Source organism: Paenibacillus planticolens (genome assembly GCF_013141725.1).
In the GTDB taxonomy this organism is placed as follows: domain Bacteria; phylum Bacillota; class Bacilli; order Paenibacillales; family NBRC-103111; genus Paenibacillus_E; species Paenibacillus_E planticolens.
The window spans coordinates 170,556-285,898 of the sequence record NZ_WHNZ01000015.1 but is presented as its reverse complement, the minus strand read 5'-3'; the positions used below and the strand labels follow the sequence as shown (position 1 = coordinate 285,898).

Sequence of the window (115,343 nt, the reverse complement as noted above, 5' to 3'; positions counted from 1 at the left end):
AGATTGCCCAACGATACCTGTAAATGTATAAAATGAGTTCAAAACTAGCTCATTACTCGGGTCAATTCCGGTTATTCCCAGAACTTTTACAATGGCTGTTTTGTCTGAAGCATCAGCCACCGTTACATTGTAGTCTGAACCTAATTTAGTAACAGCTGTTACTTTCCCGTAGAATTTAGTTAAGTTTCCTTCTAAAGGCTCTGCTGAACTAAAAGAAGTTAAGTCCATAATTTGAATGGTTTTTGGGACAGGAGCAGTAGCAGTTCCCAAGTCCGTAATGCTGTTCGCTATAAAACGCGTTTGGCCCTTAGTGAATGCAACACGTCCGGAAATTTGCAGGTTATGACCCTTCGCGATGGTTATAGAAGGATTATTTAAACCGATGACATTTATTCCGCCGCTGGAATCTTGAATGTAAAAATTGGTGTTTTCTGTTCCAAGTACTTTGTTCTCAGCGGTCACTACACCCGTAATCGTAGCTGATTTCCCTAAATTTGTTGTCAACCCATTAGCATCTACTTTTTGGAGCGCATTAATTGTTGTACTTCCCAAGTCAACTGTACTTGGACCGACTGGGTAGGAAGAGTTTCTTGGATTTGGCGACTCAAAAACAAAATCATTCTTGTTGTTTTTAGAATCCCAACCGTTTCCATCACCAGATACGTCAGGTTGCAAACCTGTGTTGGTTAGACGGAAATAAGACATTGTGGAAACATTGGGATTAGCGATAGCAACTGTACCCCATGAGTCCGTTGCCGTTCCATAGCCGATGAAATCAACGACAGCAGCATCCGAACTGCCACTTATCGCGGTCTGTTTTGAAGCAATTGCAAGCTTTGCTCCAGCAGCACCAAAATTCACGCTACCCGAGGCAATAACATCAGGATTTTGCAGATCCAATCCCACTGTGTTGGATTGAGCCGTACATTGAATCAGATAATAACCATTAGCAGGAATCGATCCCGTTAATTTAGTTATTGTAGAGAAAGCACCTGTCGCTGATGTATTCTGCAACGACCATGTGCTTACATCTACTGGACTATTGGTCGGATTGTATAGTTCAACGAACCTGCTTTTATAAATACTTGTGCTGTTGCCGATGAAGACCTGACTAATGACAACATGATTAGACTTACTTGGGGCAGCCGCTTGAGCCTTCGGTACATTTACAATGAAACCAGTTGGAAGAATCATCGTAATAAATAAAAGAATCGATAGCGCAAGGCTGTACCATTTCTTATTCTTTGCTAGTATATGTAGCAATCTTACTTCCCCCTCACAAATTCCTTTTTTTGAAATTCAAGTAATTGCAATATTGACCGAAATTTGGTAAGTTAAGGAAGGCCCTCTTTTACATGGCAAAAAAGCCTTGACAAAAGATGCCGCCATAGCCGTCTATCAAAGCGCCTCGCCAAAAGCCTATTGATAGCGGCTTCTTTTTTTGTTTCTCACCCCTTCTTGAGAACGTTTACTTGCTAAAAAATCTCATGAATGGAAAATTTTCAAACTTTTGATAATTATCAATTTTACATTTGATTATATTTAAACTATATGACATATTGGTTTGAATGTAAACCGATTTTTCTCGCTATTTCCTTTACAATTCATTAAAATTTTGAAAATTTGAATGATTGAAAATTCGCATATGTTCACCACTATTTTCTACCATATTACACAATAGCCAAGGTGCCAATCCTTCGATTGGCACCTTAACTTTCTGCATGAATTTTTATAGCAAATAATATTTTATTTATTCAATAAATTGTAGATCACTTGAGCTGCTTCTGCGCGAGATGTAATGCCTTGCGGTTCGAATATGCCATCTTGACGTCCTTGCACCAGATGAAGCGCAGCCGCTTGATTCACGAATGCTGCTGCCCATGAAGAAATCTGAGCTTCGTCTGTAAATAACGAGCTTGCAGGAGCCGCAGGTATGCTGCCATGAACAACCGCATAGGCGCGCATCATCATTGTAACCATTTCCTCACGGGTAATTTGCGCATTCGGGTCGAAAACATCTTCGCTTTTCCCATTCACAATTCCCGCTTTTACGGCAATGGCTACCGGTTCAGCATACCAATCGCTTGACTTAACATCCGTAAATGAAAGCTGTCCGGTTCCGGTAAGCTTCAACGCTCTGACCAGCAGCGAAGTGAATTCTGCGCGAGTGACACTGCGCTCCGGCTCAAACGTCGTTGCACTTGTTCCATTCACAATTTGTTTGGCTGCCAATTCTTTGATGACATTCACTGCCCAATGATCCTTAGGCACATCGCTGAAGTTCTTCGTGACTTCCAGCACGGCATACTTACTGAAGTGACTGATTTGTGCAACCATTTCACCGTCGCTGTATTTTCCGCCAATGTATTCAAGTTTACCGTCATCAGCAATATAATAGATTCCCGCTAATTTCGGATTCAGCGAAGCGTCCACTTTGATGCGAATCGTAATCGGCTTATCAAATTTCGTCAGTACCGCGGCTGTTGAACCATCCGCTTTCGTGACAGACAATTTGAATTCGTAAACTTCGCCGTTAAGCTTAATATCCGCTTGAGATTCCAATTGCCCTTTGGCTACTACATCCTTCGCCGCAGACACCGAAAGCGACTCAAATAGCAATGAAATCGAACTATCTTTCAAAGTTTCTGCAGATAATCCGCTCGTTAGCTGTTTAATCAAATCAACCGGGATGTCTAAAGTTAATTTATCCGTTTTAATCTCAAGCTGATTTTGACCGAGCAGTTCAGCCGCATTAGAAGGAAGCGTAATTTGCTTCACATCTCCCGACAACGGGATGACCAATTTACCATTTTCCGGCGATTTGCTTAATTCACCGGGTGTTACTTTATGAGTGCCAGGGGGACTTATTGGAGTTTCATCTCCGCCTCCGCCGCCTCCGCCAGAACTGCCTTGCTCAGTCTTCGCTGGCACTTTCACCGGAATACTACCAGTACTCGCTTGCGTGCCATCCAATGTTCTCGTTACTTTTAAAACGAGATTCACCGTTGTTTCTGCAGCAGGAGGATTAATTGTTTCGTCTAATGCAATAACAGCGGTGTTACTGGAACTCTCGATTGCCACTTCAAATCCTGACGGCAAATCTGGCAACACTAATTTAGTTGCATCTTTCGCAGGCGTGGGAATTGACGTTATTCCCTTAGCAACCTCCTTAGCCGTCTTGCTTTTCGCAGGTACTACCACCGGAATACTCACCGTATTCGCTTTCGTACCATCCGATGTTCTCGTTACTTCCAATACGAGATTCACCGTTGTTTCTTCAGCGGGCGGATACACTGTTCCGTTTAATGCAATAACCGCTATGTTACTGGAGCTCTGGACTGCCACTTTATATCCTGTCGGTACATCTGGCAGCACTAACTTAAATGCGTCTTTCGCAGGCGTGGGAATTGACGTTATTGTCTCAGCAATTTCCGCAGCCGTCTTGCTTTTCGCCGGTACTTTCACCGGAATACTCACCGTACTCGCTGTCGTATCATCCGAAGTTCTGGTTACTTCCAAAACGAGATTCACTGTTGTTTCTACGATTGGCGGAACGATCGTCCCATCTGTTGCAATAACAGCTTCGTTACCAGAACTCTTGATGGCTAATGTAAATCCATCGGGCATACCCGGCAATACCAATTGTTTAGCGTCTTGCGCAGGTGCTGGGATTGACGTTATGGCCTTAGCAATATCCTCAGCCGTCGTCCCTGGAGCTGCGCTTTTCGCCGGTACTTTCACAGGAATAATCTCCGTGTTTGCTTTCGTACCATCCAATGTTCTCGTTACTTCCAATACGAGATCCACCGTCGATTCTATGGTTTGCGGAACAATTGTCCCGTTTAATGCAATAACCGCAGTGTTGCTTGAGCTCTTAATCGCCACAGTAAATCCTGACGGAACATCTGGCAACACTAACTTAGCAGCCTCTTTCGCAGGCGCTGGAATCGTCGTTATGCCGGAAGCAACATTCGCTGGGCTGTTTAGGATTTCAAAAGTCTTATTTACTCCTGCATCATTTTCTTTAGGTTCCAAGTTGCTGTCCACTAGTTTTACATTTTTAATTTTTATTGAAGCCGTTCCTAGTCCCTTCGCGATAAACGATAAATTGAGCAAGCCTAAATTACCATTGTCACCTGGTACGGCCCCAATTCTGGAATGAGCAAATTGAAGATGGCCTCCTGCTGCATCAACGATTGCGGGAACTCGAAACCCAGGAATTAGGGTTCTATCACTCCCAGGTTTAAACTCCAAAAGATTGGGATCGAAATCAAGATTGAGTTCATAGGCAAAAACATCAACAAGGTCAATCCCCGTCACGGCAACTTGAACCTCATCGCCAATAGAGATTGGCTTATCGTTTAAAATCTGTAGCGAGTAGGTAGGTTCCGCCGCTGAAGCAAACTGCGGAGGCAGCGAAAATAAAAACATGAAGGCTATGAGGAGGAATGTGATTAATTTATGAATTCGTTTCATTGTAGGATTTCTCCTCTCTTTCAAAAGAGTAGGAGGAGGGCATTGCTGCCTTCCTCCTATTTGTTAAAAAGATAAGTTATTAGTTAGCATCAAGAATCTTTTTGGCTACGTTCGCAATATCTTCAATGTCAATTTTTCCATCATTGTTGACATCTGCAATCTTGTAAACGATCCAGTTCGCATCTGAGGATTTTTTACCATAATACCTAGCCACAATCCCTAAATCTGCGATTGAAATTTTTCCATCTCCATTCACATCTCCAGGAATTGCTTTGATAGCAGAATCCTTAAATGTTTGCAGCGCGGTATTCAGTGCGGTTACAGCAAGATCGACATCTTGTTGCTTAGCAGTTCCACTGCTGGAAACGGTTTGCGCACTAGTAATAGCAGCAAGCAGGACGGCTTTCGATCCAACAGGATAGTTGCCGACTTGAGTGCCTTCAACTGCTGCACTATATACACCTTGAGCATCCGTAATCAAAGTGTTCAATGCCGACTTATCTACTGCAGCTTCAATCTGAACATTGAGGGAAGCACCAAGTAATTGCGATTCAGTGCCATCTGCATTAGAGACTAATACATTTGAGATAGCTATCGTCGTCTGTGGTGTGACGATATTTTTGGCTTTCCAATGGAGTACCAACAAGTCGCCACTTGAGCTAACTGCATTGCCCTCTCCTAAACTTGCAGCAATGAGTCGAACTTCACCAGCCTTTTCCGACTTGTCTACAAGCTCGAATCCATTTCTAACTGATTGAGCTGAGACAAATTCTACTTTGGCAGGATCATAGGTAAATGTAATATCCTGCGCATACAATTCATTTGTTACATTCGTTAATCCAAATGTCGTATCAAACGAACCGCCGACAGTCACTTTATCCGTTCCACTCAGCGTCGAAGCAACGGTATTGCCTTTTGCAGTCACAATCAACTCTTTGGTGTCACGAACACGAATCCGAGTTCCAGCAGAGTATTTGCCTGCGAGTCCGACTGCTTGGAGCGTATCACCGACTTTAACGTTTGGAGCTGGTCCTGACTGGGTAGCAATATAACCGTCTGTGAAGACAAGTACCGGTCCGCTGCCGTCGTCAATGTTGAAGGATAGGCCGCCGTCCTCAATGGATTGAACTTTCCCTTCTACTTTCACCAAAAGTCCTTGATTCGTTTCGTTTGTAGAATCTTTCGTAGTCGCTACTTTTGGAGCAATTGGTGTTCCTGGTGTTTTATTCAACTTAATGAAGCTATCCAAGAATTCACCAAACTCTAGTTCTTTGTTGTTCTCGAATGTTTTAGTATGACCGTAGACACGGACTTTATCGCCCAATTTAAGCGAACCATCCGGAATCTGATTGAATGCCATAATCCCGCCTGTAGCATCTTGAACGTACACAGCGTCATAGAATACACCAGCCGCTGACGTAACTGTACCTTCAATTACAGCATCTTGCTCATCAGGCAAATTACGAACTGCTCCAATAGTGGACACAACCGTATCTCGGCCTGCCAACCAATTGTAAACGTTCAATGTGAATCTTGGGTTTCCTTTGTAGTTAAAGGTTGTATCTTGCTGCTTATCGTTGAAAATGTTCATCCCCGAAACAACAATTCGTCCCTGACCGATTTGCTCGGATGCAATCAACGGTATTTGCGCCCCGTTATTACTATTGGTGTCTGTATTATAAACTACAGCTCCACCTTTCAGGTTGCCTTGATACGTTGTTTTATTCCCTTTAACTAAGAGTGTAACCTTACTGCTATCCGTCAGCTTCGTTCCGTCAGCTTTATACAGGCTTGAACCGCTATAATATTCTATTGTTCTCACAATATCTGTCATATAGTTTCCAACAGGTTCAGGATAAGCTTTTACAGCAAACGGGCTAACTTTAGGATCGCCCCAGAAGTTGCCATCTTTACTGTCATCGAATACGCCGTCATTATTGACTCGAATATCCGATCCAATGGCTTGGAGAATAGGGTTATTAATTGTAGGATCCGCACTGTTGTTGCTCTTCTCCGTTAACAACAATGAACCGCCGGCTTTTACAAAGTCTGCAACAGCCGTTTGCTCAGATGCCGTCAACGCCGTTTTCGGATGCGAAATCATGAGCACCTTAACACCTGCAAGAACTGCTGGCGTAATCGGAGCTTTGTTTTCTACAAATGTATAACCTTCTGATTGTAGAATTTTAATCATCGTTTTGAAATTGTCTTTATAAGTTCCCGAGTCTCCAGATGAATTCTCGTTTCCGTGCGCACCATCGAGCATAACGGTAATGCCTAACGGAGGCTTGATCTTGAATGGCCTTTGGAAGGTATTATCCTTCGTATCATCTCCAGCTGGCGGGTCCACAACGGCGATAAACGTAATATCTCCACTGACTGGATTATTCCAGTTAAAGGTTGCATATCCCATCGTTTTAGCCGCTAGGTCTGCAATTGTAAAATCACCAATCTTGTGAGCTGCGTCTGCTTGATCATAATACAGGTGAACATTCAAATTGCTTGCAACTGTTTTACCAAGATTACTTACAAGAGCTTTAATCGTTGCCGGGCTTCCGCCTGTGATCGCATCGCCAACAACTTCAATACCGCTCAAACGAACGTCCGGATTTACTTCTTTGGTCCAGATCGGAGCGGAGTAAGCTTGCTCGCCGTCTTTTTGAGTTACTTTCACTACAAACCATTGCTGTGCTCCCACAACATTGACCTTAGGGTTCCATTCAAAGGAAGTTGAATCTGTGGAAGGGATATACGTATCAATTACCCTGCCACCGTTCGTGATGAGCTCTACTTTTGCAATATTGTCGTTCGATTTGTAGCCTTTCGGCAAAAATTTATAATCCGGGCTTGTTGGAGACTCAGCGACATTATCGCTTCCAGTGATATGGAAATCAAGATTTTGTCTGTCTAGAATCGAACCCATGTAATAACCGTTTGCCGAGAAATCCAACGTCATGTTCGGATCTTCTGTGAAATATACGTGCATGTTTTTCATGGAGCTTAGCAAGGAATCTTGAGAGAGATCCTTAGCAACGATAACGGTACGCTTCATCGTTTGGCCCCATGTTGCGTCATGGTTATCTTCACCATACGTAGGAGCAACGTGCCAGCCAAGATCCAATGCATTAAAGAACTTATCCTGTGCATTCGCATATCCATAGTGGCCTGATCCATTACCTACTTCTAGCATCGTGAACAGTTTATCTACGTTTTTGTCGTATGGAATGAAGTTATCGAACGCATTCGCAGACATAGCCGGGTGGTTGAACTGTGCAACGATATCGTCGTAAGTCATTACCCATGCATAGTAATTATTCAGGTTCTGATAAGCTCCGCCATTCACAACGCGATCGATGAAATTCGTCGTTCCGAATACGTTGGAGTGACCCCATGTTGTGGAAGTCATTTCAAAAGCAGGGAATACGACGAACTTATCATTTTGCGTATAATCCTTAGCTAGCTTTTGAGTGAGCTGCCAGTCACTGCCGCCAGTTCTTTCGGTCATGCCGCCTTTGTTGATGACGTTATCCGAAGAAGCAAGGCTTGAATCGATATCATGAGAATGGTCGGAGAATGCAAACCAATCGTAGTGATACTTTTCAGCTTCTTTCAAAGCCGTTTCCGGATCGCCCGCGGCGTCATGGGAAATATTCGTGTGATTGTGCGTCGTTCCGCGATAATGATTGCCGCCCGTGAACGGCGGAATAACTTCAAAACTCCATGAAACCGAGCTTGGGTTACCCCTTAAATCCTTCGAACTTACAAAAATGGTATGTGCCCCAACGGACAGATCCGTCTGAAGCGCTACGGAAACATCATCGCCAACCGTTGTAACATACTGAGAAGGGATCGTTGTCCCATCCATTTTTACAACAATGGAACTTTTGTCAACACCGCTCGGATCGGTCAGCGTTAAGGAAATATCCGGCAGTTTGCTTTCCGTTTTTTGTCCTTGAGTAGGAAGCATTTTGGAATAAGTTGGGCCATCTGTATCCACGATGACCGACACTTTGTTCGGGTTCCCGGAGTCTCCGGACGATTGAACCTGTGCTCCTGCTTTAGCTTCAATGTAATATTCGAAGCCAGCTGCTGGAACAGAGTCTTTCAAAATATTTGCTGTGTAGTTTGTATTATCTGTAGTAATCATGGCGACTTTCGTATAACCTGTATCGCCTTTCGCTCTCCAGTAGAAGTCAACGGACTGAGCGTTTTGTGCTAATGCAGTAAAAGAAAGATCTACATCTTTGTACACTTGCGTGATTGGATCGTGAGAGAAACTCAAGACCCCAACAACGTCCGATTTGCTTCTCGGGAAAATTTGATAACCGGAAGTGAAAGGAGTTGCTGATTTGTTTTGTCCTACAACACCTGTAACTGTGTACGTGCTGCCTACAACTAAATCTGTTGCAACGTTAATTCCCGCGCCAAGCGTTGGAGCTGCTGCGGTGATGACGCGTACAATAACTGATTTGTTATTGGCGTCAACGAGTGTCACGTTAAAGTTTGCTCCGGATGCAACAGAGCTTGCAACTTTACCTGTAACTGTAACCAATAGTCCTTCTAACGGCTCTCCTGTTGCATAAGTAGTTAAATCCACGATATCCGTTAACCGCGGAGCAGGTACAGAAGCAGTACCTAAATTAACTGTTGCAGTAGGCGTGAATTCGAGTAATCCTTGATAAAATTGCAAATATCCGGTCACACGAACTTTTACACCTGGATCGATTTGGAACCCTGGTGCAGTACCCGAGTAAATATTAACGCCGCTCGTATCATCTTGAATGTAATAATTGTTATTTGTTGATCCGATGACATTGTTTTTAATTGTAGCAACGCCTTCGATCGTGTACAGCACATTTGTATTGACAGGGCTCCCTAATGTATTAACTCCATTAGCGTCATTTACTCTAAGATCTTTGATTTTAGTAATTGTAAATAAATCGACGGCTACTTTATCGCTCTCGCCGTTACTGCCATCTTTTGCTGTGAGGTATATCTTTTTGATTGAATCTGTGTTTGTAAATGAGATGCTGAACGAACCGTTTGCAGCAGCCGTTGTAGTCGTTACCGGAGTTGGCGAAGTGGCATCCAGGTAAAGGGAAACGGTAGAGTTCGCTGCTACTGCGCCAGCCGAACCGGAAACTGTTGTTAACGTACCAAATGTAATATTAGCGATAACCGGATTCGCTGTTTTCACCGGAATCGGTTTAATATCAGTATCTTGTACGGCTACGTCAGCCCAATCGGTAATTTTGCTTTGAGCGTCAAGCTTTACAATGAAAATATGTTGACCGCTTGTTACCGCGATATCCGTAGCTGCAGCTAAATTAAGCGTGTAAGCTGTTGCTGGATCCCCTACATAAGGACGAGTTTGCGATCCTGCAGCGCCCACGACATATTTCAGAGTTCCACCCGGTACAACCGTAGCTTGCGTAGTACCGTTGGCAGTACCTTTAGCCCATGTAAAGCCTGTTAATGCAGTTGCGGGAGGTGCCGTTGCCGCTTTGATATTAGCATCAAGTACCGGTACATCTACCCAATCCGTAACTTTGTTCTGTGCATCAATTCTTGTGATGAAAATATGTTGACCGCTTGTTACTGGGATATCAACATTTACTGCTGGGCCATATGTGTTTGCTGTTACAGTATCGCCAAGATTAGGCTGCGCTTGTGATCCCGCTGCGCCTACTGTATATTTCAGCGTTCCGCTTGGGACAGCTGTAGCCACTGTTGTACCGCTTGCGCTACCTTGGTTCCATGTAAAGCCTCCAAGAGTAGGCGCTGGTGTTGGTAACCCCTCAGTAGCCGTGATAATGATGTCATCTATTCTATTAGTTCCCGCACTTCCAACAGTTCCGTTACCGATAGAAACTGAGGATGTATTAAGCCATCTAACATATACGGCTGATTTATTTGCAGTTTCTGAAGGCAAAGGAAGATTATTGATTACTCCAACAACCCAATCAGCTGCTACGTTGTAAGAACCATTCGAGATATCTTTCCAAGTAGTGCCGTCTAGACTATATTGCACCTTAAATTCTTTCGGACCCGTGCTGGAGCCATATTGTTTAGAGGATAACACGATATTAGAGTATCCAGTTGTAACAAATGACGCTAACCAATATCCGCCGCCTTTATCCCAACCATTTGCATTGATTGCTTTATCAGCTCCACCGGTGACTCCAGCAGCATAAGCTTGTAGTACCGGTCCGTTACCAGCTGTTACACTACTGGCACTGCCTGCTTGTACTCCACCTGTCGGGCTTGCCGCAGAAGCATTGAAGTCCCACTTAGCCAAAGTGACCAGGTCTCCCTGAGCAGCCGTAGCTGCTAGCGGTATCATCGAGAACAGCATAACAATAGTCATAGCAAGGCTATACCATTTTTTGTACTTCCCTATCTTTCTAAACATTCAGGCATTACCTCCCGTATAAAATCGCACAACAAAAAAACCATCACAAGAAACGCCGCCAATTCAGCTATCAATTGCGCCTCGCCAAAAGCCCATTGATACCTGCACAAATCTTCGCTGTGTTAGTTTGCAACCTACCTCCTCAACTGCTACACCACCACCTCCTAAAAAAATGATAGCGCTTTCCCCTTTTTTCGGAAAATATTCTCACAATTGTAAAAATATCGAACATTTGCGAATCTTTCTTTTTACAATTGATAATACCAATATAAATCATTGCCGTTTGTAAGTAAACAATTTTCCTAGGTCTATAGTTACACTTTAAACTTTATTTGTTTTGTATATATTAGCTTATTGTTAAGGTACTGTTAAGAGTTTTATTCATCATCTTAAAATTTTTGGAAATTCGCCTTATCCAACTTGAGAATCTATGCAAGATGCCAATAAGCTTGTAATATATAAAAAACACATGAAATTTAGACCAATATAATATTTACATTTGTTCACTGAATCAGATATGATGAGAATAAGTTAAGAAGGAGGTTTTCATATTGCCAAATTTTGAAAGGATTTTCCTAATCGTCTTGGATAGCGTAGGGATTGGAGAACTTCCGGATGCCAGCCAATATAACGATACTGGCGCGCACACCTTGGCTCATATCGCTGAAACATTGAATGGTTTGCACCTGCCAAATATGGCCGCTCTCGGACTTGGAAATATCGAAGAGTTACAAGGAGTTCCGGCAGCCGCTTCTCCAAAAGGGCTCTATGGCAAAATGAACGAAATATCCATAGGCAAAGATACAACGACCGGGCATTGGGAGCTCATGGGCTTAAAAGTTGAAGTTCCGTTTCAAACTTATCCTCAAGGATTCCCCGCTCCACTCATTCAAGCTTTCGAGCAGCGCATCGGACGCAAGGTCATTGGCAATATTCCCGCGTCAGGTACAGAAATACTTGATGAATACGGCAAGCTCCACGTGGAGACAGGGGATGTCATTGTGTATACATCTGCCGACAGCGTGCTACAAATTGCCGCGCACGAGGATATTGTTCCGCTGGATGAACTTTATCGCATTTGTGAAATAGCTAGAGAGCTGACACTCGTGGATGAATATTTCGTCGGGCGTGTGATTGCCAGACCGTTCACGGGAGAGCCCGGCGCTTGGGTACGCACTTCCAACCGTAGAGACTATTCCGTCAAACCACTTGGGCCAACTGTTCTGAATGCGCTAAATGAAAGCGATTTCGATGTGATAGGCATCGGCAAAATATCAGATATCTACGCCGAAGAAGGTATTACCCAATCGATTAAAAGCAAATCCAACATGGATGGCGTTGACAAGCTGCTTCAAACGTTGGATGCCGAGTTTAACGGCCTTTGCTTCACGAACCTTGTAGATTTCGACGCTCTATACGGGCATCGCCGGGATCCTAAAGGGTATGGACAGGCACTCGAACAATTTGACGTCAGACTTCCCGAAATTTATCAAAAGCTGCGCGAAACCGATCTCTTGATCCTGACAGCGGATCATGGCAACGATCCTACGCACCACGGAACGGATCATACTCGAGAGTATGTGCCACTGCTTGTATATCACCACGGTTTAAGCGAAAGCCGTTCACTCGGCATTCGGAATTCCTTTGCGGATGTAGGAGCTACGATTGCTGATAATTTCAAGGTGACGATGCCCTTGTACGGCACTAGTTTCTTATCCATTATGAAATGAGGTTTAAAGCATGAACAACACAAAGATCCTTGAAGCAGCTGTACATATCCTCCCCTTAATTACGAACATCAGGCCCTCTGTCGGTTTGATTCTCGGTTCGGGACTCGGCGCACTTGCCGATGAAATTGTGAACGGGGTTTCGATTCCATATGAAGATATCCCCCACTTCCCTGTCTCAACGGTAGAAGGCCATGCCGGCCGTTTGGTCATTGGCGAACTAATGGGTAAGCAAGTCGTCGCGATGCAGGGGCGTTTTCATTACTATGAAGGCTATTCCCAGGAAAAAATCACATATCCGGTACGCGTTATGAAGGCGCTTGGGGTTAGGCAGATGATTGTCACCAATGCAGCCGGAGCTTTGCATACCGGATTACACCAGGGGCAGCTGATGATTATTAACGATCATCTGAATTTTGCCTTCGACAATCCGTTGATCGGTCCCAACGACCCTCATCTTGGCGTGAGGTTCCCAGACATGTCCAGGCCCTATGCGCCTAAGCTCATCGAGCTGGCCAAAAAAATAGCGCTCAAGCAAGAGCTTACTATCGCAGAAGGCGTCTATGCTATGATGTCGGGTCCAACCTATGAGACCCCGGCTGAGATCAGAATGCTTCGCAAGCTTGGCGGCGATGCCGTGGGCATGTCAACCGTACCGGAGGTCATTGCGGCCAGACATTCCGGAATCGATGTTCTGGGTATTTCCTGTATTACGAATATGGCTGCCGGCATACTCCCTCAACCTTTATCCCATGATGAAGTAATGGAAACCGCCGCCCAAGTGAAAAGCTCTTTTTTAAGATACATGAAAGAAATTATTGCTAACCTATAACAACAACGCTCAGGAGGCATTACAGAATGGATAATTTGTTAAAAAAATTAGCTGAAGCAGCTTCGTTTATTCGTGAATCTATACCTGTACAACCAGAAATCGGAATGATTCTAGGCTCAGGATTAGGCGTACTTGCAGATGAGGTCCTGAACCCCACTGTCATTCCATACGAGAAAATCCCCCATTTCCCAACCTCTACCGTGGAAGGCCATTCCGGGGAACTCGTAGTCGGCCAGCTTCAAGACAAAACCGTGCTTGTGATGAAAGGCCGCTTTCATTTCTATGAAGGCTACCCTATGCAGGAAGTTGTTTTCCCGGTTTATGTCATGAAACTGCTGGGAATTGAGACGCTGGTTGTTACTAACGCGGCCGGAGGCATGAATCCTTCCTTCGCAGCAGGGGATCTTATGCTAATCACGGATCATATCAACTTCACAGGCGCCAATCCGTTGATTGGACCTAATATCGCCGAGTTGGGCCCCCGTTTCCCGGATATGTCGGAAGCTTACAACCGCAAGCTCAGAGAGATGGCTGAAGCGAAAGCCGCTGAATTGAACATTCCTTTGCAGCAAGGCGTTTATGTCAGCGTCTCTGGTCCTACTTATTGCACACCGGCTGAATTGAAGATGCTCGCTGGGATAGGCGGAGATGCGATCGGCATGTCAACCGTTCCTGAAGTGATCGCTGCCAATCATTGCGGCATGCAAGTCGTAGGAATTACCTGTATTACCGATATGGCGATCGGAGAGCATCTGGAGCCTTTAACGCATGAGCAAGTCGTTAGGGTTGCCGCTGAGGCGAGACCCAAATTCATTGCACTTATTAAAGAAATCACAGGCGGGGTGAATTAACATGCGGATGGTCGACCTAATCGCCAAGAAAAGAGATGGCGGCGTTTTAAGCAAAACAGAGATTGATTTCATCATTGAGGGATATACCAAAGGGGAAATACCGGACTACCAGTTGTCCGCATGGGCCATGGCTGTCTATTTTAAAGGAATGACTTCAGAGGAAGTTGCAAACCTGACCATGGCGATGACCCTGTCAGGCGATACTGTGGACCTCTCTCCAATCGAAGGAGTTAAAGTAGATAAGCACAGTACCGGTGGGGTCGGCGATACAACGACCATCATTCTCGCTCCGCTGGTTGCCGCAGCCGGCATTCCGGTAGCCAAAATGTCCGGCAGAGGGCTGGGACACACAGGTGGAACCATCGATAAACTGGAAGCCATTCCCGGCTTCCATGTCGAGTTGTCTGCCGAGGAATTCATCCATAACGTCAACGAGTTCAAAATAGCGGTTATCGGCCAAAGCGGCAATCTAACCCCTGCTGACAAAAAATTATACGGTCTTCGCGATGTGACAGCCACCGTAGACTCGATCCCTTTGATCGCCAGCTCGATCATGAGCAAAAAAATCGCCGCCGGCGCAGATGCCATTGTTCTGGACGTCAAGACAGGCGCAGGCGCCTTCATGAAGTCGCTCGATGAGGCCAGAGCGCTTGCATCTGCCATGGTAGACATCGGCCGCGAGCTCGGCCGTCATACCGTCGCGATTATTAGCGACATGAGCCAGCCTCTTGGCTACGCCGTAGGCAACTCCTTAGAAATTAAGGAAGCTATCGATACCCTGCGCGGCGAAGGTCCTGAGGACTTAACTCGCCTAGTTCTTACATTAGGCGCGCACATGGTCGTTCTCGGCGGTAAAGCCGAAAGCTTCGAGGAAGGTTACCAACTGCTCGAAGAATTGATCCACAGCGGCAAAGCGCTCGAGGTACTCAAGCAGTTCGTTGTCGCTCAAGGCGGGACAGCCGAGGTTATCGACGATCCGGAGAAGCTGCCTCAAGCGCCGTATCAAGTGCATGTAACTGCTCCTGTGGACGGTTATATCCATGCCATTCAAGCCGAAGAGATCGGCGTGGCGGCGATGCAGTTGGGTGCTGGCAGACCGACGAAGGAGTCTTCTATCGATCTGGCCGTTGGCGTCGTGCTCACGAAGAAAGTCGGGCACTCCGTTCGTCAAGGAGAGACCATTGCCATTCTTCATGCGAACCAAGAAGATGTCGCGGCGATCGCTCAAAAAATCGAGCGTGCTTTCGTCATCCAGAGCGATGCCTGCGAAGAGTCTGCCTTGATTTATGACATCATTCAATAACTTCTATGCAAAAAAGTCGTGGGTCACCAATTCGGTGTACCACGACTTTTCTTCTTTATTTCTTTGCAGGAATTCGTATTTGTTGGCCAATATAAATCAGATGCGGGTTTTTCAGGTTGTTATAGGCTGCTAGTTCTCTCCAGTCCATGCCGTAGCTTTTGGCAATTCTCGAAAGAACATCGCCTGACTTCACGATATAAATTTCATCCGAAGCCGTTGCGTTAGTTGCCGGAGCTGGTGCTGGTTGAGCCGGTGCCGGTGCAGCCGGAGCATCTGTTGATTGGGCTGGCTCCGGTTTTACAGAATCCTTAGCCGGTTCAGCGGCTTTTTCCGTCTTCATGGCAAATTTGGCAAATCCGCTCTCTTTATCCGTGCTGAGGTAGGTCAGATTGCCAAGCTGCTCGGCGAAAGGAATGGCTTTCGGTGAAGATTCGAATGTCACGGTAGCTTTGCCGTTGATTGGCGCTAAAGACCAGTTGTTATCCGCAGATGGATTTACCGTTCCATGGTCACGAATATAATCAATAACAATTTGACGGTTCTCGTCCGGAGAACTGATGACAATCGTTTTACCGTTTGCTCCATCGAAATTCCCGCCGCCGCTTGCGCGGTAGTTATTTGTAGCAACGATAAATTTCTGTTTAGGATCTACCGGCTTGCCGTTATAGCTCAAATTTTGAATACGGCTTGCATCGGCATTCTTAAGTTTCCCGCCTGTATCGTATTTTGCTGGTTGTGTGACATCAATTTGATAAGTTACACCGTCGATGACATCAAAATTATACGTAGGAAAGTTAAGATTGACTAAAGGTTGCTCACCCTCTTTATTCGGATCAATTTGGTTAAATTGGCCTGCGGACATTTCCAGCCAGTTTTTCAACTGCTCTCCGGTTACCAGAACTGCGTTCAGCGTATTCGGATACACATAGAGATCAGCCATGTTCTTCACAGCAAGGTTGCCTGCCGGGATATCCGTGTAGTAGCTTACGCCTCCGCGACCGCCTGCTTTGAAAGGAGCGCCAGCGGAAAGCACGGGAATGCCGTCTAATTCCGTTCCTTGAATGTGTTCTTCTACGTACCATTTTTGTGCGTTAGTTACCAACTGAATCGAAGGATCATCTTGAATCAATGCAAAATAGCTGTTAATCGGTGCTGTCGAAGTACCTACCGGGCCTCTCACATAATCCAAAGTCGCCTCATGTTCGTTTTTGACGCTGTTCAGCACTGATTGATCCGCTTCCACAAGCGGCTTTTTATTTGCTTTATCGTAAATCGGAATCACACTGGATTGTGAATCCGCAACCTTCCACTTGCCATCCACCTTTTGCAAACTCAGATCGATAACCCCCAAGTTATCTCCCCAGAAACCTGGCTCGACGGCAGCAACCCCGTTGATTGTCCCCTTCTTCATATCGACGCCCGCTTTGGCCAAATCCACACCTGTCGGTCCGGCAAATTTATCAGCAGGGAAAACGACGTGCGCATGCCCGAATAGAATCGAATCAATACCAGGAACTTTACTTAACAGATACGCCGCGTTCTCTTCGCCGCCTGTCGCTTCAACAGTTCCGAAGCCGGTATGAGCGATCGCTACAATGATATCCGCTCCTTCCTCTTTCATTTTAGGAACGAATTTATTGGCAGATTCAATGATATCCTTGGCTATGACTTTTCCTTCAAGATTAGCTTTATCCCACTGCGTAACCTGTGGAGGCACGAAACCGATCACGCCGACTTTCAACTTTTGCTCCTGCCCTTTTTCATCTACGAAAGTACGATCCAATAGAAGATAAGGTGTAAAATAATTTTTTCCGCTTTGGTCATCTATGTACACGTTGGAATTGACATATGGAAACTTCGCGCCTTTCAAACTGCGCTGCAAGAAATCAAGCCCATAGTTAAACTCATGGTTTCCGATATTCCCTGCGTCATAGTTTAGCAGGTTCATGGCTTTATATACAGGATGAGTCTCGCCATCTTTCAGCGGTTTGATTTTTGCCATGAGATCGCCAAGCGGGTTCCCTTGCAGTAGATCGCCATTATCGAATAACAGGCTGTTTTTGGCCTCTTTTCGATACTTATTGATTAAAGTCGCTGTTTTCACTAAGCCAAACTCGTCTGTCGAGCTGTCTTTGTAATAATCGTAATTCACAATATTCGCATGAATGTCCGTCGTTTCCATAATGCGTAATTTTAGCTCGGTGCCTTTCGCTTCATCGGCTGAAGCCAAGGTCATTGGCGCAACCAGTATTGCGCATGTTAGAGATGCTGTTAAACCGTTACGTAAATAAAGCGCTTTCTTTTTCAACTGCAATTCCTCCTTGAAATTAATTAACCTTCGTTCATTTAAATGCCAGACGAAGCCTTATTTCTTGCACGCTCTCCGTTTCCCTCGACAACCTCCCAGTCACAAAGAAGTAAATGCCAATCAACCTCTCCCCACAACTGAATCATTTGTAAAATATTGTTTTTACATTTGATAGACTAAATATAATTCAAAGGAGCTGTTATTGTAAACACTTTCAACTAAAATAATCCATAAATTATCCTTAATCCTCCAATTATCGGATTCGCTTCGAGAGTTCGCTTCGTGATCGTCAGTTTGTTGAAATTCGATGAAATTGATTGTTTACAATTGTTCACTTTGAATTACCGCAAACCTTTAGCTTTGTCTAAACTCGTACGTTGGAGAGTGGGGAGGGAATTGGGTATAGGATTCCGACCGTTTCTTGAAATCGTGTTTCTTTAATTGGATTTAGCGGTAATAACACGATTTCAAATACGGACGCTATCGCTTCTCCATCCCATACCCATTCCCTTTTTGTTCTACTTTGTGCTGCCTTCAACTTCTTTTTCCTTACCGGTCTTCATATCCGTGTACACCCTTGTAATACTCCGGAGACATTTCTCCTTCGTATGCCTCACAGGCAAACTGCGGTGGAATTTCCGGGTCTCCATCGTCCATCATATTAAAGTTAAAACTGTTTCACCTGGACGATCGACCTTCTTCATTTAACCCTTACCTGCAACTAGCAAGTAACTTGAGAGCGGCTAAACTTGAGATCTGCCCGATTGAGGGAACTCCATTCCCTTATTTCAGCGAAAAGCGGAATTTCAGGCGCACGAGGGGAACTACAGGGTCTTATTTCGGCTCAATGGTCTAACTAGCTGCTCGGAATGGTGAAAAAGCGGCCTCTAGTTCCCTCCCCCTTGCCAAAAGGGCTGTTTCTAGCAAAATAGCGCCCTGTAAGTACCCCTTCCCTTCTAGCGAGGCCTGAAGAATGGCGACTCACCGTCCCGCCATGCGATAAATGGCATGCTTTGCTTACCCCAGTCGACTGGGACTGGGTCTCCTTTTCCATACCAAAGAAGCCGACTCACCCTAAGGCGAGTCGGCTTCTTGTCATTTTTCAAATGGATGTCACATACTTCTCTACCCGTTACTTGGTCGATGCCGGCAGCAGCATTCGCAGCTGCTCCATTGGAATGACCAGATGGATATTGTTCATCGTTCGCATGGACCCGGACACGATCCCGGCCAAACGTCCGTATCGGTCGATGACCGGGCCTCCGGACATTCCACTGGCGATTTGCGCCGAGGTCAGAATGCGGTCCCGCCCGTTGATTTCCGCCTTCGGGGAGTTGATAATGCCCTCTGTAATGATCGGAGTATCTTTCATCGGGTATCCGATGGCGAATACTTTCTCGCCATGCTTTACCGCCGTTCCCCTGACTCGAAGAGCGTTATACGACGCTTTCCCCTCATGGGAGGCGTGCTCACCCACCGCTGCTGGCAGCTTCAAGACCGCCGCATCCGTCTGGTCATCGACGCCGAGCACTTCGATCGAAGAGACCTTGCGTCCGTCGCCGAAAACAGCTTCCAGGTGATCGGCCTCTGCGATCACATGGTAAGCCGTTGCCGCGATACCGTCTGTGGATATCATCACTCCGGTACCTGAGGCCTTTAACGTATTGTCACCGTTCAAAGCCCGGAGGTAGAACACCGCGCTTTGCGCGCGTTCATACATCTCCTCTGCGTTATAAGTCGCCGCCTCATCCGCATTCGCCCGGACGAAAAAGCTCAGGCAGGAGAGCATTAGAAGGAGTAAACCTATCGCAGCTATTTTTCTTTTCATTGTCTATACCGCCTTTCCAGGCTGGCTGCGCCTATTTGGACGCGGCCATAATGTCGGAGTAAGCCCAATGCGTTGGAAGCAGGTCGCTGAACTTCGCGGGGCCGTCCTGTTTCTCCATACCCGTAATTCGGTTGATCAGAACAACAGCCTGCGCTCTGGTAATTTCGTTGTCAGGCTGGAAGGTTCCGTCCGGGAAGCCATCCACATACCCTGCTTTGATAAAGGCATTGACGTATTTTTCCGACCAATGGCCCTTCACATCCTCCAACGTTGACGCTCCGGTCTCGGAAATATTCAGCTTCAGCACTCTCGCCATCATAACGACGAACTCCGCTCTCGTCAGTTTTTTAGCGCCGCCAAAGGTGTTGTCCGGGAACCCTTCAATGATGCCCGCCGACGTAAAGAACGCTACGGCATCTTGTCTGCCGCTGGTTACGTCACTCAGCACGCCCGCTACGGTCACATCCTCTTTATTCAGCAGAGGATCGAGCATGTACGTAATCTCATAGCGGCTAAGCGCGTTGTCCGGCCTGAATTCATTGTTTTCATAGCCGGAAATGTATTTGATTTGGCTCGCATCGCTTTTCAGATCATACTTGGCGTTTTCCACCTGATAGTTCATAGTGACAACCTGATCGTTTTTATCCGTGATCATTTTAATCGTCATATTCCCCATGATCACAATCTCTCCGGTATAGCGAGCGCTGTTTTTCGTCGGTATACTGCCGTCAGTCGTATAATAAATGATCTGACCCTCCGGCGCCGTCAACGTCAATTTGCTGTTCTTGGCGACGGACACCGAAGTTTTGTTATCGGTCTGAACCGTCTTGGAGCCGATGTTGGCGGCAATGCCCGGTTCGGCAACGATTGGCGGAGCCCATCCGCCGCCACCCATTAACGGAGGTTTCTTCGTCCAAGTCGCCGTCAAAACCTCGCTGTTTTCCTTATCTTCCGCTATCGTCATCGCCTTGATCGTTGTCGTATCTTTCAGTACGATAGGCGCGGTATAAACCTTGGACCATGCATCCGGCTGGCTGCCGTCCAACGTATATACGATCTTGCCGCCCGGCTCGTCTGCAGCCAACACAACGGAAACTTGATCCGCAAACGGAGTTTCACCGGAAACGACGCCAGGTTTCTTCGCGGTATCCACGAATGATAAAGCTGGCGCATTCACTGTCCACGTTCTGGCTTCTCCGTTCACCGCTGCTGTCAGTACGGCGCTGCCGCCCGTTTTCATTGAACCTTTCGTTGCATCCGAAGCCTTGACGATGGTAATTCCATTCGGATCGGCCGTCCAAGTTACCGCACTATCGCGAGTCAACCCAAAATCGGATTTGATGCTATGGATGGAATCCTTCTCGCTTAAAATAACGGCCGCTGTACTCAGTTTGGATACCGCGGTTCCGCTAAATGCTGCAAGCTGCGGATAAAACCCTTGAGCAGCCTGCCACAATCCCCCATTCAGACCGATCGGCAGCGTTCCTGAGACGAAGTCCTTGGCCGACAAGCCGATCGCTTCGCCGCTTGTGCCTGCCGTTCTTTTGCCATCGGCATTATAGTAGGCGGTGTCCGCTTTCAGCATTTGCTTGTTGAACGCGGTATTCGCGATAACAGCCGCGCCTTCCTTCTTGCCGGCGATACCGCCGAAATAGGATGCGCTCGGATCGATTTTGCCGCCGACTGATGCGACAACTTCGCCGACATTCAAGGAATCGCTAATCTTGCCTTCTGCAGCGTACCCAACTATGCCGCCGGCCCACGCTTTGGTTGTCCCTTCTGCGCTCAAACGTCCCGAGTAGTACGTATTGGCGATTTTACCCCGATTCAGACCCGCAATGCCTCCTACCGTCGCTTGATCAGCGGAAATAGTAAGGCCCGCAAAGGAGAACGATTCGCTGATATCACCGGTTGCTCTGTTCTCCCCAGCAATTCCTCCAGCTGCCACCGGAAGACTGGCATTCGTATTCGCGAGGGTGCCTCTGGAGTATGATTTGCTGATCTTTCCTTCATTCGCACCGGCAATGCCGCCTGCAACGCCACCTGCTGTACTGATCGTGCCATTCACAGCTATGCGGTCTGCGGTTCCGCTATTGAGGCCGATCGCCCCGCCGGTGTAATCCGCGCCTTTCACGGTGCCGCCGTTGATTGTGATGCCGCTGATCTTCGCTCCGTCATGGTTGATCCCGGCGACAATGCCTGTGTTTGTGCCTGCGGCGATGTTGGCGCCGACAAAGGTAATATTGGCGATGCTTCCGTAATTCTCAGCAACAAATCCGTAGGCGGAAGCACCTGGTGCCGTGCCTTTAAGCCCTGTAATCGATTTGCCTTTGCCGTCGAACTCTCCGTAGAAAGCGGCGAACGGTACCCACGGACGGCCATCCATAGCAATATCCGCCCCGAGAGAGAACTTGTTCATCTCAGGCTTCGCAGCAGCCGTCCGGTTAAACAATCCGTAAAATTCGGTTCCCGGATCGTTATAGAACGTCGTGATACCGATCAACTGCTTCTCGCTCAGGATGACAATATCCGAAGCTCCGTTATGGCTCAGGAAGGAGGCATCGATGTCAAAATTCCAGCTGCCGAATGCATATGACCCGGTAAGGTCGCCTTCCGCTTTCATCGCCTCCCCCGTGCCTAAGTTGCGGCCCGTCGGAGCGAGCGTTCCCAGATAGGAGGACGACGTGACTTTCCCGTCTCTGAAATTGTAGCCGATAAACGCTCCGATAAACGCATTTGCGCCGGTGACGTTCATCGTGACCGCAGGGGTGCCCGCAAAGGCGTTCTGGATCACGCCGTCGTTATACCCCGCGAACCCGCCGGTATACGACCTTGTCGCGTGATTGATTCCGGTCGTGATTACTTTTTCCTGCATCGCATAAGCATTTTTTACGCTAGCCATACGCTCGACAACTCCGGCGAAGCCGCCCGTGCGTGTGTCAAAGCCTTGATTCGCGACTTTTCCCGTCGTATAAGCTTCATTAATCGCATAACGGTCTGCGGAGCCGACGAACCCGCCCGCATATGCGCCCGTTATTCCTTGAACCTCCACGGTTCCTTTGGCGTAAGCCCGTTTGATGGCGCCCGATCCAGACGGGTCGGTATCCCCCAGCAAACCTGCAAATCCGCCGGCATAGATCGTATTGTCTTGATTGTCGCATATCACCTGCACAGGGATATCGGCAAAAGAATTCGTAAATAGCGTGTTATCGGCTATTCCTACAAAGCCGCCGACGTGAGCTGCCGGAATTACGCCCGGCTTCGTGACGGCGCTGCCTACCGTGATCTTCTCTCCGGCTGCTGCAGTCGCACTCGTGTAATGAATTTCGCCGCCAGCCGATTGGCCGACAGCCCCGCCGACATGATAAACGCGGTTGGAATCTGCAGTGATGCTGCTATGAGCAGCCGTGCTGACGATGATCCCGCTGTTGTACCCCGCGATACCGCCGATCGCGGACGTTTTACCGCCGCTGACCGCAAGGGCCGGAACGGATACCGAATGATAGATCGACGCTGCCGTATTCTTGCCTGCGATACCGCCGACAAAAAGGACGGCTCCGTTATCCGCGCCTGCTGCTTTGATCGTTTTGGCGGAGACGGTTGCTTGATATATGCCTCTATAGAACGGAGCCAGCTTACCGAAATTAAAGGCCCGATTGACATCACTGGACGAGATGATCCCCGCAACGCCTCCGATGGAGGACTCGCCCGATTGGGCCGCGGCGTCGATGTCCGAGGTCACATTCACCATATACAGAATGGCATTGTCTGCCTGTCCGGCGATACCGCCTGCAATGACTTGGTCCCCGGACGCTTTGATCGCGCCGCTTACCGATGCCTGCTCAACCGCTGCATTCGCGATCTTACCGGCGATGCCGCCGATAACGGCTTGTCCGCCGCTGCCTGTGGCAACCAGCTTCACGTTATCCACTTTCACTTGGTCCAAGTCAAACGAATTGGTGCCCCGGCCTTCCTTGGCTCCCACGATCCCGCCGACAATGCCGCTGCCGGTCATATGCTGGCCATCCTGCTTGACCGCCAGCGTAACGTCGCTGATCGTATTGCCCGGACCCGATTGGCCGATCACACCGCCTAAAGTCGATCCCGCACCTGACGTTTGCAGCGTACCGTCCGTAAAGGTAAGCGCGATATGCTCCGCTTGCCCGGATACGTACTGCCCGATCAGACCGCCCACGGTGTTGTTTGCGCCTGTCGTCGAAATGCGGTAGTTCGCCGCAATATCCACGCTGAAGCCGCGTACATCGCCGGTCTGTCTGCCGATCAGCCCACCGACCGTGGCATTGTCGGCCGAGCTGCCGATGCTTGCATCCACCGGCTTGAAGGCAAACAGTCCCGGGTTAAGCGCCATCGCATTGTCGCCGATCAGTCCGCCGGCAACCGAATTCGCGCCTGTCGCTTCGATTCGGCTGCCTCCCTCAAGACTAATCGCAATGCCTGATATCGTACCCGTATTTTTGCCAAGCACGCTGCCGACAGTGCCGCCGCTGATTTTCACGCCGCCCAGCAGCTTGATGCTGATATTGGATACAGCGCCTTGATTCACACCGGCAAGCACGCCGGTAAACTGTTGTCCAGCCACGGACAAAGGTTCGATATTGATATTTTCCACCTTCGCCTGCTGCCCGATCACGCCGAACAGTCCGGAGTACGAGGCGACCGGTGTCACCGTCAGACCGTCGATGAGCTGGCCGTTTCCGTTAAAATGTCCTTGGAATGGGCTGTCTTCGCTGCTGCCGATTGCCGCCCATTGTTTCGATTGAATATGGATCGGATTCATCACTTTGATCGTCCGGCCTTCAAAAGAGAACTTGGTTACGCCGGGCATAGAGCCGTTGACAATGGCCGCAAGGCCTGCCAGCTCCGCCTCGCTCTTCACCTCAAAGCTATAAGCGCCTTGATCGCGCATATACCAATTGATGTTGGCATTCACATCGTCGCTGCCCGTCTCTCCTCCGCTGTTGGCCACGCGGATCAATTCGGGATATTTATATACGGCATTGAGCGAGCCGTATCTCCAGACCGTTGTGAAATCCCAGCCCGACAGCGTCGGGAAATAATCTCTGTTCTTGAGCGTTTCCGCCAAAATTGTGCTAAGCCGTGCCTGCACATTCAGCCAACGCATATTGCCTTCGGCAAAGTCAGGCAAATCCGCATTGATATCGTTGCCTGCATCTTTCACATAATACGCTTTATAAAGCAGTTCCTTGCTTGCATTGTCATAGCGTCCCGCAAAGCCGCCGGCATACGAGCCTTCAACGGCCGATACTTTGCCGGCTGAATAGGCAGTCGTCACAGTGCCGTTCGTAATTCGGCCAAGCAGTCCGCCGGCATAAGAATGATCGGCACCCGCAACTACTTCTTTGGCCGCATAAGAATTCGTGATGCTGCCTGCCGCATGCTCGCCGACTAAACCGCCGACGATCGTGTAGATGCCTTTTGCGCTCACTTTGGAAACCGAATACGATTTGTCAATCGTTCCGCTGTTGCGGCCGATGACTCCGCCCAAATAAACGGAATTGGCTTCTGTTCCATAAGCGCTGCCGGTAATATCAATGTCTACATATGAAGCAGTCACCTGACCACGGTTTTCGCCGACAAGTCCGCCAGCCAGCGTATTTTCGCCTTCGATCGTCAAGTTCGCATTGGAGTACGTATAATACAACGTTCCGCTGTTCGTATTTACGCCGGCCAAGCCACCGACAATACCGGAGTTTCCTTTGGAGACCACCGATATTTTATCGGAAATGCTGTTATTGGCGATCAAGCTGCGATTTTCGCCGACCATCCCGCCGGTTACGGCCGCAATCGCATTCAAATGAATCGTTCCGACGATCCGGCTGTTCTGGATCGTGCTGACCGCTTTGCCTGGATCTGCAGCCGGATCTGTTCCACGGCGGTCATTGATTCCGACAATACCTCCGACTGTGGATGGGGAAGCGGTCGGATTCACCTTGATGCTGAGGGCATCCGTATGATTGTTGATAATAACGCCGGCCGTATCGCCGCTCAGATTGTAGCCGGCCATTCCGCCGATCACCGCGTTAGGACTTCCTGCGACGAGATTGACAGAACCCGAGGATACTTTTTCCACCCGCGTCTTGTCGTTGTATCCGGCAATCCCACCGATATATGGGGCCGCCGCAGATGCGCTGCTGGTAATAAACACGTTGTCCGCATTGAGCTTCACTGCGTCGCCGACGATTTTGCCGTTCTCGGTGCTTCCGGCGATCCCGCCGGCCTTGGCGTTCGCTCCCGTAAAGGATATCATCGCATAATCGGGAAGCTCAGCATCGATCACCGGATCTTTGATCTCGGTATTCCTCGCATAGCCGGCAATCCCGCCGATGACGGCGTTCGCTCCCGTCGCTGTCAGCAGCGGCTGCTCTCCGGCCCGCACCCATGCTCCGCCGATGCCAGCCAGCACTGTGCTGTTGTTCGGCGCTTCGGAGTGCCCCGCGATCCCGCCGAGCTCCGCACTAACGCCGCTTGCCTCAAGGAGATTATTTTGGGTGTGTACCGCGTTGATGAAGCCTGAATTATGCCCGGCAATCCCGCCGATTTGGTTGGCGCTGCCTTGCGATGTGATCGTCACATCTTTTGCCGTGATAGCAAACCCTGAACTCGGGGCGTTCATAACGGCTTCCTGAATACCAATCGCTCCGCCGACCTTGATTCCGGAAGCCAGTACTTGGGTAACGGTATTCTCTATATGAAGCAGAGTAATTTGCGCAGTGCGGCTGATGCCGATAGCCCCGCCCGCATTACTGTTAGTCGCCTTGACGGCGATCTCTAGCTGCTTGACTTCAACCGGTGCCCCGGGAGCTCCGATTTGGGCATCGGGGGCAAGTATTCCGGCCATCCCGCCCAAATTGTAGCCGCTTCTTCCCGCCTCGTTAAGCAATCCGATGCGAGTAACCAAACTCGCCGTAACCGTGAGCGGCCCTTCGCTCCGTCCGACAATACCGCCTGCCGTCAAGCGGTCGATGCCCGCAGCAGCGGCTAATTTCACGCTGTCGCTGCCTGCCGAGGCAGCGTCGCCTACGGTTGCTCCGGTAATCGTGCCTTGTGCCGTACCGGCAACGCCTCCGGCGAAGCCGTCAACGGTTTGAACCGTCGCGGTCACATATTTGACATTCGCCGATTGAATAGTCCCTTTCAAATATCCTACCACGCCGCCGATGAAGCCGTCGGCTGTAAGTACTGCTTGGCTGTCCGCCGTATTCCCTACGGCTGCGCCGGAAATCAAGCCGCCGTCTACATAGCCGGCAATACCGCCCGTATAGGTGTGCACGCCGCCTCCTGTCGATGTCAGCGTCCCCTTCCGGTATGTTGGAACTCCTTGGACTACGCCCGCTGGTGTCCGTTTAAATGATGTCCCGGTAATACTTCCGCTTCCGCCGGCATTCATATAGTAGCCGACGATTCCGCCGGTACTGACGGTGCTGTCCGAGCTGGAAGCCGTTGCCGTAACTGTGATGTCGCCTGCGAACGATGCGCCTGCGATCGTTTTATCGAGCCCTTCTTCCGGGACGATGCCAATGAAGCCGCCCGTATACTGCTTCGTCTTGCCTGTAACTTTGATATCTCCGATGCTGGAGACGTTATCGCTTGGTTCGCCGCTTGTTCTCGCATAAGCCCGGTTGGAGACGATCCCGCCCGTATACAGTCCGGTACCGCCCGTTACCGTAATGGCCCCACTGTTTTCAAAAGCAAGCGCAGCGGTATTGTCAAAAAGCACCCGGCTCGCGGAATAGCCAACCAATCCGCCGGTATACACTTCATCCGGCTTGCCCGGCTGTGTTCCTCCGGAAACCTGAAGTGCAGCCGTATTTTTCGCCGCACCTTTAAAACTAAACGGTCCTGACGCATAACCGATCAGCCCGCCGGTATAAAGGTGATCTTTACCTGTTGCTGTAATGCTTACGCTGTTGGTATAGCTCTTCACATACGTAAATTCACCCTCGACATAGCCGGCAATACCTCCCGTATATACGTTAGTTCCGCCGTTATTCGTGACGACCCCCGTATTGACGAATGCAACATCCGCCTGCTCGGTGCCCAGAAAGCCCGCCAGTCCGCCGGCATACGATCCGCCTGCCGAAGGAGCTGCGATGGTTACCGTTCCGCTGTTTACGGTGTTCGGGGAAAAGATCGCCTGCCCGCTGGCTTTACCCAAAATGCCGCCGGCATACTGGTTCGATCCGCCGGAGACAGTTACCGTCCCAGCATTCGAAATATTGGTATTATAGTCACTCATCTTGATGAGTAGAGGCGAATAGCCTGCTATACCGCCGGCATACACATCGTTACCCGCCCTGCTCACGACGCTCAGCGTCCCGTTATTCCACAATTTCACAGCCTCTAACCCGCTGCCGTATACGCTTCCGATGACCCCTCCGGCGTAAACCGTTCCACCGGATACCGTAACCGCACCGTTATTGACGAGGTTAGAGATATGGCCTTCGCTTTGACCGACGATCCCTCCTACGTGAGTATCTCGGGATGCTGTATCGACCGTAACGGTCATATCATTCGTTATATCGTACAAATAACTGTTATTGATCATTTTGCCGACGGCTGCCCCAGCGTAGACACCCTGAGAAACCGAAGGCATGTTGATGCTGCCGGTGCTGGTGAATTTAAATCCGCCCACCGTTGCCCCATCCATGTATCCGACCAAGCCGCTGTAAAGGCGATCGTCGGCTACCTTCATACCGCGAATTTCCTTCGTTTGGCCGTCCGTTGTTATCAGCGTCCCTTTGAAGGGCTTTGTATCCGTACCAATCGGTATCCATTGGTAAGCGGATAAATCCAGATCCTGGCTGACCTCCAGCCTCTTTCCGCTAAGACCGTTGACCTCCACGCCGTTCCGGCTGGTTCCGTCATTGACCAGCTTGGCAACACCTGCCAGCTTAGCCGGCGTGTTAATCGTAAAGGTTCCGAAGGATGGATCGACGTCAAACCAACTCGTATCCGGATTGCTGCCGTCCGTCCATCGCCCTGTGTTTGCACTTGCATAGTAAGCTGCAAAGCTTGCCAGCAATACGATACATAAACCAGCAAATACAATCGCATAGATTGATTTTTGCTTCAATGCCATTTGTACACCGCCTCAATTTGGTAAAAATCCGTTTCTCAACCTCTTATATGAGAGATACCGGCACAGGTCATGAAGACTTGTGTCGGTATCTTTTCGTTATTAACGGCTTGCAAGCCACGAATCGAGTCTAATTGCGATCGCCGCTGCCTGAGCTCTTGTTAGTTCGCTTAACGGATTCACGTTGTTGTTGTCCCCTTCGATGATTCCGTTTTGGATGCAGACCGCAGCTGGTATTTTAGCCCAGCCGGGAACGGATGTGCCGTCCGCGAAGGCACTAAGCACCTTGTCCGCTTCCTCTTCCGACATCTCTTGGCTGCGTCCCAGCGCTTCAAGCAGTCTTCCCGCCATCGTCATCGCCTCAATTCTCGACACGGTTGACTGAGGAGCGAAGCTTCCGTCAGCTAAACCGTTGACGATGCCCATTCGCGCTGCAACTCCCACGCTTTGGTTGTACCAATCATCTGAAGCGATATCCGTAAATTCGGCTTCAGCTTTCTTGTTCATCATGCCTGCAACCCGCAGCAGAATCGTCGGATATTCGGCCCGCGTAATGTAGCTTTCCGGTTCGAAGCGATCTTCCGCCTTGCCAAGCACAAACAATTTGGCTGCCGCTTGGTAAGTGACCTCTTTCCCCCAGAAGTCATTCTGCACGTCCCCGAACGTTTTCACGTTCCGGATAAAGATGAGATTGCCTTCTCCGGTCAATTGAACATCGACCGAGGCCGCATCACCTGTCAGCTTCCACGGTACCGGTGTCCAAGCGCCATCCGGACTTTTCAGCACAACCGCCGTAATATCAGCAGGCCCCAGTGAATCCGGCAGCGGGATACGAGTGGCCGCATAGCCATTCCAGTCGGCTGCAGGGATGTTTGTCTTGATCGATACGCCCTGACCGCCCGCGAGCAAGGTGGAGTCCAGACTGCCAGCCAGCTTGCTCAGGCCGTCAAGCTCTTCGCTTAAGTTTCTAAAAATATGAACTTCCAGATTGTCTTTCATGTTTGCCAGCATCTTCGGCGTCAGAACGAGCTCAGCTAAAGGCACTTTGATGACGATATTCCGTTGTTTGCCGATCGCCTGCCGGCCGATCTCCTTATCCAGACGGAACGTAAAGCCCTTAGCCGTGCGATCCTCAGAAGCGATCACGATATCCTTGGCGCCGGAGGCATCCACATACTTCCCATCGATATCCGCTACGACCACGTCGTCCTTTTTCTCGGCGCTAATACGCTGCTGGCCGATGACGATATCGGAACTGGTCGTGACCGGAATAGGCCCGCCGCCGCCACCGAAGCCGCCAAACTGCGGCAGCCAAACGTTGGCAGACAGTGCTGCTGCCCCTACCGCCAACTTGCCCGATGAGGTTCGTTTCGCCACTACGACGCTATCGCCCGATTGTGCGGAAACGATCCCGTCTTGAGGCAGGAAGCTCCAAGAGCTAATATCTTGGTTAAGCTGCGGCACTGCGCCCGCACCTTTGGAAAACACTTTATAAACAAGCTGGAATCCGAGCATTTCCCCTGCATCGCTCACAGCCACCTTCGTATGGGAGCCGTCGTTAGCGATTGTCGAAGTACTGGCTTGAATACTGCCAAGTACCGTCGGTGCGGAAATTTCTACGGTTGCCGCCGCCATCGCTTGCAGCGTAACGCCATCAGCAACCTGATATTCCGCCTGAACAAGGCTGGCCCCTCTGCCAAGCGCGGTGATCGACTTACCGTCTTTGTTCAGCTGTGCCGCATCCCCTGACAAGACCGAATAGCTGACTTTGTCCGCAGAGACCGGAATCTCCTTGAACTTCGGCTTACCCTGTGCATCTTTGCCGTCGGATACACGCAGATTGGCTTCCAGCTTCGCGCTGTCTCCCGGCTTCATGACCGGCAGCTGCTTGATTACGAGCCCTGCAGGTACATGGAACTGGTCATTCGTAATTGACACGATGGCCGAATTTTCATTGCCCGCGCCGTCGCGCGCCTTAACGGTAAGCTGTATGGTTGGATCCGTCGATTCCACCGCAATATCTCCTGAGAAACTTCCGTTATCCGTCACATGAAGCTTGGTTTCTTTCTTGTTCCCGATGACCGTAAGTTCAGCGTCGTTCGAGGTTCTGCCGGAAAAACGGATTTTCCCGCCGCTCGTTCTTGCCCCTGTTGAAGGCTCGTCCAAGTACAGCACGGGAGCGATCGTATCTACGATTAGATAAAGCATTTTGACCTTGTAATCTTTCGTTTTCGCATTGGTCGCAAGCAGCTCGATCGCATAAGTCCCGTCCGTCGTAAACGGAGTCAACTGCAGGGTGCCGTGACTACCTTTTCCGTCATTTTGCAGTGTAGTCTTACCGATCAATTGATTGTCATAGTAAGCTTCCACGGTAATATCCTGCTGATCGGAGAACAGCTGGATGTTTTGCTGCGTGACTTGATTGGTCAACAAGTCGATTTTCGGCCCAGGCGCGCCAAGCTTTTCCCTGCTGGTTTCAAGCACCGGTTTGGCCGGTACCGGCAGCAGCTTCCTCGCGCTGTCCGTTCTGGCGGCATAATGATAATTCTCGTTTTTGTCGGCTTCCTTGGAAGGCTTGACGACAGACGAAACGCCTACGATATACTCTTGCCCTACCTGTAAACCGGTATATTTGATATCTTTCGGATCCGCAGGGGCGCTGTTCAAGCTTTTGAGATCGACGCTCTCGCTCGTTGTCGTCGCCGTCCAACCGCCTATCTTAATGCCTTCGTATTTGCCGGTCGCGGCATTCCAATGACTTGCCAACTCCGCTTCGGTAAACATAAGCTCACCGAAATTCGGATAAGATGCCAACTTGCCGTCCTGCTCCTGCATGGCGCTAATGACATAGCTGTGCTCGTAATTTTTCAGAGCGGGCTTTATCGGCGCCGGTTTGAAGCTCAGCTGGAAAAATCCGTTGCCCGCAGGCTCGATGGAGACGTCGCTGACCTCCTGAGGAGCCAGAGGGTCGACGATGTCGAATTTCTCCGCCGACGTCTTGGTGCCGAACGCGCTGTCAGACTTGAGCTCGGCCCGCAAATAATAGCTGCCTTGCTGCAGCAGTCCACGAATGTCCTCGTCGGCGCCCATCATACTGACCTTCGTTACGTCGATGACCTTGCTGCCGCTTGTCATTGCCCCTGACACTACGCCGCCTTCGGCAACGGGGATGTCTTTGGCAAGCAGCATGCCCGGTTCGCCCGGCTCAAGCACTTCTTGACCGTTCTCAAGCTTCGCCTTGTCTCCGGTTACGGCATCCTTGGTCAAGTAGAGATTAACGGTATCTCCCGCCTTGGCATTGTTCACCGACCAACTTGCCGTGAATTTATTCGCATCTCCGCTATTCTTCGTCAAACCGACGTTGTTCAGCTGCGGCAGCGTCGGAACGTTAAGCAGTTTGGTTTGAACGGCCGATGTGGACGTAAGCGTCCATGTGCCGCTATCCTTGATTTTATCTTGCGGAACGACGATAAACGCCTTCCGGTGATCCACTTGATCGCTCGCTTGAGCGGCCGGGATATGCTGCGTAAATGCGGTAGCCGCCGGATTCGTGTTCGTGTTGTCGATCACGATCGGATACGGCTTGCCGGCCGAATCCTTGAGCGTTAAACCAGGCATGTCCTTATCTGTGTACTCCACTTCGATAATGGCATTGCCGGATATGCCGCTTGTTGGAATTTCGTGCAAGCGCCCGCTGTTTTTCACTGTGATGCCGCCGATTCCGATGTTCATTGCTCCGTTGTCCATGACTTGTACGCCTGGAGCAACGTCACGGTATACGATCTCGTGCGTTTCTTTCTCTGCTTCGACCCACGATGTGGCCACTGTCTTCACACCTTGCCCGACGACGAGCAAGCGCGGACCGTGTTCCGGATCGTTGATGAGCACGTGGGTAAAGCCTTCGGGGAGCTGCTCGCCGGAGGTGCCGAATTCGATACCGCCGCCCCAATAGTAAGTAACGCCCAGGGAAATAAACAGAATGCCTACGCTGCCCCAAATTTTATCGTTATTTAATCCGAAAAAGACGCTGGACAGCGGCATCCCGCCGACAACAGGGACCGCGCTCGGGATCTGGATCTTCGCGCCGATGTAGCCCTCAAAATCGGTTCGGTGCTTCTCCAGGTTTTGTCCGACAAAAATTCCGACGCGTCCGACAATGACATCCCAGCCTCCGATATCCACTTCAGCCTGCAAGCGCACGAACCATGGAGTCACCCACTGGGCCTCAATAAGCGCCTGGGTCAACATCGGAATTAAATCGTCTTTACTCGCATTGCTTTTGGTCGAAAAGCCGAGTTTCCCATCCAGCTTAATACCTGTCCGTTTTAACGTCAGATCAATGTCGCCATAATGGTAAGCAGGCGCGATGCCAAACCGTAAGCTAACTCCCGCTTCGATGACTAACGGGAACGGATCGTCCTTCGTGCCGCCGGCAATCGTATCGGCCAGCTCGCGCAGCGCTCCCCGCACACCCGTTAAATAAGTGGCGCCGGTAATGAGCACGCCGGGGTTGCTGAGGGATGCTTTGAAGGCAAGCACATCCGGCAAAATCCTGCCGTCATCCACCTTCTTGAACGCAATTTCCGCCCCGATCTCCGTCATGCTTTTGAGCTGGGCGTCAAATTTCAAGCCGTATGTGTTGGACACGCCATCGACCGGCTGCACATAATGCGTGATGTCGATTTCGCCGCTCGGCTTCTTCGGTCCTTCCGGTTCTTTCTTGGCGTCTTCGCCACCTTTTTTCGGTCCGATTAAGCCCAATTCCTCATTTAAATCGAACTTGAGCGCAGCATCGATACCGACGAATCCTTTGTCATTGAACACGACGTTCTTCACTTCAGCGTTTAATATTTTCAAAGAAATCGTACCGCCGAAGGAAACGCCGCCGGGTCTTAAAATAAAATCGTTAAAGGAAACGCCGAATCCTGAAAATGTAAAATTCGGTACGGAAAACAAACTGTGCTTGTTGAAATATACAAGCTGAACCATCAGCTGCTTGAACGGATTCAGCCTATCTCCAAGCGCACCCGAAGCCCATTTCAAGCTGCCGTTCAGGCTGTCGTCTTCCTCGTTGCCTTTCTTCTCCGGATACTCCGCCTGAGGTATGGTATATCCTTCGCCCAGCGTTTTCTCAAAACCGTTGAAGAAGTCCAGCGTCCATTCCCCTTTATGGAACACAAAACCGCTGCTTGCCACACTGAGCGTCCCGTCCCCCTTCACAAACAACGTGTCGAAGAATGGCATGCTGTCGTAGCCGTTCACTTTTTGTTTAACTCCGAAGAGGTCCAGCTTGCCTCGGGTAAACACCATATCCTTGCCTTTATACGCGACGGCTCCGTTAATGATGGCCGGTTCCGTTTTCGTATCGACGATAACCTGCTGATCAGCTCCGGTGCCCGCCTGCTTGATCATCCCGCGAATGTCGACAAGCTTCTCCCGATCTTCTTCACTAAAAAACTCCTCCATCGCTTCATCCGATTCGAACAAGCGATAATGATAAACAGGCACTTCTTTTAATGACTCTAGATCGTTAAAGGCGGCGTTATCGAATTCCGGGTCCAAAGCCTTGGTAGCAGCACCCATAAATAACTTGGCAGCCTTATAAACACCTACAGCATCGGCCAAATTCATTCCCTGTTTAAAAGGAGCTCCCGGAAATGCGCTGTTCAGCTCCTCGAGCAAGCTTCCGCTTAGCGAGATCGGCGCATGGCTCAAATCGAATTTTTGCTTGTAGACCGCCATGATTTTCGCTTCCCGGATCCGGTTGCTGTCGTCATCCGATACGGCGAATGTTTGACTGGTCGTTATGCTGTACATCGAAGCGATTTCCGCGTCGCCGCCGGTGTCGCCTTTATAAATAATTTCAACCTGGTATTGGCCGAGCGGAAGCTCCGGCCCTAGACCGGCCTGAATGACGGTACCCTTGCTGTCAACCAAGTCCCCGCCTCTGTAGGTAATGCGCATATCTCCCGAGTACCCGTCATCGGTTGGCTGCAAAATGACCGAGTTTTTGACTGGTACTTTATAACGTTTGCCTGTTGCTTTCTCCTTGAGGAACAAGTCGAAGTTGGGCTCGGTTGTCTCGTTGCCCGGATTGTAAGCCTCAATATTCGACAAGTTGACGGCCAAATATTTGACGTCGGTGCTGTACGTCTCTTTCGGCGACATGCCGAACACATACGTTGGCACCGCATTCCCAATGGCCGGCAATAAAATGAAATTCGATTTATTCGACTCGAATTGGGCTTTAATTCCTTCATCCGTTTGCCCTTGCAGCTTGGCTTCCGTTTCCGGACTCCTTACCGTCATCATGTACTGCTTCGTCGTCGGCCAAGGCTTGCCCTTCGCCTGCACTTTGAACGAAGCAGTGACCGTATCGCCGGGTTTGAATTTCGGGATAATACCCAGCTCCGCTTCCGCCGGTGTCGCCGGTTTACGGAATACCATTTTCTTGCTGCGGTATGATTCCGTAAGCGCCTTGCCCTTCGCATCGCGCACGATATTACCCTGGTCGTCTAACTTGACGAAATTAAGCCCGTTATCCAGCGTCAGCTCAGCCTCGATGTAAGATTGCTCCATATTAAAAGAAGCAAGGTTCTCCAGCTCGGCGTTCATATCAAATATGCCTTCGCTTGCATAATCGCTGTTGTCGCTCAAAGTAGCCAATTGCTGCGGTGTATCCATAAACCGGATGGAAAATACTTTATCCGGCGCGATGATTTCGCCAAGTCCATAGACGGTTTCAAATGTTTGCATCGTCTGGCTCGCAATCGGCTTCGGCTGCCAATATAAGGCTACCGCCGAATCCGCCGTGCCATAGTCGTTCGTATCTCTCGTAAAGTCGAGATTCGGATTCGGGGTATAATCCCATTTCGTGTTCGCCAGACCGTTCCAATGGCCTACGATCATTTCATCCACAATATTGATATTTTGCTCTGCAAAGTTATTGAATCCGTAAGCGATCACGTTCGTTGCCAGCGGATTCGATAAATCGAGCTTATCACGCATAACCCAATATGGGGGGAGTTTGTAATAAGCCTTATCCTCTTCCGATATGCTCGAATCCGGCTCATGAACCAGCTTTCTCTCGACAGACAGAGGAACCTTATAGCCGGTTCCGATTTGGAACTCGGGCCCGTCGTTGCCTCCGACCATCGTATCCAGCAGAATACGGGAGCCCAGTTGTACCTGGGCGCCGCTTCTGTTGATAACTTCATAACGAATGTTTACGTTGCCGGCATTTTTCTTGTCGGACGTGTCGCTATAGAGCATAAGGATTTGCTTAATTTCAACGCCTTTGATCGTCCATACCGTTTCGGTCTGCTTGGACCCGTTCGGATTTATGACAATTCGGGGCTTCGTGGTTTCCGAGAAAAAATTGGCGGCAAACTTGTAAGGATTGCCGAAAATATAATCGGTTCCGTCAATCCGAAAAGTCGTGAAGGACGTTTCCGGATCGTCGCCACGGAACAGCATATCGACGTTCTGATCCTTTTTCCGAACCGGCTGCCCCTCCACCGTTCTTATGCCGTACCGCCCTGTGGCGTTATCGACGGTAATTTTAATAAAATCGTTTTGCAGCACCGTTACCTTGGGCCCGCCAAGCTCCGCCGCAAGGACGGAAGCTACTTGGAAATTCGAGCTTGCGATAATGATGAGTGCCAGCAATAGTACAAATGTCTTTCTGACCAGCTTCAAATGAACTGCCTCCTATCCCTCACACGCTATTCCTTTTTGCCGATAAAGAAAGTCGCATACTCGCGTTCCCGTTCCTGATTTCTTACGATAATCGTATACCAGCCCGTTTCCGGGAGGGTGACCTTGAACTTGCTCTTCACCAAGTCGCTGTATGATATTTTCGTTGCGATATATTTCATTTGCCCTTCGCGATACAGCCCCTGCTGAACCAACAGGTCGTAAGTGCCCCATTCGTTGATCCGATTTTGTCCGCCAACTTCCATGACGTTATAATTCGAGATTTGGAAAGTGAGCGTATTGTGGTTGAACAAGGCGGATTCGTTGCTGGAACCGGAAATCAGCACATCGTCTGCGAAAATAAGCATGCCGTCGTTTGCGACAACCGTAACATCCTGGTAGGCAACAGCCGTATTGCCAACCTGATCCGTTGCGATATAAGTTACCTTTTGTCTGCCTAGCTTGCTCAGATCGAGCCCGCTGATTGAAACTGCAATCTGATCGGCCGCAGAAACGTTGTCGCTTACGATGAATCCTCCCAGATCTTTCCGGAAGTTAAAGTCCGGCTTGTTTTGGGCGATACCTACCGATGACAAGCTCAGCTTGATGTCCGGCGGCGTGTTGTCCAGTCCTTTAATAGATACAGGCACTTTCTTGGTATTGCCGAGTATGTCCGACAGAGCAACCAAGGTGTTGCCGTCCGCCGAGAATGTGCGTGTGTACGTGAAGGCGCCGTTCGCATCGCTGATTTGGTTGCTATAATGGCTGCCATCCACAATCGGAGCGACTCCCGCGAAGACCATGTTTGGCGCCTGTGTCCGGCCGCCGAGCGTTACTTTCATTTTGCCTCGGGCGTATTTCTGCCCGTTAATCGTTACAACCTTGTCATCGGAAAGCGGGTTCCCAGCATCGTCCACATAGCTGTACGTGATCGATTCCGCCTCCGGCGGCGCTGAGATGATGTTGTCTACCGTTTCCTTCACAATGGCCGTATTGCCGAAGAGATCGGAAACCATAAAGGAGGCTGTGCCGTTTTCCAGCAGCATAACGCTCGTTTTGCCGTCCGCTATGGTGAAGTCCTTCGCATTTGCGTCCGCTTTTTCCACTGTCAACGTGACTCCGGAGGAGAAGCGAACTGTGCCGCCGGCATCTTTAATCGTGCCGAACGTTTGGCTGTTGTTCTCGCCGTAGGCATAGGAGCGAATTACCTTGACCTGCGGCGCCTCTTTGTCGATGTTATACACATTTGCCGTTACCGAATTCGTATTGCCCGCTTCGTCTTTAATTTCGAAAGTAAACGAGCCGTTCTGGGTAAACTTGTATACCGATCGCCCTTCATTATTCGTAATCGTGACCGGCTTGGAAAGGTCGGTCAGTTGGACCGTCACGTTTCCGTTCGTTTTCCCTGTCGTCAAATACTCGACGGTTCCGGTTGGCTTCGTGTCGTCCACATTTTTGACTACGGCATAAAGCGTTGCTTTTCTGCTGGCATCGGCAATATCCGTTAGATCGAAGGTATACAGTCCGTTCTGTTTGACATTAAACTTGTTGCCGGTTCGAATTGGCGTGGACGGATTCACGGCCGACGGCGTTACTTTGAAACCGAGCGGAATCGTGATATCGATATCAGCGCCTATCTCCGATTTGACCGGTCTTTCGCTGCTAAGAGCAGCCAGCGCGTAAACCGGCTGGTCTTTGGATATGTTTGCTGCACTCAGCGCTTTAGCCGTACCGACTACACCGCTTGGCGTTCGATATTTCACCTGAACCTGCAATTCGGAAGGCTTGTTCGTCGCTACTTTAATAGCGACAAAATTCGTATACGGCCGCCATTTCATCCAGCTAATCCCGTTATCCGGAGATAATGAGAAATCGTACCCGCCTTTATCCACGGAATCTTGCGCAAGTCCTAACTGCACGATAGCCGTATAACCATCCTCGTCGTCGCCGTACAAATAAATCAAATCCGATGTTACATCGGAAGGCGGCTTGACCGCATCTTCAGACCTCGAGATGGCGAATACGCCCGTCGTTTTGGTCAGTTCGCTATTCCCTGCTCCGTCCTTAGCCCACACGTACAGACGGAAGTTCTTTTGCTCTCCCAGTTGAAGCACTTTCTCACCGTCGATAACCGCCTTCCCATCCTCCGGCAAATCGATCCATCCCTCGGTCGCTTCGTTCGGATCGGGTTGTCCGTCTACGATCCATTGATATTTCTTTTGAAGTCCCTCTTTGCTGTAAGGCTCGTCAACCGTTACGGTAACCGATTGCGAAGCTTGCGGATAAGCAGCATTGTTTTTGCTGAACGTTACAACCGGAGGCTCGTTGTCAAAATAATAAGCCTTGGAGAAGTAATATTGCTTTTCGAATCCATTTTCAGTTACTTTTGCCATAATATGCACGTATTGTGTGCCATTTTTGGTCGTGTCGGCCGGAACCATGTACATGCGGCCCCCGTCCGTCAGCGTGTAAGTCGGAAAGGCTTTAAAGGCCGACTCCGCCGGACGAAGCGAGCTTCCGCTTAAGGCATAGCCCACATAAACCGAGCTGGGGCCCATTGTAAGCATCGTCCCGAGATAGGTGTCTTGCGTAACTGTCGACGAATAGGTCGAAGACGTCACGGTTGAGAACATTTGGGGAGAAAGATTGTCGACCCCCATGAGCTTGAATTCGACGTCACTGCTTTTTACGAATACTGGCCTGCCCTGGCTATCGACAGCAGCAGGTGTTGTGAAGCTTCCGTTAATCAGTGAAGAGGAATTGACGGTAATCGGGTCGCTCTGGAAAATGCGCTCGTTGCCCGCATTGTCTGTTGCTTTGATAAGCAGAACATAATCTCCGTCTTCAACAACTTCATTTTGGGTAGTTAGCGTAGCGCTATTGCCCGTAAGCGGAACCGGCTGCCAACTGATATCCTGCGGCTGGCTGCCAACCTTCATCCATTGATACAGACTGCTTTGGACACCACTGTGCTCGTCCGTTATGGTCACCGGGAACTGCACGACGGAGGTGTTATTTCCCATAACTCCTGTCGGAGTCACCGTTGGCGCTTTGTTGTCCACCTTGATCGTTCCGACGCTATGAACCCAGTTGGAATCGTCATGCTTAAAATCGTCCATCGGCCACAGCGTGTATTTGCCTACTTTTTCCAGAACCTTATTATCGGCATAAAATATTTTATCGGCTTCGGATACGCCCGGAGCCTCCGCTTTCCAAGCCTCGTATTGCGCTTGGTTTGCCGGGTCTTGCATGAAAGATTTTTTCTTCTCGTACTGCATCAGTTCCCGTGCCGTATCCCAGGTCATATCTGCCGTCCATGTATGCAGATACCATAGTCCGCTATTTTCTTCAGCGAACGCTTCCGTCGGCAGTACAATCAGATTCGTTTTGTTATTGGCACTACTAAAGCTCATATTCGCAAATTCTCCGGGGTAAAGATCTTCTCCCGGCTGTTTGCCGGTAAGCGAGTATCTTTTAACGGCAGCGAAATGATCGCTATCTTTGCTTTCAAAAGGATCAGCCTGACTTTGGCTCCACCAGTAATAGACTAACCCGACTGCCGGTGAAGAAGATCCCGTCATATTCGACGGCCGGTAGATGCCTCTGCTCGGTCTTGCCTCCCCGGGCCCTACCGGATCGAGCGACGGCACGATAATCGTAGCGTCGTTGGCATCGATCGTCATTTTTCCGTTCTTTTGGTACGTAGCATCGGTTGCTCCTCCGGGTTCGTACCGGTAGCTGACCGTCGGTTTCGTATTATCGATCGCAAGCTGGGCCCAATCGATTTTGGAGTTGACGTTGGAAGACTCAAGGCCGTCCTCCGGATCAACGAAAATACCGTTATAGTTGGCTGGCTGAATCAACAAATTCCCCGCATAATCCTGCAGCACATTCGTATCTTTCGGCATGCCCGTGGCCGGATTTATGACATTGGCATCGTTGGTCAGGGCAATTGCCTTAAGAAGCGGAGTCTCTATGTTTACGCCACCGGGAATCGACAGATGGAAAACCCACTTGTCCGTTCCCTCGCCGGATACGTAATAAGCTTTCATGCCGTTGTTCATCAGCAGGAACGTTTTCCTCACGTCCCAGCCGGTTTTCACAACAGCCTCTTCCGTCAGCTGCACCGTAAAATCAAACGAGTCGTTGTTGTTCAAGGTGCTGCCGGTCAATATTTCCGGCTGAATGCCGTTGCCGGTCTTCGAATATTTGGGACGCACCGCATCTACGATCGCCCGGTAGCCCCCGTGTTCGTAATCGAATGGATTGACCGTTTTATTGCGCAAATAGCTTTTGCTCGAATCGCTTGCTTTGTTCAGCGCTCCGAAATCCTGCACCAAATTCCCTGCTGCATCGGCAAGTTCAGCCCCACGCAGCTTTTGCTCTAAAGACGAATCGATCGTAAACGAAGTCGATGAGCCCGATTTCTCCGCACTGGTTCTTTCGATAAACGGTTGAAGCGGAATATTGCCATTCTGGTGATACTTAACAGCCGTATACCTGTACTCCAGACTATCCGTATAAGGCAGACTGTTCATTTGCTTGAAATTTGCCGTTTTGTAGTCCTCGTTCAGCAAATATTGCTGTTGACCGGCAGCAGGCAAAAGCGTGCCCGCCAAATTGACAAACAACGGATGCTTAAGAAATGAAACGCTGTCCCCCATTAAACTTACCGATGTTGGTCTTACCGGTTCAGTGAAGTTGTACGCAAGGCTGAAATATTCGTCTTTCTTAGCATAAAGCTCTTTTTCACTGTTTTTATTGTCTCTGGTCGCTCCATTGGCTTTAAACGTATAGCCGGTCAATTTCGGACGATGCTTGTTTTGCTGGAACTTGATAAATACGCCTTCCGCTCCAGCTCCTTGCCCCTCTATATTAACCGTGAATTTAATAACGGTTCCCGTCGTAAGCGGCACTGTCTTCGATTGATTCACACCACTGCTGTCCCGGCAATCGCCACTCAACGATACATATGCAGGACTCGCTGCGAGCATCGATGTCATGCTGCTGGCGAAACTTGCCGGTGCTGGATCTGCCGGAGCAGGACTGCTGCCACTGTCGTCGCCACCGTCGCCACTTCCATCATCCACCGGCGGTACATAGTCGGGATCCGGTTCCCCACCTCCCGGCTCGTCATCTCCGTCACCGTCATCGGGGTCAGGAGGAAGGCCGACGGTCCCATTGGAATAAATCTTGAAATCGGCAGAAGTTACCCTTGTTTTACACCAGCCGAGGAAACAGCCGAATTTATTGAAACGCAGCTTGCTCCATCCGACTGAGACCTCTGCATTCCCGCTTTCGGCCAGGGCAAGCAAGGTCGGGTTATCCTTGACGTTCACTTCAAAACGAAGTGTAAACCCCTTATCTCCCTTCGGGTTGATCGATCCATCCCCAAATACGCTTCCTCTATCTGAAAATGTGGTTTGCGCAAAGCCGGGCTCCGGCGTGCCTGTAAAGTTGACAAAGGAATTCGTGGCAGGGTAACTTAAGTTACCGAGCTGCACACCTTTGCCAAAAAAAACTTGCAAGTCCTGGCCCGCTGCTTCTGCCTTCTGAACATCCCAAGGCAGGAACAGCGATATACACATAAACACAATCAAAAAATTTGCAATCCATCTTCTTGCCTTCTTGCTGTAAAGCATGAAAACCTAACCTCCTTCATAACCTTAAATGCAATCCATTAGACCCATACCTCCAGACATAATACGACATAGAACCTTAAAAAAACCTTAAAAAGATTAGGTCTTCAGCCTCATAAGCATCCACATTCCAACATAATGTGATATAATAACGTCTTTTCAAACAAAAAACGACAGCCCCTTCCGGCATACCGCCGTGAAGAGACTGTCGTTCTATCAGCTGAATCCCATCTTCTCTGCGGGGATCAAAACCGTAATTTTGGTTCCGTTCCCAGGAGAGCTGTCCAGAATTAATTCCGAATTGTACTCGTACTTAAGACGCTTCATAATATTTTTCAAACCGACCCCCTGCAAAGCCGAAGACTCCTGATCAAGAAGCCGCTTGACCAGGGCGGTCTCCATACCGACTCCGCTGTCTTCGATTTGGAAGCAATAATGCTTCTCCGTTTCGTTTGCCGTTATTTTTACCGTTCCCCCGTCGGTCAGGCCGCCTATACCGTGGCGAATGGCATTTTCTACGAGCGGCTGAATGAGCAGCGGAGGAATGCTGACACCGTACATAGCCTCCGAAATATCGTATTCAACCTGCAGACGATCTTTAAATCTTGCCCGTTCGATCTCGATATATGAACGGATCAGGTTCAGCTCCTGCCCGAAAGAGGTACGCTTCTGAACGTTGCTGAACCGGAAGCTGCCGCGCAAATAGTCGGCCAGATCGATCGTTAGCTTTCTTGATTTCTCCTCATCCGTGTAGCTTAATGCAACGATCGTGTTCAGTACGTTATACAAAAAATGAGGCTTGATTTGCGACTGCAGAAACGCCACTTCCATATCGATCGCTTTGGCCAGCGAATCCTTCATCAGCAACAAACCCTTGATCCTTGCCTTTAGCTCCATCGTATCAAACGGCTTCGGCAAAAAATCGTTCGCCCCCGCCTCGAAGGCAGCGAGCTTATCCTGCGGCTGCGCTGCCGTCGTTACCATCAATACCGGCATTTCAAGCAGCGTGTACTTTTTGCGGATCGTCTGACATACCTCAAAGCCCGACATCCCGGGCATCATGAGGTCCAGAATGACAAGATCGACCGTATTCGGCTTATCGATTTGCGCGACGGCTTCAAAACCGTTTTTGACGGCAATGACGTCGTAGCCCATTGGCTCAAACGCGTCGATCAATATTTTCAGATTGGCATAATGATCGTCCACGATAAGTACCGTATGCTTGCCTGTACCTTCCGAATAATAAGGAGTAGGAAATGAATAGTAAGGTTCCTTCTTCGGTTCGTAGATAACATGTGAGTCTGTGGTTCTTGCTCCTTCGCTTTTTTCGGCTAAAGGGAGACTGAAGGTAAACACGGTGCCCTCGCCTTTCACCGAAGAAACGGAAATGGTGCCGTTCTGCAGCTCGACGAGCTGTTTGACAATGGGTAACCCTAGCCCGAAACCCTGACTTTCCGGAGATTCGAAAGATTTAAACGGCTCAAAAATGAGCTCCATCGTATGCCGGTCAATCCCCGCACCCGTATCTTGAACAGAAATTTCTATGATTCCGTCCCGCTCCGAGGCCGACACCTCAATGCTGCCGGTTTCCGTATGTTTGACCGCATTATCGAGCAAATTATTCAAAATTTGCCTGAAGCGGTTTTCGTCTGCAAGCATATAAGGCAAACTCTCTGGAACACTGTTAATTAAACGAATAGGTTTACCGGCCGTCATAAACGAAACGATACGCAGAACAATGTCGACCGTCGAACGCACATCGATCGGAACAGGCCGTATGGTCAAATCCCCCTGCTTCAGCTTGGATAAATCCAGAATATCCAAAACGAGCTGCGACAGCTTCCTGCTGATGCTGAGCACGAGCTCCAGCTTCTCCTGCTGTTCCGCCGGCAATGGTTGGCGGCGATCGGCGATCATCGATTGGGAAATCGTAATGATGCTCTGTAAAGGCATTTTAAACTCATGCGATGTTTTCGAGAGAAAATCATCCTTTAATTTATCTGCGTTGAGCAATTGTACGGAAAGCTGCTCGATCTTTTTGAATGCATTCGAGAAGCGCAGCGACATCAACAGGGCGAGCATCAGTAGAACTAGAAATACCTCGTAAGGGACCATCGTATATACCGGCACATTCGAATAAATGCTCAAATTTTGGATCATCACATGCTGATTCAAGGCGATGGCGGCGACGACCAAATACCTGCTTCCTTCCGCGCGCTGAAAGGCGGCCAGCACATACACATAAGTGGCATACAAAAATGGAACTGTGCCGTATATGGTCGTAAGCAGCAGAAGAATTTTGCCGTAGCTAATACCGGTTAGACCGAATACCGTCAAGCCTGCACCGACAGCAACCCCTGCATATACAACCTTTTTGGAGCAAAATGAACGGAAAGCCGTATACACATAGATGAAATTCATGATCCCTGTGGCATATACCGATACGTTTTGCAAACGAATTAAAAGCCAAAACGGGATATAGTCGAATAGGATGACCAGCAATCTTTCCCCATGCGTTGATAAATACAACGTTATGAATATGCATAAAAGTCCGAATGCAATAAGCGAATAGTCGCTTTTGCGCTGGGAATACAAGCCGGTAAAATACAAACCCATGATCAAGAAACTGCAAATGGACATCAAATCGTGTGAAAGCGCCTTGTCGCGCAGGTTGGAAATCTGTGAAGAATCTCCTAGAATGATGGAATTAGCAATGCCACTGCTGGCCTCATATTCATAATTGGCCGCTTGAACGATAATTTCGTTCCAGCCCGGCTTCAATGTAAAATAGCTTACGTACGGTTTATTGTTCGCCGAATATGACGCCTTGTCCGACACCACTCCAGCAGAGCCGATTACGGCGCCGTTGATCATAATGCGATTGGCCAATTGGATGGACATCGTCTTCAGTCCGTAAACCCGATTGGTGTCATCCACACGGATTTGCAGTCTATAGGTGGCCATCCCGAGCGTATTCGTCAGGCTGCTCCACGAACCGGGTACGGTAATCAGCTTAGGCGAAGCTAAGGTGTCTAAAGCCGATTGCGCGTCCGCAATTCCAAGCAGCTTGCCCGGATAAAATTCCCACTCCCCGTCAAGCGGAACAAACCCATCTTCGTCGAAACGCCAGCCGGAAAGATCCATACGACCACTCGATGCGACCGGTGTTTTTTTCTCATGAACCCTGTTAATTTGAAATAAAATGCCGTACGTAGCTACCAGCAATATTATCGTTACAGCTGCTGCAACGAGCTTTTTTCTCATGCCATTCTCCTCAACCGGATAAAGTTAAGCTTTGATACAGGCGTACCGTCTCTTCTTCCAGCTCTACCCCCAGATTCTCGCGAACCTCATGATTCAGCTGCCGGTATACTTTTAAAGCCTCGTTTCGTTTATCCGTATGTATATATAGCCGAATCAAATCCCGGCCGTCCTTCTCCGAATCGGGTGACAGCGCCAGAACGCGCTGCAAGCTGTCGGCCGCGAGCGGAACGTTGCCTGTTCTCATAAAATACCTGTACGCGATTCTCAGCGTCTGAATATATTTGGTTTTGAGTTCCTCCCGCCTCCACATCGCCCAGTTGAAATCGCAGCCCTGCAAATATTCGCCTTTGTGCAATGCGTTCATTTTTTCGTACAGCTTTTCTTCCAGCGCTTCGTCAGAAGCCGCCTTTTCCGCAATGGCTAGAAACTCCTCTACGTCGCTTTTCATTCCTGTGACGTTGACGACGTATCCTCTGTCGACTTTGTCCACTTTTGCTTGAATGCCATTCGCCTGGAAGCTCTTCCGCAAATACGACATGCAAGTGTACAAATACGTTTTAGCTTTATGCAATTCGGATTCCGGCCAAATCGACTCAATAATCGTTGCGGCATCAACTTGATTCCCTGAATGATGAATCAAAAATGCGCAAAGCTCCTTTTCCTTGTTCGTTTTCCACGGGAGCAATCCGCTTGCCTTATGTATACTGAATCCGCCAAAGCTTTGTATGTAGACGCCCGCTTCGTCCGTAAGCTCGCTGGGACTTTTGTCGGAAGGGATCTTCCCGAAACGAGAGACGGTGTTTTGCAGCCTTTCTTTGGTAAACGGCTTTAATAAATAATCAACGGACTGAATTTCAAACGCTTCCACGGCATATTCCGAGTATGCGGTAATAAACACAAACTGGGTATGCGGCATCTTCTTTTTGATCTGCCTTGCCACTTCGATCCCCATTATGCTCGGCATTTGGATATCCAAAAATACGACGTCCACCTGCAGCGCATCGAAAGCCTCCAACGCATGGAACGGGTTCGTAAAACGCCCAACCACCGTTACGTTACCGATCTCGCGCAGAAAAATTTCCAGCACATCCAGCGCATTCTCTTCATCATCGATAAGCATGACGCGTATCAATTGGTTCACTCCCTTGTTTGACTAGTACCGTTTTGCACTCAAAACCATTATATATCAAGGCGCCTTCTGCGGGAACATCTCCATGTTACAACAAGGGCATCAGCACCTAAAAAAAGAAACCCAGCCAACGAGGCCAGGTTCTGAGGATTTCAGCTAGTTAATAAATTTCAAGTACTCCAGCATACGCTTGAGCATGGCTGCGCCTTGCGCGCGAGTCGCATTATCCTGAGGAGCGAACGAGGTATCGGTTACCCCTTGAACGATCCCTGTAGTTATGGCTTGAGCGACTGCATCTTTCGACCAACTCGAGACTGAATTGCGGTCTGCAAATTTGTTGAGCGACGAAGCATCGACAGCGACTTCTTTCTCAGCAACCTTCAATGCACGAATAACCATGGTTGCCATTTGCTCGCGTGAAATCAAGGCATCCGGTTTAAATGTTCCGTCTTCGTAACCGTTGATCAGCCCGGCTTTTTGCGAAGCTCCAACAGAGCCCGAGAACCAATCTGCCGCAGCAACATCTTTAAAGCCTGTGGCTTTCACCTCGTCGAGTCCCAACGAACGAACTAACATAGCTGCAAATTCGGCTCTTGTAATCCGGTTGTTAGGGGCAAATTTATCCTCCTCTATGCCATTGAGAATAAGCTTGCTCGCGAGTGTCTCCACATCGTCCTTAGCCCAATGGCTTGTCAGATCCCCAAAAGTTTTCGGATGGTCGATTACCGTGTAAATACTGTTTCCTTTGCGCAAGAAGGTCGCTTTTAATCCTTCAAATAGCGTAGGAACGGGACTGTAAGTACCTGTCTCCGGATTAAACCGCACACCTGTCGCCGTTTTTGGATTCACACTTTTCGTAAGTGTAATCGAACGCGCTATGTAGGTATTGAAAGCCGCGATTTCTTGGCTCTTGCCATTACCCGCGACAACAGTGACGGAGAATTCCAGCGGTTCGACTACTACGTCCGCTCCCAGTTTAGAGGCGATCGATTTCACCGCATCGGCATTGTCGCCTTGAACCTTTTGGATCGTGATATTCACTTTTAAGTCTTTGGGATCGACACCAAGTTGCCCAGCCGAGGCTGCAAGATCGATCTGTTTGATCGGAAGATCGTAACTGCCCGCCCCTGTTTGTAGCTGCACGACTGCCGCTGCATTTTTGGATGTCAGCAATTGCAGCACATCGTAGGCGAATTCCGCCTTCACGGCATTTGGAGCAGATTTTACTTCCAGTACAAATACTTTCGCATCTGCAGAGGATTTGGATAAAAGCTCGGATAACTTGGAGGCCTCAAGCGATACAGTAATGCCGTCAGCTTGCACGGTTTCCTTCATTGCAGACGTTAAACTTACAGAATTATTGTTTGCATTGTCTGTCTTTGTGTCAGGGGGATTTGGCAAAGATCCGCCAGGGCCACCAATAGGGCCAGTAGGAGCCGGTGAACCGATTTTGATATTGCGAATGTCAAACTCACCTTGTCCGCTTCCGTAGCCGGCGATGATCGTCATTTCGGTCGCGCTGGTTGCGGGTATCGAGAACGCAAACGCGAAGGTTCCCTTATTGTCTTTACCGTAGCTCGCGTCCACATGAACCATGAATTTGTTACTATCGATTACTTTCAGCGTAATATCTTTTCCTGTTGGAGAAAATCCGTTAACTTGCACCTGATCGCCAACTCTGTATGTGTCTTTGTCCGTTGTGATCTTCACTGCTGTTTCTGCCGCATATGCGGAAATAGCCGGCAAACCGGGAGTCAGACCGACAGTGAGCATACACAGCAACAATCCGAAAAACAGTAATTTTTTCCTCACTTAGATACCATCCCTTCTGATGTGAAAAGGTTGAGGTATATTGCCGGAATCACCGACAATATACCTCTGTGATTAATTCAACTTCATTTCAATTTTTTGCGAGAGCAGTTGAGAACCGGTCGTGCTGTTATAATTATCAAAAATGTAAGCTCGTACCGTATAAGCACTCAGGTCGCCTTCCAAATTACTGAATATTTGTTTAATTTCAACATTCCCAGTAATATCCTTTACTGACGCGATCAATTGGACAGGTGTCGAACCCTTGCTGATCTCAAGAATGACAACTTCACTGCCGTCGTGACCTTTCAACGGCTCTATCAGTAAATTCGCGATCAATGTTCCGGCGCCGCCAGAAGTGAGCGAGAAGGAAGTAATCGCAAATTCTCTTCCGTCAAACATTCCTGCCAAAGCTTTGGAATCGTTATTTGCAGGAGAGTTGCCCATCGCATTTTTAATGCCCTGAACATGGATGCTATCGCCAATCTGAATGGTCGATCCCGTAACATCGGTAACTGTGATCACCAGCACCCTTCCGTTATCTCTCCATGTGCCTTGATATCCCGCTCCCAAAATCTTTGGACTGCCGCTTGTTCCAAATTGGATAAATTGGTTAATTTTATCCCGATCCCATGTACCGCTCTGGTTGGTTGGCATATCGAACGTAATGGTAATCATGTCGCCGCTAGCGATTGCCGATGTCGCTTTGTTCTTATCATCACTTGAAGCGACAATGCTGACTACGCTCGGCGAGTTCACTTGGCCGAAGGTACCGCCGATTTCGTAGCTACCTTTGGCACTCGATGACTTGCCTGTTACGTCTTTAATGTTAAGGGAATCTATCGTAATCAAGCCGTTATCCGCTAATGTCGGATTAGCGCCAAGATTGCCTACGGTAATAACCAATGTTCTTGCATCCAGCCATTTGGCAGATGCGTCGTTTCCAATTAATCCGGCAAGACTGGATACATCAACCGAAGCACCGGCGATACCATTCGTATCCGAAGCAAATGTAATGGTAATCGTATCACCCACGCCTGCTCCCGGATTCATTCCGGTGTTGGAGGCCATTACACTGATGACGGAAGGCGTTAATGCGCTGCCGAACGAACCTGTTAATGATTTTACCGCATAGTTCGCAGGAACATATGCAATGCCGCCGCTATCCTTTAATTGTAATTTCGACAGATCGATCATATCGCCAACTTCTACTGTTGCGTCTAACATCACTGTGATTGACAGCACGTTTGCGGAGCTCCATGCAATCGTTGCACCTGTACCGAAATTGTGGCTATTGGTTACTGAAATTTTGCTTAGGTCAAGCTGGCTTGGGTCATGGTACATGGCCGTGTTAAAAATTAAATCGATCGTTCCCAGTATGCGGGCGGAATTGTTGCGGTTATTGGTTGACGCTACGGCATACGTAAACTCCGGTAGTAATCCGGGCACGAAGCTGCCGCCAAGGACAACACTACCAGCTTCCGCATCGGCAGTCCCTGTAGCATCCTTGATTCCCAGTCCGCTTAAATCCAATATGTCTCCAACTTGTAAATTCGCATAAACAGCGCCAGTAACAGAGCTATATTGGCTGTATGTTGCCAAGCTTACGGTCAGTGTCCGGTTGTTGTTGCTCCAACTGAAAGCAGCAAAGTCTCCGATGGTATGGCCGTTGCTTACTTGTATCAAATCGTGAGTTTGATACGCATTGGAAATGACCGACCCATTCGTTGGAGAATCAAACGTGATGTCAATTCTATCTCCATATATCGAATACAATCCGTTCTGATCAATAGCGACTGCAGTAATGACTTTCGGTGCTACTGCCGTGCCGAAGTTATCACGGATGGATGGCAATGAACCGCCATTGGCCAATGCCTTAGATCCCGTTGCCGCATCGAAAATACCGCCATTCATGGAAATTACGCTTGAATTGGTTACGGCAATGCCTGTACCGCCAAAAGTGATGGTCAGAATCGTACCGCTAGCATCGAGATTGAAAGTCGCTGTGCTGCCGAATGCGCCCGTTTGTCCATCTGCCAAGACATTGTCAAGCGTGAAGCCAACTAACTTCACAGGTGAATCGAATGCGATTCTTAATTTGTCGCCTGCCGCTACACGAGCGGTGCCGTCCCCATCAATCGCGTTAATGGCCGTTACATTAGGCGCTATCGCTACGCCGAAGCTGCCGCCAATGGCATGGCTGCTTACATTGTTGACAGCTGCCTGCTTCGTAATATCTTTTATGCCGCTGAGCGCTCCATCGATACTGATGGTACTGCTTTGCGTCACGCCTACTGTATCTTTTAGCGTGATGACCAGCTTCTTGCTGTCGCTTGTGTCAAAATTCGCATTCGTGCCAAACGCGTGCCCGTCGATGGTAATGGCCGACTTGTTAAAGCCGCTATAATCCACATCCGTATCGAACACGATTACGATTTGGTCATTCGCGTCAACGGCAGGCGTTCCACCCGTGTTCAGAGCGTATACGTCCGTTACATTAGGCGCTATCGCTACACCGAAACTGCCGCCAATTGCAATGTTCGATTGCGTGGCCAATGCCGCTTGGTTCGTAGCGTCCGAAACACCGAACAAAGCCAAGATATCGATCGTATCGTTTGTCGTAATCGTTGGATTCGTACCCAACTTGATGGTCAGATGCGTATTGTTAGCACTCCAAGCATAGGATGGCCCAGTTCCCAGCGTATGACCGCCGCTGACTGCAATTTTGGTCAAATCGACGCTGCCGCCGTTGGTTGGCGTATCGAAAATGACCAACAGCTTGTCGCCTGCGCCTACAGTCGGTTTGCCATCTCCATTAATTGCGTTGATAGCTGAAATTACAGGCGCTACCGCCACACCAAAGCTGCCGCCTATGGCAATATTCAATCGTGGAGTCAGTTCTATTGTTCCTGTCGTGTCTGCAATTTCGCTTCCGGAGGCGATACTTACGGTATCTGTTGTCGCAATATTCGCGCCGACTCCGAGCGTTATGGTCAGACGCAGCTTATCGCTGCTCCAGCTAGCGGTTGCCCCGGTTCCGAGCGTATGCCCATTGCTGAAGCTGAACTTCGTCAAATCAACACCCACACCGTTGGATGGGGAATCCAGCACGACGATCAGCTTGTCACCGGCGCCTACGGTAGGTTTGCCGTCGCCATTCGTTGCCGTAATGCTGCTTACAACCGGCGCTACCGCCACACCGAAGCTGCCGCCGATACTCAGGTCTGCCGTTCCAGCTAACGAAGCTTGTCCAGTCGTATCCAAGATGCCGCTGCCGCTGTTGATCGTCAGCGTATCCGTGGTTGTGATGTCGGCTCCTGCTCCTAAAGTGATAACCAATCTTGTGTTGCCTGAGCTCCATGCTGCGCTTGGGTTTGCTCCAAATGTGCGTCCATTGCTCAACACGAATTTGGACAGGTCTATTGCTCCGCCATTGGTAGGCGTATCAAACACGATAACGAGCGTATCCCCTGCACCTGCGTTCGGCAAGCCGTCACCGTTCGTTGCATAGACATTTGTCGCTTGAGGCGCCACTGCCGTACCGAAGCTGCCGGTTATTGCAATATTGCTTTGCGGAGCGATATCGGAAGTTCCTGATGCATCCTTAATTCCAATACCTGCAAGCACATCAATCGTATCAGTCGCAACAATAGTCGGATTAACGCCAAGTTTAATCGTTAAAATACTGCCATCCGCGCTCCAAGCCGTTGTTGGCGATGTGCCCAAATGATGTCCATTGCTAACTACCAGTTTAGATAAATCAACTGTACCGGCGTTTGTCGGCACATTGAAACTAATTTCAAGCGTATCGTTCTGTTCTACTGCCGCTGTGCCGCCGCCATTGGTCGCTAATATGCTGGAGATGACAGGAACGATTAAATCTCCGAAGGTTCCCGTAATAGCCGCAGAACCCGTAATGGCTGATAGTTCCCCGCTAATTTCAGTAATGCCTGCTCCCGCCAATATCGTTACGTTATCGCCAACGGCAACTGTTGCTCCGGCACCTAAAGTGATCGTCAATGCCGAACCATTGCTGTTCCAAGAAGCGTGAGCACCCGCCCCCCATGAGTGGCCGTTATCCAGAACAATATCGGCTAGATCGATTGCAGGGGTGTTGGTAACCGCAGTAAACGAAATCGTAACTTTATCACCGTTTTCAGGACCGGGACCCCCCATATCGTTGGTCGCCTGTATAGCTGAAATATTTGGAATTGTTCCAATTCCGAAGGTTCCGCCGATAGTCAAGCTTGCAGTGCTCGCGACACTTTCCAAACCAATGTCCTGAATGTTTGCTGTAGGAGCAATACTTAAAAGTGCGCCTTTTCTTACTGTTGCGTCTGATCCCAGTCTTATGATTAACGTTGTATTGTCAACCCAATTCGATGAGGCACCATTAGCCAAAGTACCAAAAGTACCTGCACTTAATGTTAAATCCGATAAAGAAATTACAGGCTGGCTAGTCGGCGTATCAAACACGACCGTGACGGTGTCACCACTGTTTGGACCCGGCTGTGATCCCGCATCCGCAGCGGTTATGCTCGTAATACCAGGAACTCGACTGCCGAAGGTTCCGCCGATGGCGCTGCTCGCCGTGCTTACCGCACTTTCCAAAGCAATGTCTTTGATTCCTGCCGATACAGCAATTGTAAGCGTCGCGCCCTTCTTGACCGTTGCGTCAGAGCCGAGTGTGACGAGCAAGGTTGTTGCGTTCGTCCACGCTGCCGATGCCCCGTTGCCCGTTGTGCCAAAGCTTCCTGCGCTCAGCACCAAATCTGAGAGTCCAACTGTAGGCTCATTGGTCGGTGTATCGAATACGATTGTGACCGTGTCCCCTAAGCCCGCTCCTACTTGGCCACCCGCATCAGCAGCGGTAATGCTCGTAATATCGGGAACTTGGCTGCCGAAGGTGCCGCCAATTGAACTGCTTGCCGTGCTTGCCGCACTTTCCAAACCAATATCCTGAATATTAGCCGATGCAGCAATTGTAAGCGTTGCGCCCTTCTTCACTGTTGCGTCAGAGCCGAGTGTAATGACCAAAGTTGTTGCATTCGTCCACGCTACCGCTGCCCCATTGCCCGCAGTACCGAAGCTGCCTGCGCTTAGCGTCAAATCCGAGAGTCCAACTGTAGGCCTGCTAGTCGGCGTATCGAATACGATCGTGACGGTGTCACCTAAGCCTGCTCCTACTTGGTTGCCCGCATCCGCAGCGGTAATGCTCGCAATATCAGGAACTTGGCTTCCGAAGGTGCCGCCGATGGCTCCGCTCGCCGTACTTGCCGCGCTTTCTGCGCCGATATCCTGAACATTAGCCGTAGGCGCGATAGTTAGTGTTGCGCCCATTTTAACCGTTGCGTCAGAACCGAGTGTCACGACCAAAGTTGTTGCGTTCGTCCATGCTGCCGACGCCCCGTTGCCCGCAGTGCCAAAGCTGCCTGCACTCAGAACCAGATCCGTCAGTGCAACTGTAGGCCTACTTGTCGCTGTATCGAATACGATTGTGACCGTATCGCCTGAGCCTGAGCCCACTTGGTTGCCCGCATCCGCAGCGGTAGTGCTCACAATATCAGGAACTTGGCTGCCGAAGGTGCCGCCGATGGCGCCACTTGCCGTACTTGCCGCGCTTTCTGCGCCAATATCCTGGATATTAGCCGAAGATGCGATGCTCAGTGTTGCACCCTTCTTGACCGTTGCGTCAGAACCGAGTGTCACGACCAAAGTTGTTGCATCCGTCCATGCTGTCGATGCTCCGTTGCCTGCTGTGCCAAAGCTGCCCGCACTCAGAACCAGACCCGTCAGTGCAACTGTAATCCTATTAGTCGGCGTATCAAATACGATCGTAACCGTATCGCCTGAGCCTGCTCCCACTTGGTTGCCCGCATCCACAGCGGTAATGCTCGTAATATCAGGAACTCGGCTTCCGAAGGTGCCGCCAATCGTGCTGCTCGCTGTGCTAACCGCACTTTCCAATCCAATGTCTTTGATTCCTGCCGTTACAGCAAATGTAAGCGTCGCGCCCTTCTTGACCGTTGCGTCAGAGCCCAGTGTGACGACCAAAGTTGTTGCGTTCGTCCACGCTACCGATGCCCCGTTGCCCGCAGTTCCAAAGCTGCCTGCGCTCAGAACCAGATCCGTCAGTGCAACTGTAGGCTCATTAGTCGCCGTATCGAACACGATTGTAACAGTGTCACCTGAGCCTGCTCCTACTTGGCCACCCGAATCCACAGCTGTAATGCTCGTAATATCAGGAACTTGGCTGCCGAAGGTGCCACCAATCGTGCTGCTAGCTGTGCTTACCGCGCTTTCCAGGCCAATGTCCTGAATATTAGCCGAAGACGCGATGCTCAGCATTGCACCCTTCTTGACCGTTGCATCAGAGCCGAGTGTGACGACCAAAGTTGTTGCGTTCGTCCATGCTACCGATGCCCCGTTGCCCGCAGTGCCAAAGCTGCCTGCGCTTAGCACCAGATCCGCCAGTGCAACTGTAGGCTCATTAGTCGCCGTATCGAATACGATTGTGACGATGTCACCTGATCCTGCTCCTACTTGGCCACCTGCATCCGCAGCGGTAATGCTCGCAATATCAGGAACTTGGCTGCCGAATGTGCCGGCGATTGCGCTGCTTGCCGTACTTGCTGCGCTTTCTGCGCCGATATCCTGAATATTAGCCGATGTAGCAATTGTAAGCGTTGCGCCCTTCTTAACTGTTGCGTCAGAGCCGAGTGTAACAACTAAAGTTGTTGCGTTCGTCCAAGCTACCGATGCCCCGTTGCCCGCAGTACCGAAACTGCCTGCGCCCAGCACCAAATCCGTCAATGCAACTACAGGCCTACTAGTCTGCGTATCGAATACGATCGTAACCGTGTCACCTGATCCTGCTCCTACTTGGCCACCCGCATCCGTAGCGGTAATACTCGCAATGTCCGGTACTGACCCCACACCAAACGTGCCGCCGATTGCGCCACTGGCCGTGCTTGCCGTACTTTCCATTCCAATATCCTGAATATTAGCCGAAGACGCGATGCTCAGCGTCGCTCCCTTCCGGACCGTTGCGTCAGAGCCAAGTGTCACGACTAAAGTTGTTGCGTTCGTCCATGACAACGATGCCCCGTTGCCGGCAGTACCAAAGCTGCCTGCGCTTAGCACCAGATCCGTCAATGCAATTGTAGGCTCACTTGTCGCTGTATCGAATACGATTGTGACGGTGTCACCTGATCCTGCTCCCACTTGGTTACCCGCATCAACAGCGGTAATGCTCGCTATTTCCGGAACTTTGCTGCCGAAGCTGCCACCGATGGCGCTGCTCGCCGTGCTTGCCGCACTTTCCAAACCAATATCCTGAATATTAGCCGATGCAGCAATTGTAAGCGTTGCGCCCTTCTTGACTGTTGCGTCAGAGCCGAGTGTCACGACCAAAGTTGTTGCATTCGTCCACGACGTCGATGCCCCGTTGCCCGCTGTGCCAAAGCTGCCTGCACTTAGAACCAGATCCGTCAGGGCAACGGTAGGTTCACTAGTCGGCGTATCAAATACGATCGTGATTGTGTCACCTTGGCCTGCTCCCACTTGGTTGCCATCATCCGCAGCGGTAATGCTTGTAATACCAGGAACTTGACTGCCGAAGCTGCCGCCGATGACGCCACTCGCCATACTTGCAGCGCTTTCTGCGCCAATATCCTGAATATTGGCCGTGGACGCGATGCTCAGCGTTGCCCCCATCTTGACCGTTGCGTCAGAGCCGAGCGTAACGACCAGGGTTGTTGCGTTCGTCCACGCTGCCGACGCTCCGTTGCCCGCAGTGCCAAGGCTGCCTGCGCTCAGAACCAAATCTGTCAGAGCAACTGCAGGTCTACTAGTCGGTGTATCGAATACGATCGTAATCTTATCCCCTAGGCCTGCTCCCACTTGGTTGCCATCATCTGTAGCGTCAATGCTCGTAATATTCGGAACTTGGCTGCCGAAGCTGCCGCCAATTGAACTGCTTGCCGTGCTTGCCGCACTTTCCAAACCAATATCCTGAATATTAGCCGATGCAGCAATTGTAAGCGTTGCGCCCTTCTTGACCGTTGCGTCAGAGCCCAGTGTGACGACCAAGGTTGTTGCATTCGTCCACGCTACCGATGCCCCGTTGCCCGTAGTGCCAAAGCTTCCTGCACTCAGCACCAAGTCCGAGAGTCCAACTGTAGGCCTATTAGTCGGCGTATCGAATACGATGGTGACGGTGTCACCTGAGCCTGCTCCTACTTGGCCACCCGCATCTGCAGCGGTAATGCTCGTAATACTAGGAACTTGGCTTCCGAAGCTGCCGCCAATTGGGCCATTAGCCGTGCTTGCCGCACTTTCTAAACCAATATCCTGAATATTAGCCGTTGCAGCTATTGTAAGCGTTGCGCCCTTCTTCACTGTTGCATCGGAGCCGAGTGTCACGACCAAGGTTGTTGTGTTCGTCCACGCTGCCGACGCCCCATTACCCGCTGTGCCAAAGCTGCCAGCGCTTAGCACCAGATCCGTCAGTGCAACTGTAGGCTCGCTAGTCGGCGTATCGAATTTAATTGTTACCGTGTCACCTGAACCTGCTCCTACTTGGTTGCCCGCATCCGCAGCAGTTATGCTCACAATATCAGGAACTTGGCTTCCGAAGGTGCCGCCGATGACGCTGCTCGCCGTGCTTGCCGCACTTTCCAAGCCAATATCCTGAATATTAGCCGATGCAGCAATTGTAAGCGTGGCGCCCTTCTTCACTGTTGCGTCAGAACCGAGCGTAACGACCAACGTTGTTGCGTTCGTCCACGACGCCGACGCCCCGTTGCCCGCAGTGCCAAAACTTCCCGTGCTCAGAACCAGATCCGTCAATGCAATTGTAGGCGCACTTGTCGCTGTATCGAATACGATTGTGACCGTATCTCCTGAACCTGCTCCCACTTGGTTGCCCGCATCCACAGCGGTAATACTCGCAATTACCGGAACTTGGCTGCCGAAGGTGCCGCCAATGGCGCTGCTCGCCGTACTTGCCGCGCTTTCTGCGCCAATATCCTGAATATTAGCCGTTGCAGCTATTGTAAGCGTTGCGCCCTTCTTAACCGTTGCGTCAGAACCGAGTGTCACGACCAAGGTTGTTGCATTCGTCCATGCCGTCGATGCCCCGTTAACCGCTGTGCCAAAGCTGCCTGCACTTAGAAACAGATCCGTCAATGCCACAGTAGGTTCATTAGTCGGCGTATCAAATACGATCGTGACGGTATCGCCTGAGCCTGAGCCCACTTGGTTGCCCGCATCCGCAGCGGTAATGCTCACAATATCAGGAACTTGGCTGCCGAAGCTGCCGCCAATTGAGCTGCTGGCCGTGCTTACCGCACTTTCCATACCAATATCTTGAATATTGGCCGTAGCTGCGATGCTCAGTGTTGCACCGCTCTTGACCGTTGCGTCAGAGCCGAGTGTAACGACCAAGGTTGTTGCGTCCGTCCAAGCAACTGTTGCCCCATTGCCCGCTGTGCCAAAGCTGCCTGCGCTCAGCACCAAATCCGAGAGTCCTACTGTAGGCTCATTAGTCGGTGTATCGAATACGATCGTGACGGTGTCGCCTAATCCTGCTCCCACTTGGCTGCCGGCATCCGCAGCGGTAATGCTCGTAATCCCCGGAACTTGGCTGCCGAAGGTGCCGCCGATGGTGCTGCTAGCTGTGCTTACCGCGCTTTCCAGCGCAATGTCTTTGATTCCTGCCGATACAGCAATTGTAAGCGTAGCGCCCTTCTTGACCGTTGCATCAGAGCCGAGTGTGACGACCAAGGTTGTTGCGTTCAGCCACACTACCGATGCCCCGTTGCCCGCTGTACCAAAGCTGCCTGCGCTCAGCACCAAATCAGGGAGTCCAACTGTAGCCTCATTGGTCGGTGTATCGAATACGATTGTGACGGCATCGCCTGAGCCTGCTCCCACTTGGTTGCCCGCATTCACAGCGGTAATGCTCGCAATATCAGGAACTCGGCTGCCGAATGTGCCGCCAATTGAACTGCTTGCCGTGCTTGCCGCACTTTCCAAGCCAATATCCTGAATATTAGCCGATGCAGCAATTGTAAACGTTGCACCCTTCTTCACCGTTGCATCAGAGCCAAGAGTTACGACCAAGGTTGTTGCGTTCGTCCACGCTGCCGACGCCCCGTTGCCCGCAGTACCAAAGCTGCCTGCGCTCAGCACCAGATCGGCCAATGCAACTGTAGGCTCACTAGTCGCTGTATCGAATACGATTGTGACAGTGTCCCCTGAGCCTGCTCCTACTTGACCACCCGCATCTGCAGCGGTAATGCTCGTAATTGCCGGAACTTGGCTGCCGAAGCTGCCTCCGATAGCGCCACTTGCCGTGCTTACCGCACTTTCCAAACCAATATCCTGAATATTAGCCGAAGACGCGATGCTCAGCGTTGCGCCTTTCTTAACTGTTGCGTCAGAGCCAAGTGTCACAACCAAGGTTGTTGCGTTCGTCCATAATAGCGATGCCCCGTTGCCCTCAGTTCCAAAGCTGCCTGCGCTCAGAACCAGATCGGTCAATGCAACTGTAGGCTTACTGGTCGGCGTATCGAATACGATCGTGACGGTGTCACCTGACCCTGCTCCTACTTGGTTACCGGCATCCGCAGCGGTAATGCTCGTAATTGCCGGAACTTGGCTGCCGAAAGTGCCGCCGATTGACATTGCTCCTACACTAGCTGCACTATTTCCAAGAGCATCTTTAATTCCTGCGCTTGCGTTAAGACTAACGATCGCGCCCTTTTTGACGGTAGCATCTGATCCGACGGTTATCACCAAATTTTGCGCATCCGACCAGGTAGCAGAAAGGCCATTGGCAGGAGTGCCCCAGCTTCCGGCGTCTAAAGAGAAATATGCGGCAATGTCGCTTGGCGCAATGACGGATTGATTTGTCATCATGTCGAAAGTGATTTTAACGGTATCATTCCCGCCTGCCCCAACCTGTCCGCCTGTATCAAATGCTTGAATAGCAGTTACAGCAGGCACTTGCAAGTGCTTGAATGTAGATACGACATTCCCCTTCGTATTATTCGCACGATGCTCGTCCGTATAAGTAACAATGAGATTGTTGTTGTAGGCGACTAAAAGTTCTTGAGGCGAAAGGGTGTCATTCGTAGCAGTCAATACAGGTTTAAATTGACCCTTAAATACACCAGTGCCTACACCCGTCTCCGTTAATGTCACATAGAAACCTGTAGGGTCGTCAATCGATGTAACTGTCACGGATGCCGTATCTACAGCATTCGGATCGATATCAAGATCCGTATCGTTAAGCGATACTTCGATAATTTCTCCGGTAGGGCTGGACAAACGATTGTATGATAGTACGCCAGTCATTCGGTCCTTGCGGTTCAAAGTTGTCACAACGGGCTGATCGATAGAATTATTTGCAGTGATCGCATCCAAATAAGTTACGCTGATGGCCTCGCCGTTAGCTGCGCTAATTTGACTGCCAGCCACGCTGGCACCATTCGTAATCGTGAAGGTTCCCTTGAAAACACCTGTGTCAGCCGTCTCCGTTAATGGAACCGATATCCCCGTCGAATCGGTGGCCGATTTGACTTGAACATTGATGATTTGGCCAGAGACCGTATTTATGTAGTCTGCATCGTTGACGGTAATAGTTACGGTTTCCCCGACTACCGCATTGGTTTTGTCCACGGCAATTGTTCCGCTGACATGATCCTTGCGGGCAATCGTGCTGGATAACGAGCTTGTGGAACCGATTGCATCACGAAGATCCGTATAATTGACCGTTACTGAATTGCCATTAAGCACCTTGATCTGATTCAAAGCTGAATTGCTGGCATTCTGCATCGTGAACGTGCCGGTGAACACGCCTGTATCGGGTCCTGTTTCCGTCAGAGTGAGGTTAATTCCTGCGGAATCCTCAGCCGAAGTGATTTTGACCGTAGCCGTTTCTTTAATAGAAGGGTCAATATTCAGGTCATTGTCCGTCAAAGTAACCGTAATCGGCTCATCGTAGGCAGCTTTAGTCGGAAGAGCGGATAAGGTGGCGGCGGTGAGGTCTTTGCGCACCAATTTTTTGGTAATCAAGCCTGGTGAATTGTCGCTTTGGTTATCGTCTTGGTATTCGATGTAGAGCGGGCTGTTGTTGGCTGGCATCACATCGGTTCCGACTGTAAACTCGCCCGTAAACAAATTGGAATTAGCCGAGCTTTCCTCCAAAGTTAAGGAATATTGCTGAGCTCCTGCGATAGTCGTCACGTTAATTGTTTTCGTTTGTCGCGTTGTCGGATCAGTGTTCAGATCATCGTCCCTTACTTCCACTCTTACGCGCTGACCATCATTCACTAGACTAGAGATTGGGGCTAGCGTACCCGCATCAAAAGTCTGAATCGTCCCGGTAACATGGTCACGACGTTCCACATTCAAGACAATCGGATTCAATTGATTTTCAGTATTCCAGTTCGGATCCAAAATGGTTACCGTTCCGCCGTTCGCGACTCTAATTTCGTCTGCGCCGGGGGAGGCAGTCGAAGGATCGACTAGTCTCAAACTACCTTTAAAAATACCGCTATTCTCACCCGTTTCCGTTAAAACCAGCATAAGAGGATTACGGCCGACACTCGTATCTGCAGGCGAAGAAACAGCTACCACGGTTGTATCAATGGCAGTGGTATTCTTATTGTAATTGTTCCCTGCATCAACAATTGTAATTTCAACTGTCTCGTTTGCTGCTGCGTAATGCTTGTCTACGGTCATTGTGCCGGTTTCCGTGGCTGCTTGCACCGTTTGCGCCGGAAGGAACGGCATGACGGCTCCTGCCATCATGACAGATCCCGTAAGAGCGCTGACCAGTTTTCGCTTGTTATCTGGCTGATCTTTTCTTTTGCGCTTAATATTTTTTAAACCTGATTGTTCCTTGGAGTCTTGCTCGCCAATAAAATGGATGTCATCTGACATGGATGATGCCTCCTTAAAATGTTTAACTTGCTATTACCAATCATTTAGGACACTTGCCGCTTTCTTTTACCAGAAATCAGAACAATAGCGATCACTCCTCTAAAAGAGTCTCAGTGGTCTAGCCAAGCCCATCCCAAATCTTTCGCAAAGCTTCCTGTTCAATAGCGATCAGCAGCTCATCAAACATCCGGACCGTTTCCCGTTCATACTCGACTAATGGATCGGCGCTCGCGTATCCGCGAAGGCTCATGCCATGCTTCACCTCTTCCAAAGCCTCCATATAAATGATCCAGTGTTTGTCGATAGAATGGATCAGCGAATTGCGTTCCAACTCCAGCGTGTCACCTTCGTAGGTTTGTTTTTTATCCTGATAGTAGCGGGTAAGCTGTTCCAGAATCATATCGAGGATTTCAGCCGAAGTAGCTTCCTGCAATCCGGCCAACTGCAGCGGACGTTTATAAGGGAAAATGCGTCCTATTGCCACAACCAGTCCTAACAGGTCCCACCCTTCTTGAAATTCCCCCGGGCAAAATTCCGCAACCTCGCGCATAGCTGAGTTTCGGATCATGGTCTGGATTTCATCGGAACTATCCATTCCTTCCAGAATGTCGTTCCTCATAGCGTAAATGATGCTGCGCTGTATATTGAGAACCTGATCGTATACAAGGAGCTTCTCCCTAAGGTGGAACATTTCGCCTTCTACAGCCATTTGCGCATTCCGGATTCCACGAATATAGCGAGGTTCCTCCAGAATCGCATCGTCGGCCAAATCAAGCTCCAGCAGTTCATCCAACAGATGGTCGGGATAGTAATTGATTAGCATTTCATCTTCCAGAGAAACGATAAACTGCGAACTTCCAGCGTCCCCTTGTCTGCCGCTTCGCCCTCTCAACTGATTGTCGATGCGGAGCGAATCATGCCGGGTTGTCCCGATGACATGCAGTCCGCCTAGCTCCTCAACCCCCGGGCCAAGACGGATATCGACGCCGCGTCCGGCCATATTGGTAGAGATGGTTACCGCCCCTTTCTGGCCGGCCATCCGAATCACTTCCGCCTCTTCACGGTAATTTTTGGCGTTCAGCACCTTGTGAGCAATGCCTTCGGCTGCAAGCATTCCGCTCAAAAGCTCGGATTTCTTGATATTGGCAGAACCGACCAGAACAGGCTGCCCTTTCAGGCTTCTCTCTTTAATTTCGCGAACAATTCGTTTAAACTTTTCTTCTTCCGTCACATAGAGCAAATCGCCTTGATCGAGACGTTTTATCCGCTTATGAGTAGGGATTGCGATAACGTCGGTACCGTAAATTTTCAAAAATTCATCGCGCACCTCAGCACCCGTTCCAGTCAAACCGCTGATTTTGCCGTACATTCGGAAGTAGTTTTGCAGTGTGACAGAGGCTAAAGTAGGCGGTTGGCCCTGTACGCCGATGCCTTCCTTAGCCTCTATAGCTTGATGCAAGCCTTCCACAAACCGGCGACCGAACATCAATCTGCCTGTGTTTTGATCAACAATAACGACTTCCAAATGCTCTTGTTCGTTGGGCAAAATCACATAGTCGACATCTTTGTGCATAATATGATGCGCCCGCAAAGACTGCAGAAGCCTGTGATACAAGTAGGCATTATCAAGATGCATGAGGTTGTCGACGTTAAGCAATTGCTCGCAGCGGTCAATCCCCTGCTCAGTAAACATGATCTGTTTGGTCTGTTCCACGATTTCGTAGTGCTCTTCTGACAGGCCTTTGACAATGTTGTCTATAAAGTAGAGGTAATCCGTGCCTTTGCCCGGTTCGGCGGAAATAAGCAGGGGCGTACGAGCTTCGTCTATCAAAATGCTGTCGGCTTCGTCAATGATGACATAGCTCAGCTTTCGGTGAACGCGGTTACCTACATCAAAAATCATATTATCGCGCAAATAATCGAACCCTAACTCATAATGAGTGGAGTAAGTAACATCGCAGCTGTACTGGGCCTGCCTTTGCGGAACCGACATGGAGCTTTGTATGCAGCCGACAGTCATGCCGAGCAGTTCGAAAACCTTGCCCATTTCCTCGCTGTCGCGCTCCGCCAAATACTGGTTAACGGTCACTACATGCACGCCATCGCCAGCCAGAGCATTCAAATAAGCAGCAAAAACAGCGACAGATGTCTTGCCTTCGCCAGTCCTCATTTCCGCAATATGGCCCTCATGCAGCGCGATCGCTCCCATCAATTGCACATCGTGAATTTCGTAGCCGAAAATTCGAAGAAAAGCTGCTTTGACTAAAGCGAAAGCTTCCGGAAGCTGCTTATCCAGCGGGTAGCCATGACGGACTCTGTCCCGGAACATTTGAGTTTTCTCGGATAAGTCGTTATCCGAACCATATTTTAGATAGCCTTGGTATTGATGGTTAATCTTCTGAATGATAGATTTGTATTTATCAATTTTACGTTCCCCGTAAGCTTCAAATACTTTCTTCAGTACTCCGATCATTGCAACAACTCACCTTATGAACGCAATTTTATCTAAACTTCAGCGAATAGACCTATAGCCTAACATAGACATAGTACTATATTACTATATTACTTTTTGTGAATTTCGACACACTTTTCTGAACTTTATATAAATTTAATGTAAATTCGTGCCGATTTTTGTTTGAAAAAACACAAAAATTATCGTCACCATGAATTCAGCACCTTATTTTTCGGCATAAAATCAGGACTTCCGCAATACTTTTTTTACATTTCACACTACTTTTCGACTATAAAAATACAATTTTCAGCATTTTCAAACATAATTCGACTTCATTATAGTAAAAATTTACTATTAATACAACGGAAATCACAAGGCAATCGCAAGATAACAGCTTTCATCTCAATAAATGAGTCCTCATGCCTAACCACTGGCACTATCATACAGCCTGCTCGTGCTGCGATAAAATTTCACAAAAAAAGAACCCGGCCAACGAGGCGTAGGTTCCAAGATTTTAGTGATTTTTATTCGCCGATCCTGCAGCAAACAACCGAACAGCCGCTTCGGTCGTATTCTCCAACATGGCAGCCGCATTTTCAAGAGCTTCATCCAACGACATTGGCTTATTCAACAAACTCAGCACCGAGCAGACACCCTGTGTGTACAAATTTTCAATATTGCTACCCACTGTGCCTGCGATAATGATGGTTGGGACACCGTGCTTTTTAGCAATAAAGGCTACGCCGCTCGGCGTTTTACCATGCGCGGTTTGGCTATCAACCTTGCCTTCACCTGTAAGTACCAAATCAGCGCCTTGCACGTGCCTTTCTAATTCAGAAATCTCTGCTATTAATGAAGAGCCTGCTCGAATCCGTCCTTGTAAAAGCGCTAGAATACCTGCCGCCGTGCCGCCGCCCGCTCCTGCTCCGGCTGCGCTGCGCACTGGAATGGAACTCATCTGTTCCAGATGATCCGCCCATTTCTTCATGAGCACTTCCAATAGCTCAACAGCGGCTGTGTCTGCCCCTTTCTGCGGTCCAAATACATATGATGCGCCTAGAGATCCTACCAAAGGATTTGTTACATCACACGCAATCTGAATGTCACAAGCATAAATTCGCGGATCCATACTCGCCGTGTCAATGGCATGCAAGTCTGATAAACCGATAGCGCCTCTCTGAATCAAATGACCATTTGCATCCAACAGTTTGGCCCCTAAGGCTTCCAACATGCCTGCTCCTCCGTCATTCGTCCCACTTCCGCCTAAGCAGAGGACAAAACGTCGATACCCCCGCTCAAGTCCCGCCGTTATCAATTGACCAAACCCATAGGTAGACGTAAACAACGGATTTCGCTCAGATTTTTCAATGACATACAAGCCGCAAGCCGCTGCCAATTCAATCACACAGGTTGCGCCATCCCCCAGCACGCCATAAGTCGCTTCGATAGGTTTGCCAGTGGAGTTTTCGACCGTCGTTGCGAACAGCTGCCCTCCGGTTGCATCTACTAAACAGCGGACACTTCCTTCTCCCCCGTCGGCCATCGGAATGACCACTATCTCATGGTGAAGCGAAGCCTTCAAGATGCCTTGGCGCATCGCTTCACCCGCTCCGCTGGCCGTTAGACTTCCTTTGAACGAATCTGGAGCCACAACAATTTTCATCCGACTAACTCCTGTATGCCAGACTGTTTATTCAGAAGCAGCGCTTGGGAAATAAAAGCGCCGGGCCACGAGAACCAATGACGAGAAGCCACTTCGCCGCTCATCTCATGAACAGCCTCCGAGAACAGTCCATCCCATTGGCATAATTGCTGCAGCTTCTTGATAACAAGCGCATATTGATCTTGATCGTTAACGATGCCGCTATAGATAAGCTGCTGAGCATCTCCCAATGGCCATGGATGGGGGGTATGAATTGATCCCAATCCGCCATATACACCTTCATAGTAGCCTCCGATGTTCCTTGTCGAGAAGGCAAACTCCATGGTGTTCATCCAACGAGCATCATCCGCATCACAGAATCCCCAGATCGGTGCCAAGATCGTCGGAAGATCATTCGCATCGTGATACGTTGTGTGGTTGCCTTGCAGGTCCACCAAGTAAGCAAACATACGTTTCCCTTTGGACTCAATCGTGAAATGATCCAGGCAATCCGTATGAACTTGCCGCACCCACTCATGCAGCTTCAGCGTCGTAAATGGGATCTCCTTATTCAGATCATCCAGTTTCTGCAGCGTTCTCCACATCAGAATTTGACTGGAGAAATGATAAGGATAATCCACCTTATCGTCCGCCGGGGTCTCTCCTGTTCGAAACAGCCAATACTTCTCATGCCGGCTCTTCATCATTTCTTGAATCGTCTCTTCAAGGTAGGGCAGCAAGCGGACGACAGTCTCTCTGTCTTTCGTCCATTCGTAATACTCACACAGCTCAAGCAGCGGATAACACTGCTGATCCAATTGGTACACATCGTCCTTGCAATAGCCATTCGTCAGGTAAGCTCTTCCCCAGTAACCGGAAGGCCGCTCGGCCGTCATGAACATCCAAAGCAAATGTCCCTTGAGGGTCGCCATTACTTTACTTTTCTCTGTTTGCGTTAATATACCCTCGTGCGCATCGGCATCGATTAACAGCTTCATCATATAATACGAATCCCGATTCCATGATAAAGGCAGCAGCTGGTGGTCCGTGATGACACATACCTGTTCGCCCCCCACAGGAACCGAACAACAATTTAATATATAGGCTAAATTACGGCGAATTACATAATGACTCCAGGAAGTATCGATAAAATGAAGCGGCTCATCTACAACAGATATGCCTTTCCGCTCGGAAATCAGACCGTTATCCCATTCCCCCACATCATCTCCCGCTGTGTTCATGGTATAGGTGATACGCAGTTGCTTGACTTCCGAAGGAGTAAACTGCCATTGATGCTCCGAAAAATACTGGATCGGCTCGCTGGCTTTCTGTTTATTTGCTCCCATTTCCAGAGGACGGCCGTTTTCTCTAACCGACATGACGACTTGCGCAGGTAAAGAAGGATTCGACAAAGACATCCGATGACCCTGAAGTTCCAAATCATTGATTTGCTCCGGCATTGGAATAGGACCACCTTCGGTCAATTGACCGTAGCTGCACCGATTCAAATTATAGGTGCCTCCTAATTGGAAATGGAACGTTTCGTCCATCGAACTGCCGTTCTTCACTTCAATGTTTTGTATCAAACTTAATCTGCCACCATTGTCGACAGCCTCAAACGTCATGGCTACTTTCAGTTGATCCAGCTTGTAAGTGATTACGAGCATGCCTTCCGGTGTATAGCCGCCTTGCCAGTCTTCAATTTCCCTATTATGAAAGAAGCCAAAACCCTGAGTTCCATTTCCCTCTCCCCGTCCAGCAATCCGTTTTCGATAGGATCTGACATATTCAGAATCGTACCAAAGATCGTTTGGGAATGCGTCCAGGGAAGACAGTGTTAAATATCCCTTCATCGGATGAAATGCGTTCATCGTGCTGATTGTGCCGTTTTCTTTGATGCTTGCCGTTAAGCTGCCACACCCGATATCCAACGGCTTTTTGTTTTCATTGCTCTTTAGTACCGAGTATAGTTTCATAGGTATCACTTCTCCGACTTCATCTTTTTAACCTTTAACCGCACCATTCGTTAGAGCTCCTACAATAAACCGTTGCAGGACAATGAAAGCGATCATGACAGGTAGAATACCAATCGAGCTTGCAGCCGCCAAATAGTGGGTCGTAATCGCGTCTGAGCTGTTTTTCAATGAAACAAGCCCTAATGACATAGGGAACATATCCTTATCGTCCAATAAAATAAACGGAATAATAAACTGAGACCAACTGGCAACCGCAATTAAAATCGTAACGGAGGCCACTCCCGGAATAGCTACGGGCAGCAGAACTCTCCACAAAGTGGACCAACGGGAACATCCATCCACAATAGCCGCCTCATCCAACTCGATAGGGAGCGTATCCAAATATCCCTTCAGAAACCATGTCGTAAGCGGGATCTCAACGGCTACATAAACAGCGATTAATCCAGCTGAATGGTTGATGAGTCCAATTTGGGAGAATAACCGGTAGAGCGGAATCGCAATAATGACCGGCGATATCATTTGAAAGACGAGAATCATCAGCATAACCGGGCGTTTCATCTTAAACTGGAACCGGGAAAGCGCATAGGCCGCGGGAAACGACAGCAACAGGGTTAATCCTATGGTAACCACTACAATTTTCGCTGAATTCCACATGTAATGGAAAATGTCCATATTTTTAATAACAAATGAGTAGTTTTGGAATTGTGGTGCTTTGGAGAACCAGATCGGTGGCGTCAAAAATAATTCAGGCACTGATTTTAACGATAACGAAATCACCCAGAAGACTGGAAAGGCGAAAAAACAAAAGACGATAAAATAGCCCGCATAGATTGCCGTATTTTCTAATCTGTATTTTGCATATTTACTCATGTCTGCTCCACCTACTTCCTTTCAACAAACCGAAAATACAAGCCTGTCATCACCAAATTGATGAGCAGCAAAATAACCGCCGTAGCCGCTCCTTGACCTAAATCAAAAAGCTGGAAAATTTGAGAATGGACATTTAAAGCGATGACCTCTGTGCTTTTTCCAGGTCCTCCTGCCGTTAAAGCCATGACCATATCAAAGGTGTTGAAAGTAGCTACCACACTCGTAATCATGTTAATGAACAGGATTGGCGCCAGAATCGGAATAATGATTTTGATCAACGTTTGGAACGAAGCCGCACCATCGATTTTTGCCGCTTCCCGCACATCCCCAGGTACCGTCTGGAAGCCGGCATAAATCATAATCATGCAAAAAGCCGTTCCCCGCCAAATGTTCGCTAAAGTAATGGAAGCAAGTGCCGTATGGGGGTCAGACAGAAAAGGGATCTTCGAAAAGCCCATGGAGGTGACGATATAATTTAAAATACCTGCATCTGATTCGTTATACAGCATGCTCCAAATAATGCCTATGATTACGCCGGGAATCGCCCATGCGGAAAGTACAGTTGTCCGAACCAGAACGGTTCCGATGAGCTTTCGTTTATTTCCCAAATCGACCATTAGCGCTATCATAAAGCCGAGCAGCATTTGAAAAAACACACTGCCCGCCACAAAGATGAGCGTAATGCTTATCATATGAAGCAGATCAGGGTTATTCAGCAATTTCCTGTAAGATAGCAAGGTGTATGTATAATCAGGATCCATCAAATTTGCATTTGTAAAACTAGATCGAATAACCTCAATGACCGGGTATACAAAAACAAGGAGCAGGACGATGGCTGTCGGCAGAAGCCAAGGAACCGGGGAATTGCTCCCCAGCCCCTTCGGCCATGACATCTTGGACGGTGTTTGAAGCTGCTTCATAAGATTTGAAGATTCGTGAGTACTTGCCATACTTTCTCACAACCCTTACTTTTGAGTTAGGACTTTCCATGCATTATTCAGTGCGTCTTCAGGCGTTAAGCTGCCAGATACCACACTCGATGCGGCAATTTGTAGCTGCTCTGAAATGGTAGCGTAATCATCCGAAGCCGGACGCGCCTTGCCTGTTTTCTCCATAATTTCACGGAACGTTTTGGTAAACTCGTTGCCTTTGAAATCAGCATGGTCATATATCGACTTGCGAGGAGGCAAATAACCGCCGATTGTCGTCCAATTCGCCATACCCTTGTCGCCCATATACGTTTGCATGAGGAAATCGAAGGCTGCCTTTTGCTTGTCTGGATCTTTCGTGAAAATCCCCCATGCCCAGCCGCCTGACATCGCTACGGCATTTTCGCCGCTCATCGTCGGAACTGAAGCTACAGCAAACTTCGCGAAGCGCTCTGCGCCCAGCGTATCCTTCAATTGTTGAACCTGCCAGTTGCCCCCGATAAACATAGCTACTTTGTCCGTAGCAATATCCCCGTTTTGATCCGCTTCATTTTTGATATTCGCAGATCTTTTCGGAGTAACTCCCGTATCAGATACCTTTTTCAAGAAGTTAAACACGTTCAACATCTTCTCCCGGTTGGCACCCTCGCCGAATGCAGCCTTGCCTTCTTTATCAACCAATTCTCCGCCTTGCGACAGGAACATCGGAAGCACAACGGAAACGGAAGCCGCTTCAGCGCGTCCAGCCGGCATTAATAAGGCATCATAACCAGCTGCTTTCAGCTTGGTACCTACTTGAATCACTTCATCCCAAGTTTTCGGCGGAGTGGGAACGAGATCCTTGCGGTAGTACAAGACCCTGGTATCCGTTGTGAACTGAATGCCGTAAATTTTTCCATCCGGTCCTTTCATAACATTCTGTGCAAACGGGAAGAAATCATCGATTTTCAAACCTGCTTTTTCAAAGTAGCTGTCCAGCGGTTGTAAATATTTATAAAATTTCGGAAGCATATAAGCATCGATCATCGCAGCATCCGGAGCCCGATCTCCCGAGGCCAAAATCATCAGATTGGAAACTTTGCCGTCATAATCACGAGAATCGATTTCCACATTGGGATGTTCTTTTTTATAGCTTTCTAAAGATGCGTTAATGTATTCCACCCGTTTAGGATCGGAAGATTTGGCCGAATACGCTGTATGCGCCATCCATTGGAAAGAAACCTTCTTATTCGTTGATTCCGTTGCAGCGGGAGTCGTTGCTTGCGCTTGCTCTGTAGTCTTTGGCGCCGAACTGCTTCCACAACCGCTAAGAACCGCTGAAAGCCCTACCGTCGTTATCAAGGTACCCATAACTAATTTACTTTTTTTCATGAAAATGCCTCCCTATTTATAATAAAATCGTTGTTGCCGTATGAATTGAAGGCGAGTGGTAGAATCCTTCAAAAACATTTACGAAAACGTTTTCGTAAATTACGAAAAAAATTTACTGCTTTGATATAGCACTACTACCGCGAACAATAAGCTTGGTAGGAATCTTCATATGTCGGATAGTTCCATCATTATCTTGCATAATCTCAATTAGAATTTTAGAGGCTGTCTCCCCCATTTGCAGTCGTTTCTGATGAACCGTAGTTAGAGGCGGATGAAAATACTGTGCAGAATCGATATCATCAAAACCTACAACAGAAACATCCTCAGGTACCCTTTTACCGAGCTCCTTTAAAGCATCGATTACCCCGAAAGCCATAAGATCACTGGAGGCAAATACGGCAGTAAACTCTGTTTCCTGTGAAAAGATTTCCTTCGTCAGCCGGGCAGCTTCCTCTCGCGAATATTTGCCATATTGAATCCAATTATCCTGGGCGGATAGTCCATAATGCTGACATGCCTTCTTAAACCCTTCAATGCGGTCAAAAGAACCCTTGGCAATCGTATCTCCGGCTATCTTCAAAATGCTGCGGTGCCCCAGCTTGATCAAATGCTCAGTAGCATCCCAGGCTCCAGCTTCATTATCCGATTCCACAAAATTCACTTTCATGCTGGCCTGCGGCAAACTGTCAATATACACCGTCGGGAACGCCTCGTGCAGCTCGTGAATCTTCTCATCCGTCCTCTTATTCCCAGTCAGAATGAGAATGACGCCATCCACACCTTTTTCATGGCACATGGATTTGTAGCTCGACGTATCCCGCTTCTGGTTAGAGAAGATCAGCAGATCATAACCCGCCTCGCCGAGTACATTCTTAATGGAACTAAAATAATCGACCAAAAAGGGACTATCGAATCCAGAATTGGTTTGATCGCCAAAAAAGACCCCAACGGTTTTCGTTGATTTGGTAATTAACCCCCGTGCCATGAAGTTCGGAACGTAATCCATCTCTTTCGCTATTTCTAAAATCTTCTTCTTTGTTTCTTCTTTAATATCCTCGTAACCGTTTAGTGCCTTTGATACGGTTGAAACAGAGACGCCAGCCAGTTTAGCTATTTTCTTTATATTGGTCATTGACTAGCCTTCCCCCTAATCCGAAAACGTTTTCGAAAGTTAGTATAGCATATCGTTGAATGCGTTTGCAACGGTTTTTTCGAAAACGTTTTCGAAAATTTTGATCAAGGGAATTGAAGAGCGGATGAGGGGCAAGGTAGACTCTACGCGAAGTGAAATTTCTGCGATATATGGATAAGGATTTTTGAAAAACAGGCTTATGACCGATTTGTTTTCATGATTTACGGCATACTTGTGTATCACTCCTGTTTGGACTGGGAGTACATTCTTAGTCGTGCAGGAACGACTACGCCGTTCCTCAGTGCAATCACTCTTGTTGCCTACTCAAATCTTGCATCCAATATGTTACAGGACAGTTTTAGAAATGTAAAACAACAACCAAATGCCCCGTAAACCTTTCCCTACAAGGGTTATTTGTGCTATAGAAAAAAGGAACCCAGCCAACGGGGCGTAGGTTCCGAGATTTGTGTGATTTTTTAGGGTTTGAGCGATAAGGAAAATCAAAGCGTAAAGCCTTGTGTGGCAAGGGTTGGAGCGACTTCATGAAAACGAAGGCATTTCATTTTTGATGCGCCGCGAAAAGCCGAATGTCTCGTTCCCTACCAGAAACCCTACCAAATATTTATGAGCCTGATCACCATAAGCAATAATAATTACAGAAACTTTATTTTGAAAGCTCTTTATTGAAATTCTTTTCAATACTTTTATAGTGATTTGTTTGAAGAGAATAATTAGTTATTTTCTCCAATAATGCTTGTCTTGTAATTTTACCTCTAGCATCAATTTGGAAATAATAATATAAAATATATTTTAACTCTTCAACAGTCCAACTTTCAACATTTTGTGAGTACAAATACTCGCTGAGTTTATCTGATGAAATCTTAACAAGCTCATTTAGTCTTGGATATTCATTAATGAAGTCTCTAATTTTAACACTAACGTCATTAGAGATTGGCTCACTTCTTTTATAATCCAGTATATATTCTTGAATGTCTTGAAAGCTTACATTTTTGAGTTTTGGATTATTTTTCTTTTTAATACTCGAAATCTGATCCAGTTTATTTGATAAAGCATTTAAATTATCAAATTCTGATTTCTCAAAAAAACGAACTATTTTTCTTACAGCTTCGATATTCTTCTTAGGTGCTTGTGTTAATTCAAGTACGGAGATATAATTTTCGAGTAAACTTACAACTTCAATTATTTTCACATTTTCACTCCTCATAGCCAGCTTGTTACGCGTTTATTCGCAAGATTCTTATCATAAGCTATTTCCATCCTATCAAGCATGCTAATAATCAAGTGCCCGTATGAAAGATGTGGAGAATATTCTCCCTTCTCTAAATCTGTGCTAAATACAGATATCCCTCTCCCGGTAGCTTCAGCAGTTCCCTTATGATGGAAAATAGTTTCATCAAAAAGCTTACCTTGTAATTCTTCTATATTTTTTAATAGCCTACGATAATCGGAAGTATCTGATTGTGTTTTTCTTAAAGTTTCGAATACCCCTAATAGCTTCGCCGTTTCCTTTTTAAAATATTCAAAATATGGCACATTTGTGTTTTCAATAAATGCTCCATACTGTTTTTTGAATCCATTAAAAATAGTATTTTGAATTAAACTATTAAAATGGATAATACCAGTTGAACTCATATCATCCATTATAGTTGGAATCAAGTAGTAATCAGAAACCATTAAAGCATTTTGTGTGATTAAATTGTTAGCTGGTGGGCAATCAAAAACAATAAAATCATATTTATCATCTAATCCAGTATCTGTGAAGAATTTAGGGAAAATTGACAATTGTTGTAACCGAGTTTTATCGCCAAACTGATATGATGCAATATCAATTTCTAAATCATCTAACCCCTTGTTATACTCACTGTCTGAATCATCAAACATTGTTGCACAAATAGCTCCCAATCCTGGTAAAGTTAATTCTCGCCCTTTATAGAAGTCTTTTAATACTAGCATATCTAAATCAAACTTTGGAGAGTCCCCAGTAATAGATTGCTCAAGATATTTCTTGATTACATAGTTTATTGTTTGTTCTAGTTTAAGATCTTCCATAGCCATGGAACTTTTTCCCTTTGCCAATTCATAATTTGAGTGTGCTTTAAGACAAATATTTGTTAAAGAGCATTGCGGATCTAAATCTACCAATAGCACACTCTTATTTGCAAGAAAACTAATTCCGGCACCTAAATTATAAGTACTAACAGTTTTTCCAACCCCTCCTTTATAGTTAATAACTGTTATCACTTTTGCTTTCTTCATTTTACCACCATACCTTTTCTATAAGTATTATTTGTAGTTAAAATACGATTCCTTTGATTATAACACTATTAATTCCAATTTTTCCCTACCTAATTAGTTTAAATATCCAAGAGTATTATCCTCTAAAAAATTTATTATCAGTAGACTCTTAGTACTCATGGACTTGAGATAACTCTCAACTGAATCCCTGATGTTTCTTTAAGAAAATTCTCAGTAACCCCTAATAATTGTAGAATGTCATCTGATGGATTAGTTTTAGATAAACTTGGTTGAACTATATAAATCTTAAATTCCATTGGCATTTTTTTCTTAGCGAAACTAAATATTTTCTCAAGTTCATCCATTGTTCCCTTTTCAAGTCTTGAACATTGAACTCCTTTTCTCTTTTTAGGTTCTCGCCTAAGCAAATGAGAAATAAAATCTTTTGCGTCTTTGTGTTTCCAATGCCCCGATTTTTGAGCTTGCCCACATACCTCATAAAAATTACCTATGCTTTTGCTTGTTTTCCCTTCATTCGCAAATTTAAGGTGGTACATTTCTACGTAAATTACGTCCTCACGAACTTTGATCGTTATGATGTCTGCAATCTCTCCACTATAATCATCGTCATAAATGACATCATAATCTTCATTTTTCAATTGATTAATCATGTGATACTGTATAGAATTTGTTATTTTGGGTGTTACTCCTTGGGATTCTCTGCTTAAATCTATTCTAGACCAGTCAATATCAACAATATTTTCAGACGAAAATAAACCTATTCTTTTTTTCAATTTTATATAATCATTTCCTGTAAGTGAAGATCCATCTGCAAACCAAATTGTCGGGAGATACTCTTCAAAAAATTCAGTGGCACTTCGTCTTTGTGAACCGTATACTACTTGTACATTCTCCTTGCTAACTTGAAGAATGGAATAATCAGCATATTTTATTTCTGTATCCTTAATAGTATCTTCGAACAAATGAAGTTTAAAAATTATATTCCCATCCTCTGTATTCAAAGAAAATAACAAGTCACCGTTTAAAGATGGTTCGTGTAAATTAATCTCGCAACTTGATAGATTATACTCAGTACCGTTAACTATAAATGCATATTTTATTTCATTATGCTGTAACATATCCGCATCCAATTCAATCCAGATGGGATATATAACAGGCCTCTCTATGATTTTTTCAGGAACCAACGTTTCACTTAAGATAATATTTGGATCAAGTTCATTATTTACTAATTTTTCACCAATATTAGAGCACCATTCTTTAAATTCTAGCAAGTCTCCTTCCTTTTTTGTCCATATTCTCCCTTTATATGAACAGCCGATATTTGTCTTGGATCCATCTTCGTATCCAGCACCGACAACAAACACTTTCTGTCCATTTTGTTTTTCTGCTGCAGTAAGTGCTTCACCCACATCATTTCCAACACTCATTCTAAATCTAATATCTCTACCTAAAAAAAGTTTCAACCCTACATTTTGAAGTCTAATTCGGTTGATCCCATGTAATGCTTTAAATACATTCATATGATTAATTAGTTGGGATTCTTTTCCGATTACTGAGTTTGCCAATTCCTTATATAAGCTTCCGTTATCAGAACTATTAATAAACAACAGCTTATTTTTATCATCCCAATACATCACTATAGTGTCCCAATTTATGTTATAGATATCTTTATGGTTTACCCAATCAAGGTATTGGCTTTTTGCATATACAAAAATCGCAATATTTTCATTTTTATTAATATCAAAAAATTTGTATTCTAATTGATTGTACGCTGGGATTCCCTTGAAGAAGTTGTTAGGATTCCATGTGCTCTTGTAGCTCTTATAAACTACTGTGCTTAGTTTAGGTCGTATGTTTTGGAACGGTATCTTTGAGTTATTTAATTTTGTGAATCCATTCATTAACTCCCTATATTTAATCTCATTATCTATCTTCAAATGACTTATATCAGACAATATTCTATTCCAATCAGCGTCCCTTGCGTATAGTTCTTCGAGTTCCTCTGTGACATCCAAGTCAGCAATATTTGCAATAAATGAAGCCTTTCCAAGCTTCTCATCATATTTAGTTCTTGTAAAACGGCCAGTAAATTGAAGTGTCACTGGTAGACTTTTCCTTATATCATGAAAAGCTGCTATTTTAAGTTCAGGCAGATCAAATCCTTCACCCAGCATGTCTACACATACAATAATTTTGTGTTTCTTTTCAATAATGGATTGATAAATATTTTTTTTGTTTGGAATGTTAGAGTAGATAAGGGTTGGATTGTACTTTGCATATTTTTTGTATATCTCAAAAACAGACTTGGCTTTTTCCTTTGTTGCACATCTAGCCATCAATATATGCGGAAGTCCCCTTTCATGATCTTCCTCTAATCTTTGAACTGCTGTTTCTGCAATAGTCAAGTCAGCTCTCGAAGGATCATAGTCTCTTATAGGGATAAATTCAATTTCCTTAAAATACCCGTCTTCCTGAGCTTTCACTAAAGGAAAATTAAAAATGATCTTTCCATCTAGCCTTTTTCCGTCATTTCTAAATGGAGTAGCAGTGAACAAAACTACCTTTTCATTGCTAAAACTCAATCTAAATTTTTCCCAAGATTGTGCCTTAACATGGTGGGCTTCATCAATAAAAACATGGGAAACAAGTTTAGAAATTTCTTCTTGATAATGTTTAGGACTATCAGCTAATAAAGTCATAGTAGATACGATTACATTGCAATTTTCAAAAAAATGATTTAGATTTTCAATGGATTGGAATTGCTCTTTAATAACTCCAACAATTGGGAATAACGCAACTTCTCCAACTACCCCAAATTGTTTCAATAGACCCAAAGTTGAGAATTTATCTGATATTTGTTCGCGCAATGAATCACTTGGAACGGTAATAAGCAATTTATTGCACTTATTTGCGATTAATGTCGAAAGCATAGTTTCTGTTTTTCCCGTTCCTGTAGGCATCACAACTGTAGCTATATCTAAGGGTAGTTGAAAATGTCCCATAATCATGTGTAAAGCACCTAACTGCGGCCTTCTTAGACCAACAACATTTTTATTTATATCTTCTATTTTGTAATTAAATTGATCATTCCATGATTCGATAATTTCATCCGTCTCAAAAACGTCTTTATCTCGTGGATGCTTTAACCATTTCTCCAATCTCAGCGAACCATCTTCTAAATTTGTCTCAGAAGGTACCTTGTTTGAAAGAATTACATACTCATGTTCAACTGGTATGGCTGTCGACTTATTTGTGACATAATACTGCACTTTTGAGCCTTCAAGAATAACCATATCTATGCCGATAGACAATATATTTAATTGCTCTTTTTTTTGTGAAATAAGAATTTGTTTAATAATATTCTTATTGTTACTCTCTTTGAAAATAACTTGTTCTAAAGCAGGCAAGGTAAGCTCTATCATACATCACACTCTCCTTGAGATAGACTATATTATTTGAATAATGACAAATAGAGCCATGCATATCATTAGCTTTTACTATATTTTCATTATTATTTCGACACTTTCCGTCATTTTCCTTTTTTTGAACTATATAGATGAGTCGGCAAACCTATTGCAATTCGTTAGATCAATACAGTGACACTATATTATATCCCAGAAGGCTAGCCATGTTAGGTAGTCCTCTTGACCAATATGCAAAAAGTCGAACACATTCAAATGTGTTCGACTTTCTTTTTCTGACAACGCTTGTAAACTTCGACATTAAGAGAGATACCTGATGCTGTATTATGGAATACTTATTGGACCATTATCCCCATCCATCTGATCTAATCGACGCTAGCGACCAGGAGTTAAGAAAAAACCATTAAGAGAACTTGCACAGTCAAAGCTCAACAAACTATTGCTGTTGTCTAAAAAAGTAATCATAGCTCCACTCATCGCCTCATAAATAACGTGAATACAGTTCTCTATCATTCATAGTGAGAGAGCGAAACTTACTAATAGAGACTTGTATTGATGACTTCAGATTCAATCATTTGCAACTCTGCATCCCATAAATTTAAAGAAATAAGGATATCCTTAAATTCTATATAATCAATATCATGTATTATAGCAGTTGCTACGATGGCACTAAATTGAGAATTAGGATGTGCTTCTTTAAGTAAACTTTTAAGACCATTTACAATTATATTCTTTCTTTGTGTCGAACAGTTCACACCATCCTTATATTCCCTAGCTTTACCAATGATAAGTTCAAGAGTTTCTTTTGCTTTATTTGCAATATCGAATCGAGGTTTAACCAAATGGTCGGTATCGTTCAAGTAAATCACGTCAATTGTTGTTCTCCCTAGTTGACTATTACTTCTACTCTTATAACGATAGTTATCAAGTATAAGATGATCTCTTGGATCAGTCAAAGTAACATCAATAATAGGATCGAGTACAGTATCATGAATTCCTTTGTTAGTGTTACATCGCACACAACAAGGCAAAAGATTACTCCATTCTACTACTTCATTGGGGTAACCATCTTTGTGATGAAAATGCTCAACATGCATGTATTTTCCTTCTTCACCTAATTTACATTCACAAAAACAACACTTACCATTTGACATTTTAAACAAAGTGTTTTTTATATATGGGACTGCCCATACACTTTTCTTTTCTTTAATAAACTTCTGAGTCAGTTCTCTTTTCTTTTTAGCAGTAAGTTCAGGAGGACGAGCAATCCTATTTAATTTTATCATTGTTAAATCCTCCAAGTGAGGCCATTTGTAATCTTAATAATTTCAAGGAAGAATTATTGGGGTTTAACATACTTTCTAACTTTCTATACGAGTATGCCGCTGCATTAGCATTTTCATCATCCATAGCCCTGTCAAATTCCCTTATAGCAATTTTATATTCGTCTGATCTTGTTTCCTGTAATCCCATTACATCTGTAAGTATTTCTTCAATTGTCCAACCCTGGTATCCGTATTCGCTACTATCAGGCAAATCACGAATAAACACTTGGTCTTTTCCATCAATACCAAGTGAGATTATTTCTCTAGGCTTGGCAGCTTGAATAATATGCGGACTATGAGTAGTCGTTATAATTTGAGCATTAGGTATTAACCAACGAATAATTTGCATAAGTTTTTTTTGCCATTCGGGATGAAGATATAAATCTATCTCATCGATTAGGAGAATCCCTTCAAAATTATGAACACTCACACCAAATCTATCCAAAGATTCGATTTTTTTCACTAAGCTAAGGAGTATCAAAAGCACAGATTGATACCCTGATGACATCTGATCAATTTTGATAATTCCGTTAGTTGTTGCTACATACAATTCAACATAACGGTCATTATGTAAACTATAACTATTCCTAATAGATTTTCTTTCGTCTATGTACTCCTCCATTTTATAAAACGATACAGTTCGGTCAATCATACTAAAACAATCTTTTACTAAAGAAAAATTATTTTCTTTAGAATAATTCAAATCTGAGAGATAATAATTTTTGTACAGCCAGTGTTTCAATGGATTGACACCATAATATTGTGTGCTCATGTTTCGATTATTTACTGAAAAACTAATTATATAGTTAGAATTTATTAACTTATCCCCCTTAATACTACGGGAGTGATTTATTTCATCTTCTTTATGAATATAGTGGACTCTGCTGTCTAGAGCATCATTTCTGTAAAATTTTGTTTCCCAGAACCCATGGCTTTCTTTTGCATTTACATTTAATAAACCTAATTTTTTTCTGTTAAAAGAAGCTAGTACACAGTTTAATACTGTGGTTTTCCCTACTCCATTTTGTCCACATATTATATTAAAACCATCGTTAAAATTAATCTCAATTCTTTCAAGGTTGTTTATGTTTTCTATGTATAGTTTTTTTATTTTCAACAAAGTAAGTGCTCCTATATCCATTTTTTAATTTAGTACATCTAAATGATGAACCCAGCCTAACCTTTTAAGTTGAGTCTCGTGCTCTAAATACACTTCTTCATTCAGTACAATGCAAAGCAAATCAGTTGGCCTAGTCATAGCAACATACGCAACTCGTATGTGCTTTTCTACGTGTTCTTCAATGCTTGAATTTTGTTCCCCAATCAAATAATTAATGATGCTTTCATTTGTTTTAGAAAAATAAAAAGTTTCCAAATATAAGGTGGCAGTATGTGTTTGACCTTTAACTCCGTGAACACTTTCTATTTCCACACTTAAATTTTCATATGTGTATGTGTTCTCATTCGCCTCTTTAACTGCTACTGTCGGATAGATAGCAGTCCCATTTATAAATTCATCTTTTAAAAAATCAACTTTATAACTGAACAAACGATTCATTATGATAGCAATAATATGCTGGAAACTTGCTGTTACAGATTTCTCTTTTTCTATTTTTAATATTATCCTTGCAAAGTATCTATGAGTTGTCTTATATAACCTCTCATCCATTTCACGTAAATGCTTTAAAAAAGATACATTTGAAAAATATCTGCCTTCGGTAGTCTTAATATCGTTAATTCGTAAAAACTTCAATATTGCTAAGATGAATCGATTGTAGTATGCCTTTATACCTTCTTTCTCAATTACTTCACTATCAAGCTTCACTAAGTAACTCCGAAGTCCGGAGAAATCATTATTAACTTTTTTTCTGACTCCGTACTTTTCAAATTCAGGAAAGTAGCTTGTAATTGATAAACCTTCATTTCTCGCTTTCACCATTCCAACAGCTTTGAATATTGCACTATCCTGCTCATTCAATTGACACTTAATAATTAGCTTTGCAAAAGTCTCAAGCACACGTGACACATCATTATCTTTATATGTAATAATGACAGGTGAATATAAGTTATTTTTTTGAGATTCTCTACCTTGCATCCCATAAGGTTGTAGAGCAACAACATCTGCCACCTTTGCTATACTTTTACTCATTCTGTTACTATTTATAATGAACAGAGGTTCCTTTGGTTGCCAAGCACATCCCTTATCCTCAGATTCATAAATTGTTTGCTGCGGGTCACCAAAACATTGAAAGATTACTTTCTGTTCATCAAAAACTTTATTTAATATTCGCATCTGAAGATCGCTAGTATCTTGCATTTCGTCCACAAAAACAAACGAAAAGCGCTCTGAAAAAATGCTTTGCAGTTCCTTTTCAAATTCATTTACATATCTCAGTGCAAGTCCTTGGAGTTCATTGTAAGAGCATACTCCGTCATTTAGAAGTTCATCAATCAACTTTATGTATTCTTTATAAGAATCTGTGTCAGGATTTTTTAAAACAGTGGTCTTTTTATTAAAAGCCACTTTTTTTATGGCGCTATCGCTATAATCAAATTCTAAAGAGCGAAGCATTTCTTCTTTTGCTTTTCCTATTGTGATATTAACCCTTGATTCTTTTATCTCGTCATCTAATCTTCCATAGAGAAATTTATCTAGTTTACTTCCTGAAAATGGAGGATATAAGGTTTTATATTTTCTTACTAATCGTAACTTATAATCTTCTGTTTCAAATACCCTAGATATCCTTGAAGAATAATATTTAACAAATGCTGGACTGGCTATAAACTTGCTGATAAATGAATGCAACGTTCCAACAAAATTGGGGTAAGAGAGAAGTTTATTGGCTTTATCGCCTAACCGATCTTTTATTTCATCAATTGCAACGTTAGTATGAGTAAGAATGCATATACCTTTATTTTTTTTCAAAGGTATATGCCGTGATAGTATTATTAGTTTAGCGAGCAAAACTGTGGTTTTTCCGCTACCAGGGCATGCGACTATATCTCTACTCTTCATGCATTTGATAGCGTCAATTCTTGGCAAATCAAAGCCCCTCGGTATGTTCAGAACACTCGCTGCGTATTTAATGTCCTCATCAGTTACACTTAGCTCATACATTCCCTTAGACTCCTGTCACATAATCTATAGCATCAACTAAATACTTTAGGTAAGTGTCACTTCTAATAACTTGTACGTCCTGAATTGTGAAACTACGTTCTTTCAAGATTTCAGAAAAACATTGAGCTACCACAGCTTTTGAAATATATTTTTTCAGAACTACATCTCTCACTATATTTGAAGCTAATGTAAAAGAGTCGTAGGTATTCCAATCATTTATCTTTTTTTCAGCTTCCGTTAAATAATCACTGATTTTTTTGATTTCTTTTGCTTCTTTTTCATCTGTTAAAGCTTTATCCTGATTGATATAATCTTTTGCCATTAAAATTGCGGCAAATAATTCTCTTTTTAAACAACTACAAGCCACATCAAATTCAAGAGTCCACTCATGAGAAATAAAGGCTTTAACATTATCATCACTATACTTAAGTTTTTTATCAAATCTTGTTACTTGTGGATGTCTATCAGGAAGCATAGTAATTGTATCAGTCTCTTTATCGACCTTGGATACCTTCTCGTCACAATCGGAAATAATTGCAACTGGTAGTAGCATTTTAGGTTCAGAATGTCTCACAAATATTTTTGAATATCTCAGCATTGCAGTACTTCCTACATTGACAATTGAAACCCCGTTTTTAGCGAAGGATCTCCCAAGTTTATCGGCCAGAGTAGGCAGTAATAGGTTCTCCGCGTCTCCTTCGACGATAATAATCCCCTTTGCAAAGAATAAATTTGCTTTGGTGGAATCTAAAAATCTTTCTAGAAATCTATAGTCGCCACTATGTAGTTTAGTATTGCCTTCCGCTAGAGAAAAGGCCTTGCCTTCAGCAAAAACTATCAAGTTATTCAATTTTATAATCGAAGCTAATGTAACGCTGTGTGTCGTTAAAAGTATCTGCATTGGAGACTTACTGTTCTCACTTAGTTCTTGTAAGTAATCTATGACTCTTATCTGGGCTTGAGGGTGTAAATGAGCCTCTATTTCTTCAATTAGTGCGAGATTAATACCTTCAGTTTTTTCAATTTGTAAAAGAAGTAACTCCGCTGCAATGTATAATTGATTAAGAGAACCCAAACCTGATTTCGTAGTGACAAGTAAAAGATCAATTTTTTCTAAAATCATTTTAAGGTTAACCGCAGCTAATTCAATGTTTGAACGTAACAGGTTTTTATTATCAGAAAATTTGGAAAGATAAGTATTGATTGATCTTAAGATTGTTTTTTCATCACTAGTAAATTCGTCGTAATCGAAGTATTCCTTTATTTTTTGATTTGCATCTTTAATAATTTCAACTAATCTGTGCTCATCCCCCACAGAGAATTCTGGATGCGAATTTAAAATTTGAGACAATCGTGAATTCCGTCTAGCGGCAAGTTCATTTTCCGCATCTCTTAGAGGCTTAAGGTAAATTGTTCTAAGTAGATCGCGTGCTTTACTATGTAGAATCTGTCCTTCACTATCACTTCCTGCATGGACATCTTCAATTAATATCTTTCCTTTAGCATCTTTTTTCGCACCTAAAAACACACGAAGACTGTATTCTTTATCAGAATCAATTGAAATCCATTCTAAGAAATCTTTGGCCTGATTTATAGTAAACCCTTTAAAAACACATTCAATTTTCAATTCGTTTGAAGTATCATGAAAATCTTCTTTTTCAAGTCTGGAATATTCTCTACTTTGAGTTAACAATACAAATTTAATTGCATCTACTACCGTGGTTTTTCCAGCATCATTTTCACCAATAAGTACATTAAGACCTTTATTCAAGACGAGAACCAATCCAGGTTCACCGGCGCTTCCTTGACCAAACTTCCTAAAGTTTGTAATTCTTACTTCTGAAAGATACATATATGAACGCCCCTCAGTAGAAAACTTCATTTAAACTATTAGTTACACTTCGACATTTTCCGGCATTTTCCTTTTTTAGAACTATAACGATGAGTCGTTAATCCTATTGAAAGAAAGTAATATTAAACAAATGAAATCTATATTATATCCCTGATACCTAGGCATGATAGGTAGTCCTCGCGAGAGGCTCACATGTAATTGCCGGACACCTTCAATACGTGTCCGGCTCTTTGTTTTTCCAATCTTAAAAAAACAGGAGGAATACATTATGAACGATTATCACAATGAAGAATTGAAACGGCTGATATCAGAATCACTAAGGGAACGTCCAGACAGCTATCTTATTCAGCAATTATTTGAGCGTTTCCCGACTAAGGCAGAGTTGATGGACGTTTCAGAGCAACAGTTACTCAGCATAAAGGGGATAGGAGAGAGCAAAATGAGACAGATCACTTCTCTGTTGAAGTTAGCAACTACACTTACAATTCCAACACAAGATAACCCTATCATTCGCAGTCCTAAAGATGCGTTTGAACTTCTGGAGCCTGATTTCAGATATTTGAACAAAGAGCATTTCACATGTTTGTTTCTTAATACAAAGAATCGTGTAATCTTCAAGGAGATCATTTCTATTGGCAGTCTTAATGCTGCTATAGTGCACCCACGCGAGGTATTTCAAGCCGCGCTTAAAAGATGTAGCGCCTCGATTGTGTGTTCACACAACCATCCGAGCGGTGATTCTACTCCGTCTCCCGAAGACATCGAATTAACAAGAAGGCTCGTGAGTGTTGGTGAGATCGTTGGCATAGAAGTGCTTGATCATATCATTATTGGGGGAAGCAACTATGTTAGTCTAAAGGAACAAGGATTGATGTGATCGCACGTATCTTTCATCTTGAATATCTCCAAAAAAAGGTTATGCTAGCAGCAGTAATAGTTACTCAATTCATAATAACTAGCAGACTCGCAGCATTCATAGCGAACTGCACAGCCGCAAAGACTTTGATCTTTGAATTAGCAGTCAATAATATCAAACATTTTGACGCAGACACAGACAATAGTACAGATTCGTGAGATGAAGTTTTCTTTCTCATGCTTTCTGACTGTTGCCTTGTAGGAGGCGTCTTTTTTGTTGTCAAAAAAGGGGGAATCGTACATCTAGCCATCAATTCAAACAAGATAATCACTAGAGCTTATTTATAAGCACTGTTTTAATGGACATATCATATTGAGGCTTACAAAAGGAAAGTCTATCCTTTTTATTGAGGTGAGAAAACTTGAGTACAATACAAAATATTGGCGAAAAAATAAGAATTCTGCGGCTCCAAAAAGGGTTGAGTCAAGAACAATTGGCACTCCATGCCGGACTCAATACGTCTTATTTAGGCCAAGTTGAGCGCGGCGAGAAAAATCCGACGATTAAAACGTTAGATAAGATCGCATGTGGGCTTGATACTTCAATTGAAAACCTGATCGCTGGTTCCGAACAGAGAAATGGTACTTCAAAGGACAAGAATGCAGTACTGACAGTATTAACGTCCGACGATCTCAGACAGCTTATCATTGATACGATCAAGAATAACGTACCTGATACTCACTCTGGCTTGTCCAAATGCAATGATGACAAATAGAAACTACGTGAAAGGAGGCGCGCGCATCTAAAAATGTGCATAACTTTAAAGTTGAAGTAGTAACAATCCATTATTTTTGATAGAGGAGCTGTTTATATGCAACTTGAAACTAATGAAATCAATGTAACCACAAGCGAATCTACCCCATTAACTATTCAGCTTGAGAACCCCATGAAAGCATTCAAAAAACTGTATCTTATTCTAATTTTGCTAGGAGCGATTGCTTTTGCCGCTATGGGAGGTGCAGTAGGATGCTTGTTCGGTATTGTTATTGGATGGGCGGCAGCTTACCTTTCAATGCAATTTATTGCTGGAGTAAAATTATTTAAACTGAATTATAAGGATCATCAACTAATGAACCCAATTACGGATGAGCAGCTATATCAAAATCTCTCAACCTCTTTTTCTCACCCTGATATCAAAGTAGAAAAAGGCACGTTTGGAGTACGCTTCGTTTATAAGAGTACAACGGCGCACAGAATCAGAATCGATCATAAGAACAAGAAATATTCTATCGTTTCTAAATTGACAGCAAAAAAGCGTATCTTCAACAGACACAATCCTGGAGTCACGGAATACACAAATGCCTACGCTGTTATGCCTATTCTACTGAAAGCAGTTGAAGAAGCGTCTAATGCTGTAGCCAAATCTTGAGACGCTTATATAGTTGAGAACAGAAGGTGATTACGATTATTGGAATATATGTAATGCTAACCATACCGTTTGGTTGGGCACTGATAAGCAGATTGCAACGCAATGTTACTGTGTTTACAACAATCTCAAACTACATCGTCTATAAAATTATAATATCCACGTTTATCGGATGGGCAGTTGCTCCATTTTACTTAATCTTTTTCGTCTTCAAGATGATACGTTGGATGATAAGAACGGGTAAATCGAACAAAGCATGATAACTTGAAGGGAGAAGACTGTATGAGTGAATGGCTGATATCTATCGTAGAATCTTTCAGGAACCATACTATGGCAAGAGAAAATCTTGAGCCTTCATACGACTCCATTATTTATACGGAGTTAGGATTCGGAACAATGGAGCATTCCGGTATTTATATGTCAGATGGTGAAGTCATTGATTTAAGCGGCGATGGTCGTATTCGGCGAGTGAGCTTAAAAGAATTTACAGGACACATTACGACATTTAACCACGAAATCTATGTTCCTTGCTATCCTGATTGGGATGGCACAATAAGTACGTCTATGGCTGGCTATCGAGCAAGTGAAAAGGTTGGAGAAAGCCGGAATTATAAGCTTGTCATGGATAATTGTCACCAGTTCTGTGCTGGCTGCGTCACAGGTGATTTTGAGAATGCGAGCAATTTCCTGTGGATGCTCAAAGGTGTGGTGCAGCAAGAGCATGGAGAAAAGGTGCTATGGAAAAAGTGGGATTGGAAAACAGAATACAATTAATCAATTCATTAACGAAACATTCGATTAACAAATTTAAACGGCACTTAATGGACTGATTAAGTGCCGCTTTTCTTTAGCTTTCCACCGCTTCGCTGCTAGCCAGCTAAATGAAGAATAAGCAAACCAACAGTAAGGTAACCAACCATTTACTGAGGCATAAATTCTTTCATTATTTCATGTACTAGATTCGGAAGATGTCGAATCCCCCAATGTGCAGGAATCGTGACGGGATTTATGCCCTCTTTATTCAACCGAGCAAGAACTTTATCGAAATCTTCTCCGTTGTAGTAAGGTCTTGCTTTCCATATGCCTCTTTTTTCGTTTACAAGATCCAGCACTTCTAGCATGTCCATCTTTGTTTTTTCGCTCAGCTTGTTGTTGTCCAGAATCTTGCTCCTTGCTTCTGCAAGCGTATAATAATCCCCAAGTCCGACAACTTTTTTATAGTAAAACAATATTGTATTCTTGCACATTTCTTCATCAGAAAAGTTGGTAAGGGACTTATTTAACCAGCCTTGAGAATACTTCATGTAGTTCGTTTTATCCTTCTTGCACTGTACTTCTATACGAATGATATTCCTAGCCTGCTCAATGTGCTCATAATCGGGATTTCGTCTTTTTAATTGAGAGTATTTGTCATAAATAAAGAACACTACTGATTTACTCTCAAGACGAAACGCATCATCGTATGGTCGTAATCGTCTACTTGTTGCATCATACTCCATGCCAAGCTCGTATTTATTCGGTTTGTTAGCACGTTTGAGCAGTTCAAGATACCAATCTTTGTGCTCGGTATACAAATTGACACATGGATCAAACCGTCTAACTTGATAAGCATCCAATATATCAAAATTAAATTTCAAATATTTATTCTTTCTCTTGCTTGTGAAAGCTTTTTTTATCGGTTCAAAGATTTTTTTGAATAATCGATTTATGAGCGTATAGTCGTCAGTTTTCGTAATTTTTATTAACTCTCTTACTTCGATGAGACGCTTTGGATTAAATACAATATAAACCATATCTTTATGAAACTCTTCGCTTCTCTTCTTTAACGTGATTCTAATCCCTAAATCATCTAATAACGTACAACGAATGGCTCCACTTTTGGTGTCATAAATGGATGCTGATTCTAGTTTTGAAGTTACTTTATCCAGCGCATTAAAAAAAGCCCAAAAGGGCGTTGAATCAAGTTGCATAGACAATTCAACCGTATGGTATGACATAAGATTACTCCTCCGTTCACTTATGATGGCTTTGGTTGTCGCATTTTTGTAAATTGCATATGAGGGGATATCACTCTAATTCCCCTGCTATATAAAGATAAAAATCAATAGTATAAAAACATATAGATATACATATCTATCATCCATCACCAACCTTTTGAAATTGATTGAACCTCTTTAACTGATACTGATTTGTATATGGACAAATAAAAAAGTACATGGGCGGCATTGGAGCCATCCACGTACTTAGTTGGGTAAGAGATATAAACTATTGAGCTAGTTGTTTGGTGTGTTGAGATACTCTAAAGCCTTTTGCAAATCTATTCTAAATACGACACAGTTTTTTCTGGTGTTATCATCTTTTCTTCTTCGTCCAGTGTAATCGTCTTTTTCTGTTGTCGTAATCTTTATTGTCTTATTCTTTGGCTCATCATCTACAGGAAGAATAACTGAAACATCCTCAGAGCGTAACTTTTCGTATATTCTGGATTTGTATTTGGTAATGAATAATTTTTGATCATCCTTATATAAGGCTTCAAAATCGCTATCACGGGATAATAAAATTAGGCGAAAAACATCATTTCTAATCCATAGGATATCCTCGTTCTTCTTATCCGTCCACGCTAAAATGTTTGGATTATCGCTTTTCTCCTCAAAACGATGGAATGATTTCGGCAATAACTCAAATAGCTTTTCAAGAAAAACAGTATGTTCTTCTTTCACAAGCTCACTATTCTCCCCCGCTAAAACTTTACTCTCACTATCAGCTTCAATAACCATGCCTTTAACTGCACACTCATGCTGGAAAAGCTGTATAGCCTCGTTCATGTATACTCGCACCTTATCTTTCTGTGTCTTATCGTCAAACACAACGCGATCATTCTTAACGACATTTAGCAAGATATCAAGCCCTATCAGTAAGCACGAATACATATGTATTTTATCTATTTCTTGTGGGATATCATCTTTCTCAATGAGCTTGCGAAAGTGCTTGTATCGCTTATGAAGATAAGCCCCTATTTTCTTTCTGCTGGCTGTGTCGTTGTGTTCAAAGGCGTCCCTGAAGTTCTCAGTGACATTTAAAACACATGCTGAAAGAATATCAGGAGATTGCCGCAAATGCTCAAAATGAACGGAATCAATATCCAAGTCGCTTATATCAAGATTCAATACGAACTCTTTATCAAGCTTCTTTTCATTCAGCATCAGCATCATATTTTCCAAATCATAGTTTTGTAAACCTTGTATAGCCCTCTCAATGATCTTTGGTCGCGTATCTGCGTTGATGATAAAGATGCCATCCCGAATTTTGGAAGACTTCTTCTCCAACATTTTTTTGTCCATATCCGATTTTAGATGGTACACGGAACTCAGACTGGAAACATTCGGTTTCCTTCCGTACAAGTTACAAAACAGATTGGCAAAGCCCTGTCTGTCCAGTGCTTTGTTGTTTCCTGAAATACAGATCATAAATCTAGGCAGATGATCTTCATTGTAGTCCATTAAGCTTGTAATTAAGGAAAGGAAGGTATAAGAGAGCAATGGCAACGTGATTCTCTTATCGGTAATATCCAACATACGACATGTTTGTTTGAAGACTTCTTCAAGCGTGTAACGATTGGATGCGTTCATTTTATATTTAGAGCATAGTGCCTCATTGTATATCAAGTCATATTTCTCAATAGGCGACACAGGGACATAGAACCATCTGTGTCCACCTTGTACCCAGCCGCTTTGAGCAGTATATACGATAGACTGCTTCTTATCTAATTTCACAACACTCTGCTTAAATACCCTTATGTAAGACGGATACTTATCCTGAAAGCGTCCCAAAAACTTCAACTTCTTGCCAAACTGCTGCTCAGTCATCCATTTGCTAATGTTCTGATATTGCTTATTGGTAATATCGAATACATGCCACTTGAAGCCACGCATGTGCCTTTGAACGAAACAAATCCTCAGCCCCATTTCGTGCTTCTGATTACCATCATAAAAATACAACTTATGGCTTGGAAAGAAAAAGAAGCTGTTCAAACGAAGATCAGGAACGAGATCACTAATAGTTGTTGCACTACTATCCTCAAGGGACGGCATGTTGTTGAGGATGGAACGGTTTATCGTAAAATCATGATCTATCTGGATGTCAATCTTCTCCATTAGGAAGGCCAGATTGAACTCCTCTCGGATTTCGTTTATGTCGTTTAAGTCAAAATCGGAAGATTCATCTATGTAATCACTGCCTTTGAACAAGTCAATTCCTTTGGTCATTTAGAACTCTCCATTCGTAGTGGTCTAGGCTTTGGAGTAGCAAGGTAGCAGGGTAGTTAGGTAGAAAGCTCAACTTTTCACGCTTTTCTTAGCCATGCAATGCTATTCTATATGGAACATTAGAATGAAAATTGCTAGCTATGACCATTTGAACATTGTTAAGTTGCGAATTGAAAATGATATATTCCTGCTTGTTCCACTATAAAGTCTTTCATTATTTTACCATATCTTTTTAATTGATTTCATAGAAAATCACCATCTAAAACCTCTTGCTCGCCCCTATTGAAACTCCTCATTCAATGTCATCTAATTCAAACCAACGTTATCCAATCGAAAGTAATTTGCATTGAACAGTATGGTAATCGAACTCTCGGAAGCTATAAATATATATCATTCCTATGAGTACAGAGAATCCACAATAAAAGGATGATGATGCTATGTTTAGCGATTACTCTGATGTTATATCAGTCTCCGACCTCATGGAAATGCTCGATATAGGGCGATCAAAGGCGCTTAGTCTCATACAAACAGGTCAGATTAAATCAATGAAAATGAAGGGATATCGGATACCCAAAACGGCAGTAATAGATTTTGTACTCTCTCAATCAAAGATGAATATGGAACGTTACAGAGAGTTAGCGAATAACTGAAAGAGCCTTGAAATAAGCTGCGGCCTTGTTGTCGCGGCTTATTTACTTTTGGCTTCATTCCAGAATAGAAAGGAAGTTACAGAGCATGAGCAATCTTTGGATGGCGCTTGAAGATAAATGTTTTCGTGAACAATTGATTCACATTGCACGGCAGCATGTAAAGCTGGCATTAGAATTCGGACAACCGAATACTTCCACTATTCGCAAGGAGACAATCAAGAAAGAAATTGAGTCACTCCGAACGGAACGTGATCAATTGCTGTTATCACTTTAACCAAATAAAAAATAATTTCGTCTGCAACAGCTTTGTAATCGGTAAGGACATATCGTTCCTGCTTATTCGTGTTTCATAAAACCATTATACAAAGGAGAAATCACAATGCCTGTTTACAAAGATGAGAAAGTACAAACCAATCCTTGGTATTATTCTTTTGAAGTTAAAGGTGCTGATGGAAAGCGTAGAACTGAGAAAAAGCGAGGCTTCAGAACGAAGAAAGAAGCTGAGAAAGCTGAGATTTCTGTCAAAGACGCTATAAATAAAGGCTCCTACGTGCAGCCCTCTAAAATATCGCTGGGGCAATATCTCGTCAGTTGGCTTGAAAGCCGAGTCGATCTTAGGAAATCGACCAGAGTGGGATACGAAATGATTATTCGCAGACACATCATGCCAGATAACATTAGCCGCATCCCATTATCAGATATCAATGCAATGACTATAGAAGGATACATGGCTAAATTACATGCTACCGAATACTCTGACAGCTTTAAAAGAAACATTTACAAGGTCATTCATAAGGCCTTGAAAGACGCTGAGCGTAAGCAGTTAATTCTCAGAAACCCAGCATCTTTAGTCACTAAACCAAAGGTAGCTAAAAAGGAAATGAATTATTGGACAGACGAAGAAGCGAAAACTTTTCTTAAGGCCATTCACGATCACAGGCTAAGAATAATATTCGTTCTCGCAATACACTGTGGCGCTCGTATGGGTGAGTTGCGTGCCCTACGCACTTCCGATATTGATTTAAAGCGAGGAATCATTTCTGTCAGACATATCATGGACTCGGAAAGGAACTTACAAATTGGCACTAAAACAAACGCAGGGAACCGCTCCATATCCCTCTCACCATTCGTCATTAAAGAAATAGAACATCGGATCAAAGGAATTTCAGCGGAAAAAGAAGCAGCTGGCGATGATTATGAAGACCTTGGCTATTTAATATGCACAAAAAAAGGCAGACCATACCTAAAGAAAAATTTCCGTGATATCTGGATAAGGCTTGTCAATAAAACAGGCATACGACAAATTCGATTTCACGATTTAAGGCATACTTGCGCTTCCCTCCTATTAGGACTGGGAGTGCACCCTAAAGTTGTGCAGGAAAGATTGGGCCATTCAAGCGTGCAGGTGACCCTAGATACGTATTCTCATTTAGCACCCAATATGCAGCAAGACGCAGCCAATGCACTACAGGATTTGCTCGAATAACTGTAACAATTCATTGATTTCTAAGCAACCCTACCAGATTCCTACCAGAACCTTGTTTTAAAGCTTATAACAATACACCTAAGCCCCGTAACCCCTTACTCTACAAGGGTTATTTGCCATGACAAAAAAAAAGGAACCCAGCCAACGGGGCCAGGTTCAAAAAGTTTTATATTAAAAAGGGGGTCTTGCTTATTATAATACCTCCCAAACATTATGAAACCATAACAGGAATATTTCATTTATGTTACAAATTAGAAAACGCTTTATTCTTTTCCTCTAAGAGCTTTTTTATACGCTGCTCCCACTCCCTTTTTTTGTACTCTGCTCAGAAAATGTAATAAATCCGTAAACCCCGCTCAAAAGTGTTGCACCTTCCCCTCCACTAGCATATAATAATCATATCTTAATTAGAATTATTATAAATAAGGAGAACTCCTATGAACACTGAATACGACTTCCACCATCTCCATCACGTCAAAGAACAAACGAAATCCCGAAAAACATTATGGGTAACCCTTGTGCTAACCGCCTTTTTCACCATCGTAGAAATTATCGGCGGGGTGCTTTCGAATTCACTCGCACTGCTTTCCGATTCGGCTCATATGATCTCGGACGTCATCGCTCTAGGTTTAAGCATGATCGCTCTGCACCTCGCAACCAGGCAGCCGAATGCACGATTCACGTTCGGATTCCTGCGGTTTGAAATCATCGCTTCCTTCCTGAACGGCCTCGCCCTCTGTGTAATCGCACTGGGAATATTCATCGAGGGCATTCAGCGTATTATCCATCCCCAGCCGATTCAGCTAAGGCTCATGCTTGTCATCGCATCAATCGGTTTCATCGTCAATCTGGTACTCACGCTCGTTCTCCATAACAGCGTGAAGGAAGAAGACAATTTGAATGTCAAAAGCGCACTGTGGCACTTTTTTGGCGATTTGCTCAGCTCGGTTGGCGTCATCGTTTCTTCCATCATTATTTATTATTCCGGCTTGCTTTGGTTCGATCCGCTCATTTCCATGGTAATCGGCGGCATTATTTTTATCGGCGGCAGCAAAATCATTCGTGAATCGTACCTGATTCTCATGGAATCGGTGCCTGAGCGCTTTAACCTCGATGAGATTCGCAAGCAGATTGCGCAGGTAGAAGGCGTAGAAGATGTGCATGAGATGCATCTATGGGCCGTTTCGACGGATCATTATTCCTTAACCGCCCATGTGTTCATCAGCCCCAACATTCAACCGTTCTGCGTGATTCTGGCCATTAATGAAACGCTCAAAAGCAAGTACGGCATCGAGCATGCCACGATTCAAATTGAGCATGCCGAAATAAACCCGCACGGGGAGTATGGCAAAGAATTCTTAAAGCATCAAAGGCGCACTAGCTCAGCTTCCAGCTCCTTACCCATCCATTAAAAAAAACAAAGACCATCGATCCCTCAGCCAAGGCGATCAATGGTCTTTGCTAGTTTCCCGTAGATTTCCGTTCAATCATTTCCAAATCAATAAACAACTCATGTCCTGCAACATGAGGCAAATACATCTCAAGCAGCTGCGTATTCTCCTCGTCCAATTCTTCCCCGATTTCCCGCATGAGGAATGCCGCAACCAAGCTGGTCTGCAAATCAACGGGCATCTCGAAGCTGGTTATGGATGGAAAGCTCGCCCTGGCGAAAAATTCGTTATCCATACCGATGAGCTGAACGTCTTCAGGCACCCGAATGCCCCGCTCATGGCATACAGCCAGAAGCTCCAGCGATAACGCATCATTGAACGTATAAATACCGATTGGCCGCAGATCGCCGCTTAAGCGAAGCGCTTCGTCCAAGGTGCCGACGACTCCCAGCTCCCCCGCATCCAAAAGCGCATGCACCACGGGTTCTCCATGTTCGGCAAGCCCCGTCTCAAAACCTTGGATACGCTGCTCGTTAGCTCCCATCCCCATGCGTCTGCCCGCGTAGACTACAGACCGACAGCCATTTGCCAGGAAATGCTGCACGGCTTGGGATGATGCTTTCGCAAAATCCAAATTAACCGCCAGTTTGACAATTTCACTAGGCCATCCCCAACCATTGAAGATAACGAGTGGCGTTCCTTCTCCGACCAGCTGCTGCGTAGATTGCATGCTCATCGCCAAGCCATGGCTCACTAAGCCGTCTACTCTGCGCTGCAATAAATGCTCCAAATGACGCTGCTCAATCTCCGGGTCCATCCCTGCTGCAGAGAACACGGATAAATGATAGCCAAAATGATGCACTCTTTGTTCCAGCTTCTCTGCAAAACGCCCATAGTACCCGCCAAAATGGGGAATAATCAGCCCCAACTCATAGGACCTGCGGCGGCTCAAATTGGTTGCCATGACATTCCGGCGATAACCGAGCGTCACAACCGCTTCTTCCACCTTGCGGATCGTTTCGGGCGCCATCGGCACCTTTCTGCGATTGATGACATTCGAGACCGTAGCAATGGAAACTCCGGCTGCCGAGGCCACATCGATAATGGTAGGTTGTTTACTCTTACTCATAGGGCTTCCCTCATTCTTCATATGTATAATTCATTTTATCGATAAAGCCAATCATTCGTCAATTGGGACAGTAAAAGTAAATTTTCCAGAGAATGTCCAGCAGCAACAAAAAAGCTTGGCCGTCAACACGGCCAAGCTCCTGCTTATTCCTCCTGATGTCCAATCAGGGAGATGATCTGCTTTTTCAACTTATGGAAAGCCGCTGAATCCTTCACATCCTCCACTTCCCGCAGTCCGGGAGGAATCACAATTTCTTTGCGGATCGTGCCCGGATGAGCCTGCATCACATATACCCGCTCAGATAGGAAGATCGCTTCTTCGATATCGTGCGTTATGAAGACAACCGTCGTCTTCTCCTTCTCCCAGATGCGCAGCAGCAGCTCCTGCATCGCATTTTTCGTCTGCGGATCAAGCGCTCCGAACGGCTCATCCATCAGCAGCACTTCCGGATTGTTAGCCAGCGCTCTCGCAATGGCCACACGCTGCTTCATCCCGCCGGAGAGCTCCTTCGGAAGCGATTTGGCGAACTTGCGCAAGCCGACAAGCTCCATGAAATGATCGGAGATGGCCCTTTTTTCGAACAAAGGAACTCCTTTCAGCGTAAGGCCAAACTCAATGTTCTCCCTCACGGAAAGCCATGGAAACAGTGTGTACGACTGGAACACCATTCCGCGATCCGCGCCGGGACCGTCGATCTCATGCCCTGAGAGGGTGAGCGAGCCGCTCGTCATCGTTTCTAATCCTGCGATAATTCGCAAGAGCGATGACTTGCCGCAGCCCGACGGACCGACGAAGCTAACGAATTCATGAGCATCGACATGGAAGGAAACGCTGTCGAGCGCAACAAACTGCGACTTCTTGCTGCTGTACACTTTCGATACATTCTCAGCCTTAATTTTGCTCAAGGCCATGACGTTCTCACTCAACGGCTGGCTGGACAGGGCGTGTTGTGCATGCATCATTTAGCGTCTTCCTCCTTCCAGCCATGGAAAAAATCTGCGGTGACAGTAAGCAAAGGTACGGTCGGTCAACAGACCGAGCAAGCCAATTGCGATGATACCCACGAAAATCTGATCCGTATTCAAAAACCGCTGCGCCTTCATGATGGAGAACCCTAGCCCGCTGTTGGCCGCAACCAGCTCAGCCACGACAAGATACGTCCATGCCCAACCGATAATGAGTCGCAAGGTGTTCATCAAATCCGGCAGCAGCGCAGGGATCAGCACTCTTTCAATCGCTTGCCAGCGATTCGCGCCCAATGTGTACGAGGTTTGCAGCAAATCGCCGGATACCGATCGCGTATTGTCCGCCACCATCAGCAAGAGCTGAAAAAAGCAGCCGATGAAGATGACGACCACCTTCGCCCATTCCCCGATCCCTGCCCAAACCATGATCAACGGGATGAACGCGGTTGCCGGCATATAACGGATGAATTCGGTCGGAGGAACGAGCAGAGCTTCCGCAAATCGAAACGTCCCCGCCAGAATCCCCAGCGGAATGCCAAGCAAACACGCCAGCAAGAAGCCCGCCCCTACTCGAAAAATGCTCATCCCGACATGATGCCAGAAGACAGAGCTCTGCAGCTGAATGGCAAATTGACGAAGCACAGCATCCGGTGTCGGCAAAAACGTTCGATTAACGAGATTACCGTAACTCAGCACACTCCAGACGGCAACCGCCAACACTACAATGAGTACAGTCCCCGAAATATACGTGCTGCGGTTGATGTCGCCCCGAATGGCAAACAACGTGGATCTGCGCCTTTTTTTCATAGTTGTCTCCATAGAGCACCTCATTCATCTGTTATTTCTTACGCTCCTTCATCACTTCTTCGACAAAATGCCCATCGAGGAAGCTTTCCGCCTTCGGAATCGTGGTCAGCATCTCCAAACCTTTCAAGAACTCGGCCGTTTTCTGCGAAGTGAAATGCAGCGAACTGTAGGAATCGCCTTTCTGGAAAGCTTTCACATTGTCTTCCAGCTGGAAAATTTTCACGCTGTCGACCCCGGCTTTATACTCATCTACCGGCGTCTCCGCCGCCTTCGCCATAATTTGCAAAGATTCCTCCGGATTGGCTTTCCAGTAATCCAACGCGTCAAACCAGGCATGAAGAATTTTTTTCACATCTTCGGGGCGGTTTTTCGTAATTTCTTCTTTAAAAACGAGCAGATCAGGAATGAGTCCCGGTGTATCCTTAGAGGAAAACAGCAGCTTGCCTTTGCCCTCCTGAATCGCTTTGCTTAGAAATGGCTCCCATAGCACCGCGCCGTCCAGGCTGCCTGAAATGAATGCCGGTCCTGCATCGTTAACCGTCATATTCGTGTAAGAAACATCTTTCTCCGCAAGCCCTGCCTTCTCCAGTGCGGTAAGCATGAGCAGGTGATCAACCGTCCCCAGCTCCGTCGCCACCTTCTTGCCTTTCAATTCCTGCAAGGAATTAATGTTAGGTTTTACGACGACACCGTCTCCGCCGTTGGAGTTATCGTTCACCAGCACAGCCTTGAGCGGAATCCCTTTGCTCGCGGGAGCGAGCGTATCGCTTAAGGTTTGGCTGTTCGCGTCGACTTTGCCTGAAGCCAGCGCAGACAACGAATCGCTGTACACCGGAAACCAAACGAGATCAACCTTTACGCCATTTTTCTCGAAGAACCCCTTCTCCTTAACCAAGTACCAAACAAACCAACCCGGCCATGGACTAAGCGCCAATTTGATCGGCTGATCTGTTCCGCCGGTTCCCTTGCTTGTTGCCTCCTTGCTCGAGCATCCGCTCACAACCGTAAATGCGAGCAGCAACGCCACCATCAGCAATACCATTCTTTGTCTCATTCAGCTTCTCCCTCTCCCTTTAAATTGGTAAAAAGAAAAACCCGGAACGATATCATATGCTGATATCCTCCCGGGCTTTTATCCCTCCGTGTGCACGACGACCTTCACCGTGTGTCTTCTCTTGGACCAGACCGACAGCCTTCATCTGCCGCGGAACCCTAGAAAACAAGTTTGCTATGAGGTTGTTTACTCTCTCTTGCATTTGTCTTTATCATACTTAGATCCCAGCTACATGTCAATATATATGACACAAAAAAAATAATCCATTGTCAAAACTCTATTTCATGTAATAGAATATTACATACCCCTCCGACTTACAATACCTCCAGCATTTTAGCCTCTTTACAAAGGCAAAAAGCCCGATCCCCTGTCGCTCAGGGAATCGGGCTTTATTCATGTTACACGCCTAACCATTTCTTGAACAAATGTTTGGTTGTGTCTGCATTCAATGCTGCGATGGAAGTCGTCAGCGGAATGCCTTTCGGACAGGAGCGTACGCAGTTCTGTGAGTTACCGCAGCCTTCGATACCGCCATCTGTCATGAGCGCATCCAAACGCTCGTCTTTGTTCATTTCACCTGTTGGGTGAGCATTGAACAAACGAACTTGGGAAAGCGCTGAAGGTCCGATGAAGGAGTTCTTGTCATTCACGTTCGGACAAGCTTCCAGACATACGCCGCATGTCATACATTTGGACAGTTCGTACGCCCATTGACGCTTCGACTCCGCCATACGCGGACCTGGGCCAAGATCATACGTTCCGTCGATCGGAACCCATGCTTTGACTTTCTTCAAAGCGTTGAACATGCGTCCGCGGTCGATGACAAGGTCACGCATAACTGGGAACGTGCTCATTGGAGCTACGCGAACAGGCTGCTCCAGCTTATCGATCAGAGCCGAACAAGCTTGGCGCGGCTTGCCGTTAATCACCATGGAGCAAGCTCCGCACACTTCTTCCAGACAGTTGGATTCCCAACAAACCGGTGTTGTTTTGTCGCCGCGCGCGTTCTTTGGATTACGTTGCACTTCCATCAAACCGCTGATGACGTTCATATTGGGACGATAAGGAACTTCGAATTCCTCGGTATAAGGCTTAGAATCCGGACTCTCTTGACGAGTCACGATAAACTTCACGGTTTTTTGTGCGCTTAGTGTCTCAGCCATGATTAATGTCCTCCCTTTTTCTTCTCCGTGGAGTAATCACGTTTCCGCGGTGCAATCAAAGATACATCAATTTCTTCATAGCTGATTTTCGGGCCGTCCGGCGTCCAATCGGCAATTGTCGTTTTCATGAAGTTGTCATCGTCGCGTTCCGGGAAATCAGGCTTGTAGTGCGCGCCGCGGCTCTCGTTACGCATCAAGGCACCAACCGTCATCGCTTCAGCAAGCTCGAACATGTTCCAGAGTTGGCGTGTGAACGCTACCCCTTGGTTGTTCCAACGAGCTGTATCTGTAATGTTGATGTTGTTGTATCTTTCTTTCATGTCCTTGATTTTGCTGATTGTATCTTCAAGACGATCATTGTAACGAACAACCGTCATGTTAGCGTTCATCATGTCGCCAAGCTCTTTATGCAGAACATAAGCATTTTCTGTACCGCTGTTCATTTTGAGCAAGCTCTCATAGCGATCTTGGTGACGTTTCTTCTCGCGATCGAAGACGATCGAGGAGGTATCGTCCGCATGCTTCTCTAAGCCGCGAATGTACTCAACCGCTTTAGGACCGGAAACCATTCCGTCATAGATAGCCGAAACAAGGGAGTTCGCGCCCAAACGGTTCGCACCGTGATGCTGATACTCACACTCGCCTGCAGCGAACAAGCCCGGAATGTTCGTCATCATGTTGTAGTCAACCCACATACCGCCCATGGAGTAGTGAACCGCAGGGAAAATCTTCATTGGGATTTTGCGCGGATCGTCGCCCATGAATTTCTCGTAAATTTCCATGATACCGCCGAGCTTGATATCCAGCTCTTTCGGATCTTTATGGGAAAGGTCGAGGTAAACCATGTTTTCGCCGTTAATACCAAGCTTCTGATCGATACAAACGGAGAAAATTTCACGCGTTGCAATATCACGAGGCACCAAGTTTCCGTACGCCGGATATTTCTCTTCAAGGAAGTACCAAGGCTTACCGTCTTTGTACGTCCAAATACGGCCGCCTTCACCACGTGCAGACTCTGACATCAAGCGAAGCTTGTCATCGCCAGGAATCGCCGTCGGGTGAATTTGAATCATCTCGCCGTTCGCGTATTTAACCCCTTGTTGGTATACAGCGCTTGCTGCCGTACCTGTGTTGATGACCGAGTTCGTTGTTTTGCCGAAAATGATACCAGGACCGCCTGTCGCCAAAATAACAGCATCAGCCGGGAACGTTTGGATCTCCATGCTGCGTAGATCCTGCGCCGCAATACCACGGCAAACATTTTCGTCATCCAGTACGGAACCGAGGAATTCCCAGTGCTCGAACTTCGTTACGAGACCTGCAGTTTCCCAGCGGCGTACTTGCTCATCAAGTGCGTACAGAAGCTGCTGCCCTGTCGTTGCGCCTGCGAACGCCGTACGGTGATATTTGGTACCGCCGAAACGGCGGAAGTCAAGAAGGCCCTCTGGCGTACGGTTGAACATAACGCCCATACGGTCCATCAAGTGAATGATGCCTGGAGCGGCATCGCATAATGCTTTAACTGGCGGTTGATTTGCTAAGAAATCTCCACCGTATACTGTATCGTCAAAGTGCTCCCAAGTGGAGTCACCTTCACCTTTTGTATTCACCGCACCGTTAATGCCGCCTTGCGCACACACGGAGTGGGAACGTTTCACAGGAACCAAGGAGAACAATTGTACGTGAACTCCGGCCTCCGCTGCTTTGATTGTCGCCATGAGTCCCGCAAGGCCTCCGCCGACGACGATGATTTTCGAATTAGCCACTTCTGTTCACCCTCCCTTAATGCCCCGAATGCGCTTCTACCGGAACTTGAAATTGCGTATCTGTAAATGCAGTCAAAGACATAATAAACATCACGGACATCACCACGAACAATACCATCCAAATAATGGAGGAATAGCGCTGCGCGCGCGGTCCAACCGTAATCCCCCAGCTGACGAGGAACGACCATAAGCCGTTGCAGAAATGGAATGTCGCGGAAACGATACCAATGACATAAACCGTAAACATGACTGGATTCGTTGCGATGTCATGCATGGTCATACCGAGATTCTCGTGCGCAACATTGCCAAGAGCAACCTGCAAACGAGTCTCGAACAAATGCCAAGCTACGAACAGGAACGTAATAACGCCAGTTACCCGTTGAAGCATAAACATTTGGTTGCGGAAATAGCTGTAGTTTGAAACGTTATTACGCGCTTGATAGGCCACATACAGTCCATAAACGGCATGATAAAGAAGCGGAAGCCAGATTCCCACGATTTCCAACAGCAGGACCAAAGGCAGACCGTTCAACCAGTTAATTTGATCCACAAATGCCTGAGGACCCTTCGTTGCTTCATAGTTAGTGAGCAAATGCTCAATAAGGAAGAAGCCCACCGGAATTACACCAAGCAAAGAGTGGATCTTTCGAAAGTAATACGAATTACCCATAATGTAACCAATTCCCCCCTCAACAAAATTTCATTAAAACAATCCGACATGTTCTGACAAAACAAGCCACATACCATTCTACTCTCGCCGCAAACGAGCGTCAACCCATATTCATCCACGCCTATTTTACGCCTAAGTAGTAAGCGAATATACACTGCCGTCCAATAATTGTGAATAAAAAGTGACATGTACATCGTACCTCTTTCACGCTTATAATGGAAGTGCTGTTTTTTTATATACACTTATAACTTTTTTGCATATAAATTTGAATGCGGAGCTGAACAAACATGGAACTCTTGGATGTTTTCGCTGTTGTCGTCGAACAAGTAAGCCTTAATAAAGCCTCTCAATTATTAAATATCTCGCAGCCCGCTCTTTCGCGCAAAATCATGAAACTGGAAGAGGAGCTGGGCGTGGAACTATTCATCCGCAAAGGGAAGCGCCTTGAGCTGACCAAAGCAGGGCAAATCTGCTACGACCACGCGCTGGAGCTTCGCCATCTGGAACGTAAATTTAAGCAGACCCTCCAACTGTACAAAGCAGCAGGCACCCACTCTTCCATCACGATAGGCGCCAGTTTGACAACCCTGCAGGCGACTTTGCCCGATCTCATTACCGATTACCTGCAGGTTTACCCGCTCACAGAAATTAAACTGCTAACGGGCAAAACGCATGAAATCGTCACGATGGTCAAGGAACACAAAGTTGACATCGGCATCGTCGCATCACAAATTAATGCGTCCAGCCTGCACTGTGAACCGCTTTTCGATGATCATCTCTGTTTAGTACTTCCGCTGGGACACCCTTTCATTGATCGCGATGAAATCACCATGAACGATTTGAACGATCTGCCGATGATCCTCTTCTCCAAAGGCACGTGGTACCGCATCCTGATGGACGAGCTGTTTCACCGATATACCATTTTGCCGAATGTCCAGATGGAAATCGATTCTTTCGAGGCCATCATCCGGCTCGTTTCCACCTGTAAAACAGCGACGCTGCTCCCCAAATCGTACTTGCGGGAAGATTTGATTCAGAATAATGAGTTAATTCTGCGTTATTTAACCGAATTAGAGCAGACCAAACGTACAACATCGCTAATTTACTCCGACCAGGCGACAGATAATCCAGAATCTCTCAAATTCATCGAACAGGCAATCAGCTATTTCACTAAACACCGGTGAATCGACGGTCCGCTCAATAGACAAACTTATAACCGACTCCCCAGACCGTCCGAATCCGCCTTGGCTCTTTGGGATTGTCTTCGATTTTCTTGCGGAGATTGGCAATATGCACATCGATCGCACGATCGGTGACATAAGAGTCGAAGCCCCGGACAGTATGCAATAAATCCTCTCGGCTGTAGACACGGCCGGGATGATTAACGAAGCATTTCATAATTTCGAACTCCGAATATGTCGTTTCTACTGTTTGACCCTGAACAATGATCGAACGGGTATGAAGATCCAGTGAAATCTTGTTCATATCCCCCTGCATCGGATCTACTGCTTCCGGCTTTCCATCCTTAACTGCCGACCCGCTTACACCTTTGATTTCACTAGCTTTGTGATACAAGTGGGAACGACGGATCAAAGCATGGACCCGAGCGCTCATTTCATGCATGCTAAACGGCTTGGACATATAATCGTCCGCCCCCGCACCCAGCGCGCCCACCCGTTCAACCACTTTATTCTTCATTGAAACAATCATGATCGGCACGCTTGACGTAATCCGCACCTGTTTGCAAAGCTGAAGTCCATCCATATCGGGCAGCATAAGGTCCAGCAAGATGACATCAGGGGCAAACTGCCTGACCGCTTCAAGCCCTTTTTGCCCCGTTTCCATCCGAATGACATGAAATCCTTCTTCGCCCAAATACATGGAGATCATATCGCCGATCATGGGATCATCTTCGATTATTAATACTTTATACATTCGGAGTCCACCCTCGCCTCGAAATTCTCTCGCTGAGACCTACGAACCGGATCCGTGAGTTTCCGCCCCGTCCGATTTCGCTTCAAGCCCCAGCTTTTTCGCTACAAAAGCCGTTGTGCTTGCTTGGAAAAGGATGGTGATTAATACCGCCATAAAAGTAACACTTGCAATCAGGTCGCTGTGCTCAATCCCCATACCGGCAACCATCCCGCATAAAGCCGCCGGAATGACACCTGTTTCGCGAACCCAGAACATGAACAGGATTTCATTCCATTTCCACTTGGCTTTACGGTCCGGCCACGTACAGATCAGAACCGTCAGCGGTCGCGAAATAAAGATGAAGACAAAGATGACACCGAGGCTCGTCCAGAAATGTTCGAGAATGACGGGGAAATTCACTTGGCTGCCAAGAAGAATGAAAATGAGCATGCGCATGATGACGGTAATATTTTCGGAAAAATGTTCCATTTCGTGCCGTTTGTCTTCCATATCGAGCTTGAACGTACCGGCATTTCCCCAGATGAGCCCTGCCGTAAAGGTTGCCATAAAGCCGCTGACGCCGAGGAGTTCACCGGCCATATAAGCTCCTAATGATGTAACAATCATCGCAATGGTGGCATAGTCCCTTAGCATCCCAAGCTTCAAATGCGAGGTCAGGAAGGTCATGGCATAACCGATCACAGCTCCAAGGAGAAGCCCGCCGAGTGCTGTTTTAACAAAATCAAGAGTGCCTGAAAGCAAGGAAACTTCCCGTGTACCTAGAAGGATAGCAATGATGGAAAATGTCAAAATGGAAGCTGTGGCATCATTAAATGCCGACTCGCTTTCCACCGTTTCTCTGACTTTGGTCCGGATCTTGACCTGCTTAAACACCGGAATGAGTGTCGCCGGATCGGTTGAAGCAATAATCGCCCCAAGCAGCAAAGCATACAGCCAAGGCAAATTCAGCAGGACGTGCGCGGCCGCCGCGACAACCCCGCAGGTGATGATCACGCCGGGGACGCTCAGCATGCCGACCGTCAGCCAGACTTGGCGCAGACCGGCGAGCTTGATGTTGCGCCCTCCGTCAAAAAGAATGAGAGTGGAACCGATAACGAGGATGAATTGATTCGTAAAGGAAGCGCTGGGTTCATAAATCCAGTGCAGGGCTTGACCTGCGATCATTCCGGCCATAAGAAACAAGGCAACATCCGGCAGTTTCAGCCAGTTCGCCGCCTTGCCGAATAACATCCCAAGTCCGAAAATGAGCACAAGCAGCAAAATAACATGTTCGATGAGTTGGGTTGTCACATTGTCCATTATCGAATGACTTCACTTTCAAATTCTTCAATTTGATCGTTCGTCCCGATGATGATCATGACATCATTTTCGTTCACGACGTCCGTTGCCGTAGGAGCAATAATGACTCCCGTTTGCTTGTTGACCGCCACAACGCTGCAGCCATATTTGGCTCGAGGGTCCAATTGTTTAATCGTTAACCCACACAGCCTTTTTGGTACAGAAAGTTCCGCAATGGTATAATCTTTAGAAATTTCGATATAGTCCAATAAATTCGGAGAATTCAGCTGATGCGCCACGCGAATCCCCATATCGCGCTCAGGATAAATCACGCGGTCGACCCCCAGCTTGTGCAGAACTTTCCCGTGCAGCTCTGAAAGGGCTTTGGCTACAACCTTTTTGACCCCTAAATCCTTGAGGACAATGGCTGTTAAAATACTGGATTGAATGTCGTCCCCAATCGCCACGACCGCGCAATCGAAATTACGCACGCCCAACGATTTCAACACATCCTCATCCGTAGCGTCGGCGACAACGGCATGCGTAAGCTCATGGCTCATCTCGTCTACCGCTTCTTCATCCTTGTCAATCCCCAGCACTTCGTTGCCCAGCTTAATGAGCTCCTTGGAAATGCTTGCTCCGAACCGCCCAAGCCCGACAACTACATATTGCGTCTTCTTCATCTGTTGTGCTTCCCCTATCCAATCGTGATTTTACCCTCTGGGTATCTGTATAATTCTTTCTCTTGTTTCGGCTGCAGCGCATAAGCAAGAGTGATCGGGCCTAGCCGCCCGGCAAACATCGTCAAGCTAATGAGAATTTTACCGAAAGTGGTTAAATCCGGCGTCAACCCCATAGTCAGCCCCACTGTCGCGAACGCGGAGGTAACTTCAAACAATATTTTCAATAACTGTGCGGACTCTGTTGTCGATAGCAGCATGGTCACGGTAATGACTAGAAATAAAGCCAGCATCGTTAAGGTAATCGCCTTAAGAATACGATCTTTCGCCAGACGATAACGGAAAATGACAATGTCCTCTTTCCCGCGGATCATGGTCACAATGGCGGCGATCAAGATGGTAAACGTCGTCGTTTTGATACCGCCCCCCGTCGAACCTGGCGATGCACCGATAAACATAAGAATCACAATGAAAAATTGGGATGCCTGACGAAGTGCGCCGATATCCACCGTATTCGGACCCGCGGTCCGCGGCGCAACCGATTGAAAGAAGGAAGCCAGTATTTTTCCGCCCAAATCAAGCGAGCCCAACGTTCTGTTATTCGTATATTCGAATATAAAAATGATAAGTGCTCCTGCCACGATGAGAGTGCCGGTCATACTAAGCACAACCTTGGAGTGCAGGGACAGCTTTCTCGTTTTGCGAAATTCCATCAAATCTGCCATAACAACAAATCCGATACCGCCGAGCACGATCAGCGCCATCGCCACGAAGTTCACAACAAAATCGTTCGCATATCCCGTGAAGGAAACGAAAGGAGCGTCGACGGTCCCGAATAAATCGAACCCTGCATTGTTAAACATGGATATCGCATGCCAAATACCGAAATACAGCGCTTTAGAAAAGCCGAGATCAAAGCTCCAACGAATCGTGAAAATGACAGCTGCAATCGCTTCGATGGATAAGGAATAAATAACAACTTTGCGGATCAGACGAACAATGCCTTCTATACTCCCTTGATTAAATGCCTCTTGAAGCACCAATCGCTCCTTAAGCGTAATTTTCTTGCGGAACATAATAGCCAGCAATGTCGCCATGGTCATGAAGCCTAAGCCGCCCAATTGAATCAAGCTGACGATCACAATTTGACCGAACATCGTGTAGACGCTCCCTGTATCCACAACAACAAGACCTGTCACGCAGGTAGCCGAAGTCGCGGTAAAAAGCGCATCGATGAAAGGAATGGACTTGCCTGTCGCGGATGCAAACGGAAGGGTGAGAAGCCCTGCTCCGACAAAAATAATGACGGCAAATCCCAAAACTAGAATTTGCGGAGGTGTCATCTGCCAAATACTTAATTTTTTACTCATAAGGCCTCCTGATCGATGTGCAAAAAACAAGCCCTCCTGTTTGAGTGCTCTCAACAGTAGCCTTCCCCGTTATCTTGAAGTAATTCGGCTTATCATGCAAATATAGGTATTATATAACTGTTTAGATTGTATTTCCACACCTAAAATTCGCATTCTCTTTAAACTCATGGTAACGTGGAATTTATGGTTTCATATTTGTGAATTCAGAAGGGAACTTAACGATGCCAAGGCCTAAGTTAAACCGAATTCTCCTTATCCTTGCCTGTATAGGCATACTCCTTTATGCCGTCGTAACCGTGCTATATGGCTTACAGCCTGAAGAAGCTCCTGCAGCCGAGAATCCTTCCATAACGAAACAACAAGCCGCAAAATACGCATCGACCTTTGTCAATGAGCGGTACTCGGTCAAAGGGACAGAAACATTTGTCGCCTATCAATCCAAGAAAGAACGCAGCGGGTATTTGCAAAAGGAACATTTGTCCCCAAAATATGACGAAACTTACGGCAAGCGCTACCCTTTGGACTACTACCAAGTGAATGTGACAGATCCCAAGAAAGACCGTCAATTTGAGGTTGAAATTAATTACACGGACGGCACCGTAGTCGGATGGCGGGAGACGTACTCTGGCAACGGCGAGCATGCGCTCATCAGCAAGCAGAAAGCCGACATTATGGCCAAGCAGGAAATGCGGGCGCGGGGGCTTGACCCCGATGACATGAAAGCCATCGATAAAGAAGAAACCGGACAGCAAGCTTCCGGTCTCGTTCTATACTATGAAAAACAATCTCAGCCAATGGGCGAAGCGAAATTGCAAGTCCGCACGCAATTCGATGATCAAAGCTTGGTTGGCTACAGCGTTTTGTTCAGCGTGCCCGCTTCACATTTGGCTTGGCTGGATGCCCAGGATCGTTCCGCTTCCGTTATGACTTGGATTTCAATGGGCTCCACGCTCATCATGACTCTTGCAGCCATCGTCTTTGCCATTATGTACCGGAAGCAAATGAGATTCAGCAACGGCTTGCTGCTTACCGCTATTTTCTTAGCGATTTATATTACAAATAACTTTAATATGTATCCTTCATTCCGATCCATAAGCGGCGGCGGGTCGAATGCTGAATTCGCTACTTGGGCAACCATCGTATTCATGAATGTGCTGGCGCTTGCACTCGGCATTTCGGTCTATCTTTCATTGGTAGCAGGCAATGGCTTATGGAAAGCGATTGGACAGCCAAAATGGCCGGCTTGGAAAGAACACAAGTTTGGCGCGGAAGTGTTTTACGGCATGGGACGCGGCTACTTGCTGGCCCTCTTCATTCTCGGCATTCAGCAGGTCCTGTTCTATACAGGCGACGTACAGTTCGATGTTTGGGCGGTCAACGATCCGTCCGATTCGATGCTCAACATGGTAGAGCCCCGCTTCTTCCCATTGATGGCTTGGGTTGCGGCGATTTCGGAAGAAGCCACCTACCGGCTGCTCGGCATCATGTTGTTTAAAAAGCTTTTCCGCAATAACTTTATTGCGATTGTCATCCCTAGTGTAATTTGGGCAGCCAGCCATACCCAGTATCCGATCTATCCGGTCTACACCCGGTTAGTCGAAGTAACGATCATCGGCATTATTCTCGGTTATGTGTTTCTCAAGTACGGCTTTATTACCGCCGTCTTCGCTCATGCCTGCATGGACAGCATCCTGATGGGAATGTCACTCTTCTCCTTAGGGCATGCGGGCGATGTGCTTACAGGCCTCTTCTATCTCGTGCTCCCTGCTCTCGTCGGCTGCTTCCTGGCCTGGCTGCATGGAAAAAGGCGGAGCCCCCTTATTCCTGGGGAGCCGCCGCCTCGCCTTGGAGCGCTTTGAGAATCTCGCTCGCTAATTTTTCACCTATACCCAGAGGCTTGAAGTCTTGGACTTCGGCCTCTTTTATTTTGCGCACGGAGCCAAAATGCTTCAAGAGAGCCTTCCTCCGCTTCTCCCCGATACCGGGTATCGCGTCGAGCTGGGACACGACCATGGACTTCGCCCTCGTCTCCCGATGGAACGTAATCGCGAACCTGTGAACCTCATCTTGAATTCGCTGCAGCAAGTAAAATTCCTGGCTGTCGCGCGGCAGCGGAATAACCTCTGCCGGATCGCCCATCATCAGCTGCGCTGTCTTATGCTTCGCATCCTTGACGAGACCGCAGATTGGAATGAACAGGCCCAGCTCATTTTCCAGCACGTCGACCGCCGCGGAAATTTGCCCTTTGCCTCCGTCCACGACAATGAGATCCGGCATCGTCAGATTGTCCTTGAGCACGCGCTCGTACCTGCGGCGAATAACTTCTCGCATCGTTTCGTAATCGTCCGGACCGACGACCGTTTTCACTTTATATTTGCGGTACTCTTTGCGATCGGGCTTTCCGTCCACGAAAACGACCATCGCGGATACCGGGTTCGTCCCTTGAATGTTCGAGTTATCGAAGGCTTCGATCCGGCGGATCTTGCCCATGCCGAGCCACTCGCCGAGATTTTCCACCGCTTTGGTCGTGCGGCTCTCGTCCCGCTCAACCAAGCGGAATTTCTCTTCCAGCGCGTTGCGGGCGTTATCCTTCGCCATATCGACCATTTGCTTCTTCAGCCCGCGCTGCGGAATGTGCACCTTGACCTTGAGCCACGATTCCAGCGCCTCGCGGACATCCTTTTCTTCCGTCTCAGCCTGTTCCGAAGGCTCGGGCAAGAAGATCTCCTTCGGCAGCGCCGGATTGTCGATGTAGACCTGTGTCACATAGGTCATGAAATCGCTGTACTCATCCCCGTAATACGGGAACAGCGAGACATGCCGCTCGATCAGCTTGCCTTGACGCATATACTGGATGTGCACAGCCATCCAGCCCTTGTCTACCGCGTAACCGAACACATCGCGGTCCTGCGCGTCGACGGCATTGATCTTCTGCTTCTCCATGACCGCGTCGATGCTCATGATATGATCGCGCAGTTCCTTCGCGCGCTCGAAGTTCAGTTCTTCGGCTGCGGCCAGCATTTTGGTCGTCAGCTCTTCTTTAATGACGTCGTGTCCCCCGTTCAGGAAACGGGAGATTTCCTGCACCATTCGCTCGTTCGTCTCGGCGGATACTTCGTACTCGCAAGGCGCCAGACACTGCCCGATATGATAGTATAGGCATACTTTATCGGGCATCGTCTTGCACTTGCGCAGCGGATACAACCGGTCCAGCAGCTTCTTCGTCTGCTGGGCCGCAAAGGCGTTCGGATAAGGGCCGAAATACTTCCCCTTATCCTTGTACACCCGCCGCGTAACTTCCAGGCGCGGCTGCGCTTCATGTGTAATCTTGATGTATGGGAACGTCTTATCATCCTTCAGCAGTACGTTGTACCGCGGATGATGCTGCTTAATCAGATTACACTCAAGAATGAGCGCCTCCATGTTCGAGGAGGTAATGATATATTCAAAGTCGCGGATTTCGCTGACTAGTTTTTGCGTCTTCGCACTGTGGCTGCCTGTGAAATAGGAGCGCACCCGATTTTTCAATACTTTCGCTTTTCCCACATAAATAATCGTGCCTTCGCGGTTTTTCATAATATAACAACCCGGCTTATCCGGCAATAACGAAAGCTTATGCTTAATCATTTCCAGACGCTGTTCACGGACGGCTGCGTCCTCATGCTCATGTTCCAAATCCGTCATGATTCCTTTCTCCTTTCGCGCACAAAAAAAAGCTCATTTTCAGAATAGCAGAAAATGAGCTTTTTCACACGAACAATTGTTTCTAATTCGAAACAACTTATTGATGACGAGCTACTACGTTTTTCAGAGCATCTTTGGATTGGAAACCAACCACTTTGTCAACAGGCTGGCCGTCTTTGAAAACGATCAGCGTTGGGATACTCATAACGCCAAAGCGAGCAGCGGATTCCGGATTGTCATCCACGTTCACTTTTGCGATTTTCAAGGATTCCACTTCTTTATCAAGCTCTTCCAGTACAGGAGCGATCATTTTGCAAGGTCCGCACCAAGGTGCCCAGAAGTCTACAAGTACTGTACCTTCGCTTTCAACTTCAGCTTTAAAGCTGTTATCAGAAACATTCACGATTGCCATGATAGTTCCTCCTTCTAAGAATAGATTTATAACATCAAGTAGTTTACTTGCTACCGATGAACGTCAACATGTAAAGTATACCACACCCATAGGCCATTTCAACCAAACCATAAGTTAGCAATTCGGCGGCGCTGAAACCTACTTAGCCGGCATACCTACAGGCAGCCCCTGAAGCCTTTGCTGCTCGATATAAGCGATACGATCCTTCAAATTCGCTTGCAGCATCTGCAGCATTTCCATTTGCCGCTCAATGTCCTGCAGCTTCTCTGTGTAGAGTGGCAGCAGATCGTCGCATTGGGACTCCTGGTTTTTCATGACGCAGTTTAGAAAGCTTTCAATTTGTTCGGTCGTAAAGCCCAGGCTCAAATAAAACTGAATGGTTTTCACGCGCTCAACCGCCATTTGGTTAAACACCCGATAACCGTTTTCTTCGCGCTGCGTCGCGATAAGTCCTTTAGCCTCGTAGTACCGCAAGGAACGAATGCTGGCACCCGTAAGCTTGGATAATTCACTAATCCGCATGGCTTTCACCTTTTTCCTTTTCCTTGATCAAGTAAGGATGATGTTATTGTAAACCATAACACTAATGTTAGAGTCAAGTCTTATTTTACACTTTCCGCTGCTGTCTGTTATTGTTTGCATAATTGTCACTTCCATAAGCTTTACAACTTTCGACGAATTTGGGTATACTAAGCTTAAACTTCGAATGTCGGACGTTAGGGGGTAACCACATGAGCGATCCTAAACACCCTGAGCTTCACGTGTATGAAGAGCCGCGCAACGATTTCATGGATGTAGGTATCGGATTTGGCGTGTTCTTTGGTATCTTGTTTATCATTGCAGCCGTTGCAACTGCTATCCAAGTGATGAAATAGGGCCTGTACAAGCCTATAAGTGAACCGCTTTGCACTGCTGTGTAAAGCGGTTTTTTCATTAGATCATTCCCTATTTATTTGCAAAAGGAGATTATCGACGAAATGATTCTAGTTCATCCAGACCGCCAAAAACTCATCTCTTATATCGGCTTAACGAACGCTGATTTACAACTTTTAAAAAGCAAAGAAGAAGCCTTCAAACACATCGTAGACAAGCTGGTTGACCAGCTCTACGCAGAAATCATCCAAGAGCCTGAGCTGGTGGCCATTATTGGACAGCACAGCACGATTGAGCGGCTCAAGGAAACGCAGCGTTGGTATTTTCTATCCATGGCATCCGGACTGATTAACGATGAATACATAACGAAGCGATTGTTTATAGGCAAGGTGCACTCGCGCATCGGCCTGACAACCTCCTGGTACTTAGGTACTTATTTAAAATACACCGACATCGCCTCGCGGCATTTTAAAGAAACGATGCCTGACGAGTGGATGCATGTGCTGCATGCTCTAAGCAAAATGTTCAACCTGGACAGCCAGCTTGTGCTGGAAGCTTACGAGCAGGATGAGAAGCTGAAAATTCAGACGCTGGTGGACGAGCAAAATGTGATGCTCACGACCATCTCCCGCGCTGTGCAAGACCTTGCTTCTATGATGGTCGAGCTTGGCGGAAGCTCCCAAACCGTAGCCGATACGGCGATCAAAACGGCGGAGTCGCAGGATCAATCCAATCTTCGCATCGACGAACTCCAGCACGAAATTAAAGATATTTCGAAAATGGGTACCGTCATGAAAGAGATTTCCGATCAGACGCATCTGCTCGGTCTCAATGCAGCCATCGAGGCTGCCCGCTCTGGCGAGCACGGCCGCGGATTTGAGGTTGTCGCCAACGAGGTGCGCAAGCTGGCCGCGCATTCCCGGGAAGCGCTCGACACGATTCAAGCGAAGCTTAGGCTGATTACCCAGAAGCTTGAACTGGTCCAGAAGGGCTCCGAAGAAACTACACACTATGCGCGAACACAAGCTGCCAGCGCGCAGGAATTAACTTCCTTCGTTCAAATGATCGAGAGCGTCACTGCCCAATTGGAAAAATTAAAGAAATCATAATATTCCTTTTATTAAGAAAGACCCTTCCGCCCACGATTTCAGTGGATAGAAGGGTCTTTGTGTATGGATCTGGCGCTGTCCGTGCTCTACGTTCTCCCGCGCTTATTCGTACCTGTCACCTCTACCACGTCAACAAATGGGCGAATTCGGTCCATAATCCGTTGTCCTTTATATTCCTCGTCGCCATCTTTGTTCGTGAAGCTGAAATGCTTCTCCAGATCGTTCAGCGCATAGTTCGACGTGAAGAACGTCGGTTTCCGGTTCATCCGGTGATTCACAATGGCGCCAATGACATGATCCCGGAGCCATGGATTCAAATTTTCAGCGCCGATATCGTCAAAAACGAGCAGATCTGTTTCTTTCAGAAGATCAATCGTTTCCTTCAGCTTGGACGGTTCCTGGAACATGCCTTTCAAATCCTCGGCAAAATCCGGCATATAAACGATAGCGCCGGTCATGCCCACCTTCGCGAGCTGATGCAGCATATAGCCCATCAGGAACGTTTTTCCTGTGCCGAACGACCCGCATAAGTACAGCCCGCGTGTTTGAAGCCCGTTTTCCATCGTTTGGTTGACATAGTCATTAATTTGCATGACGGCTTTCGCCCGGTCTAAATCTGTCTCCAGGATGTCGCCGAACGAAAAGCTGCGCGAAATCATTCGCGGATCCACGTGGAAAGTACGGATACGGGAAGAAATCGCATCCTGCAGCTGCTTCGAAGTGAACTTCTTGCACGCCACTTTTTCCTCGTGAATGTACATTCTATCCTTGTCCGCATCAGCCGTTAGCATCGTATAGTGCCCCGTCATATCATTCGGGCAGCTATCCAGGCCGGGGCAGTTGGAGCAGGTTTTGTACTCCGTCACATATTGGTACAGCTTATTCATATTAATCTTGATCGTATAGTCATCGATGAACGGATATTTCTGGCGAAATTTGTGAACTAAGGCGTCATCCATGACCGCCTTGATTTTGGCTTCCGCCTTTCGTCTCCATTCCGAATCAGGCATCGTTTTAAGAATGTGCGACAGCGATTCCATAGTTGCGGCACCTCCTGCAATTTATTTCTTAGCTCGCGGTTTCATCCGATCCGGTGCTCAGCTTTTCCGATTAAAGCGCTCATCCAGCTTCTGCGCCATTCTTCTGGCCGCCTCCAACTCTTCTTCCGTCAATCTGGAAGAAGCGGCAGCGCCGGCATCCGGCACGACAATCGGGATATGCGGCTTTTGCGTTTTGCCCTGCCGGCCTCTGGTCACAGAGCCGCCGCCGGCTTTGGCAGCCTCAACTTTGGATGCAGCCTTCTGCTTGTAGCTGATTTTCTCGCGAACATACTCCACGGCTTGCTCGTAAGTGACAATTTGCTTGCCCAACATATCCGAGGCGACGGCTTCAATCGAAGACTTCGCCCAAGAACGGCGGTCGATGTGCAGGAAATGGATCAATACATTGATCACTTCTTCGTTTAACTTATAATTCAGATCAATTTTCTCAAATATATTAAGTACGCCGTCTGGAATTGAGCCCTGCGTAAAGAACATTTTCAGGACTGCCGTATACGGCTCGTTACGCATAATGTAATTGTATTGATGATCCGTGCATTCGCCGCGCAGCTGCTGCGGAACTTCCAAATAATACGCCATTTCAACCGACTTTTCGCCTGCCTGATCTGCCGAGTCGCCGGCTTCCGCCTCTTCCGATCTGGAAAGTGTTCGCACTCTTTCCTCATCTCGCTTCTTGCTTTGCCTGTAGAAGAGATTCGCGTTGTACTGCATGAGATCCATTTGCAGCTCGCCTTCTTCGCTAAATGAACCATCTTCATCCAACAACCGGCATGTTTCCTGCAAAGAAAGATTGTACTTCTTGGCCACGATATTAATGGCCGCCATCTGATCCGGCTTATGCTTGAGAGCCTCGACAAAAATACGATTGCTCGCCCCGCGCGGAAACCTCATAATAATATCCGCATACTGGAACCCTTTGGTCGTCACATCCAAGCGGGGTTCTCCCTGTTTACTGGCCGACGCCTCATACAGCGCTTGCTCAAGCTCATAATCAACTACCTGGGTATTCAACCTGAATAGGTCATAGAAAGGAACGGACAGATTCTCTTCGCTAGCCTCTCTAAATTCCTCCGGCTCCGGCGCAAGCAAATCTTCCCGAAGGGAGAGCAGCATGAACTTGCCGACCTTATCGCGGAGCAGCAGCGTCAAATGCTGATTCCTGAAAAATTCATTAGGTCCTAGCGGCTGGAACAATGTATAAACAAAAATATAATCTTCTTCATCCGGCAAAAACTTGCGGGTTGTCTGCAAGAGGCCAATCGCTTCAAGCTTCGAAGATTGTTCAATTAAATATTTGCGGCCCCGCTCTCCCTGCTCAAGATCCAACAGCAGAAATAATTTGCGCTGCTGCTCCAGGGGCGAAAATCCGACTTTTTCCGCGCTCATTTGCTGATAGAGAGCCTGATAGAGACTTATCGCCAAACCACCGATCATTGGCTGATACATCATCGCCAACATTTTAAAATCCAAGCTGCTCAAAGAAAACTCACGGCCTACACAAAACCTGTGATTTTCCGTGAAATGAAGCATATTCGTCATTCTCATCCGATTACAGCACCATCCTGCCTAGGCTCAACCGATTGCCATCCATCGTACTGGCATCTC

The 115,343-nt window shown here is 46.7% G+C and carries 60 protein-coding genes and 1 riboswitch (1 of these 61 only partly in view); of the genes, 16 read left to right on the top strand and 44 right to left on the bottom strand.

Features of this window, described 5'->3' with window-relative positions; genetic code table 11:
- The 3 genes from GC097_RS07415 to GC097_RS07405 all read right to left on the bottom strand — a co-directional run.
- Positions 1-1,263: the 5' end (the start) of a DUF4073 domain-containing protein gene (locus GC097_RS07415; protein WP_171682674.1), read on the bottom strand. 6,189 nt of this gene lie to the left of the window's left edge; only the first 1,263 of its 7,452 coding nucleotides appear in the window; it begins with the start codon at positions 1,261-1,263; its stop codon lies off the left edge, out of view.
- 483 nt (positions 1,264-1,746) lie between these two features.
- A complete protein-coding gene (locus GC097_RS07410) occupies positions 1,747-4,476 on the bottom strand; it encodes an S-layer homology domain-containing protein (protein ID WP_171682673.1) in 2,730 nt (909 codons plus the stop codon).
- Positions 4,477-4,555: 79 nt separating this feature from the next.
- On the bottom strand, positions 4,556-10,843 hold the full coding sequence (locus GC097_RS07405) for a dockerin type I domain-containing protein (RefSeq protein WP_171682672.1): 6,288 nt from the start codon (positions 10,841-10,843) through the stop codon (positions 4,556-4,558).
- A 593-nt stretch (positions 10,844-11,436) separates the two neighbouring features.
- On the opposite strand from GC097_RS07405, the gene deoB reads away from it, so the two are divergent.
- From deoB to GC097_RS07385, 4 genes are read left to right on the top strand one after another with little or no spacing between them, the layout of a single operon-like run.
- A complete protein-coding gene (gene deoB / locus GC097_RS07400; RefSeq protein ID WP_171682882.1) occupies positions 11,437-12,618 on the top strand; it encodes a phosphopentomutase in 1,182 nt (393 codons plus the stop codon).
- A 10-nt stretch (positions 12,619-12,628) separates the two neighbouring features.
- Positions 12,629-13,447 carry a purine-nucleoside phosphorylase gene (locus GC097_RS07395; RefSeq protein WP_171682671.1) on the top strand — a complete coding sequence of 273 codons (819 nt, stop codon included), beginning with the start codon at positions 12,629-12,631 and terminating at the stop codon, positions 13,445-13,447.
- 26 nt (positions 13,448-13,473) lie between these two features.
- Positions 13,474-14,298, top strand: coding sequence for a purine-nucleoside phosphorylase (locus GC097_RS07390; protein WP_171682670.1), 825 nt, complete (start codon positions 13,474-13,476; stop codon positions 14,296-14,298).
- 1 nt (position 14,299) lies between these two features.
- The gene (locus GC097_RS07385) at positions 14,300-15,601 is read left to right on the top strand and encodes a pyrimidine-nucleoside phosphorylase (protein ID WP_171682669.1); all 1,302 of its coding nucleotides are present in this window, start codon (positions 14,300-14,302) and stop codon (positions 15,599-15,601) included.
- Positions 15,602-15,656: 55 nt separating this feature from the next.
- On the opposite strand, the gene GC097_RS07380 is transcribed toward GC097_RS07385, so the two are convergent.
- From GC097_RS07380 to GC097_RS07270, 23 genes are all read right to left on the bottom strand, one after another.
- The gene (locus GC097_RS07380; protein WP_171682881.1) at positions 15,657-17,837 is read right to left on the bottom strand and encodes a bifunctional 2',3'-cyclic-nucleotide 2'-phosphodiesterase/3'-nucleotidase; all 2,181 of its coding nucleotides are present in this window, start codon (positions 17,835-17,837) and stop codon (positions 15,657-15,659) included.
- A gap of 1,204 nt (positions 17,838-19,041) precedes the next feature.
- Entirely contained in the window at positions 19,042-19,737 is a 696-nt protein-coding gene (locus GC097_RS07375; RefSeq protein ID WP_171682668.1) for a S1 family peptidase, read from the bottom strand.
- Between the two features lie 31 nt (positions 19,738-19,768).
- Entirely contained in the window at positions 19,769-28,858 is a 9,090-nt protein-coding gene (locus GC097_RS07370; RefSeq protein ID WP_171682667.1) for a chitobiase/beta-hexosaminidase C-terminal domain-containing protein, read from the bottom strand.
- A 99-nt stretch (positions 28,859-28,957) separates the two neighbouring features.
- Entirely contained in the window at positions 28,958-36,553 is a 7,596-nt protein-coding gene (locus GC097_RS07365) for an S-layer homology domain-containing protein (protein ID WP_171682666.1), read from the bottom strand.
- A gap of 26 nt (positions 36,554-36,579) precedes the next feature.
- Entirely contained in the window at positions 36,580-42,192 is a 5,613-nt protein-coding gene (locus GC097_RS07360) for a hypothetical protein (protein WP_171682665.1), read from the bottom strand.
- A 213-nt stretch (positions 42,193-42,405) separates the two neighbouring features.
- Positions 42,406-45,453, bottom strand: a complete 3,048-nt coding sequence (locus tag GC097_RS07355) for a hybrid sensor histidine kinase/response regulator (protein ID WP_171682664.1) — start codon at positions 45,451-45,453, stop codon at positions 42,406-42,408.
- 10 nt (positions 45,454-45,463) lie between these two features.
- Positions 45,464-46,594, bottom strand: coding sequence for a response regulator (locus tag GC097_RS07350; RefSeq protein WP_312875628.1), 1,131 nt, complete (start codon positions 46,592-46,594; stop codon positions 45,464-45,466).
- 144 nt (positions 46,595-46,738) lie between these two features.
- A complete protein-coding gene (locus GC097_RS07345) occupies positions 46,739-48,394 on the bottom strand; it encodes an S-layer homology domain-containing protein (RefSeq protein ID WP_171682663.1) in 1,656 nt (551 codons plus the stop codon).
- 72 nt (positions 48,395-48,466) lie between these two features.
- Complete coding sequence (locus GC097_RS07340; RefSeq protein WP_171682662.1) at positions 48,467-61,342, bottom strand: beta strand repeat-containing protein; 12,876 nt, start codon at positions 61,340-61,342, stop codon at positions 48,467-48,469.
- 118 nt (positions 61,343-61,460) lie between these two features.
- Entirely contained in the window at positions 61,461-63,815 is a 2,355-nt protein-coding gene (locus tag GC097_RS07335) for a preprotein translocase subunit SecA (protein WP_171682661.1), read from the bottom strand.
- 493 nt (positions 63,816-64,308) lie between these two features.
- A complete protein-coding gene (locus GC097_RS07330; RefSeq protein WP_171682660.1) occupies positions 64,309-65,457 on the bottom strand; it encodes a glycerate kinase in 1,149 nt (382 codons plus the stop codon).
- Entirely contained in the window at positions 65,454-67,412 is a 1,959-nt protein-coding gene (locus GC097_RS07325) for a glycoside hydrolase family 125 protein (RefSeq protein ID WP_171682659.1), read from the bottom strand. The genes GC097_RS07330 and GC097_RS07325 overlap by 4 nt, the downstream gene beginning before the upstream one ends.
- A gap of 27 nt (positions 67,413-67,439) precedes the next feature.
- On the bottom strand, positions 67,440-68,282 hold the full coding sequence (locus GC097_RS07320; protein ID WP_171682658.1) for a carbohydrate ABC transporter permease: 843 nt from the start codon (positions 68,280-68,282) through the stop codon (positions 67,440-67,442).
- Positions 68,283-68,293: 11 nt separating this feature from the next.
- Positions 68,294-69,202 carry a carbohydrate ABC transporter permease gene (locus GC097_RS07315; protein WP_171682657.1) on the bottom strand — a complete coding sequence of 303 codons (909 nt, stop codon included), beginning with the start codon at positions 69,200-69,202 and terminating at the stop codon, positions 68,294-68,296.
- 45 nt (positions 69,203-69,247) lie between these two features.
- A complete protein-coding gene (locus GC097_RS07310) occupies positions 69,248-70,582 on the bottom strand; it encodes an extracellular solute-binding protein (protein WP_171682656.1) in 1,335 nt (444 codons plus the stop codon).
- Positions 70,583-70,694: 112 nt separating this feature from the next.
- Positions 70,695-71,714 (bottom strand): LacI family DNA-binding transcriptional regulator, encoded by a 1,020-nt coding sequence (locus tag GC097_RS07305; protein WP_171682655.1) that lies wholly within the window; start codon positions 71,712-71,714, stop codon positions 70,695-70,697.
- A gap of 664 nt (positions 71,715-72,378) precedes the next feature.
- Positions 72,379-72,924, bottom strand: a complete 546-nt coding sequence (locus GC097_RS07300) for a hypothetical protein (RefSeq protein WP_171682654.1) — start codon at positions 72,922-72,924, stop codon at positions 72,379-72,381.
- An 11-nt stretch (positions 72,925-72,935) separates the two neighbouring features.
- Complete coding sequence (locus tag GC097_RS07295) at positions 72,936-73,991, bottom strand: ParA family protein (RefSeq protein ID WP_171682653.1); 1,056 nt, start codon at positions 73,989-73,991, stop codon at positions 72,936-72,938.
- Between the two features lie 155 nt (positions 73,992-74,146).
- Positions 74,147-77,413 (bottom strand): DEAD/DEAH box helicase, encoded by a 3,267-nt coding sequence (locus GC097_RS07290; protein WP_216625680.1) that lies wholly within the window; start codon positions 77,411-77,413, stop codon positions 74,147-74,149.
- Between the two features lie 536 nt (positions 77,414-77,949).
- The gene (locus GC097_RS07285; RefSeq protein ID WP_171682652.1) at positions 77,950-78,699 is read right to left on the bottom strand and encodes an HNH endonuclease family protein; all 750 of its coding nucleotides are present in this window, start codon (positions 78,697-78,699) and stop codon (positions 77,950-77,952) included.
- A complete protein-coding gene (locus tag GC097_RS07280; protein WP_171682651.1) occupies positions 78,683-79,855 on the bottom strand; it encodes an AAA family ATPase in 1,173 nt (390 codons plus the stop codon). Before GC097_RS07280 ends, GC097_RS07285 begins: the two co-directional genes overlap by 17 nt.
- Before the next feature lie 27 nt (positions 79,856-79,882).
- Positions 79,883-81,856, bottom strand: a complete 1,974-nt coding sequence (locus GC097_RS07275) for a UvrD-helicase domain-containing protein (RefSeq protein ID WP_171682650.1) — start codon at positions 81,854-81,856, stop codon at positions 79,883-79,885.
- 4 nt (positions 81,857-81,860) lie between these two features.
- Complete coding sequence (locus GC097_RS07270) at positions 81,861-83,708, bottom strand: ATP-dependent nuclease (RefSeq protein WP_171682649.1); 1,848 nt, start codon at positions 83,706-83,708, stop codon at positions 81,861-81,863.
- A 268-nt stretch (positions 83,709-83,976) separates the two neighbouring features.
- Here GC097_RS07270 and radC point away from each other — a divergent pair, with 268 nt between their 5' ends.
- From radC to GC097_RS07250, 4 genes are all read left to right on the top strand, one after another.
- On the top strand, positions 83,977-84,585 hold the full coding sequence (gene radC, locus GC097_RS07265; RefSeq protein ID WP_171682648.1) for a RadC family protein: 609 nt from the start codon (positions 83,977-83,979) through the stop codon (positions 84,583-84,585).
- A gap of 400 nt (positions 84,586-84,985) precedes the next feature.
- Positions 84,986-85,339, top strand: a complete 354-nt coding sequence (locus GC097_RS07260) for a helix-turn-helix domain-containing protein (protein ID WP_171682647.1) — start codon at positions 84,986-84,988, stop codon at positions 85,337-85,339.
- 96 nt (positions 85,340-85,435) lie between these two features.
- Positions 85,436-85,993: a hypothetical protein gene (locus GC097_RS07255; RefSeq protein ID WP_171682646.1), complete on the top strand. Its 558-nt coding sequence runs from the start codon at positions 85,436-85,438 to the stop codon at positions 85,991-85,993.
- Positions 85,994-86,272: 279 nt separating this feature from the next.
- Positions 86,273-86,764, top strand: coding sequence for a lecithin retinol acyltransferase family protein (locus tag GC097_RS07250; protein ID WP_171682645.1), 492 nt, complete (start codon positions 86,273-86,275; stop codon positions 86,762-86,764).
- 146 nt (positions 86,765-86,910) lie between these two features.
- On the opposite strand, the gene GC097_RS07245 is transcribed toward GC097_RS07250, so the two are convergent.
- Positions 86,911-87,987, bottom strand: a complete 1,077-nt coding sequence (locus tag GC097_RS07245) for a hypothetical protein (RefSeq protein ID WP_171682644.1) — start codon at positions 87,985-87,987, stop codon at positions 86,911-86,913.
- Positions 87,988-88,263: 276 nt separating this feature from the next.
- Complete coding sequence (locus GC097_RS07240; protein WP_171682643.1) at positions 88,264-90,255, bottom strand: hypothetical protein; 1,992 nt, start codon at positions 90,253-90,255, stop codon at positions 88,264-88,266.
- 437 nt (positions 90,256-90,692) lie between these two features.
- Between GC097_RS07240 and GC097_RS07235 the strand changes: the two genes are divergently transcribed.
- From GC097_RS07235 to GC097_RS07220, 4 genes are all read left to right on the top strand, one after another.
- Positions 90,693-90,905, top strand: coding sequence for a helix-turn-helix domain-containing protein (locus tag GC097_RS07235; protein WP_171682642.1), 213 nt, complete (start codon positions 90,693-90,695; stop codon positions 90,903-90,905).
- 85 nt (positions 90,906-90,990) lie between these two features.
- Positions 90,991-91,179, top strand: a complete 189-nt coding sequence (locus GC097_RS07230) for a hypothetical protein (protein ID WP_171682641.1) — start codon at positions 90,991-90,993, stop codon at positions 91,177-91,179.
- Positions 91,180-91,284: 105 nt separating this feature from the next.
- Positions 91,285-92,391, top strand: coding sequence for a site-specific integrase (locus tag GC097_RS07225; protein ID WP_171682640.1), 1,107 nt, complete (start codon positions 91,285-91,287; stop codon positions 92,389-92,391).
- 437 nt (positions 92,392-92,828) lie between these two features.
- On the top strand, positions 92,829-93,803 hold the full coding sequence (locus GC097_RS07220; protein WP_171682639.1) for a cation diffusion facilitator family transporter: 975 nt from the start codon (positions 92,829-92,831) through the stop codon (positions 93,801-93,803).
- A gap of 49 nt (positions 93,804-93,852) precedes the next feature.
- On the opposite strand, the gene GC097_RS07215 is transcribed toward GC097_RS07220, so the two are convergent.
- The 7 genes from GC097_RS07215 to GC097_RS07185 all read right to left on the bottom strand — a co-directional run bounded on the left by GC097_RS07215 (position 93,853) and on the right by GC097_RS07185 (position 101,336).
- Positions 93,853-94,911, bottom strand: coding sequence for a LacI family DNA-binding transcriptional regulator (locus GC097_RS07215; RefSeq protein ID WP_171682638.1), 1,059 nt, complete (start codon positions 94,909-94,911; stop codon positions 93,853-93,855).
- Positions 94,912-95,054: 143 nt separating this feature from the next.
- On the bottom strand, positions 95,055-95,873 hold the full coding sequence (locus GC097_RS07210) for an ABC transporter ATP-binding protein (RefSeq protein WP_312875627.1): 819 nt from the start codon (positions 95,871-95,873) through the stop codon (positions 95,055-95,057).
- Complete coding sequence (locus GC097_RS07205) at positions 95,874-96,695, bottom strand: ABC transporter permease (RefSeq protein ID WP_246294031.1); 822 nt, start codon at positions 96,693-96,695, stop codon at positions 95,874-95,876.
- 19 nt (positions 96,696-96,714) lie between these two features.
- Positions 96,715-97,737: an ABC transporter substrate-binding protein gene (locus GC097_RS07200; protein ID WP_171682637.1), complete on the bottom strand. Its 1,023-nt coding sequence runs from the start codon at positions 97,735-97,737 to the stop codon at positions 96,715-96,717.
- Between the two features lie 65 nt (positions 97,738-97,802).
- Positions 97,803-97,910, bottom strand: a riboswitch (guanidine-I (ykkC/yxkD leader).
- A gap of 225 nt (positions 97,911-98,135) precedes the next feature.
- A complete protein-coding gene (gene sdhB, locus GC097_RS07195; protein ID WP_127452857.1) occupies positions 98,136-98,900 on the bottom strand; it encodes a succinate dehydrogenase iron-sulfur subunit in 765 nt (254 codons plus the stop codon).
- Between the two features lie 2 nt (positions 98,901-98,902).
- On the bottom strand, positions 98,903-100,666 hold the full coding sequence (gene sdhA / locus GC097_RS07190) for a succinate dehydrogenase flavoprotein subunit (protein ID WP_171682636.1): 1,764 nt from the start codon (positions 100,664-100,666) through the stop codon (positions 98,903-98,905).
- 16 nt (positions 100,667-100,682) lie between these two features.
- On the bottom strand, positions 100,683-101,336 hold the full coding sequence (locus GC097_RS07185; protein ID WP_127452860.1) for a succinate dehydrogenase cytochrome b558 subunit: 654 nt from the start codon (positions 101,334-101,336) through the stop codon (positions 100,683-100,685).
- 287 nt (positions 101,337-101,623) lie between these two features.
- Here GC097_RS07185 and GC097_RS07180 point away from each other — a divergent pair, with 287 nt between their 5' ends.
- Positions 101,624-102,520, top strand: a complete 897-nt coding sequence (locus GC097_RS07180) for a LysR family transcriptional regulator (RefSeq protein WP_171682635.1) — start codon at positions 101,624-101,626, stop codon at positions 102,518-102,520.
- 13 nt (positions 102,521-102,533) lie between these two features.
- Here the strand turns inward: GC097_RS07180 and GC097_RS07175 are convergent, their stop codons facing one another.
- From GC097_RS07175 to GC097_RS07160, 4 genes are read right to left on the bottom strand one after another with little or no spacing between them, the layout of a single operon-like run.
- Positions 102,534-103,271: a response regulator transcription factor gene (locus GC097_RS07175; protein WP_171682634.1), complete on the bottom strand. Its 738-nt coding sequence runs from the start codon at positions 103,269-103,271 to the stop codon at positions 102,534-102,536.
- Positions 103,272-103,310: 39 nt separating this feature from the next.
- Positions 103,311-104,570: a cation:proton antiporter gene (locus GC097_RS07170; RefSeq protein ID WP_171682633.1), complete on the bottom strand. Its 1,260-nt coding sequence runs from the start codon at positions 104,568-104,570 to the stop codon at positions 103,311-103,313.
- Complete coding sequence (locus tag GC097_RS07165) at positions 104,570-105,232, bottom strand: potassium channel family protein (protein ID WP_171682632.1); 663 nt, start codon at positions 105,230-105,232, stop codon at positions 104,570-104,572. Before GC097_RS07165 ends, GC097_RS07170 begins: the two co-directional genes overlap by 1 nt.
- Positions 105,233-105,246: 14 nt before the next feature.
- Complete coding sequence (locus GC097_RS07160; protein WP_171682631.1) at positions 105,247-106,599, bottom strand: TrkH family potassium uptake protein; 1,353 nt, start codon at positions 106,597-106,599, stop codon at positions 105,247-105,249.
- Between the two features lie 221 nt (positions 106,600-106,820).
- On the opposite strand from GC097_RS07160, the gene GC097_RS07155 reads away from it, so the two are divergent.
- Positions 106,821-108,458, top strand: coding sequence for a CPBP family intramembrane glutamic endopeptidase (locus GC097_RS07155; protein WP_171682630.1), 1,638 nt, complete (start codon positions 106,821-106,823; stop codon positions 108,456-108,458).
- Here the strand turns inward: GC097_RS07155 and uvrC are convergent.
- From uvrC to GC097_RS07140, 3 genes are all read right to left on the bottom strand, one after another.
- The gene (gene uvrC, locus GC097_RS07150) at positions 108,418-110,283 is read right to left on the bottom strand and encodes an excinuclease ABC subunit UvrC (RefSeq protein WP_171682629.1); all 1,866 of its coding nucleotides are present in this window, start codon (positions 110,281-110,283) and stop codon (positions 108,418-108,420) included. The genes GC097_RS07155 and uvrC overlap by 41 nt on opposite strands.
- A gap of 97 nt (positions 110,284-110,380) precedes the next feature.
- Positions 110,381-110,695 carry a thioredoxin gene (trxA, locus tag GC097_RS07145; protein WP_167062180.1) on the bottom strand — a complete coding sequence of 105 codons (315 nt, stop codon included), beginning with the start codon at positions 110,693-110,695 and terminating at the stop codon, positions 110,381-110,383.
- 138 nt (positions 110,696-110,833) lie between these two features.
- Positions 110,834-111,217, bottom strand: coding sequence for a MerR family transcriptional regulator (locus GC097_RS07140; protein WP_167062807.1), 384 nt, complete (start codon positions 111,215-111,217; stop codon positions 110,834-110,836).
- Positions 111,218-111,426: 209 nt separating this feature from the next.
- Here GC097_RS07140 and GC097_RS07135 point away from each other — a divergent pair, with 209 nt between their 5' ends.
- Complete coding sequence (locus GC097_RS07135; RefSeq protein ID WP_171682628.1) at positions 111,427-111,570, top strand: YqzM family protein; 144 nt, start codon at positions 111,427-111,429, stop codon at positions 111,568-111,570.
- 102 nt (positions 111,571-111,672) lie between these two features.
- Positions 111,673-112,677, top strand: a complete 1,005-nt coding sequence (locus tag GC097_RS07130; RefSeq protein ID WP_171682627.1) for a globin-coupled sensor protein — start codon at positions 111,673-111,675, stop codon at positions 112,675-112,677.
- 86 nt (positions 112,678-112,763) lie between these two features.
- Here the strand turns inward: GC097_RS07130 and dnaI are convergent, their stop codons facing one another.
- Positions 112,764-113,717, bottom strand: a complete 954-nt coding sequence (gene dnaI, locus GC097_RS07125) for a primosomal protein DnaI (RefSeq protein ID WP_171682626.1) — start codon at positions 113,715-113,717, stop codon at positions 112,764-112,766.
- Between the two features lie 57 nt (positions 113,718-113,774).
- The gene (locus GC097_RS07120) at positions 113,775-115,283 is read right to left on the bottom strand and encodes a replication initiation and membrane attachment family protein (protein ID WP_171682625.1); all 1,509 of its coding nucleotides are present in this window, start codon (positions 115,281-115,283) and stop codon (positions 113,775-113,777) included.
- Positions 115,284-115,343 lie beyond the last annotated feature (60 nt).

Excerpts from the sequence above, each read along its gene's own strand:
- GC097_RS07410 (WP_171682673.1), bottom strand. The coding sequence starts at position 4,476 with ATGAAACGAATTCATAAATTAATCACATTCCTCCTCATAGCCTTCATG.
- GC097_RS07405 (WP_171682672.1), bottom strand. The coding sequence starts at position 10,843 with ATGACTATTGTTATGCTGTTCTCGATGATACCGCTAGCAGCTACGGCT.
- GC097_RS07395 (WP_171682671.1), top strand. The coding sequence starts at position 12,629 with ATGAACAACACAAAGATCCTTGAAGCAGCTGTACATATCCTCCCCTTA.
- GC097_RS07390 (WP_171682670.1), top strand. The coding sequence starts at position 13,474 with ATGGATAATTTGTTAAAAAAATTAGCTGAAGCAGCTTCGTTTATTCGT.
- GC097_RS07385 (WP_171682669.1), top strand. The coding sequence starts at position 14,300 with ATGCGGATGGTCGACCTAATCGCCAAGAAAAGAGATGGCGGCGTTTTA.
- GC097_RS07380 (WP_171682881.1), bottom strand. The coding sequence starts at position 17,837 with ATGACCTTGGCTTCAGCCGATGAAGCGAAAGGCACCGAGCTAAAATTA.
- GC097_RS07375 (WP_171682668.1), bottom strand. The coding sequence starts at position 19,737 with ATGAAAAGAAAAATAGCTGCGATAGGTTTACTCCTTCTAATGCTCTCC.
- GC097_RS07370 (WP_171682667.1), bottom strand. The coding sequence starts at position 28,858 with ATGGCATTGAAGCAAAAATCAATCTATGCGATTGTATTTGCTGGTTTA.
- GC097_RS07360 (WP_171682665.1), bottom strand. The coding sequence starts at position 42,192 with ATGCTTTACAGCAAGAAGGCAAGAAGATGGATTGCAAATTTTTTGATT.
- GC097_RS07355 (WP_171682664.1), bottom strand. The coding sequence starts at position 45,453 with ATGAGAAAAAAGCTCGTTGCAGCAGCTGTAACGATAATATTGCTGGTA.
- GC097_RS07340 (WP_171682662.1), bottom strand. The coding sequence starts at position 61,342 with ATGTCAGATGACATCCATTTTATTGGCGAGCAAGACTCCAAGGAACAA.
- GC097_RS07335 (WP_171682661.1), bottom strand. The coding sequence starts at position 63,815 with ATGATCGGAGTACTGAAGAAAGTATTTGAAGCTTACGGGGAACGTAAA.
- GC097_RS07330 (WP_171682660.1), bottom strand. The coding sequence starts at position 65,457 with ATGAAAATTGTTGTGGCTCCAGATTCGTTCAAAGGAAGTCTAACGGCC.
- GC097_RS07325 (WP_171682659.1), bottom strand. The coding sequence starts at position 67,412 with ATGAAACTATACTCGGTACTAAAGAGCAATGAAAACAAAAAGCCGTTG.
- GC097_RS07320 (WP_171682658.1), bottom strand. The coding sequence starts at position 68,282 with ATGAGTAAATATGCAAAATACAGATTAGAAAATACGGCAATCTATGCG.
- GC097_RS07315 (WP_171682657.1), bottom strand. The coding sequence starts at position 69,202 with ATGAAGCAGCTTCAAACACCGTCCAAGATGTCATGGCCGAAGGGGCTG.
- GC097_RS07310 (WP_171682656.1), bottom strand. The coding sequence starts at position 70,582 with ATGAAAAAAAGTAAATTAGTTATGGGTACCTTGATAACGACGGTAGGG.
- GC097_RS07305 (WP_171682655.1), bottom strand. The coding sequence starts at position 71,714 with ATGACCAATATAAAGAAAATAGCTAAACTGGCTGGCGTCTCTGTTTCA.
- GC097_RS07295 (WP_171682653.1), bottom strand. The coding sequence starts at position 73,991 with ATGAAGAAAGCAAAAGTGATAACAGTTATTAACTATAAAGGAGGGGTT.
- GC097_RS07290 (WP_216625680.1), bottom strand. The coding sequence starts at position 77,413 with ATGATAGAGCTTACCTTGCCTGCTTTAGAACAAGTTATTTTCAAAGAG.
- GC097_RS07285 (WP_171682652.1), bottom strand. The coding sequence starts at position 78,699 with ATGATAAAATTAAATAGGATTGCTCGTCCTCCTGAACTTACTGCTAAA.
- GC097_RS07275 (WP_171682650.1), bottom strand. The coding sequence starts at position 81,856 with ATGTATGAGCTAAGTGTAACTGATGAGGACATTAAATACGCAGCGAGT.
- GC097_RS07270 (WP_171682649.1), bottom strand. The coding sequence starts at position 83,708 with ATGTATCTTTCAGAAGTAAGAATTACAAACTTTAGGAAGTTTGGTCAA.
- radC (WP_171682648.1), top strand. The coding sequence starts at position 83,977 with ATGAACGATTATCACAATGAAGAATTGAAACGGCTGATATCAGAATCA.
- GC097_RS07255 (WP_171682646.1), top strand. The coding sequence starts at position 85,436 with ATGCAACTTGAAACTAATGAAATCAATGTAACCACAAGCGAATCTACC.
- GC097_RS07250 (WP_171682645.1), top strand. The coding sequence starts at position 86,273 with ATGAGTGAATGGCTGATATCTATCGTAGAATCTTTCAGGAACCATACT.
- GC097_RS07245 (WP_171682644.1), bottom strand. The coding sequence starts at position 87,987 with ATGTCATACCATACGGTTGAATTGTCTATGCAACTTGATTCAACGCCC.
- GC097_RS07240 (WP_171682643.1), bottom strand. The coding sequence starts at position 90,255 with ATGACCAAAGGAATTGACTTGTTCAAAGGCAGTGATTACATAGATGAA.
- GC097_RS07235 (WP_171682642.1), top strand. The coding sequence starts at position 90,693 with ATGTTTAGCGATTACTCTGATGTTATATCAGTCTCCGACCTCATGGAA.
- GC097_RS07230 (WP_171682641.1), top strand. The coding sequence starts at position 90,991 with ATGAGCAATCTTTGGATGGCGCTTGAAGATAAATGTTTTCGTGAACAA.
- GC097_RS07225 (WP_171682640.1), top strand. The coding sequence starts at position 91,285 with ATGCCTGTTTACAAAGATGAGAAAGTACAAACCAATCCTTGGTATTAT.
- GC097_RS07220 (WP_171682639.1), top strand. The coding sequence starts at position 92,829 with ATGAACACTGAATACGACTTCCACCATCTCCATCACGTCAAAGAACAA.
- GC097_RS07215 (WP_171682638.1), bottom strand. The coding sequence starts at position 94,911 with ATGAGTAAGAGTAAACAACCTACCATTATCGATGTGGCCTCGGCAGCC.
- GC097_RS07210 (WP_312875627.1), bottom strand. The coding sequence starts at position 95,873 with ATGATGCATGCACAACACGCCCTGTCCAGCCAGCCGTTGAGTGAGAAC.
- GC097_RS07205 (WP_246294031.1), bottom strand. The coding sequence starts at position 96,695 with ATGGAGACAACTATGAAAAAAAGGCGCAGATCCACGTTGTTTGCCATT.
- GC097_RS07200 (WP_171682637.1), bottom strand. The coding sequence starts at position 97,737 with ATGAGACAAAGAATGGTATTGCTGATGGTGGCGTTGCTGCTCGCATTT.
- sdhB (WP_127452857.1), bottom strand. The coding sequence starts at position 98,900 with ATGGCTGAGACACTAAGCGCACAAAAAACCGTGAAGTTTATCGTGACT.
- GC097_RS07185 (WP_127452860.1), bottom strand. The coding sequence starts at position 101,336 with ATGGGTAATTCGTATTACTTTCGAAAGATCCACTCTTTGCTTGGTGTA.
- GC097_RS07180 (WP_171682635.1), top strand. The coding sequence starts at position 101,624 with ATGGAACTCTTGGATGTTTTCGCTGTTGTCGTCGAACAAGTAAGCCTT.
- GC097_RS07175 (WP_171682634.1), bottom strand. The coding sequence starts at position 103,271 with ATGTATAAAGTATTAATAATCGAAGATGATCCCATGATCGGCGATATG.
- GC097_RS07170 (WP_171682633.1), bottom strand. The coding sequence starts at position 104,570 with ATGGACAATGTGACAACCCAACTCATCGAACATGTTATTTTGCTGCTT.
- GC097_RS07165 (WP_171682632.1), bottom strand. The coding sequence starts at position 105,232 with ATGAAGAAGACGCAATATGTAGTTGTCGGGCTTGGGCGGTTCGGAGCA.
- GC097_RS07160 (WP_171682631.1), bottom strand. The coding sequence starts at position 106,599 with ATGAGTAAAAAATTAAGTATTTGGCAGATGACACCTCCGCAAATTCTA.
- GC097_RS07155 (WP_171682630.1), top strand. The coding sequence starts at position 106,821 with ATGCCAAGGCCTAAGTTAAACCGAATTCTCCTTATCCTTGCCTGTATA.
- uvrC (WP_171682629.1), bottom strand. The coding sequence starts at position 110,283 with ATGACGGATTTGGAACATGAGCATGAGGACGCAGCCGTCCGTGAACAG.
- trxA (WP_167062180.1), bottom strand. The coding sequence starts at position 110,695 with ATGGCAATCGTGAATGTTTCTGATAACAGCTTTAAAGCTGAAGTTGAA.
- GC097_RS07140 (WP_167062807.1), bottom strand. The coding sequence starts at position 111,217 with ATGCGGATTAGTGAATTATCCAAGCTTACGGGTGCCAGCATTCGTTCC.
- GC097_RS07135 (WP_171682628.1), top strand. The coding sequence starts at position 111,427 with ATGAGCGATCCTAAACACCCTGAGCTTCACGTGTATGAAGAGCCGCGC.
- GC097_RS07130 (WP_171682627.1), top strand. The coding sequence starts at position 111,673 with ATGATTCTAGTTCATCCAGACCGCCAAAAACTCATCTCTTATATCGGC.
- dnaI (WP_171682626.1), bottom strand. The coding sequence starts at position 113,717 with ATGGAATCGCTGTCGCACATTCTTAAAACGATGCCTGATTCGGAATGG.
- GC097_RS07120 (WP_171682625.1), bottom strand. The coding sequence starts at position 115,283 with ATGAGAATGACGAATATGCTTCATTTCACGGAAAATCACAGGTTTTGT.